Source organism: Cupriavidus sp. GW823-FHT07A04, assembly GCF_058794615.1.
In genome coordinates this window covers 107,115-219,104 of sequence record NZ_JBXAHA010000014.1, presented here as the reverse complement: position 1 = coordinate 219,104, position 111,990 = coordinate 107,115, and the positions used below count along the sequence as shown (strand labels likewise).

General features: G+C 65.0%; 106 protein-coding genes (1 of these 106 cut by a window edge). 64 read left to right on the top strand and 42 right to left on the bottom strand.

Going from position 1 to position 111,990, the window contains the following annotated elements; translation table 11 throughout:
- The 5 genes from AC1Q7Q_RS24735 to AC1Q7Q_RS24715 all read left to right on the top strand — a co-directional run.
- Nucleotides 1-321, top strand: partial view of an ABC transporter permease subunit gene (locus AC1Q7Q_RS24735; RefSeq protein WP_492376666.1) — the 3' end only. Its footprint begins 693 nt before the window's first position; 321 of the gene's 1,014 nt are visible here — the last part of the coding sequence; its start codon lies off the left edge, out of view; its stop codon occupies nt 319-321.
- Nucleotides 322-399: 78 nt separating this feature from the next.
- Nucleotides 400-1,338 carry an ABC transporter substrate-binding protein gene (locus AC1Q7Q_RS24730; protein ID WP_492387231.1) on the top strand — a complete coding sequence of 313 codons (939 nt, stop codon included), beginning with the start codon at nt 400-402 and terminating at the stop codon, nt 1,336-1,338.
- 84 nt (nt 1,339-1,422) lie between these two features.
- A complete protein-coding gene (gene zwf, locus AC1Q7Q_RS24725; RefSeq protein ID WP_492376665.1) occupies nt 1,423-2,913 on the top strand; it encodes a glucose-6-phosphate dehydrogenase in 1,491 nt (496 codons plus the stop codon).
- Between the two features lie 79 nt (nt 2,914-2,992).
- Nucleotides 2,993-4,642, top strand: coding sequence for a glucose-6-phosphate isomerase (gene pgi / locus AC1Q7Q_RS24720; RefSeq protein WP_492387230.1), 1,650 nt, complete (start codon nt 2,993-2,995; stop codon nt 4,640-4,642).
- Between the two features lie 44 nt (nt 4,643-4,686).
- Nucleotides 4,687-5,625: a carbohydrate kinase family protein gene (locus AC1Q7Q_RS24715; protein ID WP_492373325.1), complete on the top strand. Its 939-nt coding sequence runs from the start codon at nt 4,687-4,689 to the stop codon at nt 5,623-5,625.
- Nucleotides 5,626-5,899: 274 nt separating this feature from the next.
- Here AC1Q7Q_RS24715 and AC1Q7Q_RS24710 read toward each other — a convergent pair whose 3' ends face one another.
- Nucleotides 5,900-6,868 carry a tripartite tricarboxylate transporter substrate binding protein BugE gene (locus AC1Q7Q_RS24710; protein WP_253930730.1) on the bottom strand — a complete coding sequence of 323 codons (969 nt, stop codon included), beginning with the start codon at nt 6,866-6,868 and terminating at the stop codon, nt 5,900-5,902.
- Nucleotides 6,869-7,005: 137 nt separating this feature from the next.
- Nucleotides 7,006-7,632 (bottom strand): chalcone isomerase family protein, encoded by a 627-nt coding sequence (locus AC1Q7Q_RS24705; RefSeq protein WP_492373326.1) that lies wholly within the window; start codon nt 7,630-7,632, stop codon nt 7,006-7,008.
- Nucleotides 7,633-7,754: 122 nt separating this feature from the next.
- Between AC1Q7Q_RS24705 and AC1Q7Q_RS24700 the strand changes: the two genes are divergently transcribed.
- Complete coding sequence (locus tag AC1Q7Q_RS24700; RefSeq protein WP_492373327.1) at nt 7,755-8,648, top strand: AEC family transporter; 894 nt, start codon at nt 7,755-7,757, stop codon at nt 8,646-8,648.
- Between the two features lie 4 nt (nt 8,649-8,652).
- Here the strand turns inward: AC1Q7Q_RS24700 and queG are convergent, their stop codons facing one another.
- Nucleotides 8,653-9,873 carry a tRNA epoxyqueuosine(34) reductase QueG gene (gene queG / locus AC1Q7Q_RS24695; RefSeq protein ID WP_492373328.1) on the bottom strand — a complete coding sequence of 407 codons (1,221 nt, stop codon included), beginning with the start codon at nt 9,871-9,873 and terminating at the stop codon, nt 8,653-8,655.
- 16 nt (nt 9,874-9,889) lie between these two features.
- Here queG and tsaE point away from each other — a divergent pair, with 16 nt between their 5' ends.
- Nucleotides 9,890-10,402 carry a tRNA (adenosine(37)-N6)-threonylcarbamoyltransferase complex ATPase subunit type 1 TsaE gene (tsaE, locus tag AC1Q7Q_RS24690; RefSeq protein WP_492373329.1) on the top strand — a complete coding sequence of 171 codons (513 nt, stop codon included), beginning with the start codon at nt 9,890-9,892 and terminating at the stop codon, nt 10,400-10,402.
- Complete coding sequence (locus AC1Q7Q_RS24685) at nt 10,396-11,901, top strand: N-acetylmuramoyl-L-alanine amidase (RefSeq protein WP_150988779.1); 1,506 nt, start codon at nt 10,396-10,398, stop codon at nt 11,899-11,901. Before tsaE ends, AC1Q7Q_RS24685 begins: the two co-directional genes overlap by 7 nt.
- Before the next feature lie 84 nt (nt 11,902-11,985).
- Here the strand turns inward: AC1Q7Q_RS24685 and AC1Q7Q_RS24680 are convergent, their stop codons facing one another.
- Nucleotides 11,986-13,008 carry a bile acid:sodium symporter family protein gene (locus AC1Q7Q_RS24680; protein ID WP_043344030.1) on the bottom strand — a complete coding sequence of 341 codons (1,023 nt, stop codon included), beginning with the start codon at nt 13,006-13,008 and terminating at the stop codon, nt 11,986-11,988.
- A 95-nt stretch (nt 13,009-13,103) separates the two neighbouring features.
- Here AC1Q7Q_RS24680 and AC1Q7Q_RS24675 point away from each other — a divergent pair, with 95 nt between their 5' ends.
- A complete protein-coding gene (locus tag AC1Q7Q_RS24675) occupies nt 13,104-14,012 on the top strand; it encodes a LysR family transcriptional regulator (protein WP_492373330.1) in 909 nt (302 codons plus the stop codon).
- Between the two features lie 72 nt (nt 14,013-14,084).
- Here AC1Q7Q_RS24675 and AC1Q7Q_RS24670 read toward each other — a convergent pair whose 3' ends face one another.
- Nucleotides 14,085-14,843: a class I SAM-dependent methyltransferase gene (locus tag AC1Q7Q_RS24670; protein ID WP_492373331.1), complete on the bottom strand. Its 759-nt coding sequence runs from the start codon at nt 14,841-14,843 to the stop codon at nt 14,085-14,087.
- Between the two features lie 218 nt (nt 14,844-15,061).
- Here AC1Q7Q_RS24670 and AC1Q7Q_RS24665 point away from each other — a divergent pair, with 218 nt between their 5' ends.
- Entirely contained in the window at nt 15,062-15,871 is an 810-nt protein-coding gene (locus AC1Q7Q_RS24665) for a helix-turn-helix transcriptional regulator (RefSeq protein ID WP_492373332.1), read from the top strand.
- A 28-nt stretch (nt 15,872-15,899) separates the two neighbouring features.
- On the opposite strand, the gene AC1Q7Q_RS24660 is transcribed toward AC1Q7Q_RS24665, so the two are convergent.
- From AC1Q7Q_RS24660 to AC1Q7Q_RS24630, 7 genes are all read right to left on the bottom strand, one after another.
- Complete coding sequence (locus AC1Q7Q_RS24660) at nt 15,900-16,658, bottom strand: 3-hydroxyacyl-CoA dehydrogenase (RefSeq protein WP_492373333.1); 759 nt, start codon at nt 16,656-16,658, stop codon at nt 15,900-15,902.
- 177 nt (nt 16,659-16,835) lie between these two features.
- Complete coding sequence (adk, locus tag AC1Q7Q_RS24655; protein WP_174426009.1) at nt 16,836-17,501, bottom strand: adenylate kinase; 666 nt, start codon at nt 17,499-17,501, stop codon at nt 16,836-16,838.
- 360 nt (nt 17,502-17,861) lie between these two features.
- Nucleotides 17,862-18,671 (bottom strand): 3-deoxy-manno-octulosonate cytidylyltransferase, encoded by an 810-nt coding sequence (gene kdsB, locus AC1Q7Q_RS24650; RefSeq protein WP_492373334.1) that lies wholly within the window; start codon nt 18,669-18,671, stop codon nt 17,862-17,864.
- A 12-nt stretch (nt 18,672-18,683) separates the two neighbouring features.
- Nucleotides 18,684-18,872, bottom strand: coding sequence for a Trm112 family protein (locus tag AC1Q7Q_RS24645; protein ID WP_043344047.1), 189 nt, complete (start codon nt 18,870-18,872; stop codon nt 18,684-18,686).
- Complete coding sequence (lpxK, locus tag AC1Q7Q_RS24640; RefSeq protein WP_492373335.1) at nt 18,853-19,962, bottom strand: tetraacyldisaccharide 4'-kinase; 1,110 nt, start codon at nt 19,960-19,962, stop codon at nt 18,853-18,855. Before lpxK ends, AC1Q7Q_RS24645 begins: the two co-directional genes overlap by 20 nt.
- A gap of 207 nt (nt 19,963-20,169) precedes the next feature.
- Nucleotides 20,170-20,598 (bottom strand): ExbD/TolR family protein, encoded by a 429-nt coding sequence (locus AC1Q7Q_RS24635; protein ID WP_043344052.1) that lies wholly within the window; start codon nt 20,596-20,598, stop codon nt 20,170-20,172.
- 6 nt (nt 20,599-20,604) lie between these two features.
- Nucleotides 20,605-21,225, bottom strand: a complete 621-nt coding sequence (locus tag AC1Q7Q_RS24630; protein ID WP_006157938.1) for a MotA/TolQ/ExbB proton channel family protein — start codon at nt 21,223-21,225, stop codon at nt 20,605-20,607.
- 1,064 nt (nt 21,226-22,289) lie between these two features.
- On the opposite strand from AC1Q7Q_RS24630, the gene xseA reads away from it, so the two are divergent.
- Both xseA and sodB read left to right on the top strand, forming a co-directional pair.
- A complete protein-coding gene (gene xseA, locus AC1Q7Q_RS24625) occupies nt 22,290-23,675 on the top strand; it encodes an exodeoxyribonuclease VII large subunit (protein ID WP_416047708.1) in 1,386 nt (461 codons plus the stop codon).
- Nucleotides 23,676-23,828: 153 nt separating this feature from the next.
- Nucleotides 23,829-24,410 carry a superoxide dismutase [Fe] gene (gene sodB, locus AC1Q7Q_RS24620; protein WP_006157940.1) on the top strand — a complete coding sequence of 194 codons (582 nt, stop codon included), beginning with the start codon at nt 23,829-23,831 and terminating at the stop codon, nt 24,408-24,410.
- Nucleotides 24,411-24,543: 133 nt separating this feature from the next.
- On the opposite strand, the gene AC1Q7Q_RS24615 is transcribed toward sodB, so the two are convergent.
- The gene (locus tag AC1Q7Q_RS24615; protein WP_492373336.1) at nt 24,544-24,813 is read right to left on the bottom strand and encodes a hypothetical protein; all 270 of its coding nucleotides are present in this window, start codon (nt 24,811-24,813) and stop codon (nt 24,544-24,546) included.
- Between the two features lie 59 nt (nt 24,814-24,872).
- Here AC1Q7Q_RS24615 and AC1Q7Q_RS24610 point away from each other — a divergent pair, with 59 nt between their 5' ends.
- Entirely contained in the window at nt 24,873-25,328 is a 456-nt protein-coding gene (locus AC1Q7Q_RS24610) for a hypothetical protein (protein WP_492373337.1), read from the top strand.
- A 177-nt stretch (nt 25,329-25,505) separates the two neighbouring features.
- On the opposite strand, the gene AC1Q7Q_RS24605 is transcribed toward AC1Q7Q_RS24610, so the two are convergent.
- Nucleotides 25,506-26,939 (bottom strand): fatty acid desaturase, encoded by a 1,434-nt coding sequence (locus AC1Q7Q_RS24605; RefSeq protein ID WP_492373338.1) that lies wholly within the window; start codon nt 26,937-26,939, stop codon nt 25,506-25,508.
- Between the two features lie 119 nt (nt 26,940-27,058).
- On the opposite strand from AC1Q7Q_RS24605, the gene AC1Q7Q_RS24600 reads away from it, so the two are divergent.
- Nucleotides 27,059-27,769: a hypothetical protein gene (locus tag AC1Q7Q_RS24600; RefSeq protein WP_492373339.1), complete on the top strand. Its 711-nt coding sequence runs from the start codon at nt 27,059-27,061 to the stop codon at nt 27,767-27,769.
- Nucleotides 27,709-28,893: a hypothetical protein gene (locus tag AC1Q7Q_RS24595; RefSeq protein WP_492387229.1), complete on the top strand. Its 1,185-nt coding sequence runs from the start codon at nt 27,709-27,711 to the stop codon at nt 28,891-28,893. The genes AC1Q7Q_RS24600 and AC1Q7Q_RS24595 overlap by 61 nt, the downstream gene beginning before the upstream one ends.
- 8 nt (nt 28,894-28,901) lie before the next feature.
- Here the strand turns inward: AC1Q7Q_RS24595 and AC1Q7Q_RS24590 are convergent, their stop codons facing one another.
- Genes AC1Q7Q_RS24590 through AC1Q7Q_RS24580 form a run of 3 tightly spaced genes read right to left on the bottom strand, consistent with a single transcriptional unit; the run spans nt 28,902 to nt 31,938 of the window.
- Nucleotides 28,902-29,813, bottom strand: a complete 912-nt coding sequence (locus AC1Q7Q_RS24590; RefSeq protein WP_492373341.1) for a hypothetical protein — start codon at nt 29,811-29,813, stop codon at nt 28,902-28,904.
- A complete protein-coding gene (locus tag AC1Q7Q_RS24585) occupies nt 29,810-30,760 on the bottom strand; it encodes a metal-dependent hydrolase (RefSeq protein WP_492373342.1) in 951 nt (316 codons plus the stop codon). Before AC1Q7Q_RS24585 ends, AC1Q7Q_RS24590 begins: the two co-directional genes overlap by 4 nt.
- Nucleotides 30,718-31,938 carry an acyltransferase family protein gene (locus AC1Q7Q_RS24580; RefSeq protein ID WP_492373343.1) on the bottom strand — a complete coding sequence of 407 codons (1,221 nt, stop codon included), beginning with the start codon at nt 31,936-31,938 and terminating at the stop codon, nt 30,718-30,720. The genes AC1Q7Q_RS24585 and AC1Q7Q_RS24580 overlap by 43 nt, the downstream gene beginning before the upstream one ends.
- A gap of 34 nt (nt 31,939-31,972) precedes the next feature.
- On the opposite strand from AC1Q7Q_RS24580, the gene AC1Q7Q_RS24575 reads away from it, so the two are divergent.
- The 3 genes from AC1Q7Q_RS24575 to AC1Q7Q_RS24565 all read left to right on the top strand — a co-directional run bounded on the left by AC1Q7Q_RS24575 (nt 31,973) and on the right by AC1Q7Q_RS24565 (nt 35,608).
- Nucleotides 31,973-32,896: a fatty acid desaturase gene (locus tag AC1Q7Q_RS24575; protein ID WP_492373344.1), complete on the top strand. Its 924-nt coding sequence runs from the start codon at nt 31,973-31,975 to the stop codon at nt 32,894-32,896.
- Complete coding sequence (locus AC1Q7Q_RS24570; RefSeq protein WP_492373345.1) at nt 32,896-34,482, top strand: GH3 family acyl-acid amido synthetase; 1,587 nt, start codon at nt 32,896-32,898, stop codon at nt 34,480-34,482. The genes AC1Q7Q_RS24575 and AC1Q7Q_RS24570 overlap by 1 nt, the downstream gene beginning before the upstream one ends.
- Nucleotides 34,483-34,567: 85 nt before the next feature.
- Nucleotides 34,568-35,608 carry a Rieske 2Fe-2S domain-containing protein gene (locus AC1Q7Q_RS24565; protein ID WP_492373346.1) on the top strand — a complete coding sequence of 347 codons (1,041 nt, stop codon included), beginning with the start codon at nt 34,568-34,570 and terminating at the stop codon, nt 35,606-35,608.
- Between the two features lie 27 nt (nt 35,609-35,635).
- Here the strand turns inward: AC1Q7Q_RS24565 and AC1Q7Q_RS24560 are convergent, their stop codons facing one another.
- The 7 genes from AC1Q7Q_RS24560 to AC1Q7Q_RS24530 all read right to left on the bottom strand — a co-directional run bounded on the left by AC1Q7Q_RS24560 (nt 35,636) and on the right by AC1Q7Q_RS24530 (nt 42,875).
- On the bottom strand, nt 35,636-36,586 hold the full coding sequence (locus AC1Q7Q_RS24560; RefSeq protein WP_492373347.1) for a fatty acid desaturase: 951 nt from the start codon (nt 36,584-36,586) through the stop codon (nt 35,636-35,638).
- A gap of 351 nt (nt 36,587-36,937) precedes the next feature.
- Nucleotides 36,938-37,975, bottom strand: coding sequence for a type VI secretion system protein TssA (locus tag AC1Q7Q_RS24555; protein ID WP_492373348.1), 1,038 nt, complete (start codon nt 37,973-37,975; stop codon nt 36,938-36,940).
- A gap of 2 nt (nt 37,976-37,977) precedes the next feature.
- Nucleotides 37,978-39,018, bottom strand: coding sequence for a type VI secretion system baseplate subunit TssG (gene tssG, locus AC1Q7Q_RS24550; protein WP_492373349.1), 1,041 nt, complete (start codon nt 39,016-39,018; stop codon nt 37,978-37,980).
- A 2-nt stretch (nt 39,019-39,020) separates the two neighbouring features.
- Nucleotides 39,021-40,901 carry a type VI secretion system baseplate subunit TssF gene (gene tssF / locus AC1Q7Q_RS24545; protein WP_492373350.1) on the bottom strand — a complete coding sequence of 627 codons (1,881 nt, stop codon included), beginning with the start codon at nt 40,899-40,901 and terminating at the stop codon, nt 39,021-39,023.
- Between the two features lie 4 nt (nt 40,902-40,905).
- Entirely contained in the window at nt 40,906-41,436 is a 531-nt protein-coding gene (gene tssE, locus AC1Q7Q_RS24540; protein WP_492373351.1) for a type VI secretion system baseplate subunit TssE, read from the bottom strand.
- Nucleotides 41,429-42,265 carry a type VI secretion system accessory protein TagJ gene (locus AC1Q7Q_RS24535; RefSeq protein ID WP_492373352.1) on the bottom strand — a complete coding sequence of 279 codons (837 nt, stop codon included), beginning with the start codon at nt 42,263-42,265 and terminating at the stop codon, nt 41,429-41,431. Before AC1Q7Q_RS24535 ends, tssE begins: the two co-directional genes overlap by 8 nt.
- Entirely contained in the window at nt 42,255-42,875 is a 621-nt protein-coding gene (locus AC1Q7Q_RS24530) for a TagK domain-containing protein (protein WP_492373353.1), read from the bottom strand. The genes AC1Q7Q_RS24535 and AC1Q7Q_RS24530 overlap by 11 nt, the downstream gene beginning before the upstream one ends.
- Nucleotides 42,876-43,396: 521 nt before the next feature.
- Between AC1Q7Q_RS24530 and tssH the strand changes: the two genes are divergently transcribed.
- The 16 genes from tssH to AC1Q7Q_RS24450 all read left to right on the top strand — a co-directional run bounded on the left by tssH (nt 43,397) and on the right by AC1Q7Q_RS24450 (nt 65,572).
- Nucleotides 43,397-46,129 carry a type VI secretion system ATPase TssH gene (tssH, locus tag AC1Q7Q_RS24525; protein WP_492373354.1) on the top strand — a complete coding sequence of 911 codons (2,733 nt, stop codon included), beginning with the start codon at nt 43,397-43,399 and terminating at the stop codon, nt 46,127-46,129.
- Nucleotides 46,130-46,180: 51 nt separating this feature from the next.
- A complete protein-coding gene (tssB, locus tag AC1Q7Q_RS24520) occupies nt 46,181-46,714 on the top strand; it encodes a type VI secretion system contractile sheath small subunit (RefSeq protein WP_492373355.1) in 534 nt (177 codons plus the stop codon).
- A gap of 49 nt (nt 46,715-46,763) precedes the next feature.
- Nucleotides 46,764-48,257: a type VI secretion system contractile sheath large subunit gene (gene tssC, locus AC1Q7Q_RS24515; protein ID WP_492373356.1), complete on the top strand. Its 1,494-nt coding sequence runs from the start codon at nt 46,764-46,766 to the stop codon at nt 48,255-48,257.
- Between the two features lie 128 nt (nt 48,258-48,385).
- The gene (locus AC1Q7Q_RS24510; protein ID WP_492373357.1) at nt 48,386-48,871 is read left to right on the top strand and encodes an Hcp family type VI secretion system effector; all 486 of its coding nucleotides are present in this window, start codon (nt 48,386-48,388) and stop codon (nt 48,869-48,871) included.
- Between the two features lie 75 nt (nt 48,872-48,946).
- On the top strand, nt 48,947-49,558 hold the full coding sequence (locus tag AC1Q7Q_RS24505; RefSeq protein WP_492373358.1) for a T6SS effector amidase Tae4 family protein: 612 nt from the start codon (nt 48,947-48,949) through the stop codon (nt 49,556-49,558).
- An 11-nt stretch (nt 49,559-49,569) separates the two neighbouring features.
- Nucleotides 49,570-52,038 (top strand): type VI secretion system Vgr family protein, encoded by a 2,469-nt coding sequence (locus AC1Q7Q_RS24500; protein WP_492373359.1) that lies wholly within the window; start codon nt 49,570-49,572, stop codon nt 52,036-52,038.
- Nucleotides 52,039-52,046: 8 nt separating this feature from the next.
- Nucleotides 52,047-52,907 (top strand): DUF4123 domain-containing protein, encoded by an 861-nt coding sequence (locus AC1Q7Q_RS24495; RefSeq protein ID WP_492373360.1) that lies wholly within the window; start codon nt 52,047-52,049, stop codon nt 52,905-52,907.
- Complete coding sequence (locus AC1Q7Q_RS24490) at nt 52,904-55,492, top strand: T6SS effector BTH_I2691 family protein (RefSeq protein WP_492373361.1); 2,589 nt, start codon at nt 52,904-52,906, stop codon at nt 55,490-55,492. The genes AC1Q7Q_RS24495 and AC1Q7Q_RS24490 overlap by 4 nt, the downstream gene beginning before the upstream one ends.
- 6 nt (nt 55,493-55,498) lie before the next feature.
- Nucleotides 55,499-56,446, top strand: coding sequence for a DUF6708 domain-containing protein (locus AC1Q7Q_RS24485; RefSeq protein ID WP_492373362.1), 948 nt, complete (start codon nt 55,499-55,501; stop codon nt 56,444-56,446).
- A gap of 150 nt (nt 56,447-56,596) precedes the next feature.
- Nucleotides 56,597-57,538: a DUF6708 domain-containing protein gene (locus tag AC1Q7Q_RS24480; RefSeq protein ID WP_492373363.1), complete on the top strand. Its 942-nt coding sequence runs from the start codon at nt 56,597-56,599 to the stop codon at nt 57,536-57,538.
- An 85-nt stretch (nt 57,539-57,623) separates the two neighbouring features.
- Entirely contained in the window at nt 57,624-57,905 is a 282-nt protein-coding gene (locus AC1Q7Q_RS24475; RefSeq protein ID WP_492373364.1) for a PAAR domain-containing protein, read from the top strand.
- A 2-nt stretch (nt 57,906-57,907) separates the two neighbouring features.
- Nucleotides 57,908-58,408, top strand: a complete 501-nt coding sequence (gene tssJ / locus AC1Q7Q_RS24470; protein WP_174427080.1) for a type VI secretion system lipoprotein TssJ — start codon at nt 57,908-57,910, stop codon at nt 58,406-58,408.
- Nucleotides 58,409-58,412: 4 nt separating this feature from the next.
- Nucleotides 58,413-59,756, top strand: coding sequence for a type VI secretion system baseplate subunit TssK (tssK, locus tag AC1Q7Q_RS24465; protein WP_492373365.1), 1,344 nt, complete (start codon nt 58,413-58,415; stop codon nt 59,754-59,756).
- Nucleotides 59,757-59,770: 14 nt separating this feature from the next.
- Nucleotides 59,771-61,003 (top strand): type VI secretion system protein TssL, long form, encoded by a 1,233-nt coding sequence (gene tssL, locus AC1Q7Q_RS24460; RefSeq protein ID WP_492373366.1) that lies wholly within the window; start codon nt 59,771-59,773, stop codon nt 61,001-61,003.
- A 13-nt stretch (nt 61,004-61,016) separates the two neighbouring features.
- On the top strand, nt 61,017-64,844 hold the full coding sequence (tssM, locus tag AC1Q7Q_RS24455; RefSeq protein ID WP_492373367.1) for a type VI secretion system membrane subunit TssM: 3,828 nt from the start codon (nt 61,017-61,019) through the stop codon (nt 64,842-64,844).
- The gene (locus tag AC1Q7Q_RS24450) at nt 64,823-65,572 is read left to right on the top strand and encodes a TagF domain-containing protein (protein WP_492373368.1); all 750 of its coding nucleotides are present in this window, start codon (nt 64,823-64,825) and stop codon (nt 65,570-65,572) included. The genes tssM and AC1Q7Q_RS24450 overlap by 22 nt, the downstream gene beginning before the upstream one ends.
- 155 nt (nt 65,573-65,727) lie before the next feature.
- Here the strand turns inward: AC1Q7Q_RS24450 and AC1Q7Q_RS24445 are convergent, their stop codons facing one another.
- Nucleotides 65,728-66,645, bottom strand: a complete 918-nt coding sequence (locus AC1Q7Q_RS24445) for a LysR family transcriptional regulator (RefSeq protein ID WP_174427085.1) — start codon at nt 66,643-66,645, stop codon at nt 65,728-65,730.
- 166 nt (nt 66,646-66,811) lie between these two features.
- Here AC1Q7Q_RS24445 and AC1Q7Q_RS24440 point away from each other — a divergent pair, with 166 nt between their 5' ends.
- From AC1Q7Q_RS24440 to AC1Q7Q_RS24420, 5 genes are all read left to right on the top strand, one after another.
- Nucleotides 66,812-67,765 (top strand): alpha/beta fold hydrolase, encoded by a 954-nt coding sequence (locus AC1Q7Q_RS24440; protein ID WP_492373369.1) that lies wholly within the window; start codon nt 66,812-66,814, stop codon nt 67,763-67,765.
- Between the two features lie 40 nt (nt 67,766-67,805).
- A complete protein-coding gene (locus AC1Q7Q_RS24435; RefSeq protein WP_492373370.1) occupies nt 67,806-68,789 on the top strand; it encodes a glutathione S-transferase family protein in 984 nt (327 codons plus the stop codon).
- Between the two features lie 41 nt (nt 68,790-68,830).
- On the top strand, nt 68,831-69,865 hold the full coding sequence (locus tag AC1Q7Q_RS24430; RefSeq protein ID WP_492373371.1) for an alpha/beta fold hydrolase: 1,035 nt from the start codon (nt 68,831-68,833) through the stop codon (nt 69,863-69,865).
- Between the two features lie 284 nt (nt 69,866-70,149).
- The gene (locus AC1Q7Q_RS24425) at nt 70,150-70,449 is read left to right on the top strand and encodes a hypothetical protein (protein ID WP_492373372.1); all 300 of its coding nucleotides are present in this window, start codon (nt 70,150-70,152) and stop codon (nt 70,447-70,449) included.
- A gap of 91 nt (nt 70,450-70,540) precedes the next feature.
- A complete protein-coding gene (locus tag AC1Q7Q_RS24420; protein ID WP_043344120.1) occupies nt 70,541-70,735 on the top strand; it encodes a hypothetical protein in 195 nt (64 codons plus the stop codon).
- A 37-nt stretch (nt 70,736-70,772) separates the two neighbouring features.
- Here AC1Q7Q_RS24420 and AC1Q7Q_RS24415 read toward each other — a convergent pair whose 3' ends face one another.
- Entirely contained in the window at nt 70,773-71,651 is an 879-nt protein-coding gene (locus AC1Q7Q_RS24415; RefSeq protein WP_492373373.1) for a lipid A biosynthesis lauroyl acyltransferase, read from the bottom strand.
- 191 nt (nt 71,652-71,842) lie between these two features.
- Nucleotides 71,843-72,082, bottom strand: a complete 240-nt coding sequence (locus AC1Q7Q_RS24410; protein ID WP_267605672.1) for a hypothetical protein — start codon at nt 72,080-72,082, stop codon at nt 71,843-71,845.
- Nucleotides 72,083-72,427: 345 nt separating this feature from the next.
- On the opposite strand from AC1Q7Q_RS24410, the gene AC1Q7Q_RS24405 reads away from it, so the two are divergent.
- The 6 genes from AC1Q7Q_RS24405 (at nt 72,428) to AC1Q7Q_RS24380 (ending at nt 75,463) form a co-directional block, all read left to right on the top strand.
- The gene (locus AC1Q7Q_RS24405) at nt 72,428-72,631 is read left to right on the top strand and encodes a cold-shock protein (RefSeq protein ID WP_006157950.1); all 204 of its coding nucleotides are present in this window, start codon (nt 72,428-72,430) and stop codon (nt 72,629-72,631) included.
- Nucleotides 72,632-72,727: 96 nt separating this feature from the next.
- The gene (locus AC1Q7Q_RS24400) at nt 72,728-73,624 is read left to right on the top strand and encodes a trypsin-like peptidase domain-containing protein (RefSeq protein WP_492373374.1); all 897 of its coding nucleotides are present in this window, start codon (nt 72,728-72,730) and stop codon (nt 73,622-73,624) included.
- Nucleotides 73,625-73,694: 70 nt separating this feature from the next.
- A complete protein-coding gene (locus AC1Q7Q_RS24395; protein WP_043344135.1) occupies nt 73,695-73,979 on the top strand; it encodes a hypothetical protein in 285 nt (94 codons plus the stop codon).
- 192 nt (nt 73,980-74,171) lie between these two features.
- Entirely contained in the window at nt 74,172-74,495 is a 324-nt protein-coding gene (locus AC1Q7Q_RS24390) for a hypothetical protein (RefSeq protein ID WP_492373375.1), read from the top strand.
- Nucleotides 74,496-74,590: 95 nt separating this feature from the next.
- A complete protein-coding gene (locus AC1Q7Q_RS24385) occupies nt 74,591-74,875 on the top strand; it encodes a hypothetical protein (RefSeq protein ID WP_150988690.1) in 285 nt (94 codons plus the stop codon).
- 213 nt (nt 74,876-75,088) lie between these two features.
- Entirely contained in the window at nt 75,089-75,463 is a 375-nt protein-coding gene (locus AC1Q7Q_RS24380; RefSeq protein WP_150988687.1) for a hypothetical protein, read from the top strand.
- Between the two features lie 72 nt (nt 75,464-75,535).
- On the opposite strand, the gene AC1Q7Q_RS24375 is transcribed toward AC1Q7Q_RS24380, so the two are convergent.
- The 3 genes from AC1Q7Q_RS24375 to AC1Q7Q_RS24365 all read right to left on the bottom strand — a co-directional run bounded on the left by AC1Q7Q_RS24375 (nt 75,536) and on the right by AC1Q7Q_RS24365 (nt 76,424).
- Nucleotides 75,536-75,790 carry a translation initiation factor 1 gene (locus AC1Q7Q_RS24375; protein WP_150988684.1) on the bottom strand — a complete coding sequence of 85 codons (255 nt, stop codon included), beginning with the start codon at nt 75,788-75,790 and terminating at the stop codon, nt 75,536-75,538.
- A gap of 80 nt (nt 75,791-75,870) precedes the next feature.
- Nucleotides 75,871-76,092, bottom strand: a complete 222-nt coding sequence (infA, locus tag AC1Q7Q_RS24370) for a translation initiation factor IF-1 (protein ID WP_006157957.1) — start codon at nt 76,090-76,092, stop codon at nt 75,871-75,873.
- A 74-nt stretch (nt 76,093-76,166) separates the two neighbouring features.
- Nucleotides 76,167-76,424, bottom strand: coding sequence for an isochorismatase (locus AC1Q7Q_RS24365; RefSeq protein WP_416047721.1), 258 nt, complete (start codon nt 76,422-76,424; stop codon nt 76,167-76,169).
- 532 nt (nt 76,425-76,956) lie between these two features.
- Here AC1Q7Q_RS24365 and AC1Q7Q_RS24360 point away from each other — a divergent pair.
- Nucleotides 76,957-77,157, top strand: coding sequence for a hypothetical protein (locus AC1Q7Q_RS24360; protein WP_150988681.1), 201 nt, complete (start codon nt 76,957-76,959; stop codon nt 77,155-77,157).
- Between the two features lie 27 nt (nt 77,158-77,184).
- Here AC1Q7Q_RS24360 and AC1Q7Q_RS24355 read toward each other — a convergent pair whose 3' ends face one another.
- Both AC1Q7Q_RS24355 and AC1Q7Q_RS24350 read right to left on the bottom strand, forming a co-directional pair.
- On the bottom strand, nt 77,185-77,427 hold the full coding sequence (locus AC1Q7Q_RS24355; protein ID WP_043344153.1) for a hypothetical protein: 243 nt from the start codon (nt 77,425-77,427) through the stop codon (nt 77,185-77,187).
- 110 nt (nt 77,428-77,537) lie between these two features.
- Nucleotides 77,538-77,807 (bottom strand): hypothetical protein, encoded by a 270-nt coding sequence (locus tag AC1Q7Q_RS24350; RefSeq protein WP_006157961.1) that lies wholly within the window; start codon nt 77,805-77,807, stop codon nt 77,538-77,540.
- A gap of 225 nt (nt 77,808-78,032) precedes the next feature.
- Here AC1Q7Q_RS24350 and AC1Q7Q_RS24345 point away from each other — a divergent pair, with 225 nt between their 5' ends.
- Both AC1Q7Q_RS24345 and AC1Q7Q_RS24340 read left to right on the top strand, forming a co-directional pair.
- The gene (locus AC1Q7Q_RS24345; protein WP_006157962.1) at nt 78,033-78,170 is read left to right on the top strand and encodes a hypothetical protein; all 138 of its coding nucleotides are present in this window, start codon (nt 78,033-78,035) and stop codon (nt 78,168-78,170) included.
- A gap of 239 nt (nt 78,171-78,409) precedes the next feature.
- Nucleotides 78,410-78,631, top strand: a complete 222-nt coding sequence (locus tag AC1Q7Q_RS24340; RefSeq protein WP_043344159.1) for a hypothetical protein — start codon at nt 78,410-78,412, stop codon at nt 78,629-78,631.
- Between the two features lie 371 nt (nt 78,632-79,002).
- On the opposite strand, the gene AC1Q7Q_RS24335 is transcribed toward AC1Q7Q_RS24340, so the two are convergent.
- The 4 genes from AC1Q7Q_RS24335 to AC1Q7Q_RS24320 all read right to left on the bottom strand — a co-directional run bounded on the left by AC1Q7Q_RS24335 (nt 79,003) and on the right by AC1Q7Q_RS24320 (nt 82,759).
- Nucleotides 79,003-80,505 (bottom strand): tripartite tricarboxylate transporter permease, encoded by a 1,503-nt coding sequence (locus tag AC1Q7Q_RS24335; RefSeq protein WP_492373376.1) that lies wholly within the window; start codon nt 80,503-80,505, stop codon nt 79,003-79,005.
- A gap of 414 nt (nt 80,506-80,919) precedes the next feature.
- Complete coding sequence (locus AC1Q7Q_RS24330; protein WP_492373377.1) at nt 80,920-81,210, bottom strand: pentapeptide MXKDX repeat protein; 291 nt, start codon at nt 81,208-81,210, stop codon at nt 80,920-80,922.
- 61 nt (nt 81,211-81,271) lie between these two features.
- Entirely contained in the window at nt 81,272-82,045 is a 774-nt protein-coding gene (locus AC1Q7Q_RS24325; RefSeq protein ID WP_459372991.1) for a molybdopterin-dependent oxidoreductase, read from the bottom strand.
- Nucleotides 82,046-82,114: 69 nt separating this feature from the next.
- Nucleotides 82,115-82,759, bottom strand: a complete 645-nt coding sequence (locus tag AC1Q7Q_RS24320) for a cytochrome b/b6 domain-containing protein (RefSeq protein WP_492373378.1) — start codon at nt 82,757-82,759, stop codon at nt 82,115-82,117.
- A 384-nt stretch (nt 82,760-83,143) separates the two neighbouring features.
- Here AC1Q7Q_RS24320 and hisN point away from each other — a divergent pair, with 384 nt between their 5' ends.
- The 4 genes from hisN to ppk2 all read left to right on the top strand — a co-directional run bounded on the left by hisN (nt 83,144) and on the right by ppk2 (nt 87,862).
- Nucleotides 83,144-83,935, top strand: a complete 792-nt coding sequence (gene hisN, locus AC1Q7Q_RS24315; RefSeq protein WP_492373379.1) for a histidinol-phosphatase — start codon at nt 83,144-83,146, stop codon at nt 83,933-83,935.
- 137 nt (nt 83,936-84,072) lie between these two features.
- Nucleotides 84,073-85,326 carry an Hsp70 family protein gene (locus AC1Q7Q_RS24310; protein ID WP_459372993.1) on the top strand — a complete coding sequence of 418 codons (1,254 nt, stop codon included), beginning with the start codon at nt 84,073-84,075 and terminating at the stop codon, nt 85,324-85,326.
- Nucleotides 85,327-85,842: 516 nt separating this feature from the next.
- The gene (locus AC1Q7Q_RS24305) at nt 85,843-86,862 is read left to right on the top strand and encodes a transporter (RefSeq protein ID WP_492375282.1); all 1,020 of its coding nucleotides are present in this window, start codon (nt 85,843-85,845) and stop codon (nt 86,860-86,862) included.
- A gap of 82 nt (nt 86,863-86,944) precedes the next feature.
- Nucleotides 86,945-87,862, top strand: a complete 918-nt coding sequence (ppk2, locus tag AC1Q7Q_RS24300; RefSeq protein WP_492375283.1) for a polyphosphate kinase 2 — start codon at nt 86,945-86,947, stop codon at nt 87,860-87,862.
- On the opposite strand, the gene AC1Q7Q_RS24295 is transcribed toward ppk2, so the two are convergent.
- Together AC1Q7Q_RS24295 and AC1Q7Q_RS24290 are read right to left on the bottom strand one after the other, a co-directional pair.
- Nucleotides 87,856-87,981 (bottom strand): hypothetical protein, encoded by a 126-nt coding sequence (locus AC1Q7Q_RS24295; protein ID WP_492375284.1) that lies wholly within the window; start codon nt 87,979-87,981, stop codon nt 87,856-87,858. The two genes, ppk2 and AC1Q7Q_RS24295, sit on opposite strands and share 7 nt — an antisense overlap.
- Nucleotides 87,978-88,865 carry an alpha/beta hydrolase gene (locus AC1Q7Q_RS24290; RefSeq protein WP_492375285.1) on the bottom strand — a complete coding sequence of 296 codons (888 nt, stop codon included), beginning with the start codon at nt 88,863-88,865 and terminating at the stop codon, nt 87,978-87,980. The genes AC1Q7Q_RS24295 and AC1Q7Q_RS24290 overlap by 4 nt, the downstream gene beginning before the upstream one ends.
- A 208-nt stretch (nt 88,866-89,073) precedes the next feature.
- Between AC1Q7Q_RS24290 and AC1Q7Q_RS24285 the strand changes: the two genes are divergently transcribed.
- From AC1Q7Q_RS24285 to AC1Q7Q_RS24275, 3 genes are all read left to right on the top strand, one after another.
- The gene (locus tag AC1Q7Q_RS24285; RefSeq protein ID WP_492375286.1) at nt 89,074-90,387 is read left to right on the top strand and encodes a cation:proton antiporter; all 1,314 of its coding nucleotides are present in this window, start codon (nt 89,074-89,076) and stop codon (nt 90,385-90,387) included.
- A gap of 145 nt (nt 90,388-90,532) precedes the next feature.
- On the top strand, nt 90,533-92,203 hold the full coding sequence (locus tag AC1Q7Q_RS24280) for a M30 family zinc metallopeptidase (RefSeq protein ID WP_492375287.1): 1,671 nt from the start codon (nt 90,533-90,535) through the stop codon (nt 92,201-92,203).
- Between the two features lie 98 nt (nt 92,204-92,301).
- Nucleotides 92,302-92,625 carry a hypothetical protein gene (locus AC1Q7Q_RS24275; RefSeq protein ID WP_492375288.1) on the top strand — a complete coding sequence of 108 codons (324 nt, stop codon included), beginning with the start codon at nt 92,302-92,304 and terminating at the stop codon, nt 92,623-92,625.
- Between the two features lie 21 nt (nt 92,626-92,646).
- Here AC1Q7Q_RS24275 and AC1Q7Q_RS24270 read toward each other — a convergent pair whose 3' ends face one another.
- On the bottom strand, nt 92,647-93,744 hold the full coding sequence (locus AC1Q7Q_RS24270; RefSeq protein WP_492375289.1) for a substrate-binding domain-containing protein: 1,098 nt from the start codon (nt 93,742-93,744) through the stop codon (nt 92,647-92,649).
- A 287-nt stretch (nt 93,745-94,031) separates the two neighbouring features.
- Between AC1Q7Q_RS24270 and AC1Q7Q_RS24265 the strand changes: the two genes are divergently transcribed.
- The 5 genes from AC1Q7Q_RS24265 (at nt 94,032) to AC1Q7Q_RS24245 (ending at nt 100,104) form a co-directional block, all read left to right on the top strand.
- Nucleotides 94,032-94,547 (top strand): formate dehydrogenase subunit gamma, encoded by a 516-nt coding sequence (locus tag AC1Q7Q_RS24265; protein ID WP_492375290.1) that lies wholly within the window; start codon nt 94,032-94,034, stop codon nt 94,545-94,547.
- Nucleotides 94,544-96,097 carry a formate dehydrogenase beta subunit gene (locus AC1Q7Q_RS24260; protein ID WP_492375291.1) on the top strand — a complete coding sequence of 518 codons (1,554 nt, stop codon included), beginning with the start codon at nt 94,544-94,546 and terminating at the stop codon, nt 96,095-96,097. Before AC1Q7Q_RS24265 ends, AC1Q7Q_RS24260 begins: the two co-directional genes overlap by 4 nt.
- A gap of 88 nt (nt 96,098-96,185) precedes the next feature.
- A complete protein-coding gene (fdhF, locus tag AC1Q7Q_RS24255) occupies nt 96,186-99,041 on the top strand; it encodes a formate dehydrogenase subunit alpha (RefSeq protein WP_492375292.1) in 2,856 nt (951 codons plus the stop codon).
- Nucleotides 99,038-99,883: a formate dehydrogenase accessory sulfurtransferase FdhD gene (fdhD, locus tag AC1Q7Q_RS24250; RefSeq protein ID WP_492375293.1), complete on the top strand. Its 846-nt coding sequence runs from the start codon at nt 99,038-99,040 to the stop codon at nt 99,881-99,883. Before fdhF ends, fdhD begins: the two co-directional genes overlap by 4 nt.
- Nucleotides 99,880-100,104, top strand: coding sequence for a formate dehydrogenase subunit delta (locus AC1Q7Q_RS24245; RefSeq protein ID WP_492375294.1), 225 nt, complete (start codon nt 99,880-99,882; stop codon nt 100,102-100,104). Before fdhD ends, AC1Q7Q_RS24245 begins: the two co-directional genes overlap by 4 nt.
- Before the next feature lie 973 nt (nt 100,105-101,077).
- Here AC1Q7Q_RS24245 and AC1Q7Q_RS24240 read toward each other — a convergent pair.
- Genes AC1Q7Q_RS24240 through AC1Q7Q_RS24230 form a run of 3 tightly spaced genes read right to left on the bottom strand, consistent with a single transcriptional unit; the run spans nt 101,078 to nt 104,449 of the window.
- The gene (locus AC1Q7Q_RS24240; protein WP_309409935.1) at nt 101,078-101,773 is read right to left on the bottom strand and encodes a transglycosylase domain-containing protein; all 696 of its coding nucleotides are present in this window, start codon (nt 101,771-101,773) and stop codon (nt 101,078-101,080) included.
- A gap of 59 nt (nt 101,774-101,832) precedes the next feature.
- A complete protein-coding gene (locus AC1Q7Q_RS24235; protein ID WP_492375295.1) occupies nt 101,833-102,882 on the bottom strand; it encodes an Ldh family oxidoreductase in 1,050 nt (349 codons plus the stop codon).
- 25 nt (nt 102,883-102,907) lie between these two features.
- The gene (locus tag AC1Q7Q_RS24230; protein WP_492375296.1) at nt 102,908-104,449 is read right to left on the bottom strand and encodes a DASS family sodium-coupled anion symporter; all 1,542 of its coding nucleotides are present in this window, start codon (nt 104,447-104,449) and stop codon (nt 102,908-102,910) included.
- A gap of 401 nt (nt 104,450-104,850) precedes the next feature.
- On the opposite strand from AC1Q7Q_RS24230, the gene AC1Q7Q_RS24225 reads away from it, so the two are divergent.
- From AC1Q7Q_RS24225 to AC1Q7Q_RS24210, 4 genes are all read left to right on the top strand, one after another.
- A complete protein-coding gene (locus tag AC1Q7Q_RS24225; protein WP_492375308.1) occupies nt 104,851-105,105 on the top strand; it encodes an RNA-binding protein in 255 nt (84 codons plus the stop codon).
- 59 nt (nt 105,106-105,164) lie between these two features.
- Entirely contained in the window at nt 105,165-105,956 is a 792-nt protein-coding gene (locus AC1Q7Q_RS24220; RefSeq protein WP_492375297.1) for a tyrosine-protein phosphatase, read from the top strand.
- 235 nt (nt 105,957-106,191) lie between these two features.
- Nucleotides 106,192-107,919, top strand: coding sequence for a ShlB/FhaC/HecB family hemolysin secretion/activation protein (locus AC1Q7Q_RS24215; protein ID WP_492375298.1), 1,728 nt, complete (start codon nt 106,192-106,194; stop codon nt 107,917-107,919).
- Between the two features lie 19 nt (nt 107,920-107,938).
- Nucleotides 107,939-111,990, top strand: a 4,052-nt coding sequence (locus AC1Q7Q_RS24210; RefSeq protein WP_492387228.1) for a two-partner secretion domain-containing protein, incomplete at its 3' end; no start/stop codon positions are given.

The window sequence follows — 111,990 nt, the reverse complement described above, 5'->3', positions numbered from 1 at the left end:
GTGTACGCGGTGTCCGGGCTGCTGGCGGGGCTGGGCGGCGTGATGTCTTCCGCGCGCCTGTACGCGGCCAACGGGCTGCAGCTTGGCCAGTCGTACGAGCTCGATGCCATCGCCGCGGTCATCCTGGGCGGCACCAGCTTCGTGGGCGGCACCGGCTCCATCGTCGGCACGCTGGTCGGGGCGCTGATCATCGCGGTGCTGTCCAACGGACTGGTGCTGCTGGGCGTGTCAGATATCTGGCAATACATCATCAAGGGGCTGGTGATCATTGGCGCGGTGGCGCTCGACAGCTATCGCCGCAAGGGCTCGGCGCGCACGTGAAGCGTGCGTGACCTGACCACCGGCTACTGGAGACACGATATGTCCAAGCAATACCTGGCGGCACTGGCGATGGCGGCAATGAGCCTGCTGTGCGCCGGCGCCGCCGCACAGAACGCGCCGGACGCCGCACCGGCGAGCGCGGCCGCGCAACGGCCGCTGAAAAAAGTCGGCGTCACGCTCGGCTCGCTCGGCAACCCGTACTTCGTCGCGCTGGCGCACGGCGCCGAAGCCGCCGCCAAGAAGATCAACCCGGATGCCAAGGTCACGGTGCTGTCCGCCGACTATGACCTCAACAAGCAGTTCTCGCATATCGATAGCTTTATCGTGTCGAAGGTGGACCTGATCCTGATCAACGCGGCCGACGCGCGCGCCATCGAGCCCGCGGTGAAGAAGGCCCGCAAGGCCGGCATCGTGGTGGTGGCGGTGGACGTGGCGGCGGCGGGTGCCGACGCCACGGTGCAGACCGACAACACGCAGGCCGGCGAGTTGGCCTGCGCCTTTCTCGCCGAGCGGCTGGGCGGGCGCGGTAACCTCATCATCCAGAATGGCCCGCCGGTGTCTGCCGTGCTGGATCGCGTGAAGGGCTGCAAGACGGTGCTGGGCAAGCACCCCGGCATCCACGTGCTCTCCGATGACCAGGATGGCAAGGGCTCACGCGAGGGCGGCCTCAATGTCATGCAGCTTTACCTGACCCGCTTCCCCAAGATCGACGCGGTCTTCACCATCAACGACCCGCAGGCTGTCGGCGCCGACCTGGCCGCGCGTCAGCTGAACCGCCGTGGCATCCTGATCGCGTCTGTCGATGGCGCGCCCGATATCGAGGCCGCGCTCAAGGCCAACACGCTGGTGCAGGCCTCGGCCAGCCAGGACCCGTGGGCCATCGCCCGCACCGCGGTGGAGATCGGCGTGGGGCTGATGCATGGCCAGGCACCCGCAAACCGCATCGTGTTGCTGCCGCCCATACTGGTCACGCGTGCCAATGTGAACGCGTACAAGGGCTGGGCCGCGCCGCGCTAGCCGGGCAGCGGTCCGCGCTCAACTTACAACCGAATCCCCTGATAGCCGATCAACCGATCAACCGACCAACCGACTGGTGAAACCATGCCAAACAATGCTGTAGGCGCAGTCCCCGAATTCGACTTCGTGCTGTTCGGCGGCACCGGCGACCTGGCCACGCGCAAGCTGCTGCCGGCGCTGTTCGATGCGCACTGCGTGGGCTCGCTGCACGCGCGCGGGCGCATCCTCGCACTCGGCAGCCAGCCGCTCGGCCAGGAAGCCTACCTGGCCATGCTCGAGTCCAAGGTGCGTCCGGCGCTGCCCGCTGCCGCCGCGGCCGAAGTCTGGCAGGCCTTTGTCGCGCGCATCCTCTACCTGCAGGTGGACGCCAACGCGCCGGAGGGTTTCGATGCACTCGCCGAGCTGGTCCGTGCCCGCGCTGCGCCGGTGGTGGTGTTCTACCTGGCCACCGGCCCGCAGTTGTTCGTGCCGATCTGCGAGCAACTGGCGCGCACCGGCCTTAACCACGCAGGCGTGCGCATCGTGCTGGAAAAGCCGCTGGGCCACGATCTGGCCTCGTCCGATGCCATCAACTCCGCGGTGGCGCAACATTTTGCCGAAGACCAGATCTACCGCATCGACCATTACCTGGGCAAGGAGTCGGTGCAGAACCTGATGGCGATGCGCTTTGGCAACGTACTGTTCGAACCGCTGTGGCGGCGCGAATGGGTGCGCGATGTGCAGATCACCATCGCCGAGGAAATCGGCGTGGAAAAGCGCGGCGCATTCTACGACGGCATCGGCGCGCTGCGCGACATGGTGCAGAACCACCTGCTGCAACTGCTGTGCATGGTGGCGATGGAGCCGCCGGCCAGCCTGTCGGAGGACGCGATCCGCGACGAGAAGCTGAAGATCCTCAAGGCGCTCAAGCCCATCGAGTTGAACGAGGTCGCCGAGAAGGTGGTGCGCGGGCAATACTGCCGTGGCGCGGCGGCCGGCGACGCCGTGCCGGGCTATGTGAACGAGCCGGCCGTCGCGCCCGATAGCCAGACCGAGACCTTCGTCGCCATCAAGGCGGAGGTTGCCAACTGGCGCTGGGCCGGCGTGCCGTTCTACCTGCGCACCGGCAAGCGCATGCAGTCGCGCGTGGCCGAGATCGTGATCCAGTTCCGCGACGTGCCGTACTCGCTGTTCCCGCGCCCGCTGGACCACGAGCCCGGCAACCGGCTGGTGATCACGCTGCAGCCGGAGGAAAGCATCCGCCTGCATTTCCTGGTCAAGCATCCCGGCGACACGCAGGCGCTGCAGCCCGCCACGCTGGACCTGCAACGCATGCTGCCGCGCGGCCAGGGCAATCGCAATGAGCGCAAGACCGGGGCTTACGAGCGGCTGCTGCTGGACGTGATCCGCGGGCGGCTCGGGCTGTTCGTGCGGCGCGACGAGCAGGCGCAGGCCTGGCGGTGGGTCGCGCCGATCCAGCAGGCCTGGGCGCAGAGCAATCTCGCGCCCAAGCTCTACACCGCCGGCACTTGGGGGCCGGCGGCGTCGAGCGCGCTGCCCTCGCGCGATGGCGCGGTGTGGCATGAAGAGCTGTGAGACGCGTTGTGAAGCCAGTCTGAAGCATGGCGACGCGCCGGCGGTTGCCGGCGCGGCGGCGAGTACAGGAGTTGATTCGATGTCCACGATGTCCCCGAAGTCCGATTTCCCAAGCACCTGGCAACGGCTTGAAGAGCATGCGCAGGTCATCCGCCATGCCCACCTGCGCGACTGGTTCGACGGCCAGCAGGGCGAAGCCCGTGGCGCCGGCTTCGTGGCCGAGGCGGCCGGCCTGACGCTCGACTACGCCAAGAACCGCGTCACCGACACCACCATGGCGCTGCTCTTCGCGCTGGCCGACGAGGCCGGCGTGAGCGCGCGGCGCGATGCCATGTACCGCGGCGAAGCGGTCAACACCACCGAGCGCCGCGCCGCGCTGCATATGGCGCTGCGCGCGTGGCCGCAGGACGGCTTTCACGCGCAGGGCGTGGCGGTGGCCGGCGACGTGGCTGCGGTGCTCTCCCAGATGGAGCGCTTTGCCGACGCGGTGCGCGGCGGCACGTGGCGCGGCTGGAATGGCCGCCGGATCACCGACGTGATCAATATCGGCATCGGCGGCTCGGACCTCGGCCCGCGCATGGTCTGCCGCGCGCTCGCGCACCTGGACACCGAAGGGCCGCGCCTGCATTTTGTCGCCAACGTGGATGGCAGCGATCTTGCCGCCGTGCTCGCGCGGCTGGACGCCGCCAGCACGCTGGTGGTGGTTTGCTCCAAGACCTTCACCACGCTGGAGACCATGGCCAACGCGCACACCGCGCGCACCTGGTTCCTGCGCCACGGCGTGCCGCACGCACAGTTGGCCAGCCACTTCGTCGCGGTCTCCACCAACCGGCAGGCGGTGGCCGCGTTCGGCATCGACCCCGCCAATATGTTCCCGTTCTGGGACTGGGTGGGTGGGCGCTTTTCGCTATGGTCCGCGGTGGGGTTGTCGATTGCGCTGGCTGTTGGCTTTGCGCGCTTTCGCCAGTTGCTCGATGGCGCCCGCGCCATGGACCGGCATTTCGCCGAGGCCGACGCGCCGCAGAACATGCCGATGATCCTCGGCCTGCTCGACGTGTGGTATCGCAGCTTCCTGGGCACCGGCAGCCGCTGCGTGGCGCCGTACTGCGAGCCGCTCGAGCTGCTGCCGGCCTTCTTGCAGCAGCTCGAGATGGAGAGCAACGGCAAGTCCGTGCAGCTCAATGGTGCCGCCGCCGCGCAAGGCACCGCGCCGGTGGTGTGGGGCACCACCGGCACCAACGGACAGCACGCCTACTTCCAGATGGTGCACCAGGGCTCTCACTGGATGCCGGTGGATTTCATCGCCGCGCTGGAGCCGGTGCACCCGATGCCGGGTCACCACGGCAAGCTGCTCGCCAACTGCTTTGCGCAAGGCGAGGCGTTGCTGCGCGGACGTACCGCGCAAGAGGTCAGGGCGCTCGGCGTGCAGGACGAAGCGCTGGTGCCGCACATGGTGTTCGAGGGCAACCGCCCCAGCAATACGCTGTTGCTGCAGCGGCTCGATCCGTATCATCTGGGCGCATTGATCGCGCTTTCGGAGCACCGCACCTTCGTGCAGGGCGTGCTGTGGAATATCAACTCGTTCGACCAGTGGGGCGTGGAGCTGGGCAAGCAACTTGCCGCGCCGATCGCCTGCGAGCTCGACGGCGGGCCGGCGCGCCCGCATGATGCTTCCACCGCCGGCCTGATCCGGCGCGCATTGGCCGCGGCATCGGCCTGGCAAGGCTGACGCGCGGCAGCGCACGCATACGGAAAACCGAGAAAGAGGATGCAATGACAACGACATCATGGCCAGCCTACGTCGTCTTTGGCGAGGCATTGACCGATATGGTCCACCAGGGCGGGCAGGACTGGCTCGGCCTGCCCGGCGGCTCGTGCTGGAACGTGGCCCGCGTGGGCGCGCGGCTGGGCGTGCCTACCGCCTTTGCTGGTGCGATCAGCGCCGACACGCTGGGCGACCAACTGGCCGAGGCCAGTGCCGAGGCTGGCCTGGACCTGCGCTTCCTGCAGCGCGTGGAGCGCTCGCCGTTGCTGGCGTTTGTCGGCGCGCAGCACCCGCCGCAGTACTTTTTCGTCGGCGACGACAGCGCCGATCTCTACTTCGACCCCGAGCGCTTGCCGCCGGGCTGGCGCCAGGCCGCGCGCACCGTGCACTTCGGCTCGCTCAGCCTCGCGCGCCAGCCGCTCGCCGCGCGCCTGTGCACGGAAGCCACGCAGGCCAGGGCCGCGGGCAAGCGCATCGCCTTCGATCCCAACTTCCGCACGCCCATGCGTGCGCCGGAGTATCAGGCCGTCTTTGCGCACATGGCTGGCCTGGCGGACTACATCAAGGTATCGGACGAAGACCTGCGCGGCCTGTACCCCGCGCTGGACGAACACGCCGCGCTCGCAGCGCTCAGGGCGCTGGCGCCGCAGGCGCGCGTGCTGCTGACGCGCGGCGCGGATGGCATGACGCTGTTGCATGGGGACGGTGCTTGTGAGCAGCCGGTTTTCGCCGTCGAGGTGGTGGATACCGTCGGCTGCGGCGACGCTGCAATGGGCGGATGGATGGCGGGATTGTTGCTGGACCCCGAGGCGACGCTGGCGCGGCAGGCGCGATGGGCTGCCGCTACCGCGGCGGTGGCGGCCACGCGTGCAGGGGCGTATTCGCCGGCGGTGGCCGAGGTGAGTGTGCTACTGCGCGAGGCGGTGGTTCTGGCCTCTTTGGCCTGATCGCGTTGGGTCGGCGTTGCCGTGCTTCCTGCCGTGTTCCCTGTCGTGCTCCCCTCTCCCGCGTGCGGGAGAGGGGCTGGGGGAGAGGGCGGGCGCTCGTTACGCCGTCGTGCTGGACAACACCACGGGCTTCGCTTCAGGTGGCTCCTAGCTAAGCCACCCCTCTCCCCGGCCCTCTCCCCCCTGAGGGGAGAGGGAGAGACAGCCGTCGTCATGGCGCGCGGCTTTGGCCCGCTCGCCGGCTTCGGCTAGTGCCGCGGGCTTGCCGCCAACATCACTGCTCCAGCTTGATGTTCTGCACCTTCACCAGCGTCTTCATCTTCTCGAATTCCTTCTTGATCTCCGCCGCATGCTCTGCCGGGGTGTTGCCCGAAGGTTCCGCGCCGGCAGTGCGCAGGCGCTGCTGGAAGTCCTTGTCTTGCAGCGCCTTGACCGCGGCTTCGTTCAGCTTCTTGATGACTTCGTCAGGCGTGCCGGCCGGGGCCACCAGGCCGTACCAGGCCGGGTCGTTCGGCTCTTTCAGGCCGAGCTCGCCGAAGGTCGGCACGTTCGGCAGGGAGTCGATGCGCTTGTTCCAGGCCACCACGATCGGGCGCAGCTTGCCGGCCTTGATGTAGGGCATCGAGGAGGGCAGGTTGTCGACCATGATCGGCACCTGGCCGGCCAGCACGTCGTTCAGCGCCGGGCCCGCGCCGCGGTAGGGGATATGGACCATGAAGGTCTTGGTCGAGACCTTGAACTGCTCGCCCAGCATGTGGCCGAAGGCGCAGGTGCCGGAGGTCGCGTACGAATACTTGCCCGGATTGGCCTTGAGCACAGCCAGGAACTCCTTGTAGTCCTTGGCCGGGAAGTTCGGGTTGACCGCGATGACGTTGGCCACGTTGGCCAGGTTGGTGACGGGCTTGAAGTCCTTGATCGGGTCGTACGACAGCTTGGGGTTGCAGGCCGGGTTGACCGCCATGGTGGAGACCGTGGAGATGCCGATGGTGTAGCCGTCGGGCGCGGCCTTGGCGATGGCGTCGGCGCCGATCGAGCCGCCCCCGCCGGCGCGGTTTTCCACCACCACGGGCTGGCCCAGGATGCGGCTCATCTGGTCGGCCGCGCCACGGCCCACGATGTCCGTCGTGCCGCCGGGCGCAAACGGGATGATCAGCCGGATCGGCTTGGTCGGGAAGCTTTGCGCCTGCGCCACGGAGGCTGCTGCTGCCAGGCCAAGGGCCAGGGCGATTTTGCTGGTTTGCATGAGATCGTGTCTCCCGTCAAAGGACCGGGCGGGGATATCCGCCCAAGGTAAAGAACGCCGGCGACGCTGCCGCGGTGGCGGGGCTTTGAAGCCGGCGGCGTGAGTTCTGGCGGGCGGGCCTGGAGGCCGCCCGGGGGCTAACCGCCCAGGAGCCCGCGCTTGAGATCCCGGTCGACCGGATGGTCGCCAAGGAAGATGCGCAGCACGGCCTGGTAGAAATCTTCGCCCGGGATCGGCTTGCCGCGCGGCGTGCCGTTGATGGCGACCACGGTGCCGCCATCGGGCGAAAAGTCAAAATTGATCACATCGCCCTTGCGGGCGGTGCCCATCTGCTCCATGGTCTGGCGCAACTGGAACAGGCGCTCGGACAGCCTCTGGAACTGGACCTCGCTGTGGTTTTCGCGGAGCCCTTCGTTCAGGGCCTTGATAAAGGCATCGGGTGGCACCTCGCGCAGCGGCCGGATCTGCAGGCGCTTGGGGCCGTGGGCGCCCAGCACCACGGTCGCGTTGCGCGCCTTCTCCTGCAGGTAAAGGGCGGCCACATAGCCTTTGATGATGAACATCGAGCGCAGGCCGGTGCCGTTGAGCTGCAGCTCCTTGCCGCCGACCCGGGTGGCGTCGTCGATCCGCATGCCCTCGATTTCGTTGGCGCGCGCGCGCTCCGGCGGCATGGCCAGGGCGGCGCCCACGCAGAGGGTGAGCGCCAGCAGGCTTGCGCGGCGGGCGAGCGGTTCGCACGCGAACGGGGTACGACGGGAAAACATAAAGGCTGGACGGTACGACGGAACGTGCCATAGTCCACGATTTCTGAAACAATACCAATTGGTATCTGCCCTAGGCTGCACTTGGCGTGCGCGGCGGCCATCACAATAACTAAAACCAAGCGATGTCTTCTGCTCTCTTGTTGGTGCCGGATTTCAGCCTGATCCTGATCGGCTGGCTGCTGGTGCGCTATTCCCCTTTCGACCGCGCGTTCTGGGCTGGGGTGGAGCGCCTGGTGTACTTCGTGCTCTTCCCCGCGCTGCTGTTGCAGTCCACCAACAGCGCCAAGTTCGATTTCTCCTCCACGTCGGCCATGCTCGGCCTGGCATTGTTGACCACCGCGTTCGGCATGGTTGGCGGCTATGCCGTCAAATGGGCGATGCGGCTGGCGCCGCTGGATTTCGCCTCCGGCCTGCAGACCGCATTCCGCTTCAATTCCTATATCGGGCTGGCGTTGGCCGCGCGCCTGGGCGGCAGCGAGGGCCTGGCCATGATGGCGGTGATCGTCGGCTGCACGGTGCCGCTGTGCAATGTGGCCGCGGTATGGGCGCTGGCCCGTCACGGCGAGACCCGGCTGTGGCGCGAGCTGGCGCGCAACCCGCTGATCCTCGCCACCGCAGGGGGCTTGCTGACCAACCTGGTGGGCCTGCACCCGCCCGAGGTGGTGGGCATGACGCTGGCCCGGCTGGGCTCCGCGTCCACCGCGCTGGGGCTGATGACAGTCGGCGCGGGTCTGCAGATGAGCGGGGTGACGGGGGCGGTCGGGCCGGTGGCGTGGTGGAGCGGTGTCAAGCTGGTGGCCATGCCCTGCTTTGCCTGGGCGGTGGGGCGCTTGCTGCCGCTGACCGAGCTGCAGTCGCAGATCGCGGTGCTGTTCGCCTCGCTGCCGACCGCGTCGAGCGCCTACATCCTGGCCGTGCGCATGGGCGGCAACGGCCCGATGGTGGCGGCGACGATCTCGGTCATGACCGTGGCGGCCATCGTCACCACGCCGTTCTGGCTGTCTCTCGTCAGTTAGCTCGTCAGTTAGCGGGCGCCTGGGCCAGCGCCCAGTCGATATGCTCGCGCACCAGCGGGCTGGCCTCGGCCTGGCGCGCGCCGAGCGCGGCGCGGATGCGCGTGGCCAGCGCCATATCGCCGCTGGCGATGGCCGCGCGCAGGCTGTTGCCCAGCCCTACCGCCAGGTTGCGCAGCCAGCGCTCATGGCCGATGCGGCGGATCGGGCTGCCTTCCAGCCGCTGGTTGAATTCCGCCTCCGTCCAGCCGAACAGCTCGGCCATGTCGGGCGCGTCGAAGCCATTGCGCACGTCGAAGTCCGGCAGGGTGGCGCGGTGGGCGAACTTGTTCCACGGGCACGCCAGCTGGCAGTCGTCGCAGCCGTACACGCGGTTGCCCATTGGCGCGCGCAGTGCCTCCGGGATCGCGCCCTTGTGCTCGATGGTCAGGTAGGAGATGCAGCGGCGCGCGTCGATCCGGTAGGGTTCCAGGATGGCCTGGGTCGGGCAGATATCGATGCAGCGGCGGCAATTGCCGCAGTGGCCGGGTTCCGGCGCGTCGGCGGGGAAGGGCACATCGACCAGGATCTCGCCGAGGAAGAACATCGAGCCGCCATCGCGGTCGAGCAGCAGCGTGTGCTTGCCGCGCCAGCCCAGCCCGCCCTGCGCGGCCAGCGCCACCTCCATCACCGGCGCCGAGTCGGTGAAGACACGATAGCCGAACGGGCCGATGGCGGCTTCGATGCGGCTGGCGAGCTGCTGCAGGCGGTTGCGCAGCACCTTGTGATAATCGCGGCCCCGCGCGTAGAGCGAGACCATGGCAGTGGCGGGGTCGTCGAGCCGGGCAAGTTCATGGGCGCGCCAGTCGTGTGGGCCCGCGGCGGGCAGGTACGGCATGCGTGCCACGATGGCGCGCACCGTGCCGGGCACGAGTTCGGCGGGACGGGCGCGCCGCAAGCCGTGGTTCGCCATATAATCCATGTCGCCGTGGTAGCCCTGCGCCAGCCACGCCAACAATCCTGCTTCAGCCCGGCTCAGATCCACGTCGGCAATGCTGAGCGCATCGAAGCCGAGCTCCGTGCCCCAGGCCCGGATCGAGCCCACCAGCGCCTCCAGCCCGGCAGCGTCCGTGCCTGCATGCACAACGGACGACGCCGGGGGCGGCGCAAGGCCAGGCGCTGCCCCGTGGGCGGCGCTGCTGGCAGGAGGGGGCGAGGCGGTTGGCGCCTGGGCTGCTCGGTCGATCATTCCCGAATTGTACGCAATGCCCCTGCTCCAAGAACGCACACTCAACCTGCCTGACGAAGCGGCCACCGCCCGGCTGGGCGCGGCGCTGGCCGAGGCCGTGCGCAAGCTGCCGCCCCAGACCGTGCACCTGCAGCTCTCGGGTGACCTTGGCGCCGGCAAGACCACGCTGTCGCGCGCCATCCTGCGCGCGCTAGGCCACGCGGGCAAGGTGCGCAGCCCCACCTACACGCTGTGCGAGCCGTATTCGGTCACGCGCGCCGATGGCTCGCCGCTGACCGCCTACCACTTCGACCTGTACCGATTCGCCGATCCGGAGGAGTGGGCCGATGCCGGTTTTCGTGATTGTTTTGCCGAACCGGCCGTGAGCCTTGTGGAGTGGCCGGAGAAAGCCGGGCGCTTGCTTGGGGAACCGGACCTTCACTTGTTGCTCCAATCGGACATCGGCGACGCCGATGACGCGGCCGAACGCCGTATCGTTACGCTTCGTGCCTATACTCAGACTGGACTTACCCTGCTTTGCGCATGCTGATCAAGCGACTCGCCACCGACCGACCCGACGATATCCAGCTGGCCCGCCGCAAATGGCTGGCGCAGTGCCTCAAGGCCGGCGCCGGTAGCGTGGTGCTCACGCTGGCCGGGCCACAGATCGCCTTTGGCGCCGGTATCGTCGCGGTGCGGGTCTGGCCCGCCGAGGAATACACCCGCGTCACCATCGAATCCGATGAGCCGCTAGCCGCCGTCCACCAGATGATCCACGGCCCCGACCGGCTGGTGGTGGACATCGATGGCCTCGATCTCTCGCCCACCCTGCGCGAGCTGGTGGCCAAGATCACCTCCAACGATCCCTACATCCAGACCGTGCGCGTGGGCCAGAACCGGCCGCGCGTGGTGCGGCTGGTGTTCGACCTGAAGGAAAACGTCTCGCCGCAGGTGTTCACGCTGGCGCCGATTGGCAGTTACCGCAACCGCCTGGTGTTTGACCTGTACCCCGTCAATCCGCCGGATCCCTTGTGGACGCTGGTGCGCGACACCGAGGACAAGCAGCGCAGGTTTGCCGCCACGCAGCCCCCGGCCGGCGCGGACGGCGTGTCCGGCGCGCCTGCCTCCGGCGAGGAAGACGCCATTGGCGCACTGGTGCGCAAGTTCGAGGACAAGGGCGCCAACCCGGTGCCGGCCCTGCCGCCGATGGCAGCGGTCAAGCCCAGGCCGCCGGCGCCTTCCTCACCAGCCGTGCCATCGGCACCGCCGCTGGCGCAGAACAACCCGCCTGCGGCCCTGCCTGCCAACAACCCGCCGGCGGACCGTTCCTTCAAGATGCGCCGCCTGCTGACCGTCGCGATCGATCCCGGCCATGGTGGCGAGGATCCCGGCGCCACCGGCGCGTCCGGCTCGCGCGAGAAAGACGTGGTGCTGCAGATCGCGCAGCGGCTGCGCGCCAAGATCGACTCCCAGCCCAATATGCGCGCCATGATGACGCGCGACGCGGACTTCTTCGTGCCGCTCAACGTGCGCGTGCAGAAGGCGCGCCGGGTGCAGGCCGACCTGTTCGTGTCCATCCACGCCGATGCCTTCCTCTCGCCGGAAGCCAAGGGCGCCTCGGTGTTCGCCTTGTCCGAGCGCGGTGCGTCCAGCACCGCCGCGCGCTGGATGGCCAACAAGGAGAACGCCTCCGACCTGATCGGCGGCGCCAATATGGGCAACAAGGATGCGCAGGTGGCGCGGGTGCTGCTGGACTTGTCCACGACCGCGCAGATCAATGACAGCTTGCAGGTGGGCAAGGCGGTGCTGGCGGAGATCGGCGGCGTCAACCGGCTGCACAAGGGCAGTGTGGAGCAGGCGGGCTTTGCGGTGCTGAAGGCACCGGATATCCCGTCGATCCTGGTCGAGACCGCTTTCATCAGCAATCCCGAGGAAGAGCGCAAGCTCAACGACGAGAGCCACCAGGAGCAACTGGCCAACGCCATCCTGCGTGGCATCAAGAACTACTTCGCGCGCAATCCGCCGCTGGCGAAGAATCCGTCGGTGTAAGAGTAAGAGGCGGCGCCTGAAAACAAAACGGCCGGCAACATCGTTGCCGGCCGTTTGCCATGCAGCGCGCTGACACTCTGACACTCAGGCGCGGGCGGTAGCCCCGTCGGGCAGCGCGTCGCGGCTGGCGTAGCGCGAGGCAATCACCGAGCACACGATCAGCTGCAACTGGTGGTAGACCATCAGCGGCAGCACCAGCAGGCCCAGCGCCGGATGGCCGGCAAACAGGATCTTGGCCATCGGGATGCCGTTGGCCAGGCTCTTCTTGGAGCCGCAGAACACCGCGGTGATCTCATCTTCCACCGAGAAGCCGAGGCGGCGCGCGGTGAAGGTGGTGGTGGCCAGGATCACCACCAGCAGCACGGCGGCGAGCGCCATCACGGCACCGATGGTTTCCCAGCTGTACTTGTGCCACAGGCCGGCGGCGGTGGCGTCGCAGAACGACGAATACACGATCAGCACGATCACGCCGCGGTCGATCTTGTTGGTGATCTGCTTCTTCTTGGCCAGCCAGCTGCCGATCAGCGGGCGGGCCAGCTGGCCGAGCGCGAACGGCAGCAGCAGTTGCAGCGCCACGCCGGTCAGCGCCTTGCCCAGCGGCATCGAGGCGCCGCTGGCGCTGATCACCAGGCCCATCAGCAGCGGCGTGACGGCCATGCCGATCAGGCCCGAGATGGTGGCATTGAAGATCGCGCCGGGCACGTTGCCGCGCGCCATCGAGGTCATCGCCACGGACGACGACACGGTGGATGGCAGCGCGCACAGGTAGAACACGCCCAGCAGCAGCTCGGCGGGCAGCATGTTGCGCAGGCCGAACATCAACGCCAGCCCGACCACCGGGAAGACGATGTAGGTGAAGCTCTGCACGAAGGCATGCAGGCGCCAGTGGCGCGCGCCGGCCACCAGCTTGTCGCGCGACAGCGCGGCGCCGTGCAGGAAGAACACCAGGGCCACGCCCAGGTTGGTGACCATGCCCAGGTGCAGCGGGCCGTCGCCGGCGCCGATTTGCGGGGCCAGCAGCGCGATGCCGATGGCGCTCAGCATGATCAGCACGAACCCGTCGATCAGGTCGTAGATTTTCTTGAAGGGTGAGAGGATGGCGGACATGACGGCAAGGTTGGATTAGGGTTTCGCCTAGCATTGGACGTCAGTGACGCCTAGAATGCAAATTCATTTATCGCATCCATTCATCTCATAGACGCATGAATTACACGTTGCGCCAGTTGCGGGTCTTCCTCGCCGTGGTCGGGCATGGCAGTTTCAGCCGTGCCGCGGACGCTGTTGGCCTGACGCAGCCCGCGGTCAGCCGGGGCGTTGCCGAGCTGGAAGAGGCACTTGGCGTGCGCTTGCTCGACCGCACCACGCGGGAGGTGGTGGTGACCGATGCGGGGCAGGCCCTGGCGCCTGCCATCGAGCGCCTGCTTGGCCAACTGGACGATACGCTGGAAGAAACGCGCCAGCTTGGCGAGCGTTATCGCGGCCGGGTTGTGATTGCCAGTGCACCCACGATTTCCGCGCGGCTGATGCCGCTGTACGTGTCGACCTGCGCGCGCCAATATCCGGATATCCGCCTCAGCGTGCGCGACAACGTGCAGGCCGACGGCCTCGAGCAGATCCGCGCGGGGGCCGTGGACTTTGGCGTATTGATCGATCCGTTGGCGCCGGAAGGCTTGACCATCGCGCCGCTGGCGACCGATCCGTTTTGCTTCGTGTGCCGGCGTGATCACCCGCTGGCCAATGCCGACTCGGTGCCGTGGTCCGCACTGGACGGCATGCCGCTGGTGCTGCTGGATTTCGCCTCGGGCAGCCGGCCCCTGATCGACCGCATTTTCGCCAGCCATGGCGTGGCGCCGAGCGTGGTGCAGGAGCTGGGGCATTCGGCCAGCGTGTTTGGCATGGTCGAGGCCGGCATCGGCGCTTCGGTCCTGCCCTCGTTCTCGCTGCCGTTGCCGGCGGCGTCTCCTCTGGTCTGGCGGCCGCTCACGCCGCGCGAGGAGCGGCGCATCGTCATGGTCTGCCGGGAGGACCGCTCCTTGTCGCCTTCGGCCGCCGCCGTGTGGCAGATGGTACAGAGCCTGCCATTGCCGGCCGAGCCGGCCATGGCGCAATGACGGGCACCCGCCTGGCTTGGCTGCTTAGCCGCTTAGCTGCTTAGCTGCTTAGCTCCTTAACGGCTTAACTGCTTAACTGCGCGTTGCCGTGACCATCACCGCTTCCAGCGCAAAGCTGCCGTCGGCCTTGACGAGGTAGTGGTCGCGTACTTCCGCCGGCGCCAGTTGCCACAGGTGCTGGATGGCGGCTACCGCCACGGGCGGCGTGCGCATGCGCTGCACCCAGGTGGCGAACTCCAGCTCGATGCGCCAGGCCGGCGAGACGCTGGCCGTGAAGCCCGCAGCCTCCAGCATCGCTTTCCACTCGGTACCGGTGTAGTCGCGGATATGCGACGGGTCGCGCAGCAACTCCACCGATTGCAGCCAGGTATCGGGCAGCGGGTCGTCCGAGCCGGCGATATCGATCAGCACGACCTTGCCGCCCGGCTTGAGCACCCGGTACATCTCCGCCAGCGCCGCCGGCACATTGCGCCAGTGGTGAGCGCTCATGCGCGAGATCACCGCGTCGAAGCTGGCATCGTCAAAGGGCAGCGATTCCGCGGCGCCCTGGCGGGTGCGGATGTTCGCCAGCCCCTTGTCGCGCGCTGCGCCTTCCACAACCGCCAGCATTTCCGCCGACAGATCGTAAGCCGTCACTTGCGCTGCAACCCCCGCTGCGGCAAAGCTGGCGTGGCCCGCGCCGCAACCCAGGTCGAGCACCTGCGCCGCCGGCAGCGCCGCCAGTTCCTGTGCAAGCTGCTGCAGGTCCGCGCCCTGGGCGTGGACCGCGCTGGTGAGGTAGGCGCTGGCGGTGGCGCCGAACTGGGCGGCAACGAGTTCTTGTTGTTGCATGTGGCTCTCCTGGCGGCAATGGCCGCTAGTGGGTTCTGGTGACCGGGGACCGGGGGATTGGTGACGGGGGCTTGCCCGCGTAACGGGTTCGACGTACTGTAGCAGCCTGTTTTCCCGGTACAAGTCAGGGTTTTATCCTGGTATAAAACGCACCAGCTTTTTAGTTTTTAAGTTTTTGAGCTTTTACCTGGCTATCTGCATTGCCCGCTCAGCCCTCCATGACAGAATACGCGCCCCCCGATCCCGCCAAGCCACACGAACTCACGCGCGAAGCTGTGCTGGGCCGCTTCCTGCGGGCGCACCGCGAGCGCCTTGCCCCGGCCGAAGTTGGCCTGGCCCCCGGCCGGCGGCGGCGCACGCCCGGCTTGCGCCGCGAGGAGCTGGCGCAGCTCGCCGGCCTGAGCGCCACCTGGGTGACGTGGCTGGAGCAGGGCAGGCCGGTAGCGCTATCGGCCCGCGCGCTGGCCAGCCTGGCCGGCGCACTGCGGCTGTCGCGCGCGGAACGGGCCTACCTGTTCGAGCTGGCGGGCCGGCGCGACCCTATGCAGGCGCAGGACGAACACGCGCCAGCAGCTGTCCTCGCGAGCGTGGAGGCCATCAACGGCCCGGCCTACCTGCTGGACCGGCAATGGAGCGCGCTAGCTTGGAATGCCGCCGCCGCCGACCTGTTCGTGGGCTGGCTCGATCCCGCCAGCGAAGACCGCAACCTGCTGCGCAGCATGTTTTTATCGCCGGGTTTGCAGGCATTGGTGGAGGACTGGCCGCACCGGGCGGCGCGGCTGGTGTCGGAGTTTCGCGCGCACAGCATCCGCCATGCCGACGATCCGCCGATGCGCGCGCTGGTGGAGGGCCTCATTGCCCAGAGCCCGGTGTTCCGGGTCGACTGGCTGTCGCAGGATGTGGAAGAGCGGCAGGGCGGGCGCCGCGGCTTTCGGCATCCAGTGCGCGGGCTGTTGCATTTCGAGCAGCTCACGCTGGTGCCGGCCGCCGCGCCGGGCCTGACGCTGGTGATGCTGATGCCGGCGTGAAGGGCGGCCGGCAAAGGCCGGGACGGCGTTACTTCGGCTGCATGCGGATGGCGCCGTCGAGCCGGATCACTTCGCCGTTGAGCATGGGGTTGGTGATGATGGACCCCACCAGCTTCGCATACTCGGCCGGGCGGCCCAGGCGCGACGGGAACGGCACCATTTTGCCGAGCGCGTCCTGCACTTCCTGCGGCATGCCCAGCAGCATCGGCGTCTCGAACAGCCCCGGCGCAATCGTCATGCAGCGCACGCCGTCGCGCGACAGGTCGCGCGCGATGGCCAGCGTCATGGCGACCACGCCACCCTTGGAGGCCGCGTAGGCGGCTTGCCCGATCTGGCCGTCGAAGGCCGCCACCGATGCCGTATTGACGATCACACCACGCTCGCCTTCCGCGTCGGGCGTGTTCTGCACCATGGCCGCGGCAGCCAGCCGGATCATGTTGAAGGTGCCGATCAGGTTGACGCGGATGGTCTTGTCGAAGGCGTCGAGCGGGTGCGGGCCGTTCTTGCCCACCGTCTTGTTGGCGGTGGCAATGCCGGCGCAATTGACCAGCCCGGCCAGGCGGCCCAGCGCGGTGGCTGCCGCCACGGTGGCTTGCCCGTCGGCCTCGCTGCTGACGTCGCAGCGCACGAACTTCCCGCCCAGCTCGGCGGCCAGCGCGGTGCCGGCGGCTTCGTTAAGATCGGCGATCACCACCTTGCCGCCCGCGGCGGCCAGCATGCGGGCGCTACCCTCGCCGAGCCCGGAGGCGCCGCCGGTGACGATAAATACGTTGTCGCGGATTTCCATCGTTGTCTTCCTCGCTTGGATGTGTGGTCTCATGGTTTTCTGGCGCTGCAGATACGGCATGTTGGCATAACGTTTACGTAAACGTCAATTCGGCGATGCTATCTCCGCGGATGGCGGCGGCAATAAAAAAGGCGACCCGAGGGTCGCCTTTTTTACCTGCAGCGCTGAATGCGCGGCTTACTTCAGTGCTTCGAACACACGCGAAGTGATATCTTCCACGCTGCCAACGCCCGCGATCTTGCGGTACTGCGGCGGTGCCACCTTGGCGGCGGCGTCGCCATTGGCGGCCCACTTGGAGTAGTAATCCACCAGCGGACGGGTTTGCTGGGAGTAGACGTCGAGGCGCTTCTTGACGGTCTCTTCCTTGTCGTCGTCGCGCTGGATCAGCGCTTCGCCGGTGATGTCGTCCACGCCTTCCACCTTGGGCGGGTTGTACTTGACGTGGTAGGTGCGGCCCGATGCCACGTGCACGCGGCGCCCGCTCATGCGCTCGATGATGGCATCGAAGGGCACGTCGATTTCCAGCACGTAGTCGATCGCCACGCCCGCTTCCTTCATGGCCTCGGCCTGCGGAATGGTGCGCGGGAAGCCATCGAACAGATAGCCGTCCTTGCAATCGGCCGCCTGCAGGCGGTCCTTGACCAGGCCGATGATGATGTCGTCCGACACCAGGCCACCTGCGTCCATCACCTTCTTGGCGGCCACGCCTAGCGGCGTGCCAGCCTTCACCGCGGCGCGCAGCATGTCGCCAGTGGAGATTTGGGGGATGCCGAACTTCTCGCAGATGAACTGGGCTTGCGTGCCTTTGCCGGCGCCAGGCGCGCCCAACAGGATCAAACGCATTACGGGTCCTCAGAGTTTTGAATCTTGTATGGCAGGGGGAATGGAAGGAGGGTAACGCCGAAACTTGACGCGAGGCTTACCAACGCCGTCGGGACGGCGCGCCTCAGGTCGGAGTCTGGTCTGTTGACGACCGGCACGCTGATGCCTCTGCCGCTGGCGGCGGGCGGGTACCGATCGGGCTCACTTTTCATCTCCCCACCGAGCCTTGGCCGGGCGCCCGGGCGCCCGACGGCTCTGTATCGTCAAGCATTATGCCATGAGGCGGCGCGAAATCGGCTTGCCGCTGCGGTGACATCTGTCATGACTTATGTCGTAAGTCATGCGATGACCGCCGCAGCCGGCGGCCATCGCCAAGTGCGCTCAGGGGCCTTCCTGCGCCATGGCCTGCGCCCAAAGCGCACGCACGCGGTCCAGGTCGGCCTGCGTGTCAACGCCCGGCGCGGGCACAGCCGCTGTTTCCAGCACGCCGATGCGCTCGCCATGCCACATCGCACGCAGCTGCTCCAGGGCTTCCGTCTGCTCCACCGGCGACAGCGCCAGCGTGGGAAAGCGCCGCAGGAATCCGGCGCGGTAGGCGTACAGGCCGATATGGCGCAATACCGGCATGGCCGGTAATGCCACCTGGGCGGTGGCTGCCGCCGCGGCCGGCACGCCGGCCCAGGCGTCGCGGGCCCAGGGGATCGGCGCGCGGGAGAAATACAGCGCGCGGCCGGCGGCATCGCACACCACTTTCACCACATTGGGGTTGAACACCTCGGCAATCTCGCTGATCGGATGCGCGGCGGTGGCGATGGCGCAATCGGCATGGTGCGCCAGGTGCAGCGCCACCTCGTCGATCAGGCTGGGCTCGATCAGCGGCTCATCGCCCTGCACATTGACCACGATGGCGTCGTCCGGCAGGCCTAGCCATGTCGCCACTTCGGCCAGGCGGTCGGTGCCCGAGGGGTGGTCGGCACGCGTGATCACGGCTTCGATGCCATGCGCCGCGCAGGCTGCTGCCACTTCGGGCGCGTCGGTGGCGACCACCGTGCGCTGCGCCGACGAGGCATGGGCGCGCTCGGCCACGCGCACGATCATGGGCTTGCCGCCGATATCGGCCAGCGGCTTGTTGGGCAGCCGGGTGGAGGCCAGGCGCGCCGGGATGACGACGGTAAAAGCGGGCAGCGACATGGTGCGAGCCGCTTATTCCGGCGAGACCAGCCGGCCCGGCACGGTCTGGCGTGCCTCATCGGCCAGCATGATGGGAATGCCGTCGCGGATCGGATAGGCCAGTTTGTCGACCTGGCAGATCAGTTCCTGGGCGGCGCGGTCATGTTCCAGCTTGCTCTTGCACAGCGGGCAGACCAGGATTTCAAGCAGCCGGTTGTCCATCTTGCGTTTCCTTGTTGTGGCCGGCGGCGGACGCGGCGCCCGGCGCTGTGGGAGCGGCCTGGGCATGCGCGGCGACGGCGCGGCGAATTTTTTCGATCAGGCCCGCGTCGATCACGGGCGTGGTGGGGACGACCCAGATCCGCGGGTCCAGCGGGTCACTGAGGCGCTCGCATTTTACGGCATCCTTCTCGGTGATCAGGATCGCATCGGCCGCCTGCGCGACAGGATCGCCGGCGAACGGGTCTTCGGCGAAGTCGTAGTGGTCCGGCAGGGGCATGGTGTCCGGCACGAGGCCGGCTGCGCGCAGGCTGGCAAAGAAGCGCTCGGGGTTGCCGATGCCGGCCGCGGCCAACACGCGCTGCCCGGCAAACGCCGACAGCGGCTTGGCCATGGTCGGGTCGGCCAGCTGCCAGGCATCGTCCAGCACCAGGCGCATGCCATAGACATCCGGCTGGCTCGGGCTGGGGCGGAAGTCCGGGTCGTTGATCAGGGTGGCGTCGCGACGGCGCGAGAGCGATTCGCGCAGCGGGCCGGCCGGCAGCAGCAAGCCGTTGCCGCCCATGCGCGAATCGAACATCACGATCTCGAAGTCGCGTTGCAGCTTGTAGTGCTGCAGGCCATCGTCGAGCAGCAGCACGTTGACGCCGGGATGCGAGACCAGCATGGTCTGCGCGCACAGCGCCCGGTCGGGGAAGACCCAGACCGGCACGTCGGTGGCGCGCGCAATCAAGAGCGGCTCGTCGCCCACGTCCTTGGCCTGCGAGGTGGGCTTGACCCGGCGCGGATGCTTGAGCTTGACGCCGTAGCCGCGCGAGACCACGCCCGGGCGCAGGCCGGCCTCGGCCAGTGCATGGGCCAGCGCGATCACCGCGGGGGTCTTGCCGGTGCCGCCCACGGTCACGTTGCCGACCACCACCACCGGCATCGGCAGGCGCGTCGAGCTGTACCAGCCGCGCCGGTATGCCAGGCGCCGCCAGCCGCTGACCAGGCCGAACACCCACGACAGCGGCAGCATCAGCCAGGCGAACCAGCCGCGGCGTTGCCACTGGGCGGTCACGAAGTCGGCAAGTGTGTTGCGGGGAGCGGGCATGGGCGTGGTAAGCAGGGCTGGGCGGTAATGCTGCGTTGAAAAGAGCAGGCGTGGGGCCGGGGACGGTAGCACGGCGCGCCGGCACGATGGCCTCATCGCGTCATCGCGAGGCCGCGCAAGCGAGCTACCCAGTCATTATGGGCACCTTGCGGCGCCCGCCGCAAGGTGCGGCTCGCAGCGGGGGATTGCATCCCCGCGCCGCGCCGCTCAGCGCGCCTGCGAGCTCTGCGTGGCGAAGGTCAGGCGGGGCAGCCCGGCCAGGCGGGCGGCTTCCATGACGTTGATCACGGACTGATGCGTGGCCTGCGCATCCGCATTGACGATCAGCACGGGCGGCTGGCCATCGGCCGGGCCGGCTACCTCGCGCAGGCGCTGGGCCAGGCTGGTCACGTCCTGCTGGTCCATGACCTGCTTGTTGATCGAATAGACACCCTTGGCGGATACGGATACCACGATCTCGCCGGGGCGCTGCTGCGCCTTTTCGGCGTCGGCGGTCGGCAGCTGGATCTGCAGCTCGGTATAGCGCGAGTACGTGGTCGTGATCATCAGGAAGATCAGGATCACGAGCAGGACGTCGATCAACGGGATGAGGTTGATCTCCGGTTCTTCACGCCGCTGGCGGGATCGGAAGTGCATGGCGTATCAGGCGCGGCGCTGCGGCAGGATGGCATCCAGGAAGGCGGTGGCGCGGAATTCCAGCTCAGCCACGTAATCGTCCACGCGCCGGCGGAAGTAGCGCCAGAAGATCAGTGCCGGAATCGCGATGATCAGGCCGAAGGCGGTGTTATAGAGCGCCACCGAGATGCCATGTGCCAGCTGCTCGGGGCTGGCGCCGGCGCCACCCTGGCTGCCGAAGATCTCGATCATGCCGATCACGGTGCCCAGGAGGCCCATCAGCGGTGCGACCGAGGCGATCGTGCCTAGTGCGTTCAGGTAGCGCTCCAGCTCGTGCGCCACGGCGCGCCCGGCTTCCTCGACCACTTCCTTGGCGGCATCGCGCGACGTATGGGGCTGCAACACCACATGGCGCAGGCCAGCGGCCAGCACGCGGCCCAGCGGGGAGTTCTGCTCCAGCGTGTTGACCACCTCCGGCGTGGCGCGGCGCTGGTGCGCCACCGACAGAGCTTCGTCATACAGCTTGGGCGGCAGCACCTTGCTGCGCTTCAGGCTGAGGAAACGCTCGACGATCAGCGCCAGGGCGATGACCGAGGCGAGCAACAAGGGCCAGATCGGCCAGCCGGCAGCTTGAATGATGGAAAACACGTGGAACCCCGAGTCAACGGCTTGTGTGCTCATGCCAAGCGCCGCGGCCGTGCGCGCGCTGGCTATGTTCGAAAATGTTCGAAAAAATCAGGCGCCACTCTAACCCGCAGCACCGGGCGGGGCAAGACGCAGCATCGCGGTGTGTCTGCCGCGCATCGTGCGCGCAAGGCGCTGGAGGCGGCGACTGGCGGGATGTCCACATGGAACAGGGACAGTGCTGTGGATGAATTGTGGACAGAGGGCTGACAAGGCGGTCAAGTCACTGATTGATAAGGAAAAATTGTGTGTCGCTTAAAAAACGGGCAAACGGCGGGTGACGAGGACATCCTCCGCGCGCGCGCGAACCGCGCAAAACCGGAGTCCGCTCTATCCACATTAAAACAGGACAGTGCTGTGGACCGTTTGTGGACAGACGCCTGAAAAGAATGCTAAGTCATTGATTGGAAAGGTGAGTATACATAGTGCCTAAATAATGTGCAGGGCACGCCAGATGGGCTTCGCGGGGGCCTCCAACGCCCCGTGAATGAAAAAATCCCGCCATGTCTCCCCCTTTCCACATTCCGCCGGGACAGTCTTGTGGACGGGTTGTGGAAAACTATCTGAGAAGCTACTTAAGTCATTGATTGAAAAGCGCTTCATACGTGCTGATTAAAAAATGGGCAACAGCCATTTGCACGGTGTTTTCCAGTCTCCGTGCTCATGCTCAGGACATGGCCATGCCATGTCGCGACAAGGAGGCCTTGCGATCTCTTTTGGCTGCCGGATGGGCGTTTCCGGCGGGCAGGAAATAGTTCTCCACAGGCAGCGCGTTCTACCCAAGGTTGTCCAGAGTTCCTGTGGATAACTTTGTGAACAAGCCGGGGGTGCGGCCGGTAAGTGTTTGACGCATAAGGGGTTTGCTTACATTGCCTAAAAAATAAGACAGCCGAAAGCGCATAAGAATCAAAGGCTTGTGTCAAGTCATGGGGCTTTGCGGGGTTATTGCCTCCCCCACCCCAAGAGACTTGACAGACCAGTTATGCTGTGGACATGTCAATTCCACGCCGCTTGCCCGGCCGTGCGCCATGTCAGAACCGCTGAACTTTTCGCGTGAAACCCAGCCTATGGCCCCTCCCGGGGCGCGTGAGGCGATTCCCGTCGGAGAGCTGAACCACGCGATCGCCCAGGTACTGGAACGTAGTTTCCCGCTGACCTGGGTCCGGGGCGAAATCTCAAATTTCACACGCGCCGCCAGCGGCCACTGGTATTTCTCGCTCAAGGATGCGCGCGCCCAGATCCGCTGCGTGATGTTCCGCGGGCGCAACCAGCATGTCGACTTCACGCCGCGCGAGGGCGAGGCGGTCGAGGTGCGGGCGCTCGTATCCATGTACGAGGCGCGCGGCGAGTTGCAGCTCGGCGTGGAGGGCATGCGCCGCGCCGGCCTTGGCAATCTGTACGAGGCATTCCTGCGCCTGAAGGAAAAGCTCTCGCAGGCCGGGCTGTTCGCGCCCGAGCGCAAGCGGCCGCTGCCAGTCCACGCCCGCACCATTGGCGTGATCACCTCGCTGCAGGCGGCGGCCCTGCGCGACGTGATCAGCACGCTGCGCCGGCGCGCCCCGCATGTGCCCGTCGTGGTTTACCCGGTGCCGGTACAGGGCGCCGGCGCTGCGGCGAAGATCGCCGCCATGATCGACACCGCCAGCGAGCGCAACGAATGCGATGTGTTGATCCTGTGCCGCGGCGGCGGCAGCATCGAGGACCTGTGGTCGTTCAATGAGGAGAGCGTGGCGCAGGCCATTGCGCGCTGCGCCGTGCCGGTGGTCTCCGGCGTGGGCCACGAGACCGATTTCACCATCGCCGACTTCGTCGCCGACGTGCGCGCGCCCACGCCCACCGGCGCCGCCGAGCTGGTCAGCCCGGACCGCAGCCATATGCTGATGCAAGCCAGCCGCGCGCGCGACGCGCTGGCCCAGTGCATGCAGCGCCAGCTCGACCGGCGCGCCCAGAACCTCGACTGGCTGGCCCGCCGCCTGCGCAGCCCGCAAGCGCAGCTGCAGGAGCGCCGCCTGCAGGTCGACAACCTCATGCGTCACCTGCGCTCCGCGCTGCGCGATACCGTGGCCGCCCAGCGGCACCGCCAGCAGGTGCTGGCCATGCGCTGGGCGGCTGGCCGGCCCGATCTGGCCCAGGCTCAGGCAGAGTTGCGCCGCACCGCGCTGCGCCTGCGCGACGCCACGCAGCGCCAGGTTGAGCGCGCCGGCCAGCGCTGGCAGCGTGCCGCCGGCACGCTCGAGGTGCTGGCGCCGCAGCGCACCCTGGAGCGCGGCTATGCCGTGCTGCTGGACCAGCGCGGACGCGCCTTGCGCTCACCGTCGGAGCTGCGCGCGGGCACCGTGATCGAAGTCCACCTGGCCGAAGGCGTGGCCGATGCCAGCCTCGCCAGCGTTCAGCCCCGGCTGGTGGAACGCTAAGCCCGGCGCGCGTCGGCGGACCGCCGACAGCGCTTGCATATCGATCAAACTAATATGATCGAAGGGGCTTTGTTTGCCGCGTTTGCGCGGGTATGGCAAGTCCCCTACAATCGACAATTCCTGATCTTCAACCCCACAGAAAGAGACAGAACAATGGAACATACTCTCCCCCCGCTGCCTTACGCTCATGATGCGCTCGCTCCGCACATCTCCAAGGAGACCCTGGAGTTCCACCACGACAAGCACCACCAGACCTACGTCACCAACCTGAACAACCTGATCAAGGGCACCGAGTTCGAAAACTCGACGCTCGAAGAGATCGTCAAGAAGTCCTCCGGCGGCATCTTCAACAACGCTGCCCAGGTGTGGAACCACACCTTCTACTGGGACTCGCTCAAGCCCAACGGCGGCGGCCAACCGACCGGCGCGCTGGCCGATGCCATCAACGCCAAGTTCGGCTCCTTCGACAAGTTCAAGGAAGAATTCACCAAGACCGCGGTCGGCACCTTCGGTTCGGGCTGGGCCTGGCTGGTGAAGAAGGCCGACGGCTCGCTGGACCTGGTCTCGACCTCCAACGCCGCTACCCCGCTGACCACCGACGCCAAGCCGCTGCTGACCTGCGACGTGTGGGAACACGCTTACTACATCGACTACCGCAATGCCCGCCCGAAGTATGTCGAGGCATTCTGGAACGTCGTGAACTGGGACTTCGCCAGCAAGAACTTCGCTGGTTGATCTGGCGAGCGGTTGCCGCTGCACAAGACGTTGAAAAATGGCCCCTGGGATTCAGGGGCTTTTTTTGTCTCGATGGCGGACACGTGCCAGCGTTGGGGGCGCTACCCATGCTGCCGTTTATCCTGCCGACATTTCATGCGATTGCGTAGTCCTTGTCGATGCCCTCGCCTGGCAGGTTCGACGCCGGTGCCAGCGCCAGGTAGCGCGTACGCTGGTCCTTCCCCGTAAAGATCACCCGCGGCCAGCCATACCCGCCCGGCGCATACTCGTTGAAGTACGGTATGCGAAACCACATCCGGCTGTCGTGCACGTAGTCGTCGTACAGGGCGATGGCGGCCTTGTCCAGCCTCGCGACGGCTTCCGGGGAGGTGTGTTGCCTCAGGAAGGGCACGACCCCCGCCATCGGAGCCGCCAGGATATTGTCATCCGGGTTATAGGATTTGAAGAGGGTCGAGCGCCCGAATGGAACGCGAACCCGCTCGTCTTGAGGGTGACAGCCTCAGAATCGGCGCCGGGTTGTTTCGCGCCATTGCGAGCGAACTTGAAATGGCCGTCAAACACATCGAGATCGATCGCGGAGCGGCTCGAATCGGCCCGGCCGACCGACGCCACGGTGTCGAACAGACCAAGGAAGTTGACCTCGTAGGGCAGGGCGCGCTGCCCGGACTGCTCGCTGAGCGCTCCACCCTTGCCCCATTCGTTGATCAGCTTGTGGACAAAGACGCGCCCGGACGCCGCGCCTCGCGAGAACCCGAACACGTTGATTCAGATCTTCCTGATACTTCGGTTCCGTGGGCCGTCATCGATGCGGTTGCTGTGGGTGATGCCCAGCACGCGGATCCGGTCTGTGAGCTTGGACGCATTGCCTTTTGCGACGGCGTCGCACACAACCCTAGCCTTCTCGTAGGATATGAATGACTTCCTCTCATCTCTCGTGATCGCCTAGTGCACGGCATCTAGCACGCGGATCATGCCCCAGACGCAGCGCTGGTCGAAGCCCCGGCCCCGGCATCAGTTCCGGCCATCGCACTACCGTCAATTGAGACCTCCCTCTCGGTACTTGAGATTCCATTCGTCGTCGGCCACAAGACTCCGTCACGGTTTCCGACTCCCCATACGCGCACGGGACCTGCGGCGCGCTCCTGACCAAAGGAGCGCTAGCAGACCAAGCGACGACAAAATGCGATCGCCGGCCAGCATCTCCGATGGCAAGGCATGCCACGCAGCGTTCGGATTACGATGATGCTGCAGGTGAAGGTTGATGTGATATGGCCAGATGAAAAGCCGCCCAAGCCATCCCACGTGCCACGCGTAGGTCCAGTGGTCCCAGCCCGGAGTGACGTCCGGTCCGCCGCTGTGCTCCGCGAAGCTGCGTATCTTTTGCAACAGGACACCGCCGGTGAAGAGCGGTCCGAACCATAGCGCGGCAAGCAACGCCAGCGTTTGCACCGAACACAAGTCAGCCAGGATCGCTAGGATGACGCCCCACGTTATCGCCGCGGCCAGCAGCGGGCCGGTCGGCCGGACGAGTTGCCCACCGGCTTTCCGGTAAGCGCGCATCGTGCGCAACGTGTTGAGCATCAATACGTCGCCGAGCAACTGCCTGACGAGCGATATCGTATCGAGCGGCCGGAAGCGCCACGGCTGGTTTCGATACAAAAAGCGGCGCTCTGGATCATGTTCGGTGCCGACATGCCGATGATGCGCAAGATGCAGGGGGCGATAGAATTCGATTGGGACCGTACCAGGCACGCCAATCGCGACATTGATCAGAAAATCGTTGCAGCGCCGATGCCGGCTCAGATGGTAGTGCGCGGCATCGTGGTACAGGATGAAGAGCGCGTGCTGCCGCGTAGCAATGATGGTGAAGGCCACCGGATAAAGCCACCAGTCGTCGGCGGCAAGCGCAACGCGCAGCGTCACGACAATGCATAGCCATTCCACCAGGATCATTGCCATCGTGCGCAAATCCACGCGCAAGCACAGCAGGCCGGCCGTTGCCGCGCCGGCTAGCACGCCAACCGCCGCGCCACAGGCCACGTCGTAAAACAGATGCTGCCCGGTGGTCAGGACGGCCACTATCAGCAAGGCACTCCATATCGCGAAGAACCAGGCGCTGCGCTCACGCAGCATGGCCAACAGCACGCTAATCGCTACCGGCAGCGCAACATGGCCGCTGGGCAACGCCGCCAGCGGCGAGTCGATGCGATGCAGCCAGGCAAGCCAGCCTGAGTCGGCCACCGGCCGGACAATCGCAGTCGGCCAGAACAGATGGCCGACGAGACAGGCGATGGCGGCGACTGCCCCGGCAAAAAAGGCCGGCAGCAACCAGTCGCACTTGCGGCCAAGCCACACCAGTGTCGGCATCACCAGCAGATAGCTCAGATAGAGCGGTACTGTGGCCGGCAGGATCGGCGTCCATGTATCGAGCATGGAGGGGTGAACGATCCGCACCGGCCCCAAGGGGAAATGCGTAACGAAGAAATACAGCACCCCGGACACGAACAGGTAGGCCAGGAGCCATCTCATGGGTCTGGCCATGGACATCGTGCCGGTAGATTTACGACTCGAAGACATCTTCATCGCGGCAAGATTTCGGTGATCGGACGGGTATCATAACAAGCTGTCCAGTCATGCAAAATTCACCCATGCGCCTTCACGCCACGCCCATTGAGCGCGCCACCTTGAGCGCCGACCAGATCGATCGGATGTTCGCGCTCTACTCGGTGTCATATTGCGATGCCCGCCGGGATATCTTCGAACAGGATCTCTCGGACAAGACACATTGCATCATGCTGCGCGATACCGATGACGTGATTCAAGGATTCTCGACGCTGAAACTCTACACCGCCACATGGGGCGGAACTTCGCAGCGGGTGATTTTCTCGGGCGACACGATCATCGATCCGGCTCACTGGGGTAGCCAGCAACTGGCCTTCGCGTGGATTCGCCTCGCAGGCCAGATCAGCCGGCACGCGCCCGGCGTGCCACTTTACTGGCTCCTGATATGCAAGGGGCACCGTACTTACCGCTACCTGCGCGCGTTCGCGCATGACTACGCACCGCGCTGCGACGCGTCCACGGCGCCATCCGTCCAGGCACTGATGGATCATCTGGCGACCCAGCGGTTTGGCGCGGCGTATGACGGCGACACCGGGGTTCTGTCGTTCCCCACGCCACAGGGGCGGCTCGCTCCGGAGCTGGCGGAAGTGCCTGACGCCCATCGAAGGCTGCCGGATGTCGCGTATTTCCTCGCGCGCAATCCGCACTATGCAAGCGGCAACGAGCTTGTTTGCCTGTGCGAACTGTCGTCGACCAACTTGCGGCCGATGGCGCGCCGCTTGTTCTGCTCCACGTAGGCCGCACGATGCGGATCCGGCGCGCGCAGCCCGCGGACAATCCGCGCATCCTCGACTTCCTGACGCAGCATGCGATGCAGGGCGCCTTGCCGCTGCGCTTCGATCGCGCGCCGGATTACTTCGCCTTGCATCGCTGCCATGCCACCGATCACAGGACATGGCTCGCTGAGGGCGAACGCGGCGAAATGAAAGGCATTGCCAGCCTGGTCGTGCGCGACGGCTACCTGATGGAGCGAGTGCAGCCGGTTGCCTATCTTGGCGACCTGCGCCTCGTCCCGGACCGGCGCCTGTCACGCGCCTGGACGGAGGAAGTGCGTGCCCGTCTCGTCGATCTGGAACAGGATGCCGGCGTGCATCATGCCTACTGCTGCATGATCCGGGACAACCGGCTGGCGGCGCAGTCGCTGCTTGGCTCCAGGCGCGCAGGCCGCCTTGCGCTGTCGCACTGGCGCGGCTACAGCAACGTCTCGGTGTACGGCCGGCGATGCTGGCGTGCCGCACCGCGCACCGCCGATTCGGTCCGGATCGTGCAGGCACAGCCCCATCATGCAGATGCGCTGCGCCATTTTCTCGATACCGAATCGGCCCGGCAGCCATTCGGCTGCGTGTTCTCCGAGGCTGAGTTCGCGCGCCGGCTGCAGACCTGGCCCGATTTCGGCATCGGGTCTTTCCTGCTGGCACTCGACGCCCAAGGTAATCTGCGCGGCTGCGTCGCACCCTGGGATGCCGGGCGCATCAAGCGGATCGTGCTGGAGAGGCTCCCGCCATCCGTCCAGGCAATACGTCTCGCATTCAACGCGCTAGCGCCGGTCTTCGGCCGCCCCCGGATCGCCGCGCCTGGCGAGCCACTCCAGGACATCTACCTCACCCACCTGCACGTGCGGCAACGCGATCTCGCCGTGTTCGCCGCACTGCTCGATGCCGCCTGGGCAGGCCTGCGCAGCCGCTACGCGCTGATGCAACTCTGCCTCTACGACAACGATCCGCTCTGGCCTGCGATGGCGCCCTATCGCTTGACGCGCCTGCCGATGGATCTGTACACGCTGTCCAGTGCGAGCTACGCGCGCGCGCTCGATCTGGCATCGGCCGCGCGCATCCCTGGCTTTGAGATCTATCTCGTCTGACCTGATCGTCAGTCTTGCGCGAAGCCGGGCCTGCTCGCATGCAGCAGTTCGGCCAGCGCCAGCCAGAAGCGTCCGGCATCGAAACCCAGTCCGCCCAGGACTGGCTGGCCGTGGTCAAGGTTCGGCAGGCATAGCTGCGGCGTGCCGGCCAGCACCTGATGTTCGAGATAGAACTGTCCGTCGTGTGCGCAGCCGGGCCGGCGCGCATTGAGCCGTCCATGGTGGGCATCGAAGCGCGAACTGGGCTCAATCGACCAGCTGACCGCGTGTACGCAGTGCAGCTCGCGCGGCAGCCTCGCCAGCATTGGCGCGACGCAGGGGTCGCGACGGCTGCTGATGTCGCGCGTGCCCTCGGCTACCCAGCGTGTGCGCAGCAACCGGCGTGCAACGCTGTCTTTCCAGCCCGACCCGTCCGGTGCAGGCGTCGCGCCCCAGCCCATGATGTCGTCGACGATCGAGGCCGGACCTACCGGCGGCTGCACCAGCGCGAGCCCGTCGCAGCGCGCGCGAAGCGCGGGGTCACCGTCCAGCGCCGCCAGCATATCGATACCGCCCTTGCTGTGCGCAAGCGCAACGAAGCGCTCACCGCCGCGCAAGCGCGCACGCAGCGTCACCGCGATGTGCCGGCCTTGCGCCACCACGCCGCGCGACGAGCGCATCGGCAACCGCAGCACCCGGTAGCCCGCCCCGCGCAGCGCGAGGACCGCATCGCGATGGCAGCGCGGCAGCCCCTCCGAATACAGCCCCGCAACAAGCACCACGACGGTCGCCCGTGGCAGGTGCGCGCGCGCGCGTTCCCAGCAATCGACATAGCGCCCGGTCCAGTCGAGGCCCCCAGCCGCTCGCGCAAACGGCGTGGCCGGATAGTGCTGGCGCCAGTCGTCGAAGCCGTATGGAGTCCAGGGTTGCCTCACGGTCATCGCGCGTCTTGCGTAACTGGCCCAGTGGCGGTGTCTTCGCGTTGTTCCTTGAGATTGCGGCGGGCGGTCTCCAGTACCGCCCGGCTATCGATCCGGTTTGGATGAAACCAGGGTGCGAACCAGAACAGCCACGCCGGCAGCACGCGCGTGAACACGCCGGGATTGACGAACAGCCACCATTGAAGGCGCCACCACTCGCGCCAGTTGGCGCGTTGCTTGTCGCAGGCTGCGAGGCGATACATGAAATAGACCAGATCGAGCACGAAATACACAGACACGCCCAGCATCGCGCCACAGCGAACCAGATACCGCCGCAGCGGCCTGGGTTCGATCGCACGGAAGACGTCGAACGCGACGGCCTTGTGCTCGGTTTCCTCAACCGCGTGCCATTGCCAGATCGCAGCCATCTCCGGATCGGCGCCGTCGAGTATCGCCGGGTGGCGCAGCAACTGGTCGGCGAGGATCGCGGTATAGTGCTCGAGACACGCGGTCAGCGCCAGCCGCATGGCCGGCGAGGCAATCTGCAGGCTGTTCTGCTGGCGACGCCTGATCAGTGCCTCAAGCTCGTCGACAGGCGCGCCCTGCGCGGCGAGCCGCTGGTTGTACAGCCTGTGCTCGCGGATATGGGTCGCTTCCTGGTGGATGAAGCCCGCAATCTCGGCCGCAAGCGGCGTCCCGGCGGGTATCTCGCCGCGAAAGTGCTTCACGCTATCGATGAAGAACTTCTCACCGAGTGGAAACATGATCGAGAACGCATCGAAAAAGCGCGTGACGTGGCACCAGCCCCGGTACCAGTAGCGCGGCACGGGGCCGTCGAGCGTGAAACGCAGATCGCGGTGCGGGATTTCGGTGGGCGGCGTCACTGCACTGGGGGCGCGCGAGCGTTTGCTGAGGAGGCGGAGGCTCATATCGATCGAGTTGCCGGGCGTGTCAGCCGCTGGCCCCATTGAATGCCTGGTTGCTCCAGATAGCGGTGCGAGAGTGTACCAATGAACACGATCAGGCCGAACGAACCGAGGCCCGCCGCAGCCAGCCATGGTGCCGGGAGCGGTGCCGGACCACCGGCGCGCCATAGTATTTCATAGCTGACAAGCAGGATGGGAACGTGGCAAAGATAGATCGAGTAGGCGCGCTCGCCGAGCCAGCCAAACAGCGCCGATAGCCAACCCGTCCGCGCAGCGTCGCGATTGTCGCAGGAAGCCATCCAGACGAGGCCGGCAGCGCTGAACGCGATGATGCCAATGGGATAGCGCGCCGAGATCAGCTGTGCGCATACGATGCCCATATACAGCGCAAGCGTTACGGGCGCCACGAGCCCACGCATCCGGATGATCGCCGCCACGCGCAGCGATGCCGTGCTTCGGCCCAGCGCGTGTACCGCCACGCCAAGTACAAGCGCGTCGATGCGCAGGAACCAGCGCAGATCGAAGGCATGAAATGGCAGTGCATTGAGCATGAATACGCCGGCAAGCGCAACCATTACCAAGGCGCGCAGCCGCACCACAAGCAATACCGTGGCCAGCAGAGCGTAGAACTGCTCCTCGAGCGACAGGCTCCAGTAAATGCCGGTCAGTTGCGGCAAGCCGCACCCGGCGGCTGCGCCGCCGGCGTGGCAATTGGCCCAGAATAGATTGGCGTAGCCGAAGGCGCCGGCGATCGCGCCGCGCAACTCCACCGCGGGCTGCAAATGGCCGAAGGCGGTCAGGATAAAACTGAGTGCCACGCTGATCGCGAGCCATGCCCAGGCGGCGGGCAGCAGCCGCAACAGTCGTCTGATCCAGAATGCGCGCCACATCGCGCGATCGATGCGATCGGCAGCGCTGTCGGCCAGCAAGGAGCGGCTGATCACGAAGCCCGATATGGCGAAGAAAAGATCGACACCGCCCCAGAGCGACAGGCTCCCGACGGCGGCCTGCGCCTCGGGCAATGCCATTGCGCAATGCTGTATCAGCACCAGCATGATCGCGACGCCCCGCAATGCCTGAAGGCCCGGCAACCTTGGCAATGCCACGGCGCAACACAGTCCGGCAGCCTGTCCCGGCGCGCGCAGCGGCGCCGCCGGAACGACTCCGAGCCCATGCCGATCGGGTGAAACAGGGGTATCCGATGTATCCTTCCCGTACATTAATCTGCCTATCTCCTGTACGCGCACACCCAATATGCAAGACAGCGCCGCGCAATCGCACCGTTTCGACTTGGCTAATATCTTTGTGTTGGCCCTGCAAACCGCCGCATGGGCCGGGACACTCACGTGGTTGTCCAATACCGGCGCAGGTCCGCTGAAATGGGTGATCCTGATCCCGTTCTGCCTGGTCATGCAGGGGGTATTCTCGATGATGCACGAGACGTTTCACGGCTTCGGGCATCGTCGGGCAAGCGCGAATTATACGATGATGTGGTGGGCTTCCACGATGTTCGGCTCCTCTGCCACGCTGATTCACATCAACCACCTCGGGCACCACGTACGCAACCGCACGCGCGCCGAACGCGCCGACTTCGCCGATGTCGGCGAATCGCTGCTGCGCAAGCGGATCGAGTACTACGCGGCGATTCTCGGCGGCATTTGGCTCGGCGGATTCGTCGGCAGCCTCGTGCTGTCGTTGCTGCCGGCCGGCATCGCGAGCAACTGGTCCAAGCGCGGCGACGACAACACTTACGCCGCCGCGTTCAAGGATTTTTCCTTGCGCGATTTCCGGCGCATCCGCCTCGAAGTGATAGCCGGCGCCGCCGCATGGCTGCTGGCAGGCTGGCTCCTCGAGTGGAAGCCTGCGGTCGTGATGATCGCCTATGCGGCATTCGCGTTCTCGTGGTCGTCGCTGCAATGGGTCTATCACATGCGCACGCCGCTCGACGCGGTCGAAGGCACCTACAATATGCGCGCACCGATCCTCGTGCGCTGGGCATTCTTGAACTTCAACTACAACCTGACTCACCACCGGCTGCCGGCGCTGCGCTGGCAGCAGTTGCACATCGTGTCGAACGCGGCCGAAACGCGCCCGCTGTGGTTCGGCTGGCTGCAGATCTTCCTGCCGCCGCAACAACTGCCAGACGATCTCACGCAACTCGACAAGACCTACTTCTGATGCTTGCGGCCCCAAACGACACGCAGGCAGCCTGGCGGACGTTTTTCGCTGCCGCGCAACCCGCGCTCGATGGATGGCAGGCCGCGCTCGAAGCCCCGGCCGCAGCCCAGCAGCGAGTGCTGACGCGGCTGCTGGCGGACAACCGCGAGTCGGCATTCGGGCGTGCGCATGGCTTTGCCCGAATCGCCGACCCGGCGCAGTTTCGCGAGCGCGTACCGGTTCATTCCCATGCCGAGCTGCTGCCATGGATCGATCGGGCTCTGCGCGAGTCGCAGCCGGTGCTGACCGCGCAGCCCCCGCGCTTCTTCGAGCGCACGAGTGGCAACGGCGCGCAGCAGAAACTGATTCCATACACGCCAGTCTTCCTCGGCGAGATGCAACGCGCATTGACGATCTGGCTGGCGGACCTGTATCGCCAGTTGCCGGGGATCGGCGCGGGACGTGCTTACTGGTCGATGTCGCCGCCCTTGCAGAAGCAGTGCCATGCGCCCAACGGCATCCCGATCGGTTCGGCGAGCGACCTGGAGTATCTCGGCGGCAGCCTGGTCGCCGGACTCGCGCCGACGCTGATCGTCCCACCCCTCGCCCATGACGCATCCACCTGGCGCAGACAGACACTGCTCGCGCTGCTGGCCGCGGACGACCTGGCATTCATCAGCGTGTGGAGTCCGACTTTCCTGACCAGTCTGCTACGCCCGTTGTTCGATGCCGGCGACCCGGCGCATGCCGAGACGCTTGCGTGGCTAGATGCTGCCCTGCCCGCCCCGCGCAAGGCGGCGTTGCGGCAGGCGCTGGCGGCTGGAACCTGCGACGCCCTGTGGCCGCGGCTCGCCGCGGTGAGCTGCTGGATGGACGGACCCAGCCAAAACTACGCAGCGCTCCTGCGCGAACGCTTCCCGTATGTACGCTGGCTTCCCAAGGGCCTGTTCGCGACGGAGGGGGTGGTCAGCCTGCCGTATGGCAATGGCGAAGGCTGTCCGCTCGCAATCGAAAGCCACTTTCTGGAATTCCAGCTCGACGACGGCAGCGTACGCGATGCCGCCGCGTTGCGGCCCGGCGATACCGCGCAGGTCATCCTGACCACCGGCGGGGGCCTGTACCGCTATGCGCTGGCGGACCGCGTGCGAGTCACCGCGCTGGCAGGCCGCACGCCGCGCATCGAGTTCGTCGGGCGAGCGGGCGCGCACAGCGACCTGGCTGGCGAGAAGCTCGACGAGGACACGCTGGGCGCCGTATTCGCGGCGACCATCGATGCGCACGACAATGCATGTTTAGTGCCGTGTGTGTCGGCCGAGCCGCCGCACTACGTGCTGCTGGTCGCCAGTGCCGGGCAGCGCGACGCCGAAGCGCTGCGCACATCGGTCGAAGCTGCGCTGGCGCGCTCGTTCCACTACGCGCACGCGCGCCGTCTTTGCCAACTGGGGCCGCTGCGCGTGCGGCTGCTGGCCGGGCCGCCGACGCGGCTTGCCGACGCGCTCCAGAAGGCGGCCGAGCAGACCGGCATCCGCGCGGGCGACGTGAAACCCCGCATACTCATCAATCGACTTGCCACCGCGAATGCCCTCCTCGTTCTCACCGACGCCTGACATCCTGCCGAATCCAGGTTGCGAAACGGACCACATCGCCGCATTTCGGCCCGATGGCGCTGCGGCTGAAGAGCCCCGCGACGGGTTGCACGAACAGTGGTTCGTCGCCTGCACGAAAAGCGAGCTGCGGCGGGACAAGCCGCTCGGGGTGAAGATCCTTGGCCTTGGCATTGTCCTGTTTCGCCAGCGCAGCGGCGAGGTCACCGCGCTCATCGATCAGTGCGTACATCGCGGTACGCGCCTGTCCGCCGGCAAGCTTGCCGGCGATTGCCTCGTCTGCCCCTATCACGGCTGGCGCTACGATGCGCAGGGCCGGGTCGTGCATATCCCGACCATCGACGGCGTGCAGCCCGGACCCACGCCAACCGACTATCCGTTTCGCCAGCGGCGGTTGCCGGTGCGCGAGCAGGATGGCCTGATCTGGGTATATCCCGGTGCTGGCGACGCATCCGCAAGGCAGATATTCCGGATGCCGTTCCATGCGGACAAGCAGTGGCAGTCGTATTTCATGGTGAACAGTTTTGACGGCGACATCGGCATGCTGGCGCAGAATTTCATGGATGTGCCGCATACCGTATTCGTGCACGACGGCATCTTCCGCTCGAGCCGTGGCAGCGCGATGGAAGCCACGGTGGCATTGAAGGCGGAAAGCGTCGAGGTCACCTATCACGACGAGCACGACAAGATCGGCATGATGGACTGGCTCACCAACCCGCGCCGCGAGTCGCTGGTCCATACCGATCGTTTTTTTGCGCCCAACATCACGCGCTGCGACTATCTCTGGGGCAGCCAGTCAGGCTTTTTGATTGTCAGCCAGATCACGCCGATCGATGCGCGGCGCTCGCGTGTCTATACCTACATTGCGTACCGCTTCCCGCTGCCGCGCTGGCTGCTGCGCGCGCTACGGCCACTCCTCCATCTCTACACACACGTGGTGATCCAGCAGGACGTGCGGATCATGCGGGCGCACCGGCAAGGACTGGATAACGCGCCTGGCTTCAAGCCCCACAACGTGCGCGCCGACGTGGTTCATGTGGGAATCGAGCGTTTGCTGGCCGCCATCCGGCGAGGAGAGACACTGCCCGCAGCGGAGCGCGGCGAGAAACCGATGCGTTTCGAGCTTTGATCCGACTTGGCCGGCTTGCGCCAAGTCTCAGGTACCCGCCGGGGATGCTTGAAGACGGCTGAGCAGGTGCCGATGCACCGCAGGCAGATGCTCAAGCGCTAGCGCCGGGTACACGTGATGCACCTGATGAAAGCCGATATTGCGCGGAAACAGGACCAGTTTCCCCAGCCACCCGAAATGCCAGGTATGGGTCATCGCCCACACCGCCTCCTGGGAGCGCTCACCGTTCAGCACGTGATCGTGCTCGATCAGCACGCGATTCGCATTCATGATGCCGCCCAGAATCCACGGCAGCCCGTAATATGCGAAAAACGGCAACTGCCAGTGCACCACGACCGCAATTGCGATCAGATAAGCCACGCAGTGCGGCAGGTCGTTGCGCGCGCACGCAATGATCTCGGGATGGTGGCGCAGGTCGCGTTTCGAGCGCTCCTGCAGGAAGCCACGCGCATACCAGGGACGAAACGCCGGCCAAGCCAGCGCGAGCGGCGCGGTCAGCGCGCGCAGCGGCCACCAGATCGGCAGCAAGGCCCCGCGCAGCATCATCGCGCGCTTGACCCAGCCGCCACGCGCGGCGAGGCGGTGCAGATACGGGTCTTCGGGCGTGCAGACCGCGCGGTGATGGCGCAGATGGTGATAGCGCATCGCGGCGATCGTCGAACCGATCGGCCAGCCCGCCAACACTTCGACCATGGCAAGCGGCACGGTCTTGCGCCGCGACGGCAGGTGGCAGGCGTCGTGCAGGATTACGCCGAGCGCCTGCAGGCGTCCTGCGATCAGCAGCACGCCCGCGACGTACACGACCGGATGGAGGACCAACGCCATCCCAACCCAACACAGCGCGATGACGAGCCAGTCGGTGCACGCATAGCGCACGAGCCGCCACGGCTTGGCGGATGCGGCAAACGGTAGGACACAGCGCAGTTCTGCAGGTGTCGGAAAGATGGACATATCGGACATTCGATCGATGACGGACATACGCGAGTATGCGCTGTGGGTATATATGGTAGCCCGAGGTCGCCGGTCTGCAGAAGGTCTCTGTTGAAGATTCGCTGAATTTGCGAAAGAGTGCCTTGTCGCCCCGCTTTCAAACTGAGCTTTCGGCGCTAGAACTCGCACGTTCCCCCCTATCTGGCCGAAGAGCGCAACGCGGGGCACCTGGGTATCCTGGATCTCGTGAGTTTCGGAGCGGGCACCCACCGGCGAAGTGAGCTTGGATTCAGTTCGGTGGAGTGGGCATTGGCCATGATGCGGTCGGTTTCTCCCTTCGCTGGAATGGCAATGACATCAAAATGCATGGGACGATGCGCTCCCCGAACGGTTGGAAGATCACGAATTGTCCTGCGCCCAGCGCTCCACCAGCTCGGCGGGGATTGCCTGGAACACTTCATCGAAGCGCTTGCCGGTCAGCCGCTCGGCTTGCCTGAGCAGTAGCGCCACGGGGCTGCTGGGTTCATGTAGTTCGAACCATTGACGAGCGGTGCGCACGCCGGCCAAGGCGGCATCGCGGTCCCGCGGCATGGCGGCGGCGGCATGCTCGGTGGTCGCTATAGGGGAAAGACCACCTGCGGCACCGTCGCCTGTCGAGGCCGCGACGCTCAAATCGGGCCGCGGCGCGGCGGCGGCCACGACATTGCCCGTCATCGTGCCGAGTAGCTTGAGCAGCGGGCTCAGGTCAGGGCGGTCGTTCTGGAGGTTGGCTTTTGCCCAGTCGTCGATGGCAGCGGCATATCCTGCGGCTTCGTCCAATGCGAGGAGGGCGGGGCTGTGCTGCTGGCGCAAATCCTGCAATTGCAGGCGCACCGATTCCGGCGCCGGGGCGTCCACGGGCCGTGGCACACCGAGCGAACGCTCGACGTCCCGGACCTGCAGCCGTAGTGCGGCATTGCCCGTGATCGTCAACGCCCGCACGTCCCGCATCAGCCCGTCCGGGTCGGCCAGTGCGGCCAGTGCGTTGGCGCGCATGGCAGGATCGGCTTCGCCATCGACCGTCAACTGCGGATGGATCGCATCCGGCCATTTCGTCAGCAGTTGCGCCAGCGCCTCGAGGCCGTCTCTCAGCCCGGCCGTCTGGGCTAGCCGAGTACGGCACCGCAGCTGCAGCACCAAAATGCGGATGTCGCGCGTTCGCAAGAGCAGGCGCTGGCAGTCGCGCTCCAGCTCGGCCCAGTTGCAGGCTTCCGGCTCACTGACGAAGTCGCCGTACTGTGCGTCCGCCTTCGGAGCGGCCTTGGCCAGAAGCACGACGAATTCAGGGTCGTACTCCAGGTCATCGCCGCATGGCCTGTCGGGAGAGACCGGTTCCAGCAGCTCCGGGAAGGGAAATTCAGGTCTTGGCGCCGGCACGGGCTTGGTTTTGGCTTTCATGGTCAATGTGTCGCGTAGTGTTCGGGCTCGAACACCATGCCGGTGATGGCGCGGCTGCGATCCGGTTCGCCCAGCCACGTAGACCAGCCCAGGCGTTCCTGTGAGCCCAGGATGGCGGGTGGCGCCGAGTCAGGGATCACCTGCAGCTCGGCTTCCCAAACGAATTCATGGCCTACGAAGGCGCGCACCCATTCAATGAGCGTCGGAAGGTCCCGGCCGTTGGGCGTAAAGTTCAGGTACTGCTGCAGCCCGAGCGGACCGATCACCAGGCGGAACTTGTGCTGCCGGTCCGGTACCATCTCGCCAAGCATGGCGCCTTGCCCCATGACGCTGGGGACGCCCGGATGCCCCAGGCGGCTGTGTTCGGCCGGATCGATGGCGATCCAGTGCAGCACATATTCTTCCAGCCTGACGGATACCCCGAAGAAGTGCGAGAGCGTGGCCGCAATGCCATCGGGATTGCGTGCTTCGCGCACCTGATGCGCACCGGCGGCGAGCCGCGCGTGCGGGGGCAGGGGACTGTGCGCGATCTCTTCGGCTTCGTTGCCCGTCAGCCAGCCGATATAGCGGGAGAACACCTCGTCGTCGCGCCGATCGAGGCCCGCTGCGGCTTGCGAGCCTGCCCAGGCACGGTAGAACTGCGTGAAAGCGCGATGGTGAAACAGATCCAGAAAATCGGCGGTGGTGCTGTCCCGGTGTGTTTCACTGCGCTCCCGTACGATTTCCGTCAGGTGGATCGGCAGTGCCCCATTCGGCCCCAGCATGCCCAGGCCAAACAACTGCACCTTGAGCCGGCCAGGCAGCGGCTGCACCTGCGCGATCTCGCGGGGCGCGAATGTGAGCGCGGCCTGCTGGCCAGCCCGGAATGGCTCGTCGCGCGGCCGGCTGGCCTGCCCGATCGGGGGCAAGTCAGGGTGCCGGGCGGACAGATGCCGCAGGAGTCCCAGAAAGCTCAGCTTCCACGGCGCCTGGCCGGCGTAGCTTCCTGGCGGCGCCGGGGCCGTTAGCGCTGGCGGCGCGTTGTCGTCGTGTCCTTTGTACATGGCTACACGGCGCTACGGCCGCCCATGCGCACGGGCCAACGATGCACCAGGCCGCGTTGCATCGAGTGCAGTTCGGTCTGCGTGAAGACGTTGACTGACACGTGACGCGCCAGGAAATGCTCCAGCACCACGCCGAACAGGTATGGGCTGATGCCGGAGAAGCCGCCTTCGTCCACGGTAAGCTGGCACTGGATACCACGGCCGTAGATCAACGGGCCGTTGCCCGGCAGCCGTCGCATGACCGGCTCCACCTTCGAGCCGATCAGGCTCTGGATCTGCGCCTGGTGCGCCAGATCGTCGCTCGCCACGAAAAGCCGCAGCATGTCACGCAGACCCTGGCCGCCCGAGCGATGTTCCAGGTCGGTCAGCGACAGGTAGTTGAAGCCCAATAGCCGGATCAGCCGCCAGGCCATTTCGCCGTCCGCATAAGGTGGCCGAGGTGCCGACGGCGCGCGGATCAGGCCGATCCCGTCCACGGGGATGGATGCCGCCGGGGTCAGGTCGTGCAGGCCATTGCGCGGTACCAGATTAGGCAAGTCGCGATTGGTGGCCAGCGACTCCACCGACAGGTAGCGCAAGGTGTCCGGGTAAGGGGCCTCGTGCTGGTCCACCAGCGACACGAACAGCTCGGTACCGACGTATGCGGTGCGAGTGCCGTACTTGCGAGCCTGCTCCGAGAGCATCCGGCGCTCGCGCCGCAGGGAAAAGTAGCGGCCGTGATTACCCTCGTCACTGTTCAGCGTGGCAAAGAGCGGCTGAAAGGCGATGCTGGCGCTGTGCTCGGACTTTTGCCCGGATAGCTGCTTGACGGTGTAGATTTCGTAGTCGAGCGGATGCTGTCGGTCGGCGACCAAATGGAAGTCGGTGCGCCCGGGTGTGATCTCGATGCGATCGGTGCGTTTCGGGAACAGATTGACCACCGGTGTGCAAAAGAGCGCGAACTGATCCCGGTCGACCTGGCTGGTCAGATTGCCAGGCGGCTTTGACAGCAACACGACGATCTCGGCCTCCTTGCCGCGGATCCGGCCGAACCCTTGTGCCAGCTTGTTGAGGCCGAAGAAGTAGAAGCGCTGCGGGCATGCGAAATACTCATGCAACAGGTTGTGCCCAGAGAAGTTGTTCCACGGCAACGGCAGCGCGCCCTCGCCCGGACCCATGCCCACATAGCTGACGGCATCCTCTGTCACCGCGTAGGGGCGTTCGCTCATGGCGCCGGGCTGTCCAATCAGCGTGGCGACGCCGGCGCTGTGCAAGAGCTCGAACAGGTGCGAGGCGATCTGGTCGTCCCCGCACAGATAGACTGGCAACTGGTCCAGGCCGGGCAATTGATCGAAGTTGGCCTCGCGCGTGCAGCGCAGGCGTAGGCGCAGCGCTCCCTGTACCGTCAGGTGGGCAGGCACATAGCGCTCCAGCCCGCGAATGTCCGGTGGAATGCCAGTGAGCCGGGCTTCGGTGATTTCGAGCGGCCACAGCGTCAGCGGTTGCGTGGTCCTGAACTGGCAGGCCGTCTTCTCGCCCGGCGCCGGCGCGGCATCGAGCTGCGCGCCGCGCGGCACCTCCACGCCGCGGGCAAGATTGCCCGCGATCCGGCTGGGGCGGAACTGTGCGACAGCAATCGACGGCGTCGGCGCAACGTAGTTCGGGTAGACCACCTCCAGCAGCCGCTGCGTAAAGCGCGGAAACTCCGCATCGAGCTTGATCTGGGTGCGCGCCGACAGAAAGCAGAACGCCTCGATCAGGCGTTCCACATAGGGGTCGGCCACCTCGGTGCCATGCATGCCCAGGCGCCTCGCCACCTTCGGGTGCTGATTGGCGAATTCCCCGGCCAGCTCGCGCATGTAGACGAGCTCGCGGTTGTAATAGTCGAGCAGTTGCGGATCCATGGCGTCAGGTGGTGTGAATCGATTGGACGCTCATCCGGCTGGTTTCCAGGTCGAGCGAGCTTTGGGCAGTGAATGCCATCGGGTACGGGTCCATATGGATCAGGCCCTTGATCTCGAAAACCAGGGTGTTGTAGCGCTGCGGCGCGTCTTCCTTCAAAAGCGGCTTCACGTCCAGCGAGCCGGGAATGAGCCGGGGCTCGAAGTCCAGGATGGCGCGCCTGACGATGTTGACGATGTCGTTCCACTTGTGCTCGGACAGGTAACTGCCGGCGACCGGTGGTACCCCGTAGTTGATCGTCGATGCCGCGGCAGCGGGATAGCGCTCGCGGTCAATCTCATCCTCGCGGTTGGTGGTATTGAGCAGATAGGTGAGATCGCGCTGGATGATCTCGCGCATCTGGGCGCGCGTGACGGTGTATTCGTTCGCGCTTTCGGTCTGCCGTTGGGGCGCGTCGTCGCGCAGCCGGTCAAAGAGCGTCGGCAGCAGCTGCGTATTCGGGCGGCGTGGTACCCGCGGCGGGCGGTGGTCAGCCATGCCCGGCTACCAGAGTGAGGGTCGCCACATCGAGCATGGCCACATCGCCCGCATCCGTCATCCAGGTCTTCTGGCCGAATCCGATGACACCGGTTTCGCCCACTTCGGCCCAGTTGGTTTCGCGGGCGAGCCGGATGGCGTCGCTACCCTGCTCAGAGTTGGGGTAGCGCACCGGCATGAAGCCACGGCTGACCACACCGTCGGAGAGCGTCACGGTGGCCGGGCGCCACAGCAGATCGAGCAAGCCGGCAGGCTCGGCCAGCTCAAGCTTGTGCATCTGGGCAAAAGGCAGCCAGGCGTAGCGGCCCGCCGCCACGATTTCGCAGGTCGGGCCCAGGCGCGTGTCGGTGTCGGTGATCCACGCGAAGCGCACACCGTCGTGCATGCCGGGCGAGGCCGGGACCTCCGACAGTGCCAGGTTGCGGCTGCTATCGGCGGCGGCGATGTCACCGGCTTCGGTTTGTACGAGCGCGACGTGCAGCCCGGGCATCCAGGCCGGGGCCGGCAGCAGGGTGCCGGGGGCGCGCCGGCCTGCGAAGACCTCGCACCGGAACACCTCCGCGCGGATCAAGTCGCGGTAGACATGCGCGGTTTGCGCAAAGTCGGGTGCGAGCTGCGTGGCCACCTGCAGTTGCCGGAGCGCGCGCGTCCAGTCACCAACCACGCACAGCCACTGGAATAGCTGCCAACGGGAGTCAAATGAGCCGGGCTGCAGGCGCACCAGGCCTTCCGCTGCGCAGAGCGCGCCGGCGGCCGATCCGGTTCGGCGCAGGACTGAAGATAGCCCGGCGTCGCGTGTGCTTTCGGGGGCTTGCGTATCAAGCGCCATGATCGGGCTCCGGCGTTGGCGTTGGCTTTTGCGTTTGTGCCTGTGCAGGGCGGTAGGCGCTATCCATCGAGACGAGGTGGTGTTCGCGGCGGGTAAGGGGAGCGGCGACGTCACGGCGCCTGGTGGGCACGATGTCCCCTGCGAAGAGCCAGAGCACGTCCGGCGCAGGCGGGATCACAAAGAACGGGTAGTCATCCAGGGTCTGCGGGGAGCCAATCAGGGCGTTGATGTGGCCGGCGGTGGCAAGCATGTCCATCAAGCTGTGGGTATGGTCGGCCTCGCGTGCGAGCCTCTGCAGCGGGTTCCGAGCGGTCTCCGCCGGTACAACCGATGCCGCCCCAGTGGTGGCCCCCGGGTGGGCGCTCAGGTAGTCGGGATCGCGCAGCGCCGCCTCGGCCTCGCGTTTGAGCTGCTCGATCACGTCAGTCCGATCGGGGGCAGCAGTTTGCGCTGTGCGCTCGCCAGCGGCTGGTCTCAGCACCGAGAACGGATCGGCAGTGCCCGGGTGCATTCCGCCGAGCGCATCCCAAGGCCAGGGCGTATCGCTATCGCGGTCGAATCCGGGGTCGGTGGCGCCGGTCCCTGCCGGGAGGGGCTGCGAGTCGCTCATGACCTTGCCTCGCTAGTGATAGGTTCAGGAATGGACCCGATGATAATCGAAAATCACGGCTAGACAAAATGCAAACGGATGTCATTAATTGCGGTCTGCGCGATGGCTTTGAATTAAGGATCCGTTGTCCTAATGTTTTTAGGACTTGTCCTATAAAAACGCCGCTATTGTCCTATAAAACGCCGAAATTTTTCGGAATCAATATTGGGAAATTTCCGAATCTTTCATGTCTCGGTTCGTGAGCGTCGTAAATTACTGCGCCTCCATGCTGGACGTGATAGACGCGCGCTAAACGCGCGCGTACTGGCTACCTGAGGTTGTTTGACTCCCAGGGATCCACGGTGATCAGGCTTCCTGTCTGGTCAAGGAAGCCGCTTTGCGATGATCGCCGAAGGGGTTTACGCATCTAATGTTTTTGCCATATCCTAAAAAGGGGTTAATCAAGAACTCCATCGCAAGAACTCCATCGGGCAAGCGCAGTCGATCGCAGTCGATCATTCAAAAAAAGAGCAAGGCATCAAATGGACATTTCGCGTCAGGCGCTGTTCGGCCGACTCAATCCCACCCTATTCAAGGCGATCGAAAGCGCGACCGCCTTCTGCAAACTCCGCGGCAACCCGTACGTGGAGCTTGTGCATTGGCTGCACCAGTTGCTGCAGGCCCCCGATGGCGACCTGCAGCGGATCCTGCGCCATGCCGGCGCCGACCTGCCCGCCCTGGAAGCCGACCTGACGCGCGCGCTGGGCTTGCTGCCAGCCGGCGCCACGTCGATCAGCGACTTCTCGTTCCAGATCGAGTCCGCCATGGAGCGGGCGTGGGTCTACGCGACACTGGCCTTCGCCGATGACCACGTGCGCGGCGCCTACCTGCTGAGCGCACTGCTCAAGACGCCGGAATTGCGCCGTACGGTGCTGGGCATCTCGAATCAGTTCGCGAAGGTACGTGCCGATGACCTGGTCGAAGCCGTTCCCGCGTTGGTCGCGCAGTCGCCCGAAAGCCGGGAAGCGGCCTACGACGGCAGTGGCCTCGCACCGGCCACGCCTGGCGAGGCCAGCGGCGCCATGGCGCCCACGGGTTCCGGCAAATCTGCCCTTGGCCAGTACTGCCTCGACCTGACCGAGGAGGCCCGCGCCGGCCGGCTGGATCCGGTGATTGGCCGCGAGCACGAGATCCGCACCATGACGGACATCCTGCTGCGCCGCCGCCAGAACAATCCGCTCTTGACGGGAGAGGCTGGGGTTGGCAAGACCGCCGTCATCGAGGGACTCGCCCAGGCCATCGCTGCGGGCACGGTGCCGCCGAGCTTGAAGGATATCCGGCTCCTGAGTCTCGACGTCGGGGCGCTGCTGGCCGGCGCCAGCATGAAAGGTGAATTCGAGGCGCGGCTGAAAGGCGTGCTGGAGGAAGCCGCCAGGTCCCAGAAGCCGGTGATCCTGTTCGTGGATGAAGTCCACACGCTGGTCGGCGCCGGCGGCCAGGCCGGCACGGGCGACGCTGCCAATCTGCTCAAGCCGGCGCTGGCGCGAGGCGCGCTGCGCACGATTGGTGCTACCACCTGGAGCGAATACAAGCGCCACATCGAGAAGGATCCGGCGCTCACGCGCCGGTTCCAGGTCCTGCAGGTGATGGAGCCAGAAGAAGCCAAGGCTGTCGCCATGGTGCGGGGGCTGGTCGCCACCTTCGAGGCGCACCACCGGGTGTTCATCCGCGACGAAGCGGTGCGTGCCGCCGTCAAGCTCTCCCATCGTTATATCCCCTCCCGGCAGTTGCCGGACAAGGCCATCAGCCTGCTCGACACGGCTTGTGCCCGCGTGGCGCTGTCACTGCACGCCCCACCGGCAGAAGTCGAGCACCTGCGCCAGCAACTGGCCGCTGCCGACGCCGAATGTGCGCTGCTCGCCAAGGAAGCCGGCTTCGGCAAAGCAGATGCCGAGCGGATAGCCGGCGTACATGCCCGGCGCGCGCAGATCGATGCCGACCTGGCGCAGGCCGAAGCGCGCTGGGAGCGCGAACGAAGCCTGGCGAGCGACCTGGTCGCACGCCGGCAGGCGCTGGTCCAACCCCCGGCGATCGAGCCGGTGATCGAGCCGGCGAGCACGGCGCAGCCTCAGCAGTCTCTGGCTGAGCTCGAAGCCGACCTGCGTGCGGCGCAAGGGGAGGCGCCGCTTGTGTACACGGAAGTGGACGAAGCCGTGGTCGCGGCCATTGTCGCCGACTGGACGGGCATCCCGGTTGGGCGCATGGTCGCGGACGAGGTGGCCACGGTCATGCGGTTGCCGCAGACCCTTGGCACTCGCGTCATCGGCCAGGACCACGCGCTGGCCCAGCTCGGCGAGCGTGTCCAGACCGCCCGTGCGCAGTTGACCGATCCCGGCAAGCCGGTCGGCGTGTTCCTGCTGGTAGGCCCCTCCGGCGTCGGCAAGACCGAGACGGCCCTGGCGCTGGCCGATGTCCTCTATGGCGGCGAGCAGAACCTCATCACCATCAACCTCTCCGAATTCCAGGAGCCGCACACTGTGTCGACCCTCAAGGGCGCACCGCCAGGCTATGTCGGCTACGGCGAAGGGGGCGTGCTGACCGAAGCGGTGCGCCGCCGGCCCTACAGCGTGGTGCTGCTTGACGAGGTCGAGAAGGCGCATGCCGACGTCCACGAAGTCTTCTATCAGGTGTTCGACAAGGGCTACATGGAAGACGGCGAAGGGCGCCACATCGACTTCAAGAACACCATCCTGCTGCTCACCAGCAACGCTGGCTCGGATCTCCTGGCGAATCTCTGCGAAGACCCGGCGCTGATGCCGGAGCCCGCCGCGCTGCGTGACGCGCTGATGCCGGAGCTGCGCAAAGTCTTTCCGGCGGCGTTCCTCGGCCGCCTGGTGATCGTGCCCTACCTGCCGCTTGCCGCCGAACACCTCGGGCGCATCGTGCGCCTGCACCTGGGCCGCGTCGTGGCACGCATGCACGACCAGCACGGCATTGCGCTCACCTATGGCGACGCCGTGGTCGAGTTCATCGTGGCGCGCTGCCCGGTTGGCGAAACCGGAGCTCGCCGTTTGATCAGCTTTATCGAGCAGGTCGTCCAGCCGCAACTGGCTCGCCTGTGGCTGTCGGCGATATCGGAGAAGCGCCAGCTGGCCGCGATCGACATCCGGCTGGCGGGAGAGCCGCCAGATGCGCCCGCACTGACCTATCACACCGAGTACCGTGCCGGCCACGACGCTGTTGGGCCGGAATATCCCGAAGCCGAAGCGGCCTGACGCCGTGCGGCACGTCCTTGCAACCCCTCTTGTCACCCGTTGAGGAGACCTATGTCTGTTGTGAACAGTTCGCAGAAATTCATCGCGCGCAATCGCGCGCCACGTGTGCAGATCGAGTACGACGTTGAGGTCTATGGCTCGGAGAAGCGCATCGAGTTGCCCTTCGTGATGGGCGTCCTGGCCGATCTGTCGGGCAAGCCCGCCGAGCCGCTGCCGCCGGTCGCCGACCGCAAGTTCCTCGAGATCGATATCGACAACTTCGACGAGCGCATGAAGGCGATGAAGCCTCGTGTTGCGTTCGCTGTTCCCAATACGCTGGCCGGCGGCGGCCAACTGATGGTCGACATGACGTTCGAGAGCATCGAGGACTTCTCGCCAGCGGCGGTGGCCGGCAAGGTCGATGCGCTGCGGCAATTGCTGGAAGCCCGCACGCAACTCGCGAACCTGCAGACGTACATGGATGGCAAGTCGGGTGCCGAATCGCTGATCAATCAACTGCTGCAGGACCCCGCGCTGCTGCAGTCGCTCGCCAAGGCGCCCAAGCCCCAGGCTACCGATGGCGACGCCCAGGCGTCCCAGTCCTGACCGGAACGGCTTCTTGCCTACCTGAACAACCTTATCAAGCAAGGATTCCATGGCTTCCGCCCAACAAAAGCAACAGCAAGCCCTCGCGACCGTAGAGCAATCGGACTTCGCCGCACTGATCAGCCGCGAGTTCTCGCCCAAGACCGACCAGGCCCGCGAGGCCGTCGATCTCGCCGTCAAGACCCTGGCCGAGCAGGCGCTCGCCAGCGCGTTCACCATGAGCGACGATGCGTACAAGAGCATCGAGGCCATCATCGGCGCCATCGACACGAAGCTCTCCGAGCAGATCAACCTGATCCTGCACCACGAAGCCTTCCAGAAGCTGGAGTCGGCCTGGCGCGGCCTGCATCACCTGGTCTCGAACACCGAGACCGATGACAAGCTGCGCATCCGCGTGATGGATGTGTCCAAGGAGGACCTGCGTCGCACGCTGCGCCGGTACAAGGGCATCGGCTGGGACCAGAGCCCGTTCTTCAAGCGCATCTACGAAGAGGAATACGGCCAGCTCGGCGGCGAACCGTACGGCTGCCTGGTCGCCGACTACTACTTCGACCACACCCCGCCCGACGTGGAACTGCTGGGTTCGCTGGCCAAGATCTCGGCGGCCGCCCATGCGCCGTTCATTGCCGGCGCATCGCCGTCCGTGCTGCAGATGGATTCGTGGCAGGAGCTGGCCAATCCGCGCGACCTGTCCAAGATCTTCCAGAACCAGGAATACGCGCCGTGGAACAGCCTGCGCAACTCGGAAGACGCACGCTACGTGGGGCTGGCCATGCCGCGCTTCCTGTCGCGCTTGCCATACGGCATCAAGACCAACCCGGTTGATGAATTCGACTTCGAGGAAGACACCGACGGCGCCGACCACCGCAAGTATGTGTGGAGCAACGCCGCCTACGCAATGGCGGTGAACATCAACCGCTCGTTCAAGCTGTACGGCTGGTGCACGCTGATCCGCGGCGTGGAGAGCGGTGGTGTGGTGGAGAACCTGCCGTGCCACACCTTCCCGACCGACGATGGCGGCCTCGACATGAAGTGCCCCACCGAAATCGCCATCTCCGATCGCCGTGAAGCCGAGTTGTCGAAGAACGGCTTTATCTCGCTGGTCCACCGCAAGAACACTGACTATGCGGCCTTCATCGGCGCGCAGTCGATGCAGAAGCCGGCCGAGTATTACGACGCCGACGCGACGGCCAACGCCAACCTGTCGGCACGGCTGCCGTACCTGTTTGCCTGCTCGCGCTTCGCCCACTACCTGAAGTGCATCGTGCGCGACAAGATCGGGGCCTTCAAGGAGCGCGAGGACATGCAGCGCTGGCTCAACGAATGGATCATGAACTACGTTGACGCCGACCCGGCCAACTCCTCGCAGGAGACCAAGGCCCGCCGTCCGCTCGCGGCCGCCGAAGTGGTCGTGGAGGAAATGGAAGGCAACCCCGGCTACTACAGCGCCAAGTTCTTCCTGCGCCCGCACTTCCAGCTCGAAGGCCTGACGGTGTCGCTGCGACTGGTGGCGCGCCTGCCATCGGTCAAGGACGCTGCCTGAGCGTCGTCCGAAGCCTGAAATGTACCGGTAGTCCCACATCAGGCACCCCCGCCCCTGATCCCTTGGGGGCGGGGGCCTTGTTGTGGCTCTTGTCTGCAGTACCTGTCTTAACGTGAAGGAGTTTTGCAATGGCACAGGACATTTTCCTGAAGATCAACGGCATCGACGGCGAGTCGCAGGACACCTCGCACAAGAACGAAATCGAAGTGCTGGCCTGGGACTGGAGCATCGAGCAGCAGTCCACCATGCACGCGGGCAGCGGCGGCGGCGCCGGCAAGGCGACCGTGTCAGACCTGTCCTTCGACCACTTCATCGATCGCGCTTCGCCCAACCTGATGAAGTACTGCCTGACCGGCAAGCACATCAACGAAGCGGCGCTGGTCGTGCGCAAGGCCGGCGGCAATCCGCTCGAATACCTGAAGCTCACCATGACCGACGTGGTCGTCACCAAGGTGAGCCCGAAGGGTTCGGTGGATGACGAGTTGCGCATGCGCGAGAAGGTCTCCCTGTCGTTCTCCAAGATCAAGCAGGAGTACGTGGTGCAGAACGCCCAGGGCGGCAGCGGCGGCGCCGTGACCGCGGGCTACGACATCAAGGGCAACAAGGAAGCCTGATTGTCTTGACCGTGCCCGCCGGCCACGCTTGACGTAGCCGGCGGGATCGCTGACCTGATCTGACCATCAACGGACATGGCTCTCTCACTGCGCTTCGATGACCTCTGGCATGCCTATCCGAAGCCCGAGCACGGCGACGAGGCCGCCCTGCGCCGGTCCCGGCTGGCTTTGTTCCGCCAGATTGGCTGGGAAAGCCGCGTTGACGATCCGGCCTGTGAGAACGCCTGCGCGATCCGAATGAGCCTTGCGTTAATGGCGTGCGGCGTCCATGTGGACGGCAACGATCCGATTCTGCTCGGCCGGTACAAGGGCATGAAGATCGAGACCAGCCGGGCACGCCTGGCCGAGCGGCTGAGCGGTCCGGCTTACCTGGGCGCCCCTCGTCGGCTCGATGTCACGAACCTGCGGGGTCTGATGACATGGACCGAGCAGGGGATCATCGCCTTTGACGAGATGCCCGGCTACGACGGCGGGCACATTGACTTGCTGCGAAATGCCTGGCTGGCCTCGGCGTTCGAATCGCATGACCTGCATCGTGTGCTGGCAGCTTCGACGCGGCGCATGGGGTGGCGCATGGCGTGGCGCGACAACAAGCTCGGCTACGAGGACATGGGCTACGCCGACATGGCCGATGCGGATGGCAGCTACGAGTTCCGCTCAACGCTTTACTTCTGGCCACTGGCCTGAGAGATGACCTCATGAGCATGCGAAATGACGTGGAGAACCTCATGGGAAGACGGCGCCGGACAGTCAGCGTCTCCAGTGCAGCCATCCCCGATCTGCTCGGGCAGCCGCAGCTGGAATTTGTGCGGCTCTCCGGCCATGAAGGTTTGAGCGAACTGTTTACCTACAAGGTCGATCTGCGAGCGGTCTCGCCAGCGGCCGAGCAGTTCCTCGCCGAGGCGGACCCCGATGAAATGATCGGGCGCGAGATGACGGTGACGATCGAGCTCGATGGCATGGGCACGGGCCTGCTGGGCGGCATTGGTGCCGGGCATCGGGAGATCACGGGTGTCATCTCGGAGATCGAACAGGTTGGCGGCGCTGCGGAGAATCGCCTGTACCGGTTCACGCTGCGACCCTGGTTGTGGCTCGCCACACAGACTTCGGATTTCAAGCCCTTCCAGAAGAAGACAGTCATCGAGATCCTGGATGAGGTCCTGGCGGACTATCCGTTCTCGGTGGAGAAGCGTCTTGACGTATCGATCTACCCCAAGCTGGTCTGGGAAGTGCAAAGCGGGGAAACCGATGCCCATTTCATCCAGCGCCTGACCGAAGAATATGGCATCACGTACTTCTTTGAGCATGACGGTGGGCACCATCGGCTGATCCTGGCCTCCGAAACGGGAGCGTATCGCAGTTTCCCCAGTGAGGCCTATCACACGCTGCCCATCTATCCGCATGGATTCAAGGTGGATCAGGAACATCTGGTGCGCCTCGATCCGGTCAACCGCTTGCGCACGGGCAAGGTCACGCTGAATGACTATGACTTCCGCAAGCCGCGGGCGGACCTGACCACCGACAACAGCCAGCCACGCGAAACCGGCTTCGCCGACTTTGAGCGCTACGAGTACCCGGGCGACTATGTCGAGCCGGCGGTAGGCGACATGCGGGCGAGGATTCGCATGGAAGAGCGCCGTGCCCGGGGCCGGCGCGTGCGCGGTGTCGGTGCCTTGCGCGGCGTGGCGCCGGGCTGCACCTACATGGTCAGCAATCACGGCAATCCCGCGTTGAACCGGGAGTACCTCGTGACCAGCACGACGTTCGACCTGGAGGACGTCGGCGGCGAGTCCGGCAGCCGGCAGCGGTTTGCCTGCCGCGTGGCTTTTGAAGGCCATCCCACCGACGAAGTCTTCCGGCCGCCGCGTACGGTCGGCAAGCCGCGCGTCGCCGGCCTGCAGCGCGCGGTCGTGACCGGGCCGAAGAACCAGGAAATCTGGTGCGATGAGCACGGGAGCGTGAACATCCAGTTTGAATGGGACCGCTATGGGAAGCACGACGAGAACTCTTCACCGTGGATTCGTGTCGTCAACGGCTGGTCCGGCGAGCAGTTTGGCGCCATGCATATTCCGCGTATCGGCCAGGAGGTCATTGTTGCCTTCCTCAACGGCGATCCGGATTGCCCGCTGATCGTCGGGCGGGCACCGAACCAGCTCAATATGCCGCCGTGGGCGCTGCCGGGGCAGCATGCGCTGTCAGGGATTCGAAGCAAGGAGTTGTTTGGTGAGCGTCACAACCATCTATTGATGGACGATACGCAGGACCAGATACAGAGTCAGCTTTCATCGGATCATCAGCTATCCCAGCTCAACCTGGGTTATCTGACGAACGTACCCGATCACGCCGGTCGCAAGGACCGCCGGGGAGAAGGCGCAGAGCTGCGGACCGATGGTCATATGGCGCTCCGGTCAGGGGCGGGGACATTGGTCTCCAGTGAACTGCGTACGCACGGACAAGGTGCAGCGCTGGACCTGTCCGAGGCAATGGATCGCCTGCGCGGAGCGCTTTCGCTCGCGGAGCAGTTGCAGCAAGCCTCTGTTCAGGCTCAGGCGCAGCACGATGAGCAAGATGGTGTTGCCAAGGCGATGGCGCGCCAGAACGATGCGATCAAAGGAGACGAGAGCCCGTCCGGTATGCTGGCAGAGCCTCACATTGTTGTCGCCAGCGCGGCGGGTATCGTTGCTACAGCCACTACCGATACCCACTTGCACAGTAGCAGGCACGCGACGATCACAACGGGAGAGCATCTGTCTCTGAATACTGGCAAAGGATTCTTCGCGAGTGTTCGCGGCATGTTCTCCTTGTGCGCGCATCTGCTAGGCATCCGCCTGTTCGCTGCAAAGGGGCCGATCACCTTGCAAGCACAGAACGATGTCATGCAGTTCTTTGCGAAGCTTGGCATCGACATCATCAGCACCGACGACAACATCCGCATTCTGGCCAAGAAGGAACTGCTGATTGGCGGCGGTAGCAGTCATACACGCTACAACGACGGCGGGATCACGCACCTCACGCGCGGAACAAACACCGCCCATGCCGCGGGACATAGCTTCACTGGCCCTTCGACAGAGACCGTGGCGTGGCCAAAGCTGGCCAAGAGCTCAGTCTGTGAGTTCGGGATGCGCGACGCCGCAAGTAGCGGACAGGCCGTTGTGCCCGTGAGCTGAGGCAAATCATGATTCTCGAATACCTGAATGGGCATGACTGTCTGTTGCTCGACCCGCTGAACCTGGATAGCGACAGCGACTTGCATGGCCTGCCTCACAGTTCACTGGTGCTGGAACCGATGGGCGAGCAGAGGCACCTGTTTCCATGGCTGGTAGATCTGCGAGGCCTGAACGATGAGCAACGCAAGGCGCTGGCGGACCGCCATAGCTATGAGGCGTCGTCGGGTGCGGCACCCGCGATATCTGGCCTGATCTCAACCAGCGCGACATTCGGCGAGACCCAGGGCCATCTTAGCCGCAGGCTTCTCCTTCATGTCGAAGGAGAACCGAAGGCGCTGTTCCGCTACTACGACCCGAGAGTGTTTCGGCATCTGTTGCGCATTCTCGGGCCTCGCAAGCAGCGGTCGCTCTACGGACCGATCACGAAATGGACCTACTGCCCACTCGGCAAGGGATGGGTGACCGAAGCCGCTCCGCAGATCGACGACGAACGCAGTGAGACCCTCTCAAGGGAAGAAGCCTTGGCGTTGGGCCGCATCGTTCTTGTGAATGCCGTTCACGACGAGCTGGAGCGTGCCGGCGGCTTCACGGCGTCCATGGACGCCATGCGCAGGATCGATGTCCTGCTGCAGCGTGGGCTGGACCGGCACAAGCTTGATGGCGTCGACCTGATCGCGTACGCGCGGCACAGCATGACAATCCACCCCGATCTGGATGCCTATCCCGAGGTGGACGACCTGATCAAACGAAGTGCTGACGAACGTGGACTGTTTGCCGCGATGGCGAACCAATGGGGCTTTGAACAGCGCGCGCAGATCGCAAGCCATCTCGGCTCGCGCAAACCGGCATCGGAGAGGGGATATCAATGAAGGGCTGTAAGTTCTGCGACAAGAGTGGACTGGCGATCTATCCTGTGCGCTACGGCATTGCGCCGGAGAAGAGCACGGTGCCGGAGCCGAGCGGGCCGTTTGCGCAATGGATCACCGCGGTGCCGGTGGCGCCCGCGAAGTACGTGCTGCGCCGCCTGCGAGCCAGCTACCTGTACTGTTGGAATGAAGCGGACAAGGCGCAGCCATTGAAGGGCTATATGGTGCTTCCGGAGGGGTATCTGTATGAATTCGACCCCAGGAAGCCCGCGCCATCCGCCGAGGAGGCGAAGTTCAATTGCGGGCAGGCGGGGCACGCCGCTATTGCCATGTGTGTCACGGTTCCACGCCCGGAGCAAGCGACCAAAGTCTGGCTGGGGGTCTCGGACACCGAGTGGACGGCGGCAACCATCGAGCGGCACCGCGATGCCGCATACCGGGACAGGCACATGCGTGTGCTTGACGTGCAGAAATGGTTGGCCACGCAGAATCACCAGCACGCCGAGCGGATCGCGCAACTGGACAAGCAGGTCGCCGACTTCTATCTGACCAACCGTACCAAGCCAGCATCCTTTGACTTTGCGCCGTGGCCCTGGCACCCGGTCAATGATCAGTATGCAGCGTTGTGCGAAAGGACGGCCGCGCTTGAAGGCGTGAAGCCGGCACAGAGCAAAGCCCTGTTCCTTGCCCTGCCAGACCCGGCTGGCATCGCCCAGGAGCTCTCCTTCCTGATGCAGTACGAACTGCAGCGCTTCAACAGCCGACCCGACTGGGCGCGTGAGGTGACGGTCAATGCCGCCATTCTGGGCATGAAGGATGCGGTCGAGCATAGCGCGGAGCTTGCTGAGCTGACCGCCGCGGAGAATCTGAAGGCACAAGCCTACGGCAACGAAAGCAGCGCGATGGCGCTGGAACGTGCCATTGACTACGTCGGCGGGACCAAGCTTGCCCAACGCCATGTCGAGCGGATCGAAAAGGGATACGAGGTCACCGCCGAAGACCTGAGGAAGGTAAAGGACCAGGCGTGGGGCCCCTACATTGACAAATACAACGAGCCGGCGCGCGCCAGTTTTGATAAGCGCTACAAGGAAGCGCTGGGGAAATTCGACCAGCGCATGATCCTGCCGCTGGCCGAGGCACATGCAGCCTGGTTAAAAAACAGCCGAACCACGCACTACTTCACCTGCAACTTTGATACCGCAGATCTGGCCAGCGGCTTCGTCTACGAAAGCGTCCTGACCCGGATGATCATGGGTACAGAGGATAAGCGACCGTGCAGCCTGCTCTATCAGAAATGGCTGGATGGCGACATCTCCGACCCGAAGAATCATCTGCTGCGGGCCCTGGGCATCAATAACGACTCCCTCATCAGCAAGCTGAAGGAGGGTGCTGCCGGCAGCCTGGATCTGGCAGCGCTGCCTTGGGACAGCCTGATGGATAGCTATAAGCGTCTGGTGGAGGGGGCGGAGAAGCTGTTTGGCCAGACGGTGGAACAAAAGTCAAGCGCCGACAATCTGGCGCGCCTGGTCATGTACATCGCCGGCTCCGGCGCTGCGTTTCTGGGTCGCGGATTGGACAAGGCGGCAGGCAAGTCATGGATGACCCTGGTTGCAACGCTTGGCGTGCGCATCGGCAAGCCGATCGTGGTGGTCGATGTGGTGGGCACCAAGAAGAAGTTCCGCGAACAGATGCTGCGGAGCATGCTGCGCCTGCAAACCGATGCCGGAGGCAAGCCAGCCTATTCCGATAACCAGATCAAGAAGGCTGTGGCAGACGAGATGCGCCTGCTGCAGATCAAGGGCGAAGTACAGGAGGGAACCTTCAAGGGCCGGTTCCTGGTGGTGGTGGAGGGGGCGCATCTTGAGCGCATGCCGGCAGGTCTCAAACCGGCGGAGCAGGCAAGGTGGGCGGCAAAGTCCATACGCACGCTGGAGCAGTACGAGAGCAGCCTGGCCGCGCGCTTCCGGTCGACCATTACCAGCAGCATACGCCTGGGTGCGGTCATGGCACTGATCCAAGTCGCGGTCCTGTCGAAGGCCATCGATGGCGAAGAGAAGGCGTCTGGATGGGAAAAGTCGGAGAAGGGCTGGCGGATGCGCGCGGCGGGTGCAGCGCTTGCAGCGACGATCGTCGACGTTACGGAGAAGGTTCTGGAAAAGACGCCTTGGGGAAGGACGCCGCTTGGGCGGTTGCTGCTTATGCGGCCACTGGCGAACATCACTTGGCTCGGCTTGGCTGGGCGTGTTTTTGGCGGGGTCGCGGCGGCGATCGTGGCCGTCTGGGACACCGTCAACGCGATCGAGCAGATTCGCCAGGAAAATTACGGCTTGGCCGCGCTCTATGGCTTATCCGCAGGAATCGGGGTCTTCCTTACCATCGCTGCAATGGGGGCATGGTCTGGGCCATTTGTCATCTTGGCGCTGATTGCGTTCTTCGCGCTGCAGGTGATTATCGGGCTGGTGGTCGACAACAAGCTGCAAGAGTGGCTAAAGCGCTGCGTTTGGGGGAAATTCCAAAGCAAAAGACCTGAGCACGCCTTCCAGACTGGCCGTGAGGAAATGCAGGAACTGCAGCAAGCATTAGGATAAAAAAATATGACAATGGACTATACCGGGAACACGCCAAAGTACAAGGTGAACCGGACTCTGACCGAGCAGGAGCGCGAGGACCGGCTATTTCAGAAACGAAAGACGATGGTGAGCAAGAGCGAGGACGTACAGGATTGGGATGCGCTGATCAGAATGAACTCGACCTTTATCGAGGTGGTGGACAAATTCTATGCCTGGAAGGGGATCGCTTTTGCTTTCGCTTTTGTAATGGGTTGCGGATGGAGCGCAGTGATCATATGGATGACGTGGTACGGATTGTCCGTGAATTTGAGCAAAAGCCCGGATAAGGTTGGAGAGCTAATATCATTCCTTGTTTTTATGTGGATTCTATCAATTGTACTTCTTACATTCCTGGGCTGGTTTGGTCACTTTGAGGCCTTTTCCTTTACGCACTGGCCCGTGCGCTTGAATAGGCGCAACCGCATGGTTTACGTTTTCCGCCGAAAAAGTGCCGGGGGAATGCTGGCACTCAAATGGGAAGAAATCTATTTCTGCATGGGGCCTGGTCAGCCTTATGCAGGGCGGCCTCCGCTAGTCTGGGATATTCGCGGCCACGTGCTGGCGCCGGACAAGAAGACGGTGCTCGACACCTTCTCGATGGGGCTTCACTGCACCAAGGACCTGCTGCCCTCTCACTGGGAATACTTGCGCCGCTATATGGAAGAGGGCCCGCAGAGTATTCCAATGCCGCGCCGGTATCTGCCGATTGCGGAGAAGCGCGAGTCTTTCCTGTTTGCTACCAAGGTGGCCTTCAGCAACTTCAGCTATGGCTATGCGTTCCTGCTGTTTGGCACGCCGTTCGCACTGATTACCTTGTTCGGGCGTTTGCTTTGCATGCCGACGAACAAGGTGCCGGTTTGGCCGGAGGAAGTGGAGGAGGCGTGCCGGATCGAGCCTGGCGACCCGTATGAGCAGCGCGTTTCAGGGGATTGAAAAATCAGAAGTGGGTCAATCTCGAGCTGAGGCAGAAAGGGCCGGCAGATGTTCACGAGTTGAACGGTACTTGTGCGTGGGACCGATTCCAGCAACGCCCCACTGGTCTGGGGGAATTGCAGCAGGCATTGAGGTAGGAAACGTATGTCAATGGACTATACCGGGCAGACGCCTAAGTACAAGATCGACCGGCCACTAGCGGAGCAGGAGCGCAAAGACCGGCTATCTCAGAAGCAGCCAGCAAGGGTGAGAAAGAGCGAAGACATACAAGATTGGGATGCGCTAATCAGGTTGAACTCGACATTTATAGAGGTGGTCGATAAGTTCTACACCTGGAAGGGAATAGTGTTTGCTTTTGCATTCGTATTTCTTGTTGGTGCGATGCTATTGGCCATAGCAATAAGTCGACTCACATTATTTGAGCAACTCGCCGAATTTCCTGATGAAAGTGAAAAAATAATTTTCGGAGCAGTAGCGACATGGATAGTAGCTATTCCCTTTATGTTATTTACCGCTTGGGCGGCTCACTTCGAAGCCTTTACCTTTACGCACTGGCCCGTGCGCTTGAACAGGCGCAACCGCATGGTTTACGTTTTCCGCCGCAAAAGCGCCGGAGGAATGCTGGCACTCAAATGGGATGACATCTACTTCTGTATGGGGCCTGGCCAGCCTAATGCTGGGCGGCCTCCGCTAGTCTGGGATATTCGCGGCCATGTGCTGGCGCCGGACAAGAAGACGGTGCTCGACACCTTCTCGGTGGGGATTCACTGCACCAAGGACCTGCTGCCTGCTCACTGGGAATACTTGCGCCGCTATATGGAAGAGGGCCCGCAGCGTATTCCGATGCCGCGCCGCTACCTGCCGATTGCGGAGAAGCGCGAGTCGTTCCTGTTTGCAGCCAAGGTGGCCTTCAGCAACTTCAACTACGGCTATGCGTTCCTGCTGTTTGGCACGCCGTTCGCGCTGATTACCTTGTTCGGGCGTTTGCTTTGCATGCCGACGAACAAGGTGCCGGTTTGGCCGGGAGAGGTGGAGGAGGCGTGCCGGATCGAGCCCGGCGACCCGTACGAGCAGCGCGTTTCAGGGGATTGAAAAATCAGAAGTGGGGCGATTTCGAGCCGAGGCAGGAAATGCCGGCAGATACCGCGACCGGCTCAGGTCATTTTGGAGTGAGAACATGAATTTGCCAATTATCACAGTGGGTGACACTACCACGCACGGCGGACGCGTCATGACGGGTTCCGCATTCCATCTCTTGCAAGGCCGGCCTATCGCCCGGCAGGGGGACTTGGTCGATTGCCCGGAGCACTACTCGGACGGGCGTCCACACGGGATCAACGCCATCACCGAAGGGGACCCGGCCTTTCTCGTGGAAGGGCGGCCAGTTGCGCTGCACGGACATCGCTGCGAATGCGGTTGCGAGCTGATCGGCTCGCAGCCTGCCGCCGTCGGAGGCTGAGCATGCGTCAGTTGTACCGCTATTGGCCGATGGCGATTGCCTTGCTTGCCGGTTGCGCGGCCAGTCCCGTGCAGAATGAACAGATGAAGCTGGTGCTCCGTGCGGAAGCCAAGCCAACTGTCAATCCGGATGCGAGGGGGCGAGCGAGTCCTGTTCTGGTGCGCATGTACGAGCTGAAGTCCGATGGGACATTCGCAAACGCAGACTACTTCACGCTGCAAAGCTCAGACAAGACGCTGCTTCTTGAAGATCTCCTCTCTCGTGACGAGTTCATCCTTCGGCCGGACGAAACCCGGGATTTCGAAAGAAAGCTGAATCCGGCAACCACGGCACTGGGCTTTCTTGTTGGTTACAACGATCTTGGGAAGGCTACCTGGCGAACGGTCTACAAGCTGCCGCCAGCACCGGAAGCCGCGTGGTACAGGGCGGTAGTTCCGGCACGCAAGATCAAGCTGCAGGTCTTGCTTGATCAGTTGACCATCAACGTTACAAAAATTGAGTGATTCAATGAGTTGGTATAACAAAGTCGTCTGGAGCGAAGGCCTCTTTTTACGTCCACAGCTGTTCCAGCAACAAGAACGCTATCTTGAGCAATACGCCCATAAGCGCAGCGCGGCGCTTGGCCCGTTCTTCTGGGGTTTTAACCAAGTTGACATTGATACCGAAGCGCTCGCGGTAGGGAAGCTCGTTGTCTCCGCTGCCGCCGGCATCTTTCCGGACGGTACGCCATTCGATGCGCCGGGGCAGGTTTCATCGCCAGCGCCGTTGGCGCTTCGGCATGAACATGTTGGCCAGATGGTCTGTCTGGCCGTGCCGATCCGCACGCCGAACGCACAGGAGACCGACTTTGACGATGCCGCAGATTCGTTGGCGCGATTCCGGACGTTTGAGGAAGATCTGCTCGACGCCAACTCGATCTCGCAGGGTCCGAAGCTGATCCAGCTGGCCGACCTGCGCCTGCGCTTGCTCACGGAAAAGGAGTTGACCAGCGCGTGGCTCGGCATGCCGCTGGCACGAGTCAGCGAGGTTCGCGCCGATGGTAGCGCAAGGCTTGACGGGACATTGATTCCGCCGGTCAGCACCTTTGCTGCCAGCCCACTGCTGTTCAGCTGGCTTACCGAAATTCACGGCCTGCTGCGCATGCGTGCTACTGCCATGGCCGAGCGCCTTTGCGCCGTGAGTATGCGGGGTGGGGATGCAGCGGAAGTCAGCGAGTATCTGATTCTGCAGCTGCTGAATCGTTATGAGCCAATTCTGGCGCATCTGCTGGCCGCCAAAGCTGCTTCACCGGAAGTTCTCTATGTCCATTTGGCAGTGCTGTCTGGTGAGTTATCGACATTCGTGCGCACGCACAGCCGTCGACCTGTGGAGCATGCCGCTTACCGACACGATGCCCCACATGTTTGCCTGAAGCCGTTGTTCGACGACCTGCGCTTGCTGCTCAATGTGGTTCTTGAGCGTGCCGCACAGCGGATTGAGCTTGAACTTCAGCCGCACGGCATCCGGCTGGCTGTGCTGGACCCTGCGCAGATCCAGCGCTTCACGACGTTCGTGCTGGCTGTCGCGGCGCAAATGCCTGTGGATACGCTGCAGCAGCAATTTCCGGCTCAGGCAAAGGCGGGCCCGTCCGAGCGCCTGATCGACTTGATCCGGTCTCATTTGCCGGGGATTCCACTCCAGGCGCTTCCGGTACCGCCGCGGCAGATTCCGTTCAATGCGGGCTATGTCTACTTCGAGCTCGCCCGAGAGAATCCTCTCTGGAAGCAAGTTGAGAAATTTGGTGGGCTGGCGTTACATGTTGCCGGCGATTTTCCCGATCTGCAGGTTGACCTTTGGGGGGTGCGTAGCTGATGACGGAAAGGGATATGAACAATCCGGACGCATCGACGGGGTCAGGAACCAAGCCTTATCAGGACGCTTCCGGCGCCGGCATCGCAGACGCCAGGTTTGCCCCTGAGACGGTAGCTGAACTCGCGGGCGCAAGATCCCCCTTGCTAGAAGCTGCACGCCCACTTCTGCGAGCACTTGCCGACGTCCCGGAGGGGTTGGACGAGGAGGATGTGCCACGGCTCCAGGCCCTGTTGACACGTGAAGTGAAACGCTTTCACGGTTTGTGCGAAAGGGCCAATGTGCGCCGCGAGCATATCCTGGCAGCGAGCTATGCCTTGTGCACAGCGCTGGACGAGGCTGCACACAATCAGGCATGGGGCATACACAGTTGGCCGCAGCAAGGGTTGCTTGTCAGCTTGCACGGGGACACCGAAGGAGGCACCAAATGCTTTCATCTGCTCGGTCGGTTGGTGAGCAGTCCCCACGAGCATATGCCGGTCATCGAGGTGTTCTATCACGTTCTATCGCTGGGATTCGAAGGGCGCTATGCCGGGCAGACGGATGGTCACCGGCAGTTGGACGAGATCCGCCAGCGCCTCTTCCACCTGATCAGTGGCGCACGCGAGAGCGTGCCGCGCGAGCTTTCGCCCAACTGGCGTGGCGCGGACGCAGGACGACTCAGCCGGCTACGCACGGTGCCGGTATGGGTCACGGTGGTGGTGCTGGCCCTTGCGCTCTTTGGCTTGTTCGCCTGGTTCAAATACCAGTTGTTGCTCCGCACGCACGATCTCGAGCAGCAGATCCTTGCCATTGGGAAGATCACACCGCCGGAGCCGCCCAAGGCGCTGCGCCTGGCTGAGTTACTCAAGGACGAGATTGCCCGCGGGGTCGTCAGCGTGCAGGAGGACGCGACGCGTAGTGCCGTGACCTTCCGCGGCGACGACATGTTCGGCGGCGGGCGGGCCGAGGTAAGCGGCAAGATCTTGCCGCTGCTGGACAAGGTCGCAGGGGAGATCAGCAAGGTCTCCGGCAAGGTGACCGTTATCGGCCACAGCGACAACGCTCCCATCAAGACGGCCAGGTTCCCCTCGAATCAGGCGTTGTCCGAGGAGCGTGCCGCGACCGTGACGGAGTACCTGGCCAGCAAGGGCGTGGCCAAGGGGCGCCTCGAAGCGATTGGCAAGGGCGATACCGAGCCACTTATCGACAACAAGACGCCGGCAGCCCGAGCGAAGAATCGCCGGGTTGAGATCGTCGTTACGCAGTGACCGGGGTCAAGGCATGGAATTTCTGAAACGTATTGGGGGCGCGCTCGTCTCCCGGCAGACGCTCGCACTTGTCGCCGTGCTTCTGGTGGCGGCAGCCATCTGGTTTATCGGACCGCTGCTTGGATTCAATGGCATGCATCCGCTGGCGGGCCTCGGCGCGCGCGCCACCGCCATCGTGCTGTTGCTGGCGCTGGCGCTTTTCTGGCTGCTTGGCTGGCCGGTGTCCATGATCGGGGGCGCCGCGCTGTGCCTGCTGATCTGGCACGCGGGGCCGTTACTTGCCGTTGGCGCCAGCCATCCGCTGGCGCCGAGTTCGGTCCGTATCCTGCTGATCTCGGCCATTGTCCTCGTGTTCGTTGCGTATGTGCTGTACCTGACTTGGCAGCGTGCACGTACGGATGAGACCTTCGTCGCGAGCCTGCTGAACTTCGGCGGGAAGCGCCAGGAGGTGGTCGCCAAGGATGAAGTTGCCGCGCTCAACACCGCCATCCAGACTGCGCTGCGCCAGCTCAAGGGCATGCGCACCGGCAGCCGGATCGGCCGATTGTTCGAGGGACGGCGCTACCTCTACGAACTGCCCTGGTACATGATGGTCGGCGTGCCAGGGGCTGGCAAGACGACAGCCTTGTTGAACGCCGGGCTGCAATTCCCGATTGCCGAGCAAATGAGCGCGGCGGCTCGCGCACGGCAGGGCACGGAGCAGACGAATTGGTGGTTCACCAACGAGGCGGTCCTGATCGACACGGCAGGCCGCTACACGGCGCAGGAATCGGGTTCGGCGATCGAGCTGGCCGAATGGAAGGGTTTTCTTGGCTTGCTGCGAAAACACCGTGCCCGCGCCCCGATCAACGGTGCGCTGGTGACGATCAGCGTGGCGGACCTGCTTCGGCATTCCGCCGAGGAGCGGGTTGCCGAAGCGGCCAGGATTCGGGCGCGCCTGGCCGAACTGCGTGAGGAACTGGGCATCCAGTTCCCCATCTATGTGCTGGTGACCAAGCTCGATCAGCTTGCCGGCTTCACTGACTACTTCCAATGCCTGACCAGCGAGGGGCGGGCCCAGCCCTGGGGGTTCACCTTGCCGGTTGCGGGCAAGCGCAAGCGGTGGCCGCGACAGCCAGCTGTTGATGCCGCTGCGCAGTGCCGCAAGGAGATGCAGTCATTGGTGACGCGGTTGGAGGTGGGGCTGGAGGGCCGACTGTCCGAGGAGTTCGATGTGGGCCGGCGCAAGGCGCTCTATGCCTTGCGCGATGAGCTTAGGAGCCTGACGGAACCGCTTGTCGCGATGCTGGAGCAGATGTTCCTGGACTCGCGGTACGACGACACCGAGCGCAATGCCATGCTGCGCGGCGTGTATTTCACCAGTGCCGCGCAAACAGAGGGGGCAGTGGTCGCAGATGCAAGCACCGTCTTCCGGGAACTGCTTGGCAGTGGCAAGGCGGGCAAAGCCGCTGGCGCCGCCGCGGGGAAGGCCACCGGCAACCGCAGCTACTTCCTGCAGGATGTTTTCAATCGCATCATTGTGCCCGAGGCGCACTTGGTGAAGCCGAACCTGCGCTGGGAATTCCGCTTCCGCCTGCTGCGGCTGCTCGGCCACGCGCTGGCACTGGTGATCTTCCTTTGGCTTGCCGGTGCGCTCTATAACAGCTTCGGCCACAACCATAACTATCTGGACGTGGTGCAGGAGAAAGCCAAGGGGCTGGCCGCGACGGTGACGGCGTTCTACAAGAAGCCGCAGCCGGATACGATGCCCGAGGTGCTGGCTGCGGCCCGCGACCTGCCCGCCTACGCCAGCCTGAATCTGGCCGATCCGTCTGTCGACTGGCGGTATGGCCTCTACAGCGTGCCGCCGGTGCTGGGCGCTGCGACCCAGACCCATACGAGATTGCAGGACAACCTGCTGGTGCCATACCTGGTACGCCGGGTCGAAGCCGTGCTTTCCACCGCGGTCGATCAGCGCGATGCCAAGCAGACCTACGACACCCTGCGGGTTTACCTGATGCTGCACGACGTGGACAAGTTCAACGCGTCCAACGTGCGCAGCTGGCTGCAAAGCGACTGGGCAACCGGCAACGGGGCGGAGGCCTTCGGTGGCCGGGTGGCTGTGCTCGCGCATTTGGACAGCCTGCTGGATGGCAGTCGTCCCGTGTTGTCGCCATACGCAAAGAACGAGGCGCTGATCCGCTCGGCGCGGGATTTCCTGGATGGAAATACTTCCGTCGAACGCCTCTACGACCGCGCCAAGGCGGCCATGATGGAGGAGGCGCCACAGGATTTCACGCTGGTGCGCGCGGTCGGGCCGCAGGCTGGCACGGTCTTCACCCGAGCCAGTGGTGAGCCGCTGGAGCGGGGCATCCCTGGGCTCTTCACCTACGCCGGCTACCACGACCTGTTCAATGCGCGCCTGCCGGAATTCGTCGGCAAGGCACAGGCGGTTGATACCTGGGTCATGGGAAGGGGCACGGGGCTCGGCGCTCAAAAAAAAACGCTTGAGAGCGCCGCGGGCAAGCTGACAGGCAACGATCCCCTGACGCGCGAGATTCGACGCCTGTACCTGAGCGAGTATGCGCGGCACTGGGAGGAATTCCTGGGCGATATCCGGACGGTGACCGGCAACAACCTGGCCTTTGACCTGGAGATCCTGCGCAATTTCGCCGCGCCGGACTCCCCGCTGGCCCGGCTGGGCCGGGCAGCGGTGCAGGAAACCACACTGAGCCGTCCGGTGGACCCCGAGGATAAGTCCCTGGCGGAGAAGGCGCTGTCCGCGCTGGACAAGAAATCCGACAAGGTCAACGCGCTGACCGCCCGCGCCGAGGCTCGCCAGGAGCGCGAGGTGGTCGACAGCCGCTTCGCCGCGCTGCGCGAAGTGGTGACCGGCCAGGCCGATGCCGCCAACCCGGGGGCGCAGGCTGCCGCCGGGAAGCCGCAGCTGGATACGATAGCCGGCATGGTTAACGCCTACTACACCAGCCTGGTAGTGGCCAACAATGCGCTGAACACCCGGAACCTGCCGCCCCCGTCAGAGGCTGGGGCGCAATTGCGCATGGAGGCGGCCAAGCTGCCGGCGCCCTTCAAGTCGGTGTTGGCCGATCTGGTCGTGCAGGGCACCCGGGATGTCAACAAGGGCGTTGGCGACATCCTGATTGCCCAGATGGACGCTGTGATCGGCGAAAGTTGCCGCAGTGCCGTCGACGGCAAGTATCCGTTCACGCCGACGTCGATGCAGGACGTGGATCCGGAGGATCTTGCACGCGTCTTTGCTACCGGCGGTGTGCTGGACGACTTCTTCCAGAAGGTACTGGCTCCACACGTGGATACCACCATCTCGCCGTGGCGCTACAAGTTGACCGCGCCCGACGTGCCACCGGTGGCCGGCCCGAGCCTGGTGCCGTTCCAGCGGGCCAAGGAGATCCGGGAGGTGTTCTTCCGTGATCCGGGCGCAAAGAAGATGGCCTGGAAGGTCGACCTGAAGGTCATAGAGCTCGATCCCGAAATCGTCGAGCTGAACATGGATTTCGATGGGCAGAGCCAGCGCTACGTGCACGGCCCTGTGATCCCGCTCAAGGTGACCTGGCCAGGCCCGCGCGGCGGGCAGGGTGCCGATATCACCGCCAGCCCGCGCATCCGCCCCGACACCTCGACGTTGACTGCCAACGGCCCGTGGGCCCTGATGCGCGTGATTGCCAAGGGTAAGCTGGCCGGCTCGGCGACAGCCAGCCACTTCGTGGCCGAGTATGACTTTGACGGCCGCAAGGCGAAGCTCGACATCAACACCGGCAGTCTCGCGAATCCATGGACCACCGCCCTGCTGCAGGGCTTCCAGTGTCCGGGGAGATCGGGGTGATTACGGCACCGTCGATTTTCGGCAAGCTGCCAGCGCAAGGGGACTTTGTTCGCCACAATGCGCCCCTGGCCCAGGTGGCGATGTGGCGGAACTGGTTCGACCCCGGGCAGGCCGAAGCTCCGGTCCGGGCGCCAGCGCTTTCCATTGTCGGCCAGGCGCCGCATTGGTTGCATCTGACGCCACCCAGCCTCGCGGGCCAAGCCCGATTGCGCGCGGCTGAGCCGTGTCATTTCATCCTGCGCACGCGCGGCGTGAAGTTCCCCAGCGAGGGCAGCTACCTGATTGGTGTCATGGCCGCGTCCCGAGACCGGGTGGGGCGCCGCTACCCGCTGGTGGTCTGGCAGAGCGTCAGCGCTCAATGGGCCGAGCAGCTGCTCGGCGCACCGGCGCACTGGCTCACCGATCTGGTGCCGTTGGTGCATAACCACACCCGCCTGCCGGACCGAACGGGCCTGGCCGCGGCAGTCGATGCCCTGTGGGCCAACCATCGACCCGGCTGGCGGGGTCGCATCCAGGTGTCGTTCAAGCGCCTGGCCGGCGCACGGAATCAGGCCGCCTCGGGGAATTTGCTCAGCGACAGCTTCACTGGGCCCGAAGCCATCCGTGACGACTGGCCGCCGCACCTGTTGCGCAGTGGCAGCCTTGGCAGCGTCTGGCAGGCCGGTACTGGCTGCGCCATGGAAATCGACGGCGTCCCGGCCATGCGCCACATTGTGGCCGGGCTTTGATTTCATTCCTCGACCACACGCGGCCACGCTCTATAAATTGCTGCTTGCGGGCAACTGCCTGTCGGAGTGCACACATCAGCAGCGGTATGGAACGGCCCGCAGCAGCGGCACCTTGTTGATCTTGCTTATCCTGCCGGCGGCCAGTTCGGGCCCGCTTACGCAAACAGATCCATGCCCTGCACCAGGCGCTTCGCCAGCCGTGGCTGCCGAAACTGATCCAGCCACCATTCGAGCGCGCGGCCCTCATGGTCGCCCCGCCACGCCACATACAGCGTGTTGGGCTCGCGCGGATCGGCCGTGCGCTTTTCCACCAGCTCCCCACGCTTGAGCAGCGAAGCCACGCGGTGCCGCGGCAGCCAGCCGACGCCCAGCCCCTCGCGCTGTGCCAGGATCTTCGCGCGCATGCTCGGCACGGCCAGCGAGGCTTGCCCGCCCACCAGGCCGTAGGCCCGCCCTGCGGTACCGCGCGATGAATCGGCCACAGCCACGCCCCGGTGCGCCGAGATGCGCTGGCGCGTGAGCGGCTCGGCTACGCTGGCAAGCGGGTGGCGCGGCGCCACGGCAAAGACCCATTCGACCACGCCGAGCTCGAACCAGCGCAGGCCGGGGATGGCGGGTGGCTCATTGGTCGCGCCGACGATCACATCGGCGCGGCCGTCGCGCAGCGCTTCCCAGGTGCCGCTGAGGACTTCGTGGGTCAGGCGCAGCGCCACGCCGGATTTGAGCGCATCGAAGCTGCGGATCACCGGCATCAGCAATTCGAACTCGAGCACTTCATCCGTGACGATCCATAGACGATCTTCCCAGCCGCTCGCCACCTGCCGCACGCGCTGGGTCATGCGCGATACGTCCTGCATCAGGCGCGCGGCCTCTTCGGCCAGCAGGTGGCCGGCAGGGGTGAGTTGCAGGCGGTAGCGGCGGCGGTCGAACAGCAGGGCGTCAAAGCGGCCCTCCAGTTGCCGGGCGGCGTGGGAGACGGTCGATGGCGCCTTGCCCAGGCGCGCCGCGGCGCGCGAGAGGCTGCCGCTGTCCCGGATGGCTTCCAGCAAGGCCAGTTCGTCTTCTGACAACATGTTCAACTCCGTCGAACGAGTTCATCGGGAAAATCGTACGGCAAAACACATGTGCCGGCGCAATATTCGTCGCAATGCTTCACCCGATTCCCGAAACCCCTTTGTTTGCAAGCGCCGTCGGCCAGGAGAGTACGTCCAGCCATGGCACAGTCACCGGAGAAAAGTCATGGCTCTCATTCATCGCATCGCAAGCTACGCCGGCGCCGCATTGCTGGTGTTCGGCGCGCTCGCTGCGCCACGCGCCGAAGCCGCTGCCGCCGCCGTCGTCTCTCATACGATCAAGGCGAACGGCGTTGCCTTGCACTACCTGCAATCCGGGCGCGGTAGTGGCACGCCGGTCGTGCTACTGCACGGCTACGCGGAATCCAGCCATATGTGGCTGCCGCTGATGGCGAAGCTTGGTGACAAGCGTACCGTGATCGCGCCGGACCTGCGCGGCGCGGGCGACTCGGCGATGACTGAGTCGGGCTACGAGAAGAAGAACCTGGCGCAGGACATTCACGCCATGGTCCAGGCTCTCGGCTATCGCAAGATCAACATTGTTGGCCACGATATCGGCCTGATGGTGGCTTACGCTTACGCCGCGCAATACCCGGACGAAGTGGAAAGCGTGACGCTGATGGACGCGTTCCTGCCCGGCGTGGGCGACTGGCAAAAGGTCTGGCTGCTGCGCGACAAGTGGCACTTCAACTTCTACGGCGACACGCCGGAGAAGCTGGTGAAGGGCCGCGAGCGTACCTACTTTGAACACTTCTGGAACGATTTCGCCGCTGACCCGAAGCACTCGGTGTCGGAGGCAAATCGCCGGATTTATGCTGCCAACTACGCCAAGCCGGGCCGGATGCGCGCGGGATTCGAGTTCTTCCGTGCGTTCCCGCAGGATGCCGAAGACTTCGCGGCGCTGGCAAAGCACCCGCTGCCGATGCCCATGCTGGTGCTGGCGGGCGAGAAGGCTTCGGGTAGTTTCCTGATCGACCAGGCGCGTCTCGTCGCCACCCATGTGCAAGGCGTGATCGTCAAGGGCTCGGGGCACTGGCTGATGGAAGAAGCGCCAGGGCAGACCATTTCAGCTATCGTGCAGTTCATCGATGCGCCGTCGCAACCCGTTAGCGCCGACTAAAGACGCCTACCTCACCGCATCAAAAAAAAGGAGTATCGACATGGGACTGCTCGTCAACGGCAAATGGCAAGACCGCTGGTACGACACGGCATCCACCGGCGGCCGCTTTGTTCGCAAGGACGCTGCCTTTCGCAACTGGGTGACGCCCGATGGCGCCGCCGGCCGGAGCGGCGCCGGTGGCTTCAAGGCCGAGGCCGGGCGCTATCACCTGTACGTGAGCCTGGCCTGCCCGTGGGCGCACCGCACGCTGATCATGCGCACGCTCAAGGGGCTGGAAGAGATGATCAGCGTATCCACGGTGCACTGGCTGATGCTCGGCGAGGGATGGACGTTCGCCGAGGGCGCGGGCGTGGTGCCGGACACGGTCAACGGTGCGCGGCTCTTGCACCAGGTCTACACCGGCGCCGATCCCGACTACACCGGGCGCGTCACCGTGCCCGTGCTGTGGGACAAGCAGCGGGCAACCATCGTCAATAACGAGTCGTCAGAGATCATCCGCATGTTCAACACCGCCTTCGATGGTATTGGCGCCAAGGCGGGCGACTACTATCCGGCGGCGCTGCGCGCGGAAATCGACGAGGTCAACGCACGGGTATACGACACGCTCAACAATGGCGTCTACAAGTCCGGCTTTGCCACCACGCAAGATGCATATGAAGAGGCGGTGACACCGTTGTTCGATACGCTCGACTGGCTCGAGGCGCGCCTCGCCACGCGCCGCTTCCTGCTGGGCGACCGGCTTACCGAGGCCGACATCCGCCTGTTCACAACGCTGGTACGCTTTGACGCGGTTTATGTGGGGCACTTCAAGTGCAACCTGCGGCGCATCGCCGACTATCCGAACCTGTCTGGCTTCACGCGCGACATCTACCAGTTGCCGGGGATTGCGGCGACGGTCAATATCGACCATATCAAGCGGCACTACTATGAAAGCCACCGCTCCATCAATCCGAGTGGCGTGGTGCCGGCGGGGCCGGTGCTGGACTTTGCCGCGCCGCCGGAGCGCGCGCGGCTGGCGGCGTAAGGCCGTTGTCCGTTTCTTTTTCGTTAGCCGAGACCACGCCCATGACGTTTCATCGCCAATTCCTGCTTGCCTTGCTCACATTGGCAGCCGTTGCCACCGCCCCCGTCGCGCTGGCTGCCGCCGACGATGGGCCCGCATATGGCCCCGAGCTGGAAGGCTTCGACTATCCGGCGCCGGTGCAGCAGTTCGCGTTCACCTCGCAAGGCGAGGCGATGCAGATGGCTTACATGGACATCAAGCCAGAGCGCGTCAACGGCCGCACCGCGGTCTTGCTGCATGGAAAGAACTTCTGCGCGGCGACCTGGGGGGACACGATCAAGGTGCTCAGCACGGCCGGGTATCGCGTCATTGCGCCGGACCAGATCGGCTTCTGCAAATCCAGCAAGCCGGCGCACTATCAGTACAGTTTCCAGCAACTGGCGCGCAACACCCACGCCTTGCTGGAATCCATCGGGATCCAGCAGGCGACGGTGATCGGGCATTCCACGGGCGGCATGCTGGCGATGCGCTATGCGCTGATGTACCCGCAACAGACGGAGCAACTGGCGCTCGTCAACCCGATCGGCCTGGAAGACTGGAAGGCGTTGGGCGTGCCTTCTTTGTCGGTGGATCAATGGTATGCCCGTGAGCTCGCCACCAACGCTGACAAGATCCGCAGCTACGAAAAGGCTACCTACTATGTGGGCACGTGGCGCCCCGAGTACGAGCCCTGGGTGCAGATGCTGGCGGGCATGAACCGCGGCCCGGGCAAGCAGCAGGTGGCCTGGAACTCCGCGCTGATCTACGACATGATCTTCACGCAGCCGGTCGTGTACGAGTTGGGCGCGCTGAAGACGCCAACCTTGCTGCTGATCGGCGACAAGGACACTACGGCCATCGCCAAGGATGCAGCACCGCCGGAAGTCCGCGCGAAGGTCGGCAACTATCCGGTGCTGGCGCTGCGCACCTTGAAGGCGCTGCCGAATGCCAGGCTGGTGGAGTTTCCGGCGCTGGGCCACGCGCCGCAGATGCAGGATCCAATGGCGTTCCACAAGGCGCTGCTGGATGGCCTGGCGGCGCTGCCGGCAAGCCGGTAGCGTGAATGCCGAAGGCGTGCGGGGGGACGGCGGCTGAGGGAATGAATCCTGCATGGGGGGCAGGGCAGGGCCGCTTTGCCCGTGGCTGTCACGCGCAGGCGGTTGCCGCCGCCAGATCAGATCCCTGGCCTGTCGTTACCGAACAAGAACACGCCATCTTGCACTTTCTCCGACCCATGCAGGCCGCGTTTTGTAAAAAATGCAGTGCTATCGCCGCCGTTCTCAGTCGATCCGCCGCACACGAAAAGCGCGCGCCCGGGAGACACGTTTGCCTTCGTCATGTCGTGTTCGCTGCGGTGACGCTCGGCGTGCCGGCAGGCCATGCCTTTGCCGAGCAGACGGAGGCGGCATCTGCGGTCGAAGTGGCGCAGTGCGGTGATCTGCTCACCATCGTGCGCGATAGCCTGGTCAAGGAGGTGGAAGTGCCTTGTGCTCACCCTTCGCCAGCGACATGCAACGAACGCAAGCGTCCGCTGCTGGCCATCACCGCCTATATCCGCGAGCGCAGCGCCAACCGAGGCGACGATTGCGACACGCTGCTGGAAGTGAATCGCCGCCTGCGCGCCTTGCCTCCAAAGCGCTGACAGGCTGCGCCGTGGTGCTACCATGCGCGCAGCTTGCTAGCCTGGGCATCAGGCCCGGGCGGCAGAGTTCGACTTTTGCAGGAGAATCTGGATGGATCCGACAGTAGTGATCAGCACCTTCGAGCGCATCGCCAACGACGACACGGTGGAGCTATCGGTGGACGATGCCGTGGCCGGCCTGGCCGCGCTGCTTGCCAGCGAGCCGTTTTCCGACGCGGCGCGTGCGCTGCTGGAGACGGTGGGCGCCACGCTCTATCGCGTGGGCCTGGATGGCTACGAAGGCTGAAGGGAAAGTGGGCGGCGCGCGCGCCGCTCCAGGCATTTCAGTAGACAGGCGCCTCGCCTTCGGGGCGGTGCTTGAAGCGGCGATGCACCCAGTAGTATTGCTCCGGCATGGCGCGGACCTGCTGCTCCAGGAACGCGTTCATGCGCAGCGCGTCGACCTTCTCGTCGCCGGAGGGGTAGCCCGCCAGCGCATCGAATATCTTCAGCTTGTAGCCGCGGTAGCCAGGCAGGACAGAGGTCGTGAAGGGCACGACGCGCGCGCCGCTGAGCGCGGCGAGGCGCGACACCGAGGTGAGCGTGCAAGCGGGGACGTTGAAAAACGGCACGAATACCGAATCGCGCAAGCCAAAATCCATGTCTGCCGCGAGCATCAGCGGCGTGCCCGACTTGAGCGCGCGCAAGGCCTGGCGCACGCTGCCATTGCGCGGGATCATCTCCGTGCCGAACCTGCCGCGCTGCTGCTTGGCGAGTTGTTCCAGCAACGGGTTCGACATCTTCGAGTAGAGTGAGGCCACCGGATGCTTGATCGAGTAGAACATGCAGCCGGCCTCGATCGCCACGAAATGGAATCCCAGGAAGATGGTCGGGCCGGCCTCGGTGTTGCCGAGCTCGATGGCAGACTCCAGCTCGACCAGGTCATTCAGCTTGCCGGCACAGCCATACCATTGCACCCCGCGTTCCAGGTAGCTTCGAATCACGTGGCTGAAATGCGCCTGTCCCAGGGCATGTCGATGCGCTTCGCTCTGGTCGGGAAAGCAAAGCCGCAGGTTGGTCTGCACCACGCTGCGGCGCCGGCTTGGAATGCGATAGAGCAGGGCGCCCAGGCCCATGCCGACGCGGGCGCACACGCTATAAGGCAAGGCGGCGAGCAAACGCAGCAGGCTGACGGTGAAAAATAGTCCGATACGCTGGATCATCCTGTTCCTGAAGGGTTGCCGCGAGGCGTGACGCGCGCCGCCGCGGCCAGGTGGCGCGGGCGTGCAGCGCTGTCTCGCGTGAAAGACGCGGCAGTGGTGGTGATTGCCAGCTAATGGGCTTGCGGGGCTTGTTGGGCCCGTCTTGGTGGTGTGGTGCTACGGCGCCGCGTCGATGCAGGCGCGTGCCTGGATCATTGAAGGTCCGGGACCGGCGCCTGCTGCGGCGCTAGCTGCCAGCCCTGCGCATCGACGTTCTTGCCGTCGCGGTAGATCCAGCCGGTGCCGCAGGCCTGGCACACAAAGGTACTGACTGTCATTGCAGGGCGGCGTGGCACCTTGATGCGCTGCGTGTCGGTGATCCTGAGCAACGCATGGCCTGGCGAGCCACCACGGTTGGTGTCGATGGCGAGGCAGGCTGGGCAAGGCGACATGCGGAATCCGACGGCGGAAGGTGGGTGACTGTAGCACGTTCATGCTGCTATAAACCGCCGCCGCGAGCTTGTATCTGTTCGCGCACGTGGGCGCGCGCGATGCGTGGCGCGAGGTGTGGAAAAGACCGTGCCCGCAACCAATGAGGCACTTTTTTCTTCAGTAAGTTGACATGCCTATCCCAGCCCTGTATAAACGTTGGTGCAGGATCTTTCAAGCGGTTACTCAGATGTTATGGATCGTCCCCTCCAAGCGGCGATTCGTTTGCTCCATGTTCCTTCCTTGATCGTCATGCCTGGTGAGCATCAGGCTCATCCAGAACTTTTAAGGTTTAAAGGATATCCAGCATGGAAACCGGTACCGTCAAGTGGTTCAACGACTCCAAGGGCTTCGGCTTCATCACCCCTGACGCAGGCGGCAACGACCTGTTCGCGCATTTCTCGGAAATTCAAGGCGGCGGTTTCAAGTCGCTGCAAGAAGGCCAGAAAGTGCGTTATGTCGCAGGCGTTGGCCAAAAGGGCCCCGCAGCGACCAAGATCGAGCCGATCTAATCGAGCCGATTCGAATCGCCTAGAAAGAAGCCCCGCTTAGCGGGGCTTTTTTTTACCGACCGGGAATCATCGAGGTGCGCAAGCGCATAAAACATCATGCCTATGGTCGAATCCATCCTTCTAGCCGCCGTCCGGGTCTCGTCCTTCGAAGGCCAGCAGCCGCTGACCAATGCGAGCGGATTCTTCTTCGAGCGCGATGGCCGGCTCTTCGTGGTGACCAGCCGCCATGTGGTGTTCGACGAGCCAAGCAAGCACCACCCGGACCGTATCGAGATCGAACTGCACAGCCAGCCGGAAAACATGGCCGACTCGATCGGCTTTTCGATTCCGCTGTACCGTGACGGGCTTGCCGTCTGGCGCGAAGGCGAGGACGGCGGTGGTCCGGTCGATGTCGCCGTGGTGGAGATCGAGCGCAAGGCGTTGCCGCCCAAGCTGCTTTACCGGGCCTTCACGCCGGAACATCTGGCGCAGCCTTCCGACCGCGTCGAGGTGGGCGACTCCCTGTTGATCGTTGGGTTTCCCCTGGGTTTTCATGACGCGCTCCATCATCTGCCGGTTGCGCGCCAGGCCGTGGTCGCGTCCGCGTACGGATTGCGTTTCCAGGGCCAGGGGTTTTTCCTGACCGATGCCAGGACTCACCGCGGCACCAGCGGCGCGCTCGTAGTCTCGCGCATGCGCGATGGCCGGGGCGACAAGCTGGACCTGCCGTGGATGCTGCTCGGCATCCACTCGGCTCGCTTCGACGTCGGCTCGCGCGACCTGGCGGAGGACGAAGTGCTTGGGCTGAACTCTGCCTGGTATGCGGACATGCTGCTGACCCTGACCGAGCCCGTGGCGGCAAAGCCCGCGCGGACCGCGCCTGGCGCCGCCGCTACTCCCGCTGCTGCTACGCCCCCCGTTGCTGCTGCAGCGGCTATTGGCAATGCGGCAGCCATGCCGTCGGTTGCCCCGGCGGCTGCTCCCGCGCCAGTCCCGCCCGCTCGGCCAAAATAAAGGTCATGGAGCGGCTCCTAATAGGAGTAGAAGGAGTAGAGTGGGACTCAGTGGAACTGTGGAGTGCATCATGGACGTCAATCCGATTGCCAGCTACAAAGGGTTCGACTTATACCCTCTCGTGTACAAGCACGCCGTGGTGCGCACCTGGCCGGAACGCAGGCCGGACCGGACCTTCGATGCCGCCGTCGTGATCTGCCGCGAAGGTGGCGAGCCCGAGGGAACGCAGGCCCGTACGTTCCGCCTCGACACAGTGCCGTGGGACAACGTCGGCGCTGCGCGCCGTGGTGTCGTTCGTTACGCCGAGGACATCATCAACGGCGCGATTCCCGGGCAATCCGTCGTCTCTCTCTGACGCCTAGAGCGAGATGCGGCAATGTCCGTCGTTGCACGAGGATGACGCAGGCGCGCCTGTCATGTCCTCGCCTGTCCATGGCTTGGCCGAGCAGCCGGCCACCGCTGCGTCGTCGCCAGTTGACGAGATCCCCGGGATGTCCTGCTTGTCCATCGGACCGACGGCGCGCCGATCGTTCGTCGGTGCATCGTCATGCTAGATCTCGTTGCCTTCGTGAAGCCCGTCCTTGACGAGATCACCGGGCAAGACGTCAGGATCTGGCCGGCGGGGCAACGCGTGGTGACGGCAAACTGGCAGATCCCTGATGCCAGGAGCTTTACCTGGTCAGCCAGGGCGCTTGAAATAGAGATGGCGCAGGACGTCGCGGAGCAATTGAGCAACGCGGACCAGGACGCCTTATATCAACTACAACGCAGCCTTGACCGGTATCTGCGCGCACGCCTTGGCGTCCATTGCAAGCAGGACAAGCCAGGGAACGCGATCGTGATTGTCGTCGATCGCCTGATGGCTCCCTAGCTTGCCCGCGTGCTGGCGCATTGGGCCTAGGCATTGGCCATTGCGAGCGAACCGGCACAAGGCCAGCTGCGGCATCAAGCCGCCTGGAGCACTACATGAACAATACGCCTTCCGCCTGCTACAAGGGTTTCGACCTCTATCCGCTGGTGTACAAGATCCAGCCCGCGCAATCCTGGCCGAGGACCAAGCCGGATCGCAGCTTCAACGCGTCCGTGGTGATCTGCCGCGAAGGCCATCGGCCCGGCAGTGAACGCACGCGCGTGTTCCGCCTGGAAAGTACCCCTTGGGAGAATATCGGCACGGCGCGCAGGGGTGCCGTGAAGTTCGGTGAAGATATTATTAACGGGCTGATCCCCGGGGAGTCTGTCGCTACGCTGTAACGCTGCGCCGGCAGAATCTGGCCCAGTAGCGCGGCGTTGCCCGTGCTTGCCGTGATGCAGGTGTTGCCAACTGGTATCGTAGGGGTGGCCCGGCCACCGCCAGGCAATGGGAAGCAAGAGGAAACGGGACCGCGCCGTGCAATGCCCGCCCTGCCGGTCTACCTGTCAAAACCTGCCGTGCGCAGTTGCGCCGGCGCCGCGAGCGCATACGTCATGAACAAGGTTGCCACACCATCCAACTTCCTCTGCACGCTACCGGGGCAAGGCAAGGGCATCGCCTACCATGTAGCCGTCAGCTTTCTCGACTCCAGTCATCCGACGGGTGTGCGCTTCACCAGTTTTGTCGGTGACGGCAGGCGTTCATTCGGGGTTCAGGCCAACGAGGCGGCCTTGGCGGGCGAAATGGTCGACAGCTTCGAGGCATTGTGCCGGCTGGCGATCGGGCAAGCGATTCGTGACAACCTCTATGACAAGGCTGGCGAAGGAGACTACGTGCTGGACCTGGGCGCGCAGCCTTTCGAGGGCGAATTGCGCCCGGTTGGTTCGCGCGTTGGTGTCAGCATGCCGCGCATGCGGTTTCCTGGCTGAGTCATCGCGTTGCCTGGCGCTGGCACGGGCGCGGGGAGCGCCCGGGAGATCGTGCTGGTCCGGACTGCCTGGCTAGACGCCGAATGCCGGGCTGCCGAAGCGGGCCAGCAGCGATTCGATCAGTGCCATGTCTTCGGTCTGCGGCGTCCTGTCTTCCGTGGCGCGCGACGGGCCGCAATAGGTTGCGCATACATGCCTGCGCACGGTTAGCACTTCATCCGCGGGGCGCTCCACCGTGACTTCCGGTCCCGGCACGTGGCGATAGCTTCCGCCTACCCAGCCACCTGGCGTCAGGTGCATCTCTTCCCATTCTTCGCTGATCGACATGTTTCTTCCTTTCGTTAGAGGGTGGGAGGGGCCGCGGGCCAACAGCTTGACGGCGCGGCAGCGTATCCGGCCGACCAGTATCAGTACTTGTGGCGGTAGTTGATCCGGCCCTTGGTCAGGTCGTAGGGCGACATTTCCAGCGTGACGCGATCGCCGGCCAGGATACGAATGCGGTTCTTCTTCAGGCGGCCGGACGAATAGGCCCACACCTGGAAACCATTTTCCAGGATGACGCGAAAACGGTTGTCCGGCAGTACTTCCGATACTTGTCCACCAAATTCCACTAGTTCTTCTTTAGCCAAGGATGATCCTTTTGCAGCAAGACCTGCTGCACAGTAGGTTGAGACGCATGCGGGTTGCTTTTCGTGTGGCCGGCTTATTGCAGGCGCATATCGGCAGCGACGCTCTCGGCCGCGCGTCGGGCGGCCTGTTTAGCCTGGGCTTCGGTGCCATGCGTGGCATGGCGCATCGAGACGTTGGCGACGATGCATTCGGAGCCGTTCTTGTATTCGGCGATCAGATAGGTCGCAAACCACACGCCTGGCTCTTGTTGTATCGGGTAGACCGACACCGTGTACGGATTGGCGCGGTTGGCGCGGGTGGTGCTATTGGTGCGATTGATGCTTTGATTCAAGGTGTTGCCCTTATGCGGGCGGACGATCTGAGGCAACGTTGAGCGCATCTCATGGTGCGCCGCGTGCTCTCTTCTGGCGATCGGTCGCCGTGTTTGCGTTGTCCAGCAACGTCAGGTCTCGCGCATTTGCGCGGGAAAGGCAGCTGGTGATGAGTGGACCGTGCTTGCGCAGGCTGATGCGCCAGGTACATGCGCACAGGTTACGGAGCGGACATGCCGCCGGGTCGGGAGGGTGATGGGCGGTTGTCGCCCTGAACGAATCGGGTGTACGCCCGACAGGCTGCCGTTAATATTTTGATGATGTCTGGCAGCCGGCACGTTTGGGCCGACGAGAAGAGGGTCGGCGAACGGCCAAGACTGGCAATGATACCATTTTCCGTCAATCGGCGCTCGCCCGCGGATTTGCGCGTACGATAGACATGGCGTTGCGCATAGCGCCCCTCGTGGCGCTGGTGTGGCCCGGCGCTACCTGTCGTATCACGGGAAAGCCGGTGCCCGATGCCCGGCAGGCCGTAACTGAACGAGGTGATCGATGCCGGAGAGTTTTTTCTATCAGGGCCATTACGTCAACCTGGAGTTGACGCAGCGCACTTTCGGGCAATGGAACTGGGTCTATACCCTGGATACGCACGGCCGTTTTGAAAACCAGGGCAACGCGTTCAGCTCGCGCGAGCTTGCCATGGCGGATGCCCTGGAGAACGCCAAGGCCCGGATCGAGCGCCTGGGGCACTAGTTACGTGGCACCAGACGCCTGGCCGCCTTACTTCCCCTCGTCGGGAATGTTGTATTGCGCCTGCAGCGTGGCCGTGAATGGCCGGATCTTCTCGATGCAGGCCGCGCTGTCGCCGCCCTCCATGGTGGACAGATTCCAATTGCAGCCGCCTGCGTCCGGCGCATGCCAGCAAACGTCGCCGAAGCAGGCGCCGCTGCATTCCGCGAATTTCTGCTGCTCGGCGCGAATCATCGCGCGCAGTTCCGCCTTGTTCTTGATCTGTCGGTCCATGGTCGTCTCCTGTTTTTTCGTGGGGAAGTCTTGCTGGGCGTGGCTGCGGCCAGGCCGGTCAGGGCGGCCGCGCGATGGACTGCAATTCCGGGCGAATCGAGGGGGCGGGATTACTTGCGCTTGACGAAGGTGGACATGTCGTCGATGACGGTCCTGGCATAGGACACGGCCAGGTCGATGGCATCGTGCGGCGTGTGCGCGACATGCTCGAGCAAAGGTGGCACCAGCCTGAGCGAGCCGCTGTCGCCGCTGACCTGCGTGATGGTCACGGTGGCGAGAAAGCTCGCCCGTGCGAGTTCGGCATTGGCGCTTTCGTCGAACGAGCGACGTACATTGGCCGAAACCTTGAACCCCTTGTAGATCGCATGATTTTGAGACATGTTGATCTCCTTTCTTCAACGAGCATACGCTGTTTGCCCGGTGGCGTCCGATTTACTTGGCGGGGCGATGGCACGCGGTTATCAGGCGGCGGCCGAAGGCGATTCTCCTGCTTCCGTCATGCGCAGGCGCCTCGCGCGCGATATTTCCCTGAACGTTGGAGTAAGCGGGTATGCTGGATCTGCCGCCTGGCACGCAATGCAGTAACCCACTCGTGGAGACACACCATGGCCAAAGGTCAATTACGCGGCAATCGCGAAACCAAGAAGCCCAAGCAACCCAAGAAGCCGGTCGCGCCCGCAGCACCGTTCGGTGCCGTCCAGTCGCGCGTCGGCAATGATGGCGCAGCAGGCAAGAAGAAGTAATCAAGGCGCAAATCAAGGCGCGAGTAAAGCGCAAATAATGCGCAAATAATGCGCAACTGAAGTGCGACTGAGACGGAACGTCAGGCTGGACCGTGTCATCTTGCGTTGCAGCAAGAAGCGCGGGGTGCCGCCGCTGCCGGCGTGCTCCCGTTCAGCACCTGACGCTCACCCGAGGCGGTGGCGGTGACAAGCTGCCGCCGGGGCGTTCGAGACACCGGGAGTGCAAGATGAGGCGTGACATGTCCTTCGCGGACCGCGTGCTGACGGCACTGCGCGCTGACAGCCAGGCGATGATGACGGATCTCCAGCTCGCCAAGGCGCTGGGCAATGCCGATGCATCCAAGCTCAGCCACCATTTATTGCTGCTTCAGGATTCGGGCTTGGTCGCCAAGACCGCTACCTCCGGGTGGCGCCTGACCTGGGCCGGCCACGACCGCGCGGAAGCGCGCAGCGTGGCCTAGCAGGCATCCGGCCGGCCGCCAGCCCGGCCGCACAGACAAACCAAATCCCCCGCTATAAAGTACAAAGCCCGTGGCTATTGCGGCACGGGCTTTGTCACGCTATTTCTTGTCGGCGGGCTGTACCGCTTGCGGGTCAAACTGGCCGGGCTGGGAGGTCCTGCGCTTTTCGCCGGGTTGCTGGAAGTGTGTCTTCCAGGGTGTGGTCGGCGCTGTTTGCTGACCAGGTTGCCTGGGACTGTAATTCATTCAATACCCCCATCGATGTCCGTCCGTGCCGGACCGGCACTCTCCCAGTGTAGGCTTGTGCCGGCCCTTTCCCTAACGCTGTTACCGATGAGGCGCCCGCCCGCGGCGGCATCGCCATGCCGGCGTCATTCCTCCTGGAATGCTTCCTCGCGCTTGGCCTTGATCGACGGCAGGGCAACGATGCAGACCAGCAGCCCGGCCGCGATCAGCAAGCCGAGCGACAACGGACGGGTCAGGAATACGGTGAATGTCCCCCGCGACAGCAAGAGCGCGCGGCGGAAGTTCTCCTCCATCATCGGCCCCAGCACAAAGCCCAGCAGCAGCGGCGCCGGCTCGCACTTGAGCTTGATGAACAGGTAGCCGATCACACCGAAGCCAGCCGCGGTGAAGACGTCGAAGGTCTGGTTGTTGACCGAGAACACGCCGATGCAGCAGAACACCAGGATGGCCGGGTACAGGTAGCGGTAGGGCACCTGCAGCAGTTTGACCCAGATGCCGATCAGCGGCAGGTTCAGGATGATCAGCATCAGGTTGCCGATCCACATCGAGGCGATCAGGCCCCAGAACAGCGCGGGATTGCTGGTCATGACCTGCGGGCCCGGCTGGATGTTGTGGATGGTCATCGCGCCCACCATCAGCGCCATCACGGCGTTGGGCGGAATGCCCAGCGTGAGCAGCGGGATGAAGGAGGTCTGCGCCGCGGCGTTGTTGGCCGATTCCGGGCCTGCCACGCCTTCGATGGCGCCCTTGCCGAATTCATGCGAGTACTTGGAAGTCTTCTTCTCCAGCGAGTAGGCCGCGAAGGAAGCCAGCGCCGCGCCGCCACCGGGCAGGATCCCGAGGATGGAGCCGAGCGCGGTACCGCGCAGCACCGCTGGCGCCATGCGCTTGAAGTCCGCCTTGGAGGGCCACAGGTTGGTGACGTGATCGGTAAAGGTTTCGCGGTTTTCCTTCTGCTCCAGGTTGGCGATGATCTCGGCAAAGCCGAACATGCCCATGGCCAGTGCGACGAAGTCGACACCATCGGTCAGCTCCGGCACGTCGAAGGAGAAGCGCGCGGCGCCCGAGTTCACGTCCGTGCCGACCAGGCCCAGCAGCAGTCCCAGCACGATCATGGCCACGGCCTTGGGCAGCGAGCCCGAAGCCAGCACCACGGCGCCGATCAGGCCCAGGCACATCAGCGAGAAATACTCGGCGGGCCCAAACTTGAATGCCAGTTCCGACAGCGGCGTAGCAAACGCGGCCAGGATCAGCGTAGCCACGCAGCCGGCAAAGAAGGAGCCTAGGCCGGCGGTGGCTAACGCCACCCCCGCTCGCCCTCGCCTGGCCATCTGGTAGCCATCGATGGTGGTCACCACCGACGACGACTCACCCGGCAGGTTAACCAGGATGGCGGTGGTGGAACCACCGTATTGGGCGCCGTAGTAAATGCCGGCCAGCATGATCAGCGCAGCCACCGGGGGCAGCGTGTAGGTCACCGGCAGCAGCATGGCGATGGTTGCCAGTGGCCCGATGCCGGGCAGCACGCCGATCAGCGTTCCCAGCACGCAGCCGAGAAAGCAGTATCCAATGTTCTGCAGTGTCAGCGCCGTGGAGAACCCAAGGGCCAGGTGTTCGAATAGTTCCATGAGGCTGTCTCCCTCGCCTGCAGTGAAACCCGGGCCGCGCATCTGCGGCAAGGCAGGCACGGCGGACCAGGCTACGCGCGGTATTTTTTGCGGAATTGCGCGCGAATCGGAGGAAGCTGGCGCGGCGCGAGGCTACGCTGGTTTCCGCCACAGATCGTCATCGACAGCAAGCGCGCGCGCTTAGGCGCACCCCAATGGCTTACCAAGCACAGTAGGCGCGAGTGCTTTCATCCGCCTTTCAGTGACGGCAGCTGCGGGTATGTCCCGATACGCCTGAGTGATGCTTAAGTGACGCCGAAGTGACGCGTGAGTGATGCCTGAGATTCCTTGCGCCCGAAAAGCAACGCCCCGGCCAAAAGCCGGGGCGTTGTCACATGGCCCGCCGCTCGCCTGGCAGGCAAGCGGGCGCACTGCTTACTGCTTCGTCGTGTCCTTGCCCATGGTGTCCTTGCCCATCGAGTCCTTGCTCATGGAGTCTTTGCTCATGCTGTCCTTGCCCATCTTGTCCTTGCTCATCTTGTCGTGGCTCTTGCTCATCTTGTCTTTGCTCATCTTGTCCTTGCCCATGGTGTCCTTGCCCATGGTGTCCTTGGCCATGCTGCTGTCATTGCTCATGGCATCCTTCTTCATGGAGTCCTGGGCAAAGGCATGACCCGCAAACAGCATCGTGGTCGAGAGCAGGGTGGCTGCGAAAATTTTGTTCATGAAGATCTCCTTGGGTTGGTCAGTGTGCAGGCCGGCATCATGCCGGCCAATTTCAAGCGGATCAGGATCCGCCGAACCAGTTGTATCCCTGGTCTTCCCAGTAACCGCCGGGATACGTGTTGGTGACGTACAGCGCCATGATGTGCTTGGGATTCTTGTAGCCAAGCTTGGTCGGCATGCGCAGTTTCATGGGGAAGCCGTACTTGGGCGGCAGCTTCTCCCCGTCGTAGGTAAAGGTCAGCAGCGTCTGCGGATGCAGCGCGGTGGGCATGTCGATGCTGGTGAAATAGTCGTCGGCACAGCGAAAGCCCACGTACTTCGCGCTGGTGTCGGCACCCACGCGATGCAGGAATTCCGAGAAGGGCGTGCCACCCCACTTGCCGATGGCGCTCCAGCCTTCCACGCAGATATGGCGCGTGACCTGCGAGGTCTGCGGCAGCGCGTAGAGCTGCTCGAGCGTCCACGGATCCTTGCGCGCCACCATGCCGCCGACCTCCAGCCGGAAGTCGGCACCGTCGACCTCGGGTACTTCGTCCTCGCCGTAGAAGGCATTGAACGGGAACGGCCGCGTGATCATGGACTCTGCGTAGGTGGGCGCGAGCCGCTTGGGGTCGAACAGCCAGCCTTGCACGCGATCGTTGAAGCGCGATACCGCGGTGAGAAAGCGCTCCACCGAGGCGTCGTCGCTCAGGCTGCAACCCGTCAGCATCGACAGCCCGCCCAGCGTGATGGCGCGCTTGGCGAACAGGCGGCGCGACGGCATATCGAGTTCGCGCACGGCGTCTCGCAGGATCAGGCGCCGGTCTAGCGTGACGATGGGTTTGGATTTGTTCATGGCGGTTCTCCGCGATGCGGCTCTGTGGATTCAGTTCTGTGGATGCGTTTGCGTGAACACGGCCGGCGATCAGCGCCCGCGCAGCATGATCAGCAGCGTGCGCGGCACCAGCGCCACCATGGCCACATGCACCACGATGAACAGCACGATGGCGCTCATGCACACGAAGTGGACCCAGCGCGCCGCGTCATAGCCGCCCATCAGGTCGCGCAGCAGCGGGAATTGCACCGACTTCCAGATTGCCAGGCCGGACAGCACCGTGACCACGATGACCACCACCACGCCCAGGTACATGGCCTTCTGGGCTGCGTTGTATTCAGCCAGGTCCGGGTGCGCCAGCCGGCCGCGCAGCGCCGCGGCGATATCGCGCAGCGCGGCGGGCACCGACAGCGGCAGGAAGCGGCGGCGGAACCGTCCGGTGAGGACGTTCATCAACAAGTAGAACAGCCCGTTGGCGACCAGCAGCCACATGGCGGCGAAGTGCCACTGCAGTGCCCCGCCCAGCCATCCGCCGAGCGTGATGCCCTTGGGGAAATGCAGGCCGAACAGTGGCGACGCGTTATAGATGCGCCAGCCGCTCATCACCATGATGATGACGGCGATGGCGTTGAGCCAATGGGTGATGCGCACCCATGCCGGCTGGATGGAGGCGGACGTTTGTCCGCGGCGGCCCTGTGCGGGCCGCGATAGCTGGGAGGCTGTGTCCACCGTCATTCTCCAATGTTCCGTGGCGCTCGCAGGTGCGGCTGCAACGGTTTATGTGCCTTTGTCGACGGTGGCGGCACGAACTTACACGCGGGACGGAAATTTTTCCTGGCACGCGGGCACGTCGGCAACGGGTGTCCCCGGAGTCACTCAGCGAGCTCGGCGAAAGAAGGTACGGACTGCTGGGCGACGCATGGACGGCTACCCGCACTCTTGACATTAGCACTCCGCCCGCGAGACGCCAAAGGCGATCGATGCCCGCCTCCCACGGCCCGCTACAATGCTGGCGGGCCGCGTGGCCAGCGCTGCCCCACAGCGCGCGCGCAGCCCGGCCTGCCCGCAGCCGCATACGGCCGCCGCCCCGACACCATCCACGGACCCCAGGACCTCCGCATGCCTTTGACCGCAGAGCAGCTTATCGAATACATGGACTTCGCCGCAGGCCTCGCGCAGGCCGCCGGCAACGCCAGCCTGCCGTACTTCCGCAGCGCCCCGGCGGTAGAGGACAAGGGCGGCCGGCACTTCGACCCGGTCACCGCGGCCGACAAGGCAGCCGAGCGCGCCATGCGCAACCTGATCCTGGCGAAATACCCGGAGCACGGCATCCTGGGCGAAGAAGAAGACCGCGTGGCCGGCACCTCGCCGCTGACCTGGGTGCTCGATCCCATCGACGGCACCCGTGCCTTCATTACCGGGCTGCCGCTCTGGGGCACGCTGATCGCGCTCAACGACGGCCAGCGCCCGGTGATCGGCATCATGGACCAGCCGTTCACGCGCGAGCGGTTCAGCGGCGATGGCAGCCAGGCATGGCTCAACGGCCAGCCCCTGCGTACCCGGCCGTGCGCCGACCTGGCGCAGGCCAAGCTGATGTGCACCACGCCGGAGATGTTCGAGGACGCGGCGCAGTTCGCCGCCTTCCGCCGCGTGGCGGACGCCGCCTGCATGCAGCGCTACGGCGGCGATTGCTACGCCTACTGCATGGTCGCGGCAGGCCATGTGGATGCCGTGGTCGAGGCCGGCCTGAAGGCCTACGACGTGCAGGCGCTGATTCCCATCGTGCAAGGCGCTGGCGGCGTCATGACCAGTTGGACCGGCGGGGATGCGCAGCAGGGCGGCACCGTGGTGGCCTGCGGCGACCCGCGGCTGCACCAGCAGATACTCGCGCTGCTGAATGCGCCTGCTTGAGCACTCCCGTGGCCCTGGCGTGCCGGCCGGGCTTGCTATCATGCTGGCCGCAACGTCCGGCGCGGAAAAAAGACGGCCCAGCCAGCACGGCCATCCCGGCCCGGACTTAACCATGCAGTAGGGAAGAAACCAGAAACATGATGTCAAACGCTTGCGGCCTAGATTTCGGCACGTCCAATTCCACGGTGGGCTGGTGCCGGCCGGGACAACCCACGCTGTTGCCGCTCGAAGATGGCAAGCTCACGCTGCCCTCCGTGATCTTTTTCCATTCCGAGGATCCGCTGGTCAGCTACGGCCGCGCCGCGCTTGGCGACTACCTGGCGGGCTATGAAGGCCGGCTGATGCGCTCGCTCAAGAGCCTGCTCGGCACCTCGATGATGGAGGACAGCACCGAGGTCATGGGGCAGGCCATGCCGTTTCGCAAGCTGCTCTCGCACTTCATCGGCGAGCTCAAGCAGCGCGCCGAGACCTCGGCCGGCGCCAGCTTCGACAAGGTAGTGCTGGGCCGCCCGGTGTTCTTCATCGACGAAGACCCCAAGGCCGACCAGCTCGCCGAGCAGACGCTGCGCGAGATCGCGGCGGATGCCGGCTTCAAGGACATCGAGTTCCAGTATGAGCCGATCGCCGCGGCCTTCGATTATGAAGCCACGATCGCGCGTGAGGAACTGGTGCTGGTGGCCGACATCGGTGGCGGCACCTCCGACTTCTCGCTGGTGCGCCTGTCGCCCGAGCGGGCCGGCAAGGTCGACCGGCGTGGCGACATCCTGGCCAACGGCGGCGTGCACATCGGCGGTACGGACTTCGACAAGAGCTTGAGCCTGGCGAGCGTGATGCCATTCCTGGGCCTGGGCAGCGAGCTGCGCAATGGCAAGGCGATGCCTTCGGGCCAGTATTTCGACCTTGCGAGCTGGCACACCATCAACCTGGTCTACACTCGCAAGGCATGGTCGCACGTGATGGACAACTATCGCGATGCCGCCGACAAGATAAAGCTGGACCGCCTGATCAGCCTGATCAAGCAGCGCGCCGGCCACTGGCTCGCGATCCAGGTGGAAGCCGCCAAGATCGCCTTGTCGGGCGAGCCGCAGACGCAGCTCGACCTCGGGCGCATCGCCCCGGGCGAGACCATGGCGATCAGCCGCGCTGACTTTGACCAGTCCATTGCGAAGCTGGTTGGCAAGACCGAGGTGACGGTGCAGGCGTTGTTGCGCGATGCGGGCGTGCAGGCGGATGCGATCGACACCGTATTGTTTACCGGCGGGTCCAGCAGCGTGCCTTTGCTGCGTGAGCGGCTGTCCGAGCTGATCCCCGGGGCGCAGCGGATCGAGGGCGATCTGTTTGGCGGCATTGGTTCCGGGTTGGCGCTGGATGCCCGGCGCAAGTTCGGGTGAGGGGATTGGGTGGGGTAGGTTGACTGCAACTGCAACTGCTCAACGTCAAGGGCAACTGCAGTTTCACCACCCCTGCGGGGCGGCGACCTACTTTCTTGTCTCGCCAAGAAAGTAGGCAAAGAAGGCGACCCGGATGCGGCGAAAGACTCCTCGTCGCCAGACCAAAAGAGCGGCCGGGACCCAAACTCACATCGCCTTAAGGCGATGCTCAGACACGGGTCCCTCTTTTCCGCTCTTTTGGCCTGACGACGAGGCGCCGCATAACGGGAGATTCAAACCTCCACGCCTCGGTTTGCATCGCGCTTGGGTGATTTCCGCCTGGAGGCGGGAATCACGGCTACACGGAATATCGTTTTCTGCTCTCTCTGGTTCGCTCCCCCCACGCAGTGGGAGGGGCCGGGCGGGCGCAGGCAAGAGCGAGATGCCCTAGACCGCAGCCCATGGCCGGGTGCCGTCCGTCATCCCCGCATGCTAATGTCCCATCTTCGCGAATTCGCGTTTTCGAAGAGGCACCACATGCATGCGGCTATCGTCGAAGCCAGCTACGGCTCCGATCCGGTTGGTCTGGTCAGCGGCTTCCGCTTCCTGCCCGGCGAGCCGGGCCAGCCCATCGATTCCGCCGCGGCGGCCGCGTGGCTCGGGCAGCCTCCGCCGGGCGACGAGTTTCTTTGGCTGCACTTCAATCTGTCGCATAGCGCGTGCGAGCGCTGGCTCAAGGGCCAGCTCGACCTGCCCGAGGGATTCTTCGAGGCGCTGCGCGAGGGCTCGCGCTCCACCCGCATCGAGCGCCTGGATACGGCGCTGCTTGCGGTGGTCAATGACGTGATCTACAACTTCGGCGTGGCCACCACCGATATCTCCACGCTGTGGGCCTGCGCCGACCGCCGCATCCTGGTGACAGCGCGCATGAAGCCGCTGCGCTCGGTTGACCAGCTGCGCGCCTCGGTGCGCCAGGGCGAGTTGTTCCACACGCCGCTGGCGCTGCTGGTGCATTTGCTGCGCGACCAGGCCGATGTGCTGGTGCGCATCGTGCGCGAAACCAGCGTGACCGTGGACCAGGTCGAGGATCGCCTGCTCTCGCATCGTCTGCACGGCAACCGCGCGGAGCTTGGCTCCATGCGCCGCGGCCTAGTGCGCTTGCAGCGGCTGCTCGCGCCCGAGCCCGGCGCGCTGTTCCGCCTGCTCAACCGGCCTCCCGCCTGGCTGCAGGACCAGGACATCCAGGATCTGCGCTCCTCCACCGAGGAGTTCTCCCTGGTCCTGAGCGACCTGGCCGCGCTGGTCGAGCGCATCAAGCTGCTGCAGGAAGAGATCGCGGCCAAGCTCAACGAGCAGACCAACCGCACGCTGTTCACGCTGACGCTGGTCACCGTGCTGGCGTTGCCGATCAACATTGTGGCCGGCTTCTTCGGCATGAATGTGGGCGGGATTCCGCTGGCGGACCATCCGCACGGTTTCTGGGTGCTGGTGGTGCTGGTGGCCAGCTTCACCGTGCTGGCGGGGCGCTGGGCCTTCCGCAAGCAGGGCGATTACTGAGCGCACGGGTGACCATTCACGAGCGCGTCACATCTCGCGGTTAGCCTGCCAGTCACCACGTTGTTGCGAACAGGAGTTAGCAATGAGACCAGACGAGAACGAGCTGATTCGGCGTATCCACCGCGAGGTGGCCGATCACTATGACGAAGAACTCGAACTGGAGCTGGAAGACCACCATGTCGATACGCTGTTCGGCGAAGCCGCCGGCGGCCTGGACGACGACGAGCGGGCTGCGCGGCGGCTGTACTTTCGCGAGCTGTTCCGCCTGCAGGGCGAGCTGGTCAAGCTGCAAAGCTGGGTGGTGGAGACTGGCCACAAGGTCGTGATCTTGTTTGAAGGGCGCGACGCGGCCGGCAAAGGCGGCGTGATCAAGCGCATCACCCAGCGGCTCAATCCGCGCGTGGCCCGGGTGGCGGCGCTGCCGGCGCCCAACGACCGCGAACGCACCCAGTGGTATTTCCAGCGCTATGTCTCGCACTTGCCGGCGGCGGGGGAGATCGTGCTGTTCGACCGCAGCTGGTACAACCGCGCCGGCGTGGAGCGCGTGATGGGCTTTTGCACCGACGACCAGTACGAAGAGTTCTTCCGCTCGGTGCCGGAGTTCGAACGCATGCTGGTGCGCTCCGGCATCCAGGTGATCAAATACTGGTTCTCGATCTCGGACGAAGAGCAGCACCTGCGCTTCCTCTCCCGCATCCACGATCCGCTCAAGCAGTGGAAGCTCAGCCCGATGGATCTCGAATCCCGCCGGCGCTGGGAGGATTACACCCGCGCCAAGGAAATCATGCTGGAGCGCACGCATATCGACGAGGCGCCGTGGTGGGTGGTGCAGGCGGTCGACAAGAAAAAGGCGCGCCTCAATTGCATCCATCACCTGCTGCAGCAGATGCCTTATGAAGAGCGCGTGCAGCCGCCCGTGGTGCTGCCGCAGCGCGAGCGGCACGACGACTACTCGCGCCAGCCGGTGCCCGACAACATGATCGTGCCGGAAGTCTACTGAGCCTTCTTTTTCGCGCGCCGCGACGACGCCTTGCGCGGGTGCCGGCAGCCCTTGCCGTAGCCGTAGCCGGTGGCGTTGTCGAACCTGCAGATATAGAGGCAGGCAGACGCCACGCTCATGCCGCGCTCCTGCAACCGGCGCGCTGCAGGATGAAGCTGGCCACGTCGTCGCGCACGGGCGCCAGCCAGTGCAGCGGGTCGGCGAACACGCCGATCAGCAGTGTGTGGGAGAGCCGGGCATAGCTGCGGAACTGCACGGGCACGCCGCGTTGTTCCAGCCGCGTTGCCATTTGCGCGGAGTTGCGCAGCGGGTTGATCAGGCGGTCGCCGTCGTCCACGCCGATGAACGCTGCGGGTGAGCGCGCGTCGGCATAGTCGATCGGCTGCGAACCGGGCGGGTAGTCGGGGTGGTGGAACACCGGCTGCGCCTGGCGATTCTCGATCGGCAGGAAATCGTAGGCCCCTGCCAGCCCGATCCAGCCGCGCAGCAGGGCGGGACTCATGTCGAAGCTGCCGAGCCAGCGCGCATCGAGCGCGAGCATGGCGGCGTTGTAGCCACCCGCGCTGTGCCCCATCAGGAACAGCCGTTGCGGGTCGCCGCCGTAGCCGGCGATCTCGCGCCGCGTCCACGCGACCGCGCGCGCGTTGTCCAACAGGAAATCCGGATAGCTGACTTCGGGGTAGAGGCGATAGTCCGGGATCACGGTCAGGATGCCGCGCGCGGCCAGCGCTGCCGCGACGAAGGCGTATTCGGCCTTTTCCCCGCTGTTCCAGGTGCCCCCATAGAAGAACACCACGACCGGCGCCTGGCCTGGGCACGCCGGCTGGCGCGGCGCATAGATGTCGAGCCTGGCGCGTTCGCCGTCGCCGTAGGGCACGTTGGTGCTCAGGGCATAGGCTTTGCTTTGGGTTAAGGCATTGAGCACGTCCGATGTGGAGCAGGCGCTTAGGCCGACCACCAGCGGCAATGCCAGGAGGAGCGAAAGAAAGCGCGGTCTGAGCATCGGCAAGGCTTCCTCTTCGGTAGCTTTTTCAAGTGCTGCCAGCCATTCTTGCATAGTCGCCGCGCGCAGTGCGGCATGGCGTGCCCGCCGGGCCAGGCATGGATGCGCAGCAAGTTGAATGCCACGCGCGCTTCGCACGTCTCGCCCCGGTGCATGCCCTGCCTGGCTCCGGCTATTCTCAGTGAAGGCTCGCTACAGGAGGTGTTCCTTGTTCGGTACCTGGGCTTGGGTCATCGGCGCGTTGCTCATCACCATGGGTTTGATCAGTTCGCAGGTAAAGCGGCTGCCGCTGTCGGCGTCGGCGCTTTACCTGCTGTTCGGCATCGGGCTCGGGCCATGGGGGCTTGGCCTGATCCGGGGCGATGTGACGGATCGCGATCATGCGGTTGCGCTGGAGATCGTGACGGAGATCGCCCTGCTGGTATCGCTGTTCGCGGTGGGGCTGCGGCTGCGTGTGCATCCGCGCGATCGCCTCTGGCGCGTTGCCCTGCGGCTGGCCACGGTGGGGATGCTGCTGACCATCGCCATGCTGTTCGCGATTGGCTTCTGGGCCATGGGCTTGCCTGCGGGCGTGGCCCTGCTGCTCGCGGCCATCCTGGCGCCAACGGATCCGGTGCTGGCCTCCGACGTGCAGGTCGAGGATACGCAGGACCGCGACCGGATGCGCTTTAGCTTGACCGGGGAGGGCGGGCTCAACGACGGCGCCGCGTTTCCCTTCGTCATCCTCGCGCTTGGCCTGATGGGCGCGCAGGATGCCGGCATTGGCTGGCAGCGTTGGCTGTGGGTCGACCTGCTGTGGGCCTCGCTGGCTGGCCTGGCCCTGGGCTGGAGCATGGGCTGGCTGTGCAGCCGCGCGGTGCTGGCCCTGCGCAAGCGCCAGCGTGGCGCGGCCGGCATGGAGAGCTTCTTCGCCGTCGGCCTGATCGGGCTGGCTTACGGCGCCGCGCTGGCCGTGCACAGCTATGGCTTCCTGGCGGTGTTTGCCGCGGGCATGGCCATGCGCCACGTCGAGCACCAGGAGAACCAGGACGTCGAGGCCGACGAAGTGCTGGGCGCGACCGTGTTCTCGGAGCAGGAGAGCACGGCCGTGCAGCACGACAAGGCTGCCGCCTACCTGGCGCACACCGTCAGCGAGTTCTCGCTGGACCTCGAGCGGCTAGCCGAGCTTAGCGTGATGGTGGCGGTGGGCGCGCTGCTCTCCGTACGGATGCTGCGCTGGGAGTACCTTGGCCTGGGGCTGGCGCTGATCCTCGTGGTGCGCCCGCTGGCCGTGGGGATCTCTACCATCGGGGTTGCGCTGCAGCCGCCGCAGCGGCGGCTCATTGCCTGGTTTGGCGTGCGCGGCATCGGCTCGGTCTACTACCTGGCCTATGCGCTTGCGCATGGTGCGGATTTCCGCCACGGGGCCATGCTGGCCGACGCCACGCTCTGCGTGGTGGTGCTATCGGTGGTGCTGCACGGCTCATCGGCCACGCCCCTGATGGCGATGTACCGGCGCTGGCGCGGCGCCGCCAAGGCCTGAATCCATTGGCTTGCGCAGCGCTTCTGGCACTCGCCTGCAGTTTTCTCCCTCGTTAAAGCTCTTGTCCCGGATGCCGTTATTTGTGTGGCTTAGGCTTCGTGCGCCCAGGCCTGCATCCACAGAACAAGAATCGGAGCTTTAGAACATGAGGGGTCCTCTCTTCCGCCAATGCGCAAGCCAGCTCGCTGCCCTGCTGGCCGCCATGTCTGTCGCCGCCTGCGGTGGCGGTGGCGGCGATGCGCCAGCTGCCGCCCAGACAAACGCGAGTCCTTCCGTGCCGGTCGCCAGCGCGCCCGTGCCGCCCACGCTGGCGCCGGCCTGCGGCGGCTGCAGCGCCGTGGATGCCAGCAATTACTCGGGTTCCGGCGTCGGCGTCTGGTCTGCCTCCAACACCACCGGCGCGCCAGCCGATGTGCCCGTTGCCATCGGCGGCGTGAATGGCAAGCCCGTGACGCTGCTCTACACCAACGGCGCCACGGCGCAGGCCATGCCGGCCGGCCTGTCGCTGTCGGTGATCCAGTCCGTGCTGGGCAACCTCTCGATTCAGTCGGTCTCCACCGGGCAGGACGAACAAACGCTGCGCGACATTGCCGAGTTCAATCGCACCGGCTGGGCAGCACTGGCCGGCGGCAAGCAGGTGGCCAGCCTTTCCGAAATCGCACCGCCACCGCCGCTCGCTTCCGTGCTCAACGATACCAAGAGCTGGTACCACACCGACGGCACACGCCGCGCGGCCACGCTGGTCAAGCAAGTGAGCACGACAGACGCCACCACCGTCAACATCTGGGTGGAGACCACCGAGTCGGCGCCTGGCAAGGTCACCGGCACCCTCGTCGACACGCTGGCTGCCGCCTTCGCTAGCGGCGGCGGCATCTACGACATGCTGACCTCGGTCGGCGGCCCGTTGTGGGGCGCGCACAGCTACAACAACCTGATCGCCGGCAGCGGCCAGCCGGTGGATATCGTCGTGCTCAACTTCGACAACAATGGCAAGCCATTCGGCACCGTGGGCTATTTCTGGGGCCTGCACAACCTGAAGGCCACCTCGGATTCACGCAGCAACGAGTCGCTGTCGCTCTATCTCGATTCCGAGACCCTGTACCTGGGCGGCGCCGAAGGCCTGAAGTCGATGAAGATGACCATGGCGCACGAGGGGATGCATATGCAGAACTTCTACCGCCGCGGCGTCAAGGCCGGCCAGCAGTACGCATTCGATAGCTGGCTGGAAGAAATGTCCGCGATGATGATGGAGGACTTCGCCAGCCAGACCATCGACCCCACGTACAACGCGATCCGCGACGTGCGTTTCAGGGACTACGTGAGCTATGGCAACGGCAACTTCAACTGCAATATGCTGAATTTCACTGGATTCGGCGCCACCTGCGAGAGCTATTCGGTGTCGGGCAGCTTCGGCGGCTTCCTGGACCGGCAACTCGGCCTGGCCTTTTACAAGGACCTGCTGGGCCGGACTTCCAGCGCGGACTCCAAGACCGTGCTCGACCAGGCCATCAAGGCCGCGCGCCCGGACTCCGGCTTTAGCCAGGAACTGTTGCGCTGGAGCGTGACCAGCAATTCGCTGATGCCAGCCGCGACGTCGCCGTCGCGTTACGGCTACCCGGCCCGTGTCGACGGCGGCTTCACGCTCCCGCTGATCGATCCGGACCTGTTCCGCGCCTCGCGCAAGCTGCCGGTGGCCGTGCCCGCCACGTTGCAGCCGTATGGTAGTTTCCCGGTGGTTCGCAGCAACGGGGGTGCCACGTTCAGCGAGACCGTGCGCGTGCCTGCCGGCGCTACGCTATCCGTCGTGGTGTACTGATTGTACTGACCGCGCTAAGCGCAGGCTCGCCGGATCTGCCTCCGGTGGCTCCCGGGCGGCGATGTTCGCCGCCCGGACTTGTCAATCCAACAAACCTCATGCGCCGAATCCTGCTCCTGATTGCTGCCCTGTCCGTCGTGCTGGCTGCGTGCGTGCACGCGGTGCCGGCCGGGCGGTCCATCGCCTTGACGGGCACGGTGATGGTCAAGGGCAGCGCCCTGTTCCAGCAGCCGGTGCTGGTCACCGCTGATGGCGAGGCATGGGTGCTGGAGAAATTCCCTGTCGGCGAGGCCGAGGCGTTGCGCGGCCAGAAGGTGGGCGTGACCGGCACCGTGCTGCGCGCAAACCAGCCCGGCACGTGGGCGCCGGCCATCCGCGTCGAGCGGATCGAGGCCGTGCCGGACGGCGCGCCTGCGCGCTAGATCCGGCTAGCTCCAGCCTGGTCAGTCGCTCGGGCCCGCGCGGTCGGGGAACGCCTCTTCCAGCGTCAATACCGTACCGGTCAGGCTACCGTCATAGCCGGGCAGGGCATCCACCACCTGCCGGAAACCGGCGCTCCTGAGTGCCGCGACGGCGCCGGCCAGTGCTGGGCTTTGCAGGCGCTCCCGCTCGATCACAAAGAAGTACCGTTCCTTGAGCACCGGCACGAAATCCAGCCCGAAGCGGCGCGCCGCCGTCTCCACGCCGAACCCCGCATCCGCCATGCCGCTGCCGATATAGGCGGCCACCGCGGCGTGGGTGAACTCGCCATTGCTGTAACCCTCGATGCGCCCGCTGTCGATGCCGCGCGCCTTGAGCATCAGGTCCAGCAGCAGCCGCGTGCCGGAACCGGTCTGGCGGTTGACGAAGCGCACGTCGGCGCGGCAGAGATCTTGCAGCGTGGTGACCTGCTTCGGGTTGCCGGGGCGCACGAAGATGCCTTGCGAGCGAACCGCGAGCTGAATCAGGCAATGGGTCTGCGGGCGAATCCATGTGGCAAAGCTCGCCAGCATGTCCCGCTCGAATTCGCCGATCGGCACATGGAAGCCGGCAATATCGCAGGCACCTTGCGCAAGTGCCGCAACCGCCTCAAGGCTGCCGCAGTATTTCAGGTCGTGGCGCACCTGGTGCGCATCCAGGAAATCATGCAGCGCCGCCACCGCGAAGCCATGGCTGGCGTGCAGGCGCAGCGTGGGGCCGGGTTGGTCCACCAGCTTTTTCAGTTCGATTTCCAGTTCCGAGGCCAGGCTCTCCAGCGTGGGTGAGAGCCGCGCGGCAATGCGCTTGCTGGCCCACACCAGTTGCTGTGCCAGCGGCGACAGCGCGCTGCCGCGCCCGCGGGTCTTGACGATCAGCGCGCCGCCGAACAGGGTTTGCGCGTCACGCAGGATGCCCCAGGCGTAGCGGTAGGACAGGCCGGTCGCCTGCGCCGACTGGCTGATGCTGCCTGTGCTTTCGATATGCCCGAGCAAGGTGACCAGGCGGGACACGTCTAGTGGGGCGCTGGCGGCATCGCTGTCGTCGCGGATTTGGAGGTGGGGCAGGATCGAGATGCGAATCATATGAGAAAAATAGCATATTGCTCGAACGTGGCCAACTGCCTATAGTCCGCTCGAAGAGGCATAGCACCCGATAAAAGCCCGCTTAACTGCCCAGGCGAGATGGGGAATGCCCGTTCAGAGCCCCCAAGATATGAAAAAAATAGCATATAACGCGGTCGCCGCGACACGGCGTGCCGCACCCCGCAGCAAATCCTGGCAAGACGCGCAAGCCAATGCGCCACAACGTCTGCCGCTGGCGCCGCGCTTGAGCGCTTGCGCCGGCCCGAGCTGCGCCACCAGGAGACTCGATGTCTGATTCCGCTGCCAAGCCAGCCGCCAGCGCCGTGCGCGACCCGGTCGCCCGCATCGTGGCCGCGCGCCGCGACATGCCGGGCGCCTTGCTGCCCATCCTCCACGAGATCCAGGACACGGTAGGCTACGTGCCCGCCGACGCCTTGCCCGAGATTGCCCGCGCGCTCAACCTGTCGCGCGCCGAGGTGCATGGCGTGGTCACCTTCTATCACCACTTTCGCGACAGCAAGCCGGGCCGGCACGTGGTCCAGGTCTGCCGCGCGGAAGCGTGCCAGTCGGTTGGCAGCGAGGCCCTTGCCGCGCACGCCGAGCGCGCGCTGGGCTGCGGATTCCATGAAACCACCGCCGATGGCGAGTTCACGCTGGAGCCGGTGTATTGCCTCGGCCAGTGCGCCTGTGGCCCGGCCGTGATGATCGACGGGGAGCTGGCTGGCCGCGTCACGGCGCAGCGCTTCGATGCCCTGATCAAAGCCTGCGCGGACGTGGCAGTGGACCAGGAGGTGCAAGCATGAGCATCACCGTTTTCGTACCCCGCGATTCCAGCGCGCTGGCCATGGGCGCCGATGCGGTGGCCCGCGCCATCACGCGTGAGGCCACGGCGCGTGGCGCCAGCATCGAACTGGTGCGCAACGGCTCGCGCGGCATGTTCTGGCTTGAGCCGCTGGTTGAAGTGCAGACCCCCGCCGGACGTGTGGCCTATGGGCCGGTTACCGCCGAAGATGTCGCCGCGCTGTTCGATGCCGACTTCCTGGCGGGTGGCGCGCATGCGCTGGCGCAGGGGCTCACCGAGGAAATCCCGTTCCTCAAGGGGCAGGAGCGCTTGACCCTTGCCCGCATGGGCATCACCGATCCGCTCTCGCTCGCGGACTACATCGCACACGATGGCTATGACGGCCTGACCCGCGCGCTGGCGCTGGACGGCGCGCAGATCGTGCAGGAAGTGACCGATTCCGGCCTGCGCGGACGCGGGGGCGCGGCGTTTCCCACGGGCATCAAGTGGCAGACGGTGCGCAACGCGCAGTCGCCCATCAAGTACGTGGTCTGCAATGCCGATGAAGGCGACTCCGGCACCTTCTCCGACCGCATGGTGATGGAAGGCGACCCGTTCATGCTGATCGAAGGCATGACCATCGCCGGCCTAGCTGTCGGCGCGGAGCATGGCTACATCTACGTGCGCTCTGAATATCCGCACGCTATCGCCGTGCTGGAATCCGCCGTTGGCATCGCGCAGGCGGCCGGCTGGCTGGGTGACGATATCCGCGGCAGCGGCCGGCGCTTCCGGCTCGAAGTGCGCAAGGGCGCCGGTGCCTATGTCTGCGGCGAGGAAACCGCGCTGCTGGAAAGCCTGGAGGGCAAGCGCGGCGTGGTGCGCGCCAAGCCGCCGCTGCCGGCCATCGAGGGGCTGTTCGGCAAGCCCACCATCATCAACAACGTGATCTCGCTGGCCACCGTGCCGGTGATCCTCGCGCGCGGCGCACAGTTCTATCGCGACTTTGGCATGGGCCGCTCGCGCGGCACGCTGCCGTTCCAGATCGCCGGCAATGTGCGCCAGGGCGGACTGGTGGAGAAAGCCTTCGGCGTGACCCTGCGCGAACTGCTTGAGGGCTACGGCCAGGGCACGCGCAGCGCACGGCCCATCCGCGCGGTGCAGGTGGGCGGCCCGCTGGGCGCGTACCTGCCGGTGTCGCGGCTGGATACGCCGATGGACTACGAAGCCTTCGCCGCGTTTGGCGCGGTGCTGGGGCATGGCGGCATCGTGGTGTTCGACGACACCGTCGACATGGCCAGGCAAGCCCGCTACGCGATGGAATTCTGCGCCATCGAATCCTGCGGCAAGTGCACGCCGTGCCGGATCGGCTCCACGCGCGGCGTCGAGGTGATCGACAAGATCATCGCGGGCGACCAGCCGGTGAAGCACGTCAAGCTGGTGCGCGACCTGTGCGACACCATGCTGGGCGGATCGTTGTGCGCCATGGGCGGCATGACGCCGTACCCGGTGCTGTCGGCGCTAGACGCATTCCCGGAAGACTTTGGCGTGGCAGCGCCAGCCAAAGCTGCCTGAGCGTAGCGCCTCAGCCTATCGAACCGGCGCTGCCACTGCGCCACTCTGAATCACCAGTATGCGGCCCAGGCCGCAGCGGGAGCCCGCCTTGAACACACGCAACGAAATCGACTTCGGCACGCCGGCCAGCGATTCACAACAGCAGGTCACCCTAGAGATCGACGGCGTCGACGTGACCGTGCCCGCCGGCACCTCGCTGATGCGCGCCGCCGTGCAAGCCGGTGTGAACGTGCCCAAGCTGTGCGCCACCGATAGCCTCAAGTCCTTCGGCTCCTGCCGCCTGTGCCTGGTCGAGATCGAAGGCCGGCGGGGCTTCCCCGCCTCGTGCACCACGCCGGCCGAAGCCGGCATGAAGGTGAAGACGCAAACCGACAAGCTGGCCGACCTGCGCCGCGGCGTGATGGAGCTGTATATCTCCGACCATCCGCTCGACTGCCTGACCTGCCCCACCAACGGCAACTGCGAGTTGCAGGATATGGCCGGCGTGGTCGGCCTGCGCGAAGTGCGCTATGGGTACGACGGCGCGAACCACCGCGCCGAGGCCAAGGACGAGTCCAATCCGTATTTCACCTACGATCCCTCCAAGTGCATCGTGTGCAATCGCTGCGTGCGCGCCTGCGAGGAAACCCAGGGCACCTTCGCGCTCACCATCAGCGGCCGCGGTTTTGACTCGCGCGTGACGGCGGGGCAGGGCGACAGCTTCATGGATTCCGACTGCGTGTCGTGCGGCGCCTGCGTGCAGGCGTGCCCTACCGCCACGCTGGCCGAGACCTCCATCATCCGCATGGGGCAGCCGGAGCACAGCAAGGTCACCACTTGCGCTTACTGTGGCGTGGGCTGCGCCTTCAAGGCGGAGATGAAGGGCAATGAAGTGGTGCGCATGGTGCCGTACAAGAACGGCCAGGCCAACGAGGGGCACTCGTGCGTGAAGGGCCGCTTCGCCTTTGGCTATGCGACCCACAAAGACCGCATCCTGAACCCGATGATCCGCGCCAGGATCACGGATCCGTGGCGCGAAGTGTCGTGGGAAGAAGCGATCAGCCACGCGGCCTCCGAATTCAAGCGCATCCAGGCCAAGCATGGCCGCGATGCCATCGGCGGCATCGTGTCCTCGCGCTGTACCAACGAGGAAGGCTACCTGGTGCAGAAGCTGGTGCGCGCCGCCTTCGGCAACAACAACGTCGATACCTGCGCGCGGGTTTGCCACTCGCCCACCGGCTACGGCCTCAAGCAGACGCTGGGCGAATCCGCCGGCACGCAGACCTTCCGCTCGGTGGAGAAGGCGGACGTCATCATGGTGATGGGCGCCAACCCGACCGACGGCCACCCCGTGTTTGCCTCGCGCATGAAAAAGCGCCTGCGCGCCGGCGCCAAGCTGATCGTGATCGATCCGCGCCGCATCGACCTGGTCGATTCGCCGCACGTGCGCGCCGACTTCCACCTGCAATTGCGTCCCGGCACCAACGTAGCGGTGGTGACGTCGATGGCCCACGTGATCGTCAGCGAAGGCCTGATGGCCGAATCGTTTATCGCCGAGCGTTGCGAGGACCGTGCGTTCCAGCAATGGCGCGACTTCGTCATGCTGCCGGAGAACTCGCCGGAAGCCATGGCCGAGATCACCGGCATTCCCGCCGGGCAACTGCGCGGCGCCGCACGCCTGTACGCCACCGGCGGCAATGCCGCGATCTATTACGGCCTGGGCGTGACCGAACATGCGCAGGGCTCGACCACCGTGATGGGCATCGCCAACCTCGCCATGTGCACGGGCAATATCGGCCGCGAAGGCGTGGGCGTGAACCCGCTGCGCGGACAGAACAACGTGCAGGGCTCGTGCGACATCGGCTCGTTCCCGCATGAACTGCCGGGCTACCGCCACGTGTCGGATTCCACCACGCGCGGGCTGTTCGAATCCGCGTGGAATGTGGAGATCAGCCCGGAGCCGGGCCTGCGCATTCCCAATATGTTCGAGGCCGCGCTGTCCGGCAGCTTCATGGGCCTGTACTGCCAGGGCGAAGACATCGTGCAGTCCGACCCGAACACGCAGCACGTGTCGGCAGCGCTGTCGGCCATGGAATGCATCGTGGTGCAGGACATCTTCCTCAACGAGACCGCCAAGTACGCGCACGTATTCCTGCCGGGCTCGTCCTTCCTGGAGAAGGACGGCACCTTCACCAACGCCGAGCGCCGTATCTCGCGCGTGCGCAAAGTGATGCCGCCCAAGGCGCGCTATGCCGACTGGGAAGCCACCGTGCTGCTGTCCAACGCGCTGGGCTATCCGATGGAGTACAAGCATCCTTCCGAGATCATGGACGAGATCGCGCGGCTCACGCCCACCTTCAGCGGCGTCAGCTACCAGCGCCTGGAAGAACTCGGCAGCATCCAGTGGCCGTGCAACGACGCCGCGCCCGAGGGCACGCCGACCATGCACATCGACGCATTCGTGCGCGGCAAGGGCAAGTTCATCATCACCCGCTACGTGCCCACCAACGAACGCGTGAACCGCAAGTTCCCGCTGATTCTCACCACGGGCCGCATCCTGTCGCAGTACAACGTCGGCGCACAGACACGCCGCACCGAGAACGTGATGTGGCATGACGAAGACCGCCTGGAGATCCATCCGCACGACGCCGAGGAACGCGGCATCAAGGACGGCGACTGGGTCGGCGTGCAAAGCCGTGCGGGCGAAACCGTGCTGCGCGCCATCGTCAGCGAGCGCATGCAGCCGGGCGTGGTCTACACCACCTTCCACTTCCCCGAGTCCGGCGCCAATGTGATCACCACCGACAACTCGGACTGGGCGACCAACTGCCCCGAGTACAAGGTCACCGCGGTGCAGGTCATGCCGGTGGCGCAGCCGTCCGAATGGCAGCGCCAGTACCGCGATTTCCACGATCAGCAGATGCAGTTGCTGCAGGCGGCCAGCGCCGAGGCAGGGCCGGCATGACACTCTGCGAACTCGCCATGGCCGACGCCGAGCCGGCCACCCACAGCACCTTCGCGGTCAGCCGCAGCCACCTCGGCGAACTGGCACTGGAGGACGACGAGATTGCCGAGGAAGTGCCGGTTGCGCTCGAGTACAACGGCATCTCGCATGCGGTCATGCTGGCCTCGCCGGCCGATCTCGAAGACTTCGCGCTGGGCTTCAGCCTGAGCGAAGGGCTGGTGGCCAGCCCGCGCGATGTTTATGAGATAGAGACCGAGGTCCGCCCCGAAGGTATCGCGGTGCGGTTGCGCATCGCGGCGCAAGCCTTCGCCGCGCTCAGGGATCGGCGCCGCGCCATGGCGGGCCGAACCGGCTGCGGCCTGTGCGGCACCGAATCGCTGCAGGAAGTCATGCGCGCCCCGGCACCCGTGAGCAGCGGCGCCAGCTTCAGCGACGAGGCGATGTACGCCGCATTCGCGCAGTTGCAGACCCGGCAGGAACTGCTGCGCCACACCGGCGCCACGCACGCCGCCGCGTGGCTGCGCGCCGACGGCCAGGTTGCGCTGGTCCGCGAAGACGTGGGCCGCCACAACGCGCTCGACAAACTGATCGGCGCGCTGGCACGCACCGGCGAGGACCGCTCGCGCGGCGCCGTGCTGGTGACCAGCCGCGCCAGCTACGAAATGGTGCTGAAGACCGCCGGCGCCGGCGTCGGCGTGCTGGCCGCCGTATCCGGCCCGACCGCGCTCGCGGTACGCCTGGCGATCGATGCCGGCGTCACGCTGGCCGGCTTTGTACGCGCCGGCCGGCACGTGGTCTACTCCCACCCCCAACGTTTGCACAGCAGGACGGAACAAGCATGAACTCCGACAACCTCGTCAAGATGGCGAACCAGATCGGCACCTTCTTCGAAGCCATGCCGGACCGCGAAGAAGCGGTGGCGGATATCGCCAGCCATATCAAGCGCTTCTGGGAGCCACGTATGCGGCGCGCTTTGCTGGCGCGGCTGGATGGGAGTGAAGATGCTGGGCTGGATGAGATTGTGTTGTTGGCGGTGACGAGGTATCGGGGGGCGTTGGAGTGATTGGGTTGGTCGCTGTTTCTTTGGGCGGCGATGGCAGCTTGCACCCAAGGGCCATACGACATCCCCCTGCGGGGGCTGCCGGTCACTTTTCTTTGACCGGCAAAGAAAACTAACGAAAAGAAAGCCGCCCTGCCGGGCGCAGAGCAATCGGGCTTATGTGGGGCAGTGGTTGCGTCGTACGGCCCGGAGTGTTGGCTAGCCGATCCTACCGGCCCCAAGGGCATCGCTACGGCATGACCTATGGGTTACGTGGTGCAGCCCCTGACCTCGCTTGCGGTGACCATTCCCACATCTGCCGTTCGCGGGGCGAAGTGCTGCGCCGTTTCGGGTGTGGCTGGTTTCGTGGTTTTGTCTCGGAGGGCAAGCGTGGTGAGTTGCGGGCGCGGCCCTCGCGCACGGGCCACGGTGCCCACCACGAAACCAGGGGAGCCGAGAGTAAGGCGCCGGTAGAGCCGGTACGGCAGGGCATCAAATACCCGGGCGCCCGCCGCCAGAGACAAAACCACGAAACCACGAGGGCAGGCAGGATCGTGGTGCTGCGCACCGCGAACGGCAGATGCCCGAACGCTCACCGAGCAAAGCGATCAGGGGCACCACCACGTGACCATTGGGTGATGCCGTGGCGATGACCTCCAAGCCGGTATGGCAAAGGCCAGCCAACACTGCGGGCCGTACGACGCAACCACCGCCCCACATAAGCCCGATTGCTCTGCCCCCGGCAGGGTCGGCTTTCTTCTCGTTAGTCTTCTTTGCCGACGCAAAGAAGAGTGACCGGCAGCCCCCGCAGGGGGATGTCGTACGGCTTTTGGGTCCAAAAGCCAACGCCGATGAAAGAAACAGCGACACCCCAAGCAGAGCGATGTCGTATAGCTGTTGGGTGCAAGCTGCATCGCCGCTCAAAGAATCAGCAACCAACCCAGCACCGGGATGTCGTGCGGCCCGTGGGCGCAAAAACCAACGCCGCCCAATCTACCTACTTCAACCTCAACGGCTCCAACAACGCCGCATCATATTCCCCCCTCCCAATCCTCCCCAACTCCAGCATCCGCAGCAAGATATAAGCCTGCCGCTGCCGGGCGCGCCGAGGATTCACCACCGGGTTATTCGCCGAAGGCGCCTTCGGCAATCCGGCCAGCATCGCGCATTCCGCCAAAGTCAGCTCGCCCACCGGCTTGCCAAAATACGTCTCGGCCGCCTCGGCAAAACCATAGGCCCCTTGCCCAAGGTAGACCTTGTTCATGTAGAGCTCGAGGATCTCGTCCTTGCTCATGGCGTGTTCGATCCGGTAAGCCAGCAGCACCTCATACAGCTTGCGGGTGTAGGTCTTCTCGCGCGAGAGGAAGAAATTGCGCGCCACCTGCATGGTGATGGTGGAGGCGCCTTGCGACAGCTCATCGGACAGGTTGGCCACGCCGGCGCGGATCACGCCGACATAGTCGATGCCGTCATGCAGGTAGAAGCGGTCGTCCTCGATGGCTACCACCGCCTGGGTCAGCTTGGGCGGTATCTCGCCGATGGGCACGTAGCCGGGCGACTGGCGGAAAGTGGTGAGCGCGTCCAGCGTGGGCAGCTGGCGCTGAGCGACGAGCACGGTGAGCGTGCCGAGCAGGGCCGCGCCCAGGATGAGCAGCAGCACCAGCTTGAGAAAATTCGACCAGAGACGTTCCATGGGCCGTATTGTGCCAGCACCGGCCATGTCCCTGCCCCGGCTCAAGCCGCCCCGCCGGTTCAGTCCGCCGGCAGCGCCACGCCAAGCTCCTTTGCCAGGGTTTCCAGGTTGCGCCAGATCGCAGGGTTCACGTCCAGGTGGGTGGTCGTGAGCGCGCGGTTGGCGGCTTCGAACTCGCCCGGGTATTGCACGCTGTCAAAGCCCGGGGCGGGCGGGGTGTCGTGCAGGTAGTTGACGAAGGCTTCCACCTCCGCGCCTTGCCAGCTCAGCCCCAGGTCCAGTTCCGGGTTCATCAGCAACGCGAACATATTGTTGGTGGCCACGCCGCCGCGCGGGTTCTCCGGCTGGATGGTGCCGCCGCCCGACAGCACGCCCGCGAGCAGCTCGGCTACCACGCCGAGCGCATAGCCCTTGTGGCCGCCGAAGGGCAGCAGCGCGCCCGGGTGTTCGCTGAACATGGCCCCGGCATCGGTGGTGGGGTTGCCGTCGCTGTCGATGATGCTGTTCTGCGGCGCGGGCTCGCCCTTCTCGGCCAGCACGCGGGCCTTGTTGATGGCGATGGCGCTGGTGGCGATATCCACCACCAGGGGCGGGCGGCCGTTGGGCATCGGCCCGGCGAAGCACAGCGGGTTGGTGGTCAGCCGCGCGGTGCGGCCGCCGTAGGGGGCCACCACCGGGGAGCGGTTGATCACATTGGTGAAGCTCAGCAGCACGAAGCGCTCCTTGGCCACCATCTCGCCGTAGTGGCCCATGCGGCCCAGGTGGTGTGAGCGGCGCAGCGTGACGATGCAGTGGCCGTGCTGGCGCACGCGCTCGATGGCGGTCTCGATGACGCGCTTGCCCACGTGCTGGCCGAAGCCGCCGTTGCCGTCGAACACCAGCAGGCTGTCGCGGTCGAGCACGCATTCGGCGCGGCCCGCCGGGTTGACGTTGCCGGTTGCCAGCGAGCGCTGGTAGTTGGGCAGGATCGACAGGCCGTGGCTGGTGTAGCCGCAGCGGTCGGCCTCGACCAGGTGCTCGGCCACGTCGTTGGCGATGTCGGTCGGCACGCCTTGCGCGGCGAGCAGGTCGCGGGCGAGCCGGGTGGCGGATTGCAGTGTTATCTTCATGTTCGTTCCTTGTCCCGGTGTGCGCTCAGATCCAGCCCAGCCAGCGCCAGTAGGTGGCGGCGAACAGCAGCATCAGGGCGTAGCCGATCACCGTCACGGGGATGCCGACCTTGGCGAACTGCTTGCCGTTGAAGGTGTCCGTGCCCAGGCAAACCATGTTTTGCGGTGCATTGATCGGCAGGATGAAGCCGAAGCTCACGGTGAAGCCGAGCAGCATCGTCAGGCCGATCTGGTTGATATCGCCCGGCAGCGTCTGCAGCACCGAGATCAGGATCGGCAGCAGCGCCGCGGTGAGCGCGGTGGCGCTGGCAAAGCCGAGGTGGATCAGGATCAGGAAGGCGGCCAGGATGGCGAACACCAGGATCGGGCCTTGCGTGGCGAGCCCGGAGTTGGCCACCACGAACTTGCCCAGCCACTGGCCGGCCTGCGTGGTGAGCAGCGCGGTACCCAGGCTGATGCCTACCCCGAACACGATCAGCGTGCCCCACGGCGTGCGTTGCTGCATGGTCTTCCAGTCCATCACGCCAATGCGCGGCATCATCAGGATCACCAGGCCGACGAAGGTCACGGTGGCGGTGTCGAACTGGTGCAGCTTGCCCTCGGTCGCCCAGAACAGCAGCAGCCCGATGGACACGGCGGCAAGCCGCTTCTGCGGGCCGCTCATCGGGCCCAGCCCGGCGAGTTCCTTTTGCACGGCTTCCTTGCCGCCGGGGATGGCCTCGGTTTCAGCGGGCAACAGGAACCGCACCAGGAAATACAGCACGACCGACATCACGATGGCCCACGGCGCGCCGGCGATCAGCCATTGCAGCCAGGTGATGCGCTCGCCCAGCAGCTTGTCCATGAAGCCCACCGTCAGCAGGTTCTGCGCGGCGGCGGTCTGGATGCCGACGTTCCAGATGCTGGTGGCCATAGCCACGGTGATCATGATGCCGGCGGCGATATTGGATTTCTTGTCGACCCCGAAGGCCGCGATCACGCCCATCATGATCGGCACCACGCAGGCACTGCGCGCGGTCGCGCTCGGCACCACCAGCGACAGCGCGATGGTCACCACGATGCTGCCGATCAGGATGCGCCGCGTGCTGGTGCCGATGGCCGACAGCGTGACCAGCGCGATGCGCCGGTCGAGCCCGGTCACCGTCATTGCCGCCGAGATAAAGAGGGCGGCGGCAACCAGCGCCAGCGCGGTGTTGGAGAACCCTGCCAGCGCCATGCCGAGCGCGCGGGAGGTGCCGTACTGCGTGGCCGGGTCCGCCACCGTGGGCGCAAAGCCGATCAGTGCGGCCATCAGCGACGTGATCATGATGGCGCTGGCCTCGTAGGAGACCGCCTCGGTGATCCACACCACGATGGCAAAGGCGAGGATTGCCAGCATGCGATGTCCCGCCACCGGCAGGTCCGGGGGCAGGGGCAGGGCGAGTATGCCGATCAGTACCAGGACGGCGGCGTAGAGCCCCCATGGCGTGGATTTGCCGGGCGCGGCTTGCGGCACGGCGGCAGCCACACCGATATCGGTGGGGGAGGCTGCGCGGACGGCTTGGGTTGGAGTGCGCGGGTCTGTCATCGCTTTCCCTTTTCTTGTCTTGTTGATCTTGGTTCGACACGGGAAGGCGGACGTCACGCGCGGGCAGATGGCTAGCCTGTGACTGGCAGGGTGGCGGCGTCGTTCGGCGGCGTTCCGTGAAGACCTGGCGAAGGCGGGAGACCGGCTTGCGGCCGGGCTGCCGCGTTCGACATGGGGAAATTATCGTGCCGGCCAACAGTGCCTGTCGAGGGTGGATCCGGGCGCATATGACGCGGATCAAAGAACCGGCTCGCACAGGGAAATTTCGATGCGCCAAGCGGTCAGACTTTCAGATCATTGCGATACAAGGGCTTGCGGGCGTTGCGCAGCGAGCACAACAACCGGCGGCCCCGCACACTAATGAGCCGCCCGAACGTGATCTGAAAACTTTGGAGTGCATGATGAAGGTTTTAGTGAGAGGACTACGCGCCGAAGTCGACGCATCCGCGCTGCGCACGGCGCTGGCCGCCTACGTGCGGGTCAAGGACATCGAGCTGATCTGCGAGGGCGACTGTGCGCATCCCTGGGCCTGGGTCGACCTGGATCTGGACGATGTGGACCCGATGAGCGTGTGGAAACTGGTGGCGAAGCTCGATCGCCGTTATATTGCTGGATGCCATACGCGCTGGCATGTGCCGGCCTATCGCGCGCGCTGAGCCGCCGACACGTGCGGTGCGCGCGCCACCGAACGACAAAGACAGGGCAGGGACACACGATGCAGGAAAACATGGCCGATGCGCCATCACAAGGTGCCGGCGTGCCGGGCAACGCAGCGCTTGCGCTGGACAATGTAGTCAATCTGCGCGACCTCGGCGGCCTCGCCACGCGCGACGGCCACCGCGTGCGTGCCGGCAAGCTGTTTCGCAGCGGCAACCCGGGCCTGGCCAGCGCGGCGGATATGGAACGGCTGCGCGCATTGCAGCTGGACATGGTGATCGACTTCCGCTCGGCCGGTGAGAAGACCGCTGCGGAAAGCCCCTTTGGCGAGGCCTTCCGCTGGGTCGCCACGCCGGTGCTCGAAGGCAGTATGTCGATGGCCGAGCTGATGCCGCGTTTGCGCGACGGCAGCGCGCAGCAGATGGAAGCCTTCATGCTGGAGGTCTATGGTGACTTTCCGCGCAAGTACCAGGCCGCCTTTGGCGGTTTCCTGAAGACTGCGGAGCAGGGCGGCAACCTGCTGTACCACTGCACCGCGGGCAAGGATCGTACCGGCTTTGCCTCGATGCTGCTGCTGGCCGGCCTGGGCGTGGAGCGCGGCATCATCATGGCCAACTACCTGGAATCGAATCACTGGAACCAGGGCTTCAACCAGAAGATGAGCGCCGGCGCGGCGCAGTTCGGTGTCGATCCCGCGGTGATGTGGCCGCTGCTGGCGGTGAAGGCCTCTTACCTGGAAGCCTCGATGCATGCCATCGAGCAGGACTACGGCGGCATCGATGCCTACCTGGGCGACGTGCTCAAGGTGGATGCCGAGCGCCTGCGCCAGGCCTATCTCGTACGCGCTTAGCGATCCTTGTCTCCAAGGTGCTTTGCGAGCGCGTCATCCCGAGCGCGTCATCCCCCAACGGACCGTTAGCGCAGCGCCGGCCATCGTAGCAGTGCGAGGCGGACGGCCGGCGGGACTTTAGCCCAGCGCGGTCGCTCGTGGGGTCGTTTTTGCCAATGTCAGGACTTGTCAGCTTTTCTGGCTGGCCGTTGGATAGAGTCGGAGCCTATATAAAAGTCTCCGATTTCATTCTCCAATGCGTAGTCCTATTTCCTGTTCTTACGGCCGGGTGCCCGCCGGTGTGCGGCAACTGGTGGGTCTGTGCCTGAGTGCCCTGGCGGCCGGTCCTGTCCTCGCCCAGACCCCGCCCGACGCCGGCGCGCTGCGCCAGCAGATCGAGCCGGAGCTGCCGCCGGCCTTGCCGCGTCCGGTGGCGCCGGACCGCGCGGCACCGCCGCCGCCGATGCGCCAGCGCGGCGAGGCCACCGTGACGGTCGAGGCCTTCCGCTTTGCCGGCAACAAGCAGATGAGCGAGGCGCTGCTCGCGCCGGTGGTGGCCGGCTTCCTGGACCGGCCGCTGGACTTCAGCGAGCTGCAGTCCGCCGCCGCCGCGGTGGCCGAGGCCTACCGCGCGGCGGGCTGGGTGGTGCGGGCCTACCTGCCCGCGCAGGACGTGCGCGAGGGGGTGGTGACCATCCAGGTGGTGGAAGGCGTGTTTGGCGGCGTGCGCATCGAGGGCCAGGGCCCGCAGCGCGTGAGCCGCGAGCGCATCATCGCCGGCTTCGCTGCACACCAGCCCGTGGGCCAGCCGTTGAATACCGAGACGCTGGACCGTGCTCTGCTGCTGGCCAACGACCTGCCGGGCGTATCACTGGTGGGGCGGCTGCAGCCGGGCACGCAGGAGCAGGAAACCGACCTGGCGTTGAATTTCGTGGAAACGCCGCTGGCGACCGGCAATGTGGCCGTGGACAACCAGGGCGCGCGCTCTACCGGCGCGGCGCGGCTGGTGGGCAACGCCAGCGTGAACAGCCTGGCGGGCCTCGGCGACCAGCTGCTGGCCAACGGCTTGCTGAGCGAGGGCTACCGCTACCTGCGGCTAGGCTACACGGTGCCGGTGGGCTATGACGGCTGGCGCGTCGGCGCCAACGCCTCGCGGCTGGACTACCGGCTGGTGGCGGATGACTTCAAGGCGCTGAACGCGCGCGGCAACTCCAACACGGTAGGCCTGGAGGCGAGTTATCCGCTGATCCGCGCGCGCCAGCGCAACCTTTACTTCGTGGCCAATTACGACCATAAGACCTACGACAACGAGGCCAGCCAGGTCACCACCAGCCGCTATTTCGACAACACGCTGAGCCTGGGCCTGAGCGGCAACCTGTTCGATAACCTGGGCCGCGGCGGCTCCAACACCGCCAGCGCGATTTTCACCGGCGGCAACCTGAACCTGGGCCAGTCGCCCACGCAGGCCGCCGACGCCATGACGGCGCGCACTGCCGGCCAGTTCCTGAAGCTGCGCTACGGCATGTCGCGCCAACAGGTGCTGACCGATGCACTGTCGGCCACGGCCATGCTGTCCGGGCAGATGGCCAGCAAGAACCTGGATTCGTCGGAGAAGTTCTACCTGGGCGGCCCGGGCGGCGTGCGCGCCTACCCGATCGGCGAGGGCGGCGGCAGCGAGGGGCAACTGGTCAACCTGGAGTTGCGCTGGCGCCTGCCGTACGGGGTGTCGCTGTCTGGCTTCTATGACTGGGGCCACGTCACGCTCAATCGGGACAACAACTTCCCCGGCGCGCCGCTGGCCAACAGCTACCACCTACAAGGGGCGGGGCTGGCCGTGCAGTGGCAGCCCGGGCGCGGGGTGAACCTGGGCGCGACCTGGGCGCACCGCATCGGCGGCAATCCGAACGCCACGCCGTCCGGCAAGGACCAGGACGGCTCCCTGATCAAAAACCGCGTCTGGCTGACCGCCAGCCTGTCGTTCTAAGTTTCCCGGAAGTCCGTCTATGAACAAGATCTATCGCCTGATCTGGAGCGACCTCGTGCGTGCCTGGGTCGTCGTGGCAGAGACCGCGCGCAGTCGTGGCAAGGCCAGCCGCAGCGTGGGCGTCGTCGCAACGCGCGCCCGCCTTGCCATCAAGCCGCTGGTGGCGGCGCTGGCCGGCATCGGCCTGGCGCACGCCGCGCCACCGGCGCCGAACCAGCTGCCCACCGGCGGGCAGGTGGCGGCGGGGCAGGCCAGCATCAGCACCAGCGGCAACACGACGAACGTCACGCAGACCTCGCCGAACGCGGTGGTCAACTGGCAGAGCTTCAACGTGGGCAGCGCGGCCACGGTCAACTTCCAGCAGCCCTCGGCGGGCGCGGCCATCCTCAACCGCGTGCTGGACAGCAACCCCAGCCAGATCTACGGCAGCATCAACGCGCCGGGGCAGGTGTTCTTCGTCAACCCGGCGGGGATGTACTTCGGGCCGACTGCCAGCGTCAACGTGGGCAGCCTGGTGGCGACCACGCACGGCATTACCAATGCCGACTTCATGGCGGGCAACTACCGCTTCACGCGCAACGGCGCCACCGGCAGCATCGTCAACGACGGGCAGATCACGGCCGCGCTGGGTGGGTACGTCGCACTGCTGGCACCGGCGGTGCGCAACCACGGCGTCATCGTGGCGCAACTGGGCACAGTAGCGCTGGCCGCGGGCGAGGCCTACGAACTGCAGTTCGGCGGCAACCGCACGCTGGCCAATATCCTGGTGACGCCGGCGACCATCGCCGCGCTGGTGGAGAACGGCAACGCCGTGCGCGCGCCGGGCGGGCGGATCATCCTGTCGGCGCAGGCGGCAGACCGCCTGCAGGGCGGCGTGGTGCGCAACACGGGCACGCTGGAGGCCACGGGCCTGACCAGCGACGGCGGCACGGTGCGCCTGCTGGCCAGCGATGCCATTCAGCAAAGCGGCATCATCAACGCCGACGCCGCCGCGCAGAGCGCGGGCAAGGGCGGCAATGTGATCGCGATCGCCGACCTGGGCAATGCCAACAGCCTGACCACGGTGGACGGCACCCTCAGCGCGCGCGGCGGCAACCTGGGCGGGGATGGCGGCTTCGTGGAGACGTCGGGCTCGCACGTGAAGATCGCGGATAGCGCGATGGTGGATACGCGCGCGCCGCAGGGCCGGACCGGGAACTGGCTGATCGACCCGAACAACTACACCATTGCCGCGTCGGGCGGCGACATCACCGGCGCGGCGCTGAGCGCGAAGCTGGCCACCAGCAATGTCACGATCAGCTCCACCGATGGCGCCACGGCGGGGACCAGCACCACCGACAACGGCAGCATCCACGTCAACGATGCGGTGACGTGGAACGCCAACACGCTGACGTTGAACGCGCAGAACAATATCAACTTCAATGCCGTGGCCAGCGTGAGCGGGCAGGGCTCGCTGGCGATGAACACCGGCACCACAGTCAGCGGCGGCACCGTACGGATGGGAGTCAGCCTGAATGGTGGTGGCTTCACCGGGCGTGTCGATTTCAATTCGAGCGGCAGCCTGGTCATCAACGGCAATACCTACACGCAGATCAAGTCGCAGTCGAACTTGCAGAACCTGTCGCTGAACGGATACTACTTCCTGGGCTGCGACGTGGCGCTGAGCGGCGCCTTCACGCCGATTGGCATGGCGGGTGCCAACCTCGGGGCCTTTACCGGGGCATTTGACGGACTGGGGCACCGGATCACCGGGCTGGAGATCAACCTGCCGACGACGGACAAGGTAGGCTTGTTCTCGCAGAACAGCGGAGCCATCCGCAATGTCGGCCTTGTACTCGGCCCTGGTGGCGTGACCGGGCAGGGAGAGGTCGGGGCCTTGGTCGGCTATGAATTCCAAGGCACGGTCGGCAATAGCTACGTCAGCGGTAGCGGGAAAGTCTCGGGGTCGGCCGATGATGTCGGCGGGTTGATCGGGCATATCATGCTGGGCGGCGTGACGCATAGTTATGCCACGGTTGACGTGACGGCTCCAAACTCAACCAACGTAGGTGGTCTCGTCGGTTTTGTCGAGAACACCGCTGATGCCCAGATGATCTACGGCAACTACTTGTCTTGGGGGCTGTACTGGGATTACGCAACCGGATCGGTCACCGGCAAGCTCGCGGTCGGCGGGCTGTTCGGGCAATACGTCAGTCCTTTTTCTGATTACCTGTCGGCCTCTTTTGCCACGGGAGCGGTCAGTGGGGGCGACGCTGTTGGTGGCCTGATCGGGAACGCTTTGGGGCACATCGAGCAAAGCTATGCCACGGGATCCGTAGCGGCCACCGGTGTCAAGTCCTATGCCGCCAGAGCAGGTGGCCTGGTCGGCTATTCAAGCTCGACGCTGATCCTTAACAGCTATGCCACGGGAGACGTCACTGCCACGATTTCCGGCAAGAGCTCGGTCTATGCAGGTGGATTGGTGGGGCAATTGGAGACTGCAAACCTACCCCTGCAAGAGATCGATACGAGCTATGCGAGCGGGCTGGTAAACAATGGCAGTGGAGGCGGCCTGATCGGCGGGCCGAGCGGCTCCCTTCCTCCCCGCGATACCGCGTGGGGAGTCTGGAACAATCAAAACAAGCAAGCCGTTGCACAGGTAGGAGGGACCGCGTTGACTCCAGCGCAGATGAAGGATCCCACCAATCCGGCATGGACAAAGCTCCTCCAGACGACTCAGACCGTCACCCAGATTTCCACGTCTGCAAGTGATACCACCGCCAAGGCGCCGATCTGGGGGGCGGCTGCGTCAGGGACCAGCGCTCCTGTCCTTTGCGTTTTCGGCGGGTGTGCCACCAGCTCCAGTTCGGGTTCGTCGAGTGGCTCCGGTTCGTCTGGCGGCTCGGGCTCGTCGAGTGGTTCGGGTTCGTCGAGTAGCTCGGGATCATCGAGCGGTTCGGGTTCGTCGAGTGGTTCAGGTTCGTCGAGTAGCTCGGGTTCATCGAGTGGTTCAGGTTCGTCGAGTGGCTCGGGTTCCTCCAGCGGATCGGGCTCTTCTAGCGGTAGCGGTTCATCCGGCAGCTCGTCGGGTGGATTCCCGGTGCCGATTCCGCCGCCTCCGGCGCCGGCGCCCGTTCCCGTGCCGATGCCGTCGCCGCCGCCACTGGATCCGTCCTCCGGCAGTTCGAGCGGCAGCGGCGGTTCGTCGAGTGGCAGCTCCAGCGGTGGCAAGCCCGATGGCGCGGGCTCGTCGAGCGGTAGCGGTTCGTCATCCGGGAGCAGTGGTTCGTCCAGCAGTAGCTCCGGCGGCAACACGAGCGACGGCGCTGGCTCATCGAGCGGAAGCGGATCGTCGGGTAGCGGTTCTTCGAGCGGCAGCGGCTCGTCGGGTAGTGGCTCTTCGTCCGGCAACAGTGGTTCTTCCAGTGGTAGCTCCGGCGGCAACACGATCGACGGCACTGGCTCATCGAGCGGTAGTGGCTCGTCGGGTAGCGGTTCTTCGTCCGGCAACAGTGGTTCTTCCAGCGGTAGCTCGGGCGGCAACACGAGCGATGGCACGGGCTCATCGAGCGGCAGCGGCTCGTCGGGTAGCGGTTCTTCGTCCGGCAACAATGGTTCGTCCAGCGGTAGCTCCGGCGGCAACACGAGCGATGGCACTGGGTCATCGAGCGGCAGCGGCTCGTCGGGTAGTGGTTCTTCGTCTGGCAACAATGGTTCGTCCAGCGGTAGCTCCGGCGGCAACGCAACCGACGGCACTGGCTCCTCGAGCGGTAGCGGCTCGTCGGGCAGTGGTTCTTCGTCCGGCAACAGTGGTTCGTCCAGCGGTAGCTCCGGCGGCAACACGAGCGATGGCACGGGCTCATCGAGCGGTAGCAGGTCGTCGGGTAGCGGTTCTTCGTCCGGCAACAATGGTTCGTCCAGCGGTAGCTCCGGCGGCAACACGATCGATGGCGCGGGCTCATCGAGCGGCAGTCGCTCGTCGGGTAGCGGCTCTTCGTCCGGCAACGGTGGCTCTTCCAGCGGTAGCTCCGGCGGCAACACGAGCGATGGCACTGGGTCATCGAGCGGCAGCGGCTCGTCGGGTAGTGGTTC

Coding starts and splice junctions, on each gene's coding strand:
- AC1Q7Q_RS24570 (WP_492373345.1), top strand. CDS start 32,896: ATGCTTGCGGCCCCAAACGACACGCAGGCAGCCTGGCGGACGTTTTTC.
- AC1Q7Q_RS24560 (WP_492373347.1), bottom strand. CDS start 36,586: ATGTCCGTCATCGATCGAATGTCCGATATGTCCATCTTTCCGACACCT.
- fdhD (WP_492375293.1), top strand. CDS start 99,038: ATGACACTCTGCGAACTCGCCATGGCCGACGCCGAGCCGGCCACCCAC.
- AC1Q7Q_RS24325 (WP_459372991.1), bottom strand. CDS start 82,045: ATGAACAAATCCAAACCCATCGTCACGCTAGACCGGCGCCTGATCCTG.
- AC1Q7Q_RS24615 (WP_492373336.1), bottom strand. CDS start 24,813: ATGGCGGGGGTCGTGCCCTTCCTGAGGCAACACACCTCCCCGGAAGCC.
- AC1Q7Q_RS24305 (WP_492375282.1), top strand. CDS start 85,843: ATGCATGCGGCTATCGTCGAAGCCAGCTACGGCTCCGATCCGGTTGGT.
- AC1Q7Q_RS24510 (WP_492373357.1), top strand. CDS start 48,386: ATGGCACAGGACATTTTCCTGAAGATCAACGGCATCGACGGCGAGTCG.
- AC1Q7Q_RS24730 (WP_492387231.1), top strand. CDS start 400: ATGAGCCTGCTGTGCGCCGGCGCCGCCGCACAGAACGCGCCGGACGCC.
- AC1Q7Q_RS24645 (WP_043344047.1), bottom strand. CDS start 18,872: ATGGACAACCGGCTGCTTGAAATCCTGGTCTGCCCGCTGTGCAAGAGC.
- AC1Q7Q_RS24495 (WP_492373360.1), top strand. CDS start 52,047: ATGATTCTCGAATACCTGAATGGGCATGACTGTCTGTTGCTCGACCCG.
- AC1Q7Q_RS24590 (WP_492373341.1), bottom strand. CDS start 29,813: ATGACCGTGAGGCAACCCTGGACTCCATACGGCTTCGACGACTGGCGC.
- AC1Q7Q_RS24475 (WP_492373364.1), top strand. CDS start 57,624: ATGAATTTGCCAATTATCACAGTGGGTGACACTACCACGCACGGCGGA.
- AC1Q7Q_RS24375 (WP_150988684.1), bottom strand. CDS start 75,790: ATGTCGATCAGCGAAGAATGGGAAGAGATGCACCTGACGCCAGGTGGC.
- AC1Q7Q_RS24330 (WP_492373377.1), bottom strand. CDS start 81,210: ATGAACAAAATTTTCGCAGCCACCCTGCTCTCGACCACGATGCTGTTT.
- zwf (WP_492376665.1), top strand. CDS start 1,423: ATGCCAAACAATGCTGTAGGCGCAGTCCCCGAATTCGACTTCGTGCTG.
- AC1Q7Q_RS24485 (WP_492373362.1), top strand. CDS start 55,499: ATGACAATGGACTATACCGGGAACACGCCAAAGTACAAGGTGAACCGG.
- AC1Q7Q_RS24435 (WP_492373370.1), top strand. CDS start 67,806: ATGGGACTGCTCGTCAACGGCAAATGGCAAGACCGCTGGTACGACACG.
- AC1Q7Q_RS24500 (WP_492373359.1), top strand. CDS start 49,570: ATGAGCATGCGAAATGACGTGGAGAACCTCATGGGAAGACGGCGCCGG.
- AC1Q7Q_RS24490 (WP_492373361.1), top strand. CDS start 52,904: ATGAAGGGCTGTAAGTTCTGCGACAAGAGTGGACTGGCGATCTATCCT.
- AC1Q7Q_RS24420 (WP_043344120.1), top strand. CDS start 70,541: ATGGATCCGACAGTAGTGATCAGCACCTTCGAGCGCATCGCCAACGAC.
- AC1Q7Q_RS24400 (WP_492373374.1), top strand. CDS start 72,728: ATGCCTATGGTCGAATCCATCCTTCTAGCCGCCGTCCGGGTCTCGTCC.
- AC1Q7Q_RS24605 (WP_492373338.1), bottom strand. CDS start 26,939: ATGAGATGGCTCCTGGCCTACCTGTTCGTGTCCGGGGTGCTGTATTTC.
- AC1Q7Q_RS24360 (WP_150988681.1), top strand. CDS start 76,957: ATGCCGGAGAGTTTTTTCTATCAGGGCCATTACGTCAACCTGGAGTTG.
- tssH (WP_492373354.1), top strand. CDS start 43,397: ATGGACATTTCGCGTCAGGCGCTGTTCGGCCGACTCAATCCCACCCTA.
- AC1Q7Q_RS24680 (WP_043344030.1), bottom strand. CDS start 13,008: ATGTCCGCCATCCTCTCACCCTTCAAGAAAATCTACGACCTGATCGAC.
- AC1Q7Q_RS24340 (WP_043344159.1), top strand. CDS start 78,410: ATGTCCTTCGCGGACCGCGTGCTGACGGCACTGCGCGCTGACAGCCAG.
- tssF (WP_492373350.1), bottom strand. CDS start 40,901: ATGGATCCGCAACTGCTCGACTATTACAACCGCGAGCTCGTCTACATG.
- AC1Q7Q_RS24385 (WP_150988690.1), top strand. CDS start 74,591: ATGAACAATACGCCTTCCGCCTGCTACAAGGGTTTCGACCTCTATCCG.
- AC1Q7Q_RS24240 (WP_309409935.1), bottom strand. CDS start 101,773: ATGGAACGTCTCTGGTCGAATTTTCTCAAGCTGGTGCTGCTGCTCATC.
- AC1Q7Q_RS24410 (WP_267605672.1), bottom strand. CDS start 72,082: ATGTCGCCTTGCCCAGCCTGCCTCGCCATCGACACCAACCGTGGTGGC.
- tsaE (WP_492373329.1), top strand. CDS start 9,890: ATGCCCCTGCTCCAAGAACGCACACTCAACCTGCCTGACGAAGCGGCC.
- AC1Q7Q_RS24660 (WP_492373333.1), bottom strand. CDS start 16,658: ATGGAAATCCGCGACAACGTATTTATCGTCACCGGCGGCGCCTCCGGG.
- AC1Q7Q_RS24310 (WP_459372993.1), top strand. CDS start 84,073: ATGATGTCAAACGCTTGCGGCCTAGATTTCGGCACGTCCAATTCCACG.
- AC1Q7Q_RS24635 (WP_043344052.1), bottom strand. CDS start 20,598: ATGCACTTCCGATCCCGCCAGCGGCGTGAAGAACCGGAGATCAACCTC.
- AC1Q7Q_RS24280 (WP_492375287.1), top strand. CDS start 90,533: ATGAGGGGTCCTCTCTTCCGCCAATGCGCAAGCCAGCTCGCTGCCCTG.
- AC1Q7Q_RS24585 (WP_492373342.1), bottom strand. CDS start 30,760: ATGGGGCCAGCGGCTGACACGCCCGGCAACTCGATCGATATGAGCCTC.
- tssJ (WP_174427080.1), top strand. CDS start 57,908: ATGCGTCAGTTGTACCGCTATTGGCCGATGGCGATTGCCTTGCTTGCC.
- AC1Q7Q_RS24235 (WP_492375295.1), bottom strand. CDS start 102,882: ATGAAGATAACACTGCAATCCGCCACCCGGCTCGCCCGCGACCTGCTC.
- AC1Q7Q_RS24440 (WP_492373369.1), top strand. CDS start 66,812: ATGGCTCTCATTCATCGCATCGCAAGCTACGCCGGCGCCGCATTGCTG.
- sodB (WP_006157940.1), top strand. CDS start 23,829: ATGGAACATACTCTCCCCCCGCTGCCTTACGCTCATGATGCGCTCGCT.
- AC1Q7Q_RS24600 (WP_492373339.1), top strand. CDS start 27,059: ATGCGCCTTCACGCCACGCCCATTGAGCGCGCCACCTTGAGCGCCGAC.
- AC1Q7Q_RS24395 (WP_043344135.1), top strand. CDS start 73,695: ATGGACGTCAATCCGATTGCCAGCTACAAAGGGTTCGACTTATACCCT.
- lpxK (WP_492373335.1), bottom strand. CDS start 19,962: ATGCCCGCTCCCCGCAACACACTTGCCGACTTCGTGACCGCCCAGTGG.
- tssM (WP_492373367.1), top strand. CDS start 61,017: ATGGAATTTCTGAAACGTATTGGGGGCGCGCTCGTCTCCCGGCAGACG.
- AC1Q7Q_RS24610 (WP_492373337.1), top strand. CDS start 24,873: ATGGAACGCGAACCCGCTCGTCTTGAGGGTGACAGCCTCAGAATCGGC.
- ppk2 (WP_492375283.1), top strand. CDS start 86,945: ATGAGACCAGACGAGAACGAGCTGATTCGGCGTATCCACCGCGAGGTG.
- AC1Q7Q_RS24275 (WP_492375288.1), top strand. CDS start 92,302: ATGCGCCGAATCCTGCTCCTGATTGCTGCCCTGTCCGTCGTGCTGGCT.
- AC1Q7Q_RS24710 (WP_253930730.1), bottom strand. CDS start 6,868: ATGCAAACCAGCAAAATCGCCCTGGCCCTTGGCCTGGCAGCAGCAGCC.
- pgi (WP_492387230.1), top strand. CDS start 2,993: ATGTCCACGATGTCCCCGAAGTCCGATTTCCCAAGCACCTGGCAACGG.
- AC1Q7Q_RS24405 (WP_006157950.1), top strand. CDS start 72,428: ATGGAAACCGGTACCGTCAAGTGGTTCAACGACTCCAAGGGCTTCGGC.
- AC1Q7Q_RS24530 (WP_492373353.1), bottom strand. CDS start 42,875: ATGAGCGACTCGCAGCCCCTCCCGGCAGGGACCGGCGCCACCGACCCC.
- AC1Q7Q_RS24245 (WP_492375294.1), top strand. CDS start 99,880: ATGAACTCCGACAACCTCGTCAAGATGGCGAACCAGATCGGCACCTTC.
- AC1Q7Q_RS24705 (WP_492373326.1), bottom strand. CDS start 7,632: ATGTTTTCCCGTCGTACCCCGTTCGCGTGCGAACCGCTCGCCCGCCGC.
- tssC (WP_492373356.1), top strand. CDS start 46,764: ATGGCTTCCGCCCAACAAAAGCAACAGCAAGCCCTCGCGACCGTAGAG.
- tssE (WP_492373351.1), bottom strand. CDS start 41,436: ATGGCTGACCACCGCCCGCCGCGGGTACCACGCCGCCCGAATACGCAG.
- tssK (WP_492373365.1), top strand. CDS start 58,413: ATGAGTTGGTATAACAAAGTCGTCTGGAGCGAAGGCCTCTTTTTACGT.
- AC1Q7Q_RS24670 (WP_492373331.1), bottom strand. CDS start 14,843: ATGCAACAACAAGAACTCGTTGCCGCCCAGTTCGGCGCCACCGCCAGC.
- AC1Q7Q_RS24380 (WP_150988687.1), top strand. CDS start 75,089: ATGAACAAGGTTGCCACACCATCCAACTTCCTCTGCACGCTACCGGGG.
- AC1Q7Q_RS24675 (WP_492373330.1), top strand. CDS start 13,104: ATGAATTACACGTTGCGCCAGTTGCGGGTCTTCCTCGCCGTGGTCGGG.
- AC1Q7Q_RS24665 (WP_492373332.1), top strand. CDS start 15,062: ATGACAGAATACGCGCCCCCCGATCCCGCCAAGCCACACGAACTCACG.
- AC1Q7Q_RS24345 (WP_006157962.1), top strand. CDS start 78,033: ATGGCCAAAGGTCAATTACGCGGCAATCGCGAAACCAAGAAGCCCAAG.
- AC1Q7Q_RS24230 (WP_492375296.1), bottom strand. CDS start 104,449: ATGACAGACCCGCGCACTCCAACCCAAGCCGTCCGCGCAGCCTCCCCC.
- AC1Q7Q_RS24430 (WP_492373371.1), top strand. CDS start 68,831: ATGACGTTTCATCGCCAATTCCTGCTTGCCTTGCTCACATTGGCAGCC.
- AC1Q7Q_RS24505 (WP_492373358.1), top strand. CDS start 48,947: ATGGCTCTCTCACTGCGCTTCGATGACCTCTGGCATGCCTATCCGAAG.
- kdsB (WP_492373334.1), bottom strand. CDS start 18,671: ATGTCGCTGCCCGCTTTTACCGTCGTCATCCCGGCGCGCCTGGCCTCC.
- AC1Q7Q_RS24355 (WP_043344153.1), bottom strand. CDS start 77,427: ATGGACCGACAGATCAAGAACAAGGCGGAACTGCGCGCGATGATTCGC.
- AC1Q7Q_RS24415 (WP_492373373.1), bottom strand. CDS start 71,651: ATGATCCAGCGTATCGGACTATTTTTCACCGTCAGCCTGCTGCGTTTG.
- AC1Q7Q_RS24295 (WP_492375284.1), bottom strand. CDS start 87,981: ATGAGCGTGGCGTCTGCCTGCCTCTATATCTGCAGGTTCGACAACGCC.
- AC1Q7Q_RS24265 (WP_492375290.1), top strand. CDS start 94,032: ATGTCTGATTCCGCTGCCAAGCCAGCCGCCAGCGCCGTGCGCGACCCG.
- AC1Q7Q_RS24390 (WP_492373375.1), top strand. CDS start 74,172: ATGCTAGATCTCGTTGCCTTCGTGAAGCCCGTCCTTGACGAGATCACC.
- AC1Q7Q_RS24555 (WP_492373348.1), bottom strand. CDS start 37,975: ATGAAAGCCAAAACCAAGCCCGTGCCGGCGCCAAGACCTGAATTTCCC.
- AC1Q7Q_RS24335 (WP_492373376.1), bottom strand. CDS start 80,505: ATGGAACTATTCGAACACCTGGCCCTTGGGTTCTCCACGGCGCTGACA.
- AC1Q7Q_RS24350 (WP_006157961.1), bottom strand. CDS start 77,807: ATGTCTCAAAATCATGCGATCTACAAGGGGTTCAAGGTTTCGGCCAAT.
- AC1Q7Q_RS24270 (WP_492375289.1), bottom strand. CDS start 93,744: ATGATTCGCATCTCGATCCTGCCCCACCTCCAAATCCGCGACGACAGC.
- AC1Q7Q_RS24225 (WP_492375308.1), top strand. CDS start 104,851: ATGAAGGTTTTAGTGAGAGGACTACGCGCCGAAGTCGACGCATCCGCG.
- AC1Q7Q_RS24215 (WP_492375298.1), top strand. CDS start 106,192: ATGCGTAGTCCTATTTCCTGTTCTTACGGCCGGGTGCCCGCCGGTGTG.
- AC1Q7Q_RS24700 (WP_492373327.1), top strand. CDS start 7,755: ATGTCTTCTGCTCTCTTGTTGGTGCCGGATTTCAGCCTGATCCTGATC.
- xseA (WP_416047708.1), top strand. CDS start 22,290: ATGTCAGAACCGCTGAACTTTTCGCGTGAAACCCAGCCTATGGCCCCT.
- AC1Q7Q_RS24290 (WP_492375285.1), bottom strand. CDS start 88,865: ATGCTCAGACCGCGCTTTCTTTCGCTCCTCCTGGCATTGCCGCTGGTG.
- hisN (WP_492373379.1), top strand. CDS start 83,144: ATGCCTTTGACCGCAGAGCAGCTTATCGAATACATGGACTTCGCCGCA.
- AC1Q7Q_RS24260 (WP_492375291.1), top strand. CDS start 94,544: ATGAGCATCACCGTTTTCGTACCCCGCGATTCCAGCGCGCTGGCCATG.
- AC1Q7Q_RS24535 (WP_492373352.1), bottom strand. CDS start 42,265: ATGGCGCTTGATACGCAAGCCCCCGAAAGCACACGCGACGCCGGGCTA.
- tssB (WP_492373355.1), top strand. CDS start 46,181: ATGTCTGTTGTGAACAGTTCGCAGAAATTCATCGCGCGCAATCGCGCG.
- adk (WP_174426009.1), bottom strand. CDS start 17,501: ATGCGTTTGATCCTGTTGGGCGCGCCTGGCGCCGGCAAAGGCACGCAA.
- AC1Q7Q_RS24220 (WP_492375297.1), top strand. CDS start 105,165: ATGCAGGAAAACATGGCCGATGCGCCATCACAAGGTGCCGGCGTGCCG.
- AC1Q7Q_RS24480 (WP_492373363.1), top strand. CDS start 56,597: ATGGACTATACCGGGCAGACGCCTAAGTACAAGATCGACCGGCCACTA.
- tssG (WP_492373349.1), bottom strand. CDS start 39,018: ATGTACAAAGGACACGACGACAACGCGCCGCCAGCGCTAACGGCCCCG.
- AC1Q7Q_RS24685 (WP_150988779.1), top strand. CDS start 10,396: ATGCTGATCAAGCGACTCGCCACCGACCGACCCGACGATATCCAGCTG.
- AC1Q7Q_RS24445 (WP_174427085.1), bottom strand. CDS start 66,645: ATGTTGTCAGAAGACGAACTGGCCTTGCTGGAAGCCATCCGGGACAGC.
- AC1Q7Q_RS24715 (WP_492373325.1), top strand. CDS start 4,687: ATGACAACGACATCATGGCCAGCCTACGTCGTCTTTGGCGAGGCATTG.
- tssL (WP_492373366.1), top strand. CDS start 59,771: ATGAACAATCCGGACGCATCGACGGGGTCAGGAACCAAGCCTTATCAG.
- AC1Q7Q_RS24320 (WP_492373378.1), bottom strand. CDS start 82,759: ATGACGGTGGACACAGCCTCCCAGCTATCGCGGCCCGCACAGGGCCGC.
- queG (WP_492373328.1), bottom strand. CDS start 9,873: ATGATCGACCGAGCAGCCCAGGCGCCAACCGCCTCGCCCCCTCCTGCC.
- AC1Q7Q_RS24575 (WP_492373344.1), top strand. CDS start 31,973: ATGCAAGACAGCGCCGCGCAATCGCACCGTTTCGACTTGGCTAATATC.
- AC1Q7Q_RS24580 (WP_492373343.1), bottom strand. CDS start 31,938: ATGTACGGGAAGGATACATCGGATACCCCTGTTTCACCCGATCGGCAT.